Origin of the sequence: Amycolatopsis sp. lyj-23 (assembly GCF_046549135.1) — a bacterium.
Taxonomy (GTDB): Bacteria; Actinomycetota; Actinomycetes; order Mycobacteriales; family Pseudonocardiaceae; genus Amycolatopsis.
The window spans coordinates 1-115,343 of the sequence record NZ_JAJPWN010000027.1 but is presented as its reverse complement, the minus strand read 5'-3'; the positions used below and the strand labels follow the sequence as shown (position 1 = coordinate 115,343).

General features: G+C 69.7%; 91 protein-coding genes and 2 pseudogenes (1 of these 93 running past the window's edge). 44 read left to right on the top strand and 49 right to left on the bottom strand.

Features of this window, described 5'->3' with window-relative positions; genetic code table 11:
* The 9 genes from ACLJPY_RS46510 to ACLJPY_RS46470 all read right to left on the bottom strand — a co-directional run.
* Positions 1-956 carry the 5' portion of a glycosyltransferase family 4 protein gene (locus tag ACLJPY_RS46510; protein ID WP_410597408.1) on the bottom strand. The gene continues 184 nt to the left of window position 1, outside the view, so the window shows 956 of its 1,140 coding nt (coding positions 1-956); it begins with the start codon at positions 954-956; the stop codon falls past the left edge of the window.
* Positions 957-1,132: 176 nt separating this feature from the next.
* Positions 1,133-2,242 (bottom strand): glycosyltransferase, encoded by a 1,110-nt coding sequence (locus tag ACLJPY_RS46505; protein WP_410597407.1) that lies wholly within the window; start codon positions 2,240-2,242, stop codon positions 1,133-1,135.
* Positions 2,239-3,663 (bottom strand): oligosaccharide flippase family protein, encoded by a 1,425-nt coding sequence (locus tag ACLJPY_RS46500; RefSeq protein WP_410597406.1) that lies wholly within the window; start codon positions 3,661-3,663, stop codon positions 2,239-2,241. Before ACLJPY_RS46500 ends, ACLJPY_RS46505 begins: the two co-directional genes overlap by 4 nt.
* Entirely contained in the window at positions 3,660-4,946 is a 1,287-nt protein-coding gene (locus ACLJPY_RS46495) for a glycosyltransferase 87 family protein (protein ID WP_410597405.1), read from the bottom strand. Before ACLJPY_RS46495 ends, ACLJPY_RS46500 begins: the two co-directional genes overlap by 4 nt.
* Before the next feature lie 268 nt (positions 4,947-5,214).
* Positions 5,215-6,084 carry a hypothetical protein gene (locus ACLJPY_RS46490; RefSeq protein WP_410597404.1) on the bottom strand — a complete coding sequence of 290 codons (870 nt, stop codon included), beginning with the start codon at positions 6,082-6,084 and terminating at the stop codon, positions 5,215-5,217.
* The gene (locus tag ACLJPY_RS46485; protein WP_410597403.1) at positions 6,081-7,124 is read right to left on the bottom strand and encodes a glycosyltransferase; all 1,044 of its coding nucleotides are present in this window, start codon (positions 7,122-7,124) and stop codon (positions 6,081-6,083) included. The genes ACLJPY_RS46490 and ACLJPY_RS46485 overlap by 4 nt, the downstream gene beginning before the upstream one ends.
* Entirely contained in the window at positions 7,099-8,331 is a 1,233-nt protein-coding gene (locus ACLJPY_RS46480) for an O-antigen ligase family protein (RefSeq protein WP_410597402.1), read from the bottom strand. Before ACLJPY_RS46480 ends, ACLJPY_RS46485 begins: the two co-directional genes overlap by 26 nt.
* 2 nt (positions 8,332-8,333) lie before the next feature.
* Positions 8,334-9,299, bottom strand: coding sequence for a polysaccharide deacetylase family protein (locus tag ACLJPY_RS46475; RefSeq protein WP_410597401.1), 966 nt, complete (start codon positions 9,297-9,299; stop codon positions 8,334-8,336).
* Positions 9,296-10,132, bottom strand: coding sequence for a hypothetical protein (locus ACLJPY_RS46470; protein ID WP_410597400.1), 837 nt, complete (start codon positions 10,130-10,132; stop codon positions 9,296-9,298). The genes ACLJPY_RS46475 and ACLJPY_RS46470 overlap by 4 nt, the downstream gene beginning before the upstream one ends.
* Positions 10,133-10,554: 422 nt before the next feature.
* Here ACLJPY_RS46470 and ACLJPY_RS46465 point away from each other — a divergent pair, with 422 nt between their 5' ends.
* From ACLJPY_RS46465 to ACLJPY_RS46450, 4 genes are all read left to right on the top strand, one after another.
* Positions 10,555-10,929: a hypothetical protein gene (locus ACLJPY_RS46465; RefSeq protein ID WP_410597399.1), complete on the top strand. Its 375-nt coding sequence runs from the start codon at positions 10,555-10,557 to the stop codon at positions 10,927-10,929.
* A gap of 105 nt (positions 10,930-11,034) precedes the next feature.
* On the top strand, positions 11,035-11,385 hold the full coding sequence (locus ACLJPY_RS46460) for a hypothetical protein (protein ID WP_410597398.1): 351 nt from the start codon (positions 11,035-11,037) through the stop codon (positions 11,383-11,385).
* An 86-nt stretch (positions 11,386-11,471) separates the two neighbouring features.
* Positions 11,472-11,765: an ANTAR domain-containing protein gene (locus ACLJPY_RS46455; protein WP_410597397.1), complete on the top strand. Its 294-nt coding sequence runs from the start codon at positions 11,472-11,474 to the stop codon at positions 11,763-11,765.
* A gap of 411 nt (positions 11,766-12,176) precedes the next feature.
* Complete coding sequence (locus tag ACLJPY_RS46450; RefSeq protein WP_410597396.1) at positions 12,177-12,530, top strand: hypothetical protein; 354 nt, start codon at positions 12,177-12,179, stop codon at positions 12,528-12,530.
* 254 nt (positions 12,531-12,784) lie between these two features.
* Here the strand turns inward: ACLJPY_RS46450 and ACLJPY_RS46445 are convergent, their stop codons facing one another.
* Together ACLJPY_RS46445 and ACLJPY_RS46440 are read right to left on the bottom strand one after the other, a co-directional pair.
* Positions 12,785-13,012, bottom strand: a complete 228-nt coding sequence (locus ACLJPY_RS46445) for a hypothetical protein (RefSeq protein ID WP_410597395.1) — start codon at positions 13,010-13,012, stop codon at positions 12,785-12,787.
* A gap of 135 nt (positions 13,013-13,147) precedes the next feature.
* The gene (locus tag ACLJPY_RS46440) at positions 13,148-14,776 is read right to left on the bottom strand and encodes a glycoside hydrolase family 27 protein (RefSeq protein WP_410597394.1); all 1,629 of its coding nucleotides are present in this window, start codon (positions 14,774-14,776) and stop codon (positions 13,148-13,150) included.
* Between the two features lie 249 nt (positions 14,777-15,025).
* Between ACLJPY_RS46440 and ACLJPY_RS46435 the strand changes: the two genes are divergently transcribed.
* Entirely contained in the window at positions 15,026-17,902 is a 2,877-nt protein-coding gene (locus ACLJPY_RS46435) for a glycoside hydrolase family 9 protein (protein ID WP_410597393.1), read from the top strand.
* 115 nt (positions 17,903-18,017) lie between these two features.
* On the opposite strand, the gene ACLJPY_RS46430 is transcribed toward ACLJPY_RS46435, so the two are convergent.
* From ACLJPY_RS46430 to ACLJPY_RS46405, 6 genes are read right to left on the bottom strand one after another with little or no spacing between them, the layout of a single operon-like run.
* Complete coding sequence (locus ACLJPY_RS46430; RefSeq protein ID WP_410597392.1) at positions 18,018-18,758, bottom strand: PP2C family protein-serine/threonine phosphatase; 741 nt, start codon at positions 18,756-18,758, stop codon at positions 18,018-18,020.
* Entirely contained in the window at positions 18,755-19,309 is a 555-nt protein-coding gene (locus ACLJPY_RS46425) for an FHA domain-containing protein (protein WP_410597391.1), read from the bottom strand. The genes ACLJPY_RS46430 and ACLJPY_RS46425 overlap by 4 nt, the downstream gene beginning before the upstream one ends.
* Positions 19,297-19,947 carry a 4Fe-4S cluster-binding domain-containing protein gene (locus ACLJPY_RS46420; protein ID WP_410597390.1) on the bottom strand — a complete coding sequence of 217 codons (651 nt, stop codon included), beginning with the start codon at positions 19,945-19,947 and terminating at the stop codon, positions 19,297-19,299. The genes ACLJPY_RS46425 and ACLJPY_RS46420 overlap by 13 nt, the downstream gene beginning before the upstream one ends.
* Complete coding sequence (locus ACLJPY_RS46415) at positions 19,944-21,800, bottom strand: AAA family ATPase (RefSeq protein ID WP_410597389.1); 1,857 nt, start codon at positions 21,798-21,800, stop codon at positions 19,944-19,946. Before ACLJPY_RS46415 ends, ACLJPY_RS46420 begins: the two co-directional genes overlap by 4 nt.
* The gene (locus ACLJPY_RS46410; protein ID WP_410597388.1) at positions 21,797-23,089 is read right to left on the bottom strand and encodes a hypothetical protein; all 1,293 of its coding nucleotides are present in this window, start codon (positions 23,087-23,089) and stop codon (positions 21,797-21,799) included. Before ACLJPY_RS46410 ends, ACLJPY_RS46415 begins: the two co-directional genes overlap by 4 nt.
* Positions 23,090-23,114: 25 nt before the next feature.
* Positions 23,115-25,511 (bottom strand): protein kinase domain-containing protein, encoded by a 2,397-nt coding sequence (locus ACLJPY_RS46405; RefSeq protein ID WP_410597387.1) that lies wholly within the window; start codon positions 25,509-25,511, stop codon positions 23,115-23,117.
* A 279-nt stretch (positions 25,512-25,790) separates the two neighbouring features.
* Here ACLJPY_RS46405 and ACLJPY_RS46400 point away from each other — a divergent pair, with 279 nt between their 5' ends.
* The 9 genes from ACLJPY_RS46400 to ACLJPY_RS46360 all read left to right on the top strand — a co-directional run bounded on the left by ACLJPY_RS46400 (position 25,791) and on the right by ACLJPY_RS46360 (position 39,819).
* Positions 25,791-27,230 (top strand): hypothetical protein, encoded by a 1,440-nt coding sequence (locus tag ACLJPY_RS46400; RefSeq protein WP_410597386.1) that lies wholly within the window; start codon positions 25,791-25,793, stop codon positions 27,228-27,230.
* A complete protein-coding gene (locus tag ACLJPY_RS46395; protein ID WP_410597385.1) occupies positions 27,227-28,681 on the top strand; it encodes a hypothetical protein in 1,455 nt (484 codons plus the stop codon). The genes ACLJPY_RS46400 and ACLJPY_RS46395 overlap by 4 nt, the downstream gene beginning before the upstream one ends.
* Positions 28,678-30,186, top strand: coding sequence for a DUF4407 domain-containing protein (locus ACLJPY_RS46390; RefSeq protein WP_410597384.1), 1,509 nt, complete (start codon positions 28,678-28,680; stop codon positions 30,184-30,186). The genes ACLJPY_RS46395 and ACLJPY_RS46390 overlap by 4 nt, the downstream gene beginning before the upstream one ends.
* An 18-nt stretch (positions 30,187-30,204) precedes the next feature.
* Entirely contained in the window at positions 30,205-30,918 is a 714-nt protein-coding gene (locus ACLJPY_RS46385; protein WP_410597383.1) for a vWA domain-containing protein, read from the top strand.
* Between the two features lie 8 nt (positions 30,919-30,926).
* Positions 30,927-31,898, top strand: a complete 972-nt coding sequence (locus tag ACLJPY_RS46380; RefSeq protein ID WP_410597382.1) for a protein phosphatase 2C domain-containing protein — start codon at positions 30,927-30,929, stop codon at positions 31,896-31,898.
* Between the two features lie 88 nt (positions 31,899-31,986).
* Positions 31,987-34,797 (top strand): CHAT domain-containing protein, encoded by a 2,811-nt coding sequence (locus tag ACLJPY_RS46375; RefSeq protein WP_410597381.1) that lies wholly within the window; start codon positions 31,987-31,989, stop codon positions 34,795-34,797.
* A 16-nt stretch (positions 34,798-34,813) separates the two neighbouring features.
* Positions 34,814-36,241, top strand: a complete 1,428-nt coding sequence (locus tag ACLJPY_RS46370; RefSeq protein WP_410597380.1) for a hypothetical protein — start codon at positions 34,814-34,816, stop codon at positions 36,239-36,241.
* Entirely contained in the window at positions 36,238-38,649 is a 2,412-nt protein-coding gene (locus ACLJPY_RS46365) for a caspase family protein (RefSeq protein WP_410597379.1), read from the top strand. The genes ACLJPY_RS46370 and ACLJPY_RS46365 overlap by 4 nt, the downstream gene beginning before the upstream one ends.
* A 15-nt stretch (positions 38,650-38,664) precedes the next feature.
* Entirely contained in the window at positions 38,665-39,819 is a 1,155-nt protein-coding gene (locus tag ACLJPY_RS46360; protein WP_410597378.1) for a toll/interleukin-1 receptor domain-containing protein, read from the top strand.
* Here the strand turns inward: ACLJPY_RS46360 and ACLJPY_RS46355 are convergent.
* The 7 genes from ACLJPY_RS46355 to ACLJPY_RS46325 all read right to left on the bottom strand — a co-directional run bounded on the left by ACLJPY_RS46355 (position 39,800) and on the right by ACLJPY_RS46325 (position 48,973).
* Positions 39,800-43,708: a CHAT domain-containing protein gene (locus ACLJPY_RS46355; protein ID WP_410597377.1), complete on the bottom strand. Its 3,909-nt coding sequence runs from the start codon at positions 43,706-43,708 to the stop codon at positions 39,800-39,802. The two genes, ACLJPY_RS46360 and ACLJPY_RS46355, sit on opposite strands and share 20 nt — an antisense overlap.
* A 10-nt stretch (positions 43,709-43,718) precedes the next feature.
* Positions 43,719-45,263, bottom strand: coding sequence for an AAA family ATPase (locus ACLJPY_RS46350; protein ID WP_410597376.1), 1,545 nt, complete (start codon positions 45,261-45,263; stop codon positions 43,719-43,721).
* A gap of 13 nt (positions 45,264-45,276) precedes the next feature.
* Positions 45,277-45,759 carry a hypothetical protein gene (locus tag ACLJPY_RS46345; RefSeq protein ID WP_410597375.1) on the bottom strand — a complete coding sequence of 161 codons (483 nt, stop codon included), beginning with the start codon at positions 45,757-45,759 and terminating at the stop codon, positions 45,277-45,279.
* A gap of 37 nt (positions 45,760-45,796) precedes the next feature.
* Positions 45,797-45,952: a hypothetical protein gene (locus tag ACLJPY_RS46340; protein ID WP_410597374.1), complete on the bottom strand. Its 156-nt coding sequence runs from the start codon at positions 45,950-45,952 to the stop codon at positions 45,797-45,799.
* Between the two features lies 1 nt (position 45,953).
* Complete coding sequence (locus ACLJPY_RS46335) at positions 45,954-47,690, bottom strand: hypothetical protein (RefSeq protein ID WP_410597373.1); 1,737 nt, start codon at positions 47,688-47,690, stop codon at positions 45,954-45,956.
* On the bottom strand, positions 47,687-48,145 hold the full coding sequence (locus ACLJPY_RS46330; protein WP_410597372.1) for a hypothetical protein: 459 nt from the start codon (positions 48,143-48,145) through the stop codon (positions 47,687-47,689). The genes ACLJPY_RS46335 and ACLJPY_RS46330 overlap by 4 nt, the downstream gene beginning before the upstream one ends.
* Positions 48,146-48,244: 99 nt before the next feature.
* A complete protein-coding gene (locus tag ACLJPY_RS46325; protein WP_410597371.1) occupies positions 48,245-48,973 on the bottom strand; it encodes a hypothetical protein in 729 nt (242 codons plus the stop codon).
* 297 nt (positions 48,974-49,270) lie between these two features.
* On the opposite strand from ACLJPY_RS46325, the gene ACLJPY_RS46320 reads away from it, so the two are divergent.
* Together ACLJPY_RS46320 and ACLJPY_RS46315 are read left to right on the top strand one after the other, a co-directional pair.
* Positions 49,271-50,032 (top strand): hypothetical protein, encoded by a 762-nt coding sequence (locus ACLJPY_RS46320; RefSeq protein ID WP_410597370.1) that lies wholly within the window; start codon positions 49,271-49,273, stop codon positions 50,030-50,032.
* Positions 50,033-50,106: 74 nt separating this feature from the next.
* Positions 50,107-50,457, top strand: a complete 351-nt coding sequence (locus tag ACLJPY_RS46315; RefSeq protein ID WP_410597369.1) for a UBP-type zinc finger domain-containing protein — start codon at positions 50,107-50,109, stop codon at positions 50,455-50,457.
* 28 nt (positions 50,458-50,485) lie between these two features.
* Here the strand turns inward: ACLJPY_RS46315 and ACLJPY_RS46310 are convergent, their stop codons facing one another.
* Positions 50,486-51,250 carry a DUF1206 domain-containing protein gene (locus tag ACLJPY_RS46310; RefSeq protein WP_410597368.1) on the bottom strand — a complete coding sequence of 255 codons (765 nt, stop codon included), beginning with the start codon at positions 51,248-51,250 and terminating at the stop codon, positions 50,486-50,488.
* A 313-nt stretch (positions 51,251-51,563) separates the two neighbouring features.
* On the opposite strand from ACLJPY_RS46310, the gene ACLJPY_RS46305 reads away from it, so the two are divergent.
* Together ACLJPY_RS46305 and ACLJPY_RS46300 are read left to right on the top strand one after the other, a co-directional pair.
* Positions 51,564-52,658: a TIGR01777 family oxidoreductase gene (locus tag ACLJPY_RS46305; RefSeq protein ID WP_410597367.1), complete on the top strand. Its 1,095-nt coding sequence runs from the start codon at positions 51,564-51,566 to the stop codon at positions 52,656-52,658.
* A gap of 99 nt (positions 52,659-52,757) precedes the next feature.
* The gene (locus ACLJPY_RS46300) at positions 52,758-53,189 is read left to right on the top strand and encodes a hypothetical protein (protein WP_410597366.1); all 432 of its coding nucleotides are present in this window, start codon (positions 52,758-52,760) and stop codon (positions 53,187-53,189) included.
* Here ACLJPY_RS46300 and ACLJPY_RS46295 read toward each other — a convergent pair.
* On the bottom strand, positions 53,174-53,824 hold the full coding sequence (locus ACLJPY_RS46295) for a CHAT domain-containing protein (protein ID WP_410597411.1): 651 nt from the start codon (positions 53,822-53,824) through the stop codon (positions 53,174-53,176). The two genes, ACLJPY_RS46300 and ACLJPY_RS46295, sit on opposite strands and share 16 nt — an antisense overlap.
* Positions 53,758-56,199 carry a hypothetical protein gene (locus ACLJPY_RS46290; RefSeq protein ID WP_410597365.1) on the bottom strand — a complete coding sequence of 814 codons (2,442 nt, stop codon included), beginning with the start codon at positions 56,197-56,199 and terminating at the stop codon, positions 53,758-53,760. Before ACLJPY_RS46290 ends, ACLJPY_RS46295 begins: the two co-directional genes overlap by 67 nt.
* 142 nt (positions 56,200-56,341) lie before the next feature.
* On the opposite strand from ACLJPY_RS46290, the gene ACLJPY_RS46285 reads away from it, so the two are divergent.
* Positions 56,342-56,611 (top strand): hypothetical protein, encoded by a 270-nt coding sequence (locus tag ACLJPY_RS46285; RefSeq protein ID WP_410597364.1) that lies wholly within the window; start codon positions 56,342-56,344, stop codon positions 56,609-56,611.
* Positions 56,612-56,673: 62 nt separating this feature from the next.
* Here the strand turns inward: ACLJPY_RS46285 and ACLJPY_RS46280 are convergent, their stop codons facing one another.
* The 3 genes from ACLJPY_RS46280 to ACLJPY_RS46270 all read right to left on the bottom strand — a co-directional run bounded on the left by ACLJPY_RS46280 (position 56,674) and on the right by ACLJPY_RS46270 (position 61,269).
* A complete protein-coding gene (locus ACLJPY_RS46280; RefSeq protein WP_410597363.1) occupies positions 56,674-57,006 on the bottom strand; it encodes a ClpX C4-type zinc finger protein in 333 nt (110 codons plus the stop codon).
* A 134-nt stretch (positions 57,007-57,140) separates the two neighbouring features.
* Entirely contained in the window at positions 57,141-59,819 is a 2,679-nt protein-coding gene (locus ACLJPY_RS46275) for a glycoside hydrolase family 9 protein (protein ID WP_410597362.1), read from the bottom strand.
* A gap of 235 nt (positions 59,820-60,054) precedes the next feature.
* Positions 60,055-61,269 (bottom strand): Ig-like domain-containing protein, encoded by a 1,215-nt coding sequence (locus ACLJPY_RS46270; RefSeq protein WP_410597361.1) that lies wholly within the window; start codon positions 61,267-61,269, stop codon positions 60,055-60,057.
* Between the two features lie 346 nt (positions 61,270-61,615).
* Here ACLJPY_RS46270 and ACLJPY_RS46265 point away from each other — a divergent pair, with 346 nt between their 5' ends.
* From ACLJPY_RS46265 to ACLJPY_RS46245, 5 genes are all read left to right on the top strand, one after another.
* The gene (locus ACLJPY_RS46265) at positions 61,616-62,194 is read left to right on the top strand and encodes a hypothetical protein (RefSeq protein WP_410597410.1); all 579 of its coding nucleotides are present in this window, start codon (positions 61,616-61,618) and stop codon (positions 62,192-62,194) included.
* Positions 62,195-62,525: 331 nt separating this feature from the next.
* Positions 62,526-64,925, top strand: a complete 2,400-nt coding sequence (locus ACLJPY_RS46260) for a nitrate- and nitrite sensing domain-containing protein (protein ID WP_410597360.1) — start codon at positions 62,526-62,528, stop codon at positions 64,923-64,925.
* Between the two features lie 51 nt (positions 64,926-64,976).
* Positions 64,977-65,402 (top strand): roadblock/LC7 domain-containing protein, encoded by a 426-nt coding sequence (locus ACLJPY_RS46255; protein WP_013228184.1) that lies wholly within the window; start codon positions 64,977-64,979, stop codon positions 65,400-65,402.
* Entirely contained in the window at positions 65,399-65,770 is a 372-nt protein-coding gene (locus ACLJPY_RS46250; RefSeq protein WP_410597359.1) for a DUF742 domain-containing protein, read from the top strand. The genes ACLJPY_RS46255 and ACLJPY_RS46250 overlap by 4 nt, the downstream gene beginning before the upstream one ends.
* A gap of 16 nt (positions 65,771-65,786) precedes the next feature.
* Positions 65,787-66,341, top strand: a complete 555-nt coding sequence (locus ACLJPY_RS46245) for a GTP-binding protein (RefSeq protein ID WP_410597358.1) — start codon at positions 65,787-65,789, stop codon at positions 66,339-66,341.
* 41 nt (positions 66,342-66,382) lie between these two features.
* Here the strand turns inward: ACLJPY_RS46245 and ACLJPY_RS46240 are convergent, their stop codons facing one another.
* Together ACLJPY_RS46240 and ACLJPY_RS46235 are read right to left on the bottom strand one after the other, a co-directional pair.
* On the bottom strand, positions 66,383-67,753 hold the full coding sequence (locus ACLJPY_RS46240; protein ID WP_410597357.1) for a tryptophanase: 1,371 nt from the start codon (positions 67,751-67,753) through the stop codon (positions 66,383-66,385).
* Between the two features lie 46 nt (positions 67,754-67,799).
* Positions 67,800-68,912, bottom strand: coding sequence for a tryptophan dimethylallyltransferase family protein (locus tag ACLJPY_RS46235; RefSeq protein ID WP_410597356.1), 1,113 nt, complete (start codon positions 68,910-68,912; stop codon positions 67,800-67,802).
* A gap of 608 nt (positions 68,913-69,520) precedes the next feature.
* Between ACLJPY_RS46235 and ACLJPY_RS46230 the strand changes: the two genes are divergently transcribed.
* The 6 genes and pseudogenes from ACLJPY_RS46230 (at position 69,521) to ACLJPY_RS46205 (ending at position 75,103) form a co-directional block, all read left to right on the top strand.
* Positions 69,521-70,378, top strand: coding sequence for a hypothetical protein (locus ACLJPY_RS46230; RefSeq protein ID WP_410597355.1), 858 nt, complete (start codon positions 69,521-69,523; stop codon positions 70,376-70,378).
* A 263-nt stretch (positions 70,379-70,641) separates the two neighbouring features.
* Positions 70,642-71,878: pseudogene (locus ACLJPY_RS46225) on the top strand (IS110 family transposase).
* Between the two features lie 259 nt (positions 71,879-72,137).
* Positions 72,138-72,596, top strand: coding sequence for a helix-turn-helix domain-containing protein (locus ACLJPY_RS46220; RefSeq protein WP_410597354.1), 459 nt, complete (start codon positions 72,138-72,140; stop codon positions 72,594-72,596).
* Positions 72,530-73,378 carry a hypothetical protein gene (locus ACLJPY_RS46215; RefSeq protein ID WP_410597353.1) on the top strand — a complete coding sequence of 283 codons (849 nt, stop codon included), beginning with the start codon at positions 72,530-72,532 and terminating at the stop codon, positions 73,376-73,378. Before ACLJPY_RS46220 ends, ACLJPY_RS46215 begins: the two co-directional genes overlap by 67 nt.
* 2 nt (positions 73,379-73,380) lie before the next feature.
* The gene (locus ACLJPY_RS46210) at positions 73,381-73,836 is read left to right on the top strand and encodes a hypothetical protein (protein ID WP_410597352.1); all 456 of its coding nucleotides are present in this window, start codon (positions 73,381-73,383) and stop codon (positions 73,834-73,836) included.
* Positions 73,837-74,179: 343 nt separating this feature from the next.
* A complete protein-coding gene (locus tag ACLJPY_RS46205) occupies positions 74,180-75,103 on the top strand; it encodes a hypothetical protein (protein ID WP_410597351.1) in 924 nt (307 codons plus the stop codon).
* A 589-nt stretch (positions 75,104-75,692) separates the two neighbouring features.
* On the opposite strand, the gene ACLJPY_RS46200 is transcribed toward ACLJPY_RS46205, so the two are convergent.
* From ACLJPY_RS46200 to ACLJPY_RS46185, 4 genes are all read right to left on the bottom strand, one after another.
* A complete protein-coding gene (locus ACLJPY_RS46200; RefSeq protein ID WP_410597350.1) occupies positions 75,693-77,246 on the bottom strand; it encodes a hypothetical protein in 1,554 nt (517 codons plus the stop codon).
* A 624-nt stretch (positions 77,247-77,870) separates the two neighbouring features.
* Positions 77,871-78,401 carry a hypothetical protein gene (locus tag ACLJPY_RS46195; protein ID WP_410597349.1) on the bottom strand — a complete coding sequence of 177 codons (531 nt, stop codon included), beginning with the start codon at positions 78,399-78,401 and terminating at the stop codon, positions 77,871-77,873.
* Between the two features lie 369 nt (positions 78,402-78,770).
* Positions 78,771-83,189 carry a hypothetical protein gene (locus ACLJPY_RS46190; protein WP_410597348.1) on the bottom strand — a complete coding sequence of 1,473 codons (4,419 nt, stop codon included), beginning with the start codon at positions 83,187-83,189 and terminating at the stop codon, positions 78,771-78,773.
* Entirely contained in the window at positions 83,186-84,049 is an 864-nt protein-coding gene (locus ACLJPY_RS46185) for a hypothetical protein (RefSeq protein ID WP_410597347.1), read from the bottom strand. Before ACLJPY_RS46185 ends, ACLJPY_RS46190 begins: the two co-directional genes overlap by 4 nt.
* 823 nt (positions 84,050-84,872) lie before the next feature.
* On the opposite strand from ACLJPY_RS46185, the gene ACLJPY_RS46180 reads away from it, so the two are divergent.
* On the top strand, positions 84,873-85,349 hold the full coding sequence (locus ACLJPY_RS46180) for a hypothetical protein (protein ID WP_410597346.1): 477 nt from the start codon (positions 84,873-84,875) through the stop codon (positions 85,347-85,349).
* A gap of 113 nt (positions 85,350-85,462) precedes the next feature.
* A complete protein-coding gene (locus ACLJPY_RS46175; RefSeq protein WP_410597345.1) occupies positions 85,463-87,415 on the top strand; it encodes a M48 family metalloprotease in 1,953 nt (650 codons plus the stop codon).
* Here the strand turns inward: ACLJPY_RS46175 and ACLJPY_RS46170 are convergent.
* The 4 genes from ACLJPY_RS46170 to ACLJPY_RS46155 are packed head-to-tail and all read right to left on the bottom strand — an operon-like array spanning position 87,348 to position 91,610.
* Entirely contained in the window at positions 87,348-87,920 is a 573-nt protein-coding gene (locus ACLJPY_RS46170) for a hypothetical protein (protein WP_410597344.1), read from the bottom strand. The two genes, ACLJPY_RS46175 and ACLJPY_RS46170, sit on opposite strands and share 68 nt — an antisense overlap.
* Entirely contained in the window at positions 87,859-88,149 is a 291-nt protein-coding gene (locus ACLJPY_RS46165) for an integrase core domain-containing protein (protein WP_410597409.1), read from the bottom strand. The genes ACLJPY_RS46170 and ACLJPY_RS46165 overlap by 62 nt, the downstream gene beginning before the upstream one ends.
* Positions 88,130-90,649, bottom strand: coding sequence for a nidogen-like domain-containing protein (locus ACLJPY_RS46160; protein WP_410597343.1), 2,520 nt, complete (start codon positions 90,647-90,649; stop codon positions 88,130-88,132). The genes ACLJPY_RS46165 and ACLJPY_RS46160 overlap by 20 nt, the downstream gene beginning before the upstream one ends.
* Positions 90,624-91,610 (bottom strand): carboxypeptidase-like regulatory domain-containing protein, encoded by a 987-nt coding sequence (locus ACLJPY_RS46155; protein ID WP_410597342.1) that lies wholly within the window; start codon positions 91,608-91,610, stop codon positions 90,624-90,626. The genes ACLJPY_RS46160 and ACLJPY_RS46155 overlap by 26 nt, the downstream gene beginning before the upstream one ends.
* A gap of 792 nt (positions 91,611-92,402) precedes the next feature.
* On the opposite strand from ACLJPY_RS46155, the gene ACLJPY_RS46150 reads away from it, so the two are divergent.
* The 7 genes and pseudogenes from ACLJPY_RS46150 to ACLJPY_RS46120 all read left to right on the top strand — a co-directional run bounded on the left by ACLJPY_RS46150 (position 92,403) and on the right by ACLJPY_RS46120 (position 99,525).
* Positions 92,403-93,239: a hypothetical protein gene (locus tag ACLJPY_RS46150; RefSeq protein WP_410597341.1), complete on the top strand. Its 837-nt coding sequence runs from the start codon at positions 92,403-92,405 to the stop codon at positions 93,237-93,239.
* Complete coding sequence (locus ACLJPY_RS46145; protein ID WP_410597340.1) at positions 93,158-93,763, top strand: tyrosine-type recombinase/integrase; 606 nt, start codon at positions 93,158-93,160, stop codon at positions 93,761-93,763. The genes ACLJPY_RS46150 and ACLJPY_RS46145 overlap by 82 nt, the downstream gene beginning before the upstream one ends.
* Positions 93,764-94,411: 648 nt before the next feature.
* Positions 94,412-95,021: pseudogene (locus ACLJPY_RS46140) on the top strand (hypothetical protein).
* A gap of 318 nt (positions 95,022-95,339) precedes the next feature.
* Positions 95,340-95,810 (top strand): hypothetical protein, encoded by a 471-nt coding sequence (locus ACLJPY_RS46135; RefSeq protein ID WP_410597339.1) that lies wholly within the window; start codon positions 95,340-95,342, stop codon positions 95,808-95,810.
* Positions 95,811-96,215: 405 nt separating this feature from the next.
* On the top strand, positions 96,216-96,974 hold the full coding sequence (locus ACLJPY_RS46130; protein ID WP_410597338.1) for a hypothetical protein: 759 nt from the start codon (positions 96,216-96,218) through the stop codon (positions 96,972-96,974).
* A gap of 1,065 nt (positions 96,975-98,039) precedes the next feature.
* Positions 98,040-98,762 carry a hypothetical protein gene (locus ACLJPY_RS46125; protein WP_410597337.1) on the top strand — a complete coding sequence of 241 codons (723 nt, stop codon included), beginning with the start codon at positions 98,040-98,042 and terminating at the stop codon, positions 98,760-98,762.
* A 175-nt stretch (positions 98,763-98,937) separates the two neighbouring features.
* A complete protein-coding gene (locus ACLJPY_RS46120) occupies positions 98,938-99,525 on the top strand; it encodes a hypothetical protein (RefSeq protein ID WP_410597336.1) in 588 nt (195 codons plus the stop codon).
* Here ACLJPY_RS46120 and ACLJPY_RS46115 read toward each other — a convergent pair.
* From ACLJPY_RS46115 to ACLJPY_RS46100, 4 genes are all read right to left on the bottom strand, one after another.
* Positions 99,522-100,160: a GAF domain-containing protein gene (locus tag ACLJPY_RS46115; protein ID WP_410597335.1), complete on the bottom strand. Its 639-nt coding sequence runs from the start codon at positions 100,158-100,160 to the stop codon at positions 99,522-99,524. The genes ACLJPY_RS46120 and ACLJPY_RS46115 overlap by 4 nt on opposite strands.
* Before the next feature lie 307 nt (positions 100,161-100,467).
* Entirely contained in the window at positions 100,468-100,599 is a 132-nt protein-coding gene (locus tag ACLJPY_RS46110) for a hypothetical protein (RefSeq protein WP_410597334.1), read from the bottom strand.
* A gap of 103 nt (positions 100,600-100,702) precedes the next feature.
* Positions 100,703-101,815: a hypothetical protein gene (locus tag ACLJPY_RS46105; protein WP_410597333.1), complete on the bottom strand. Its 1,113-nt coding sequence runs from the start codon at positions 101,813-101,815 to the stop codon at positions 100,703-100,705.
* 502 nt (positions 101,816-102,317) lie between these two features.
* On the bottom strand, positions 102,318-103,940 hold the full coding sequence (locus ACLJPY_RS46100; RefSeq protein WP_410597332.1) for a pentapeptide repeat-containing protein: 1,623 nt from the start codon (positions 103,938-103,940) through the stop codon (positions 102,318-102,320).
* Positions 103,941-104,469: 529 nt separating this feature from the next.
* Here ACLJPY_RS46100 and ACLJPY_RS46095 point away from each other — a divergent pair.
* On the top strand, positions 104,470-104,946 hold the full coding sequence (locus ACLJPY_RS46095; RefSeq protein WP_410597331.1) for a hypothetical protein: 477 nt from the start codon (positions 104,470-104,472) through the stop codon (positions 104,944-104,946).
* Positions 104,947-105,146: 200 nt separating this feature from the next.
* Here the strand turns inward: ACLJPY_RS46095 and ACLJPY_RS46090 are convergent, their stop codons facing one another.
* Both ACLJPY_RS46090 and ACLJPY_RS46085 read right to left on the bottom strand, forming a co-directional pair.
* Positions 105,147-105,542, bottom strand: coding sequence for a hypothetical protein (locus ACLJPY_RS46090; protein WP_410597330.1), 396 nt, complete (start codon positions 105,540-105,542; stop codon positions 105,147-105,149).
* Positions 105,517-109,134, bottom strand: a complete 3,618-nt coding sequence (locus tag ACLJPY_RS46085; protein WP_410597329.1) for a hypothetical protein — start codon at positions 109,132-109,134, stop codon at positions 105,517-105,519. The genes ACLJPY_RS46090 and ACLJPY_RS46085 overlap by 26 nt, the downstream gene beginning before the upstream one ends.
* A gap of 720 nt (positions 109,135-109,854) precedes the next feature.
* Here ACLJPY_RS46085 and ACLJPY_RS46080 point away from each other — a divergent pair.
* Positions 109,855-110,436 (top strand): 3'-5' exonuclease, encoded by a 582-nt coding sequence (locus tag ACLJPY_RS46080; RefSeq protein ID WP_410597328.1) that lies wholly within the window; start codon positions 109,855-109,857, stop codon positions 110,434-110,436.
* Between the two features lie 179 nt (positions 110,437-110,615).
* On the opposite strand, the gene ACLJPY_RS46075 is transcribed toward ACLJPY_RS46080, so the two are convergent.
* Together ACLJPY_RS46075 and ACLJPY_RS46070 are read right to left on the bottom strand one after the other, a co-directional pair.
* Positions 110,616-110,951 carry a hypothetical protein gene (locus tag ACLJPY_RS46075; RefSeq protein ID WP_410597327.1) on the bottom strand — a complete coding sequence of 112 codons (336 nt, stop codon included), beginning with the start codon at positions 110,949-110,951 and terminating at the stop codon, positions 110,616-110,618.
* A 328-nt stretch (positions 110,952-111,279) separates the two neighbouring features.
* On the bottom strand, positions 111,280-111,429 hold the full coding sequence (locus ACLJPY_RS46070) for a hypothetical protein (RefSeq protein ID WP_410597326.1): 150 nt from the start codon (positions 111,427-111,429) through the stop codon (positions 111,280-111,282).
* Positions 111,430-111,631: 202 nt separating this feature from the next.
* Here ACLJPY_RS46070 and ACLJPY_RS46065 point away from each other — a divergent pair, with 202 nt between their 5' ends.
* Positions 111,632-112,033 carry a hypothetical protein gene (locus tag ACLJPY_RS46065; RefSeq protein WP_410597325.1) on the top strand — a complete coding sequence of 134 codons (402 nt, stop codon included), beginning with the start codon at positions 111,632-111,634 and terminating at the stop codon, positions 112,031-112,033.
* Between the two features lie 299 nt (positions 112,034-112,332).
* Entirely contained in the window at positions 112,333-114,321 is a 1,989-nt protein-coding gene (locus tag ACLJPY_RS46060; RefSeq protein ID WP_410597324.1) for an AAA family ATPase, read from the top strand.
* Between the two features lie 47 nt (positions 114,322-114,368).
* Here the strand turns inward: ACLJPY_RS46060 and ACLJPY_RS46055 are convergent, their stop codons facing one another.
* A complete protein-coding gene (locus ACLJPY_RS46055) occupies positions 114,369-114,806 on the bottom strand; it encodes a hypothetical protein (protein ID WP_410597323.1) in 438 nt (145 codons plus the stop codon).
* A gap of 116 nt (positions 114,807-114,922) precedes the next feature.
* Between ACLJPY_RS46055 and ACLJPY_RS46050 the strand changes: the two genes are divergently transcribed.
* Complete coding sequence (locus ACLJPY_RS46050) at positions 114,923-115,231, top strand: hypothetical protein (RefSeq protein WP_410597322.1); 309 nt, start codon at positions 114,923-114,925, stop codon at positions 115,229-115,231.
* Positions 115,232-115,343: the final 112 nt, after the last annotated feature.

The window sequence follows — 115,343 nt, the reverse complement described above, 5'->3', positions numbered from 1 at the left end:
GGTGGGGGGAGCAACACCGGGACATCGAGCAACGCCGGGACGTCGAGCATCGCCGGGACGCCGCCGGTGGCCGTGGCCAGGACCGGCTTGCCCGCCGCCATCGCCTCGGCCACCACCAGCGGCTGCTGTTCCATTGTGGACGGCAGGACGAGCGCGTCGGCGCCGGCCAGCAGCGCGGGCACGTCGGGCCGGAACCCGAGGAACGTCACGCGCCCCGCCAATGGCGGCTGCTGCGCGGCCCGTTCCGCCTCCGCCCGCTGCGGGCCGTCGCCGATCACCGTCAGCCGCGCGTCCGGTGGCAGCACGCCCGGGAGCGCCAACGCCGCCAGCAGGTCGAGGACGCCCTTGCGTTCCACCAGCAGCCCGGCGAAGACGAGGTGCCGCACCGGCCCGCGCGGCGGCGACGGTTCGGCGGCGGCGACGCAGTTGTCGATGTGCGCCAACCGCCCGGCGGGCACCCGCAACCGGCGGCGCAGGAACGTCCCCATCGCCTCGGCCGGCACCACCGTGCGGTCCAGGACACGGGCGACGGCGGCGTCCGCGGCCAGCACCGTCCGCGTGTAACCCGACGGCCCGGCCGCCCCGCGCTCGCCCCGGAACCACGGTTCCGCGACGTCGTCGGGCACACCGTGGTAGGTCTGGACCAGTGCGGGCCGCGGGCCCCGAGCGAACCGCAGGCCGGCGATCACCAGCCCCGCGCGCCGGTCCTGCGCGTGCACGACGTCGGGCCGCCACGCGCGCAAGGCCGCCCGCGCCCGGCCCGCCGCCGCGAGGTCTTCCTTGTCGGCCACGGCGAGTTCCTCGTGCCGGCCGTCGAGCAGCGCAGCACCCCGCGCGGGCACGGGCCCGAAGACGCGCACGTCGTGTCCATCGGCGGCGAGGGTGGCGGCCAGGCGGACGGTGACGTCGACCGGGCCACCGCGGTCTTGGGTGAGCAGGTAGGCGATGCGGGTCACGAGAGCGGCTCCGGCGGGGTGGGGGTGGGGTGGTCGAGTTCGCGGCGGGCCGGGCTGGGGGCCGCCGGTTGCCGCGCGGCGTTGGGCGGGCACGGCATGCGGGTCACGGCGGGCCACCGCGGTCTTGGGTGAGCAGGTAGGCGATGCGGGTCACGAGAGTGGCTCCAGGGTGCGACTCACGAGAGGTGCTCCGACGGCGTGAGCTTGTCGACGAGCGCGGCGATCTGGTCCGTCATCCGCTCCCGGTCGAAGGACAGCTCCACGCGGCGGCGACCCCGTTCGCCTTCGCGCCGGGCCAGGCCCGGGTCGGCCAGCCGCGCCGCCACGGCTTCGGCGAGCAGGCCGACCTCACCCGGCGGCAGCACCGCGCCCGCGTCCGCGACGCTCTGGCGCATCCCGCCGACGTCGAACGCGACCACCGGGCGCGCGCACGCCATCGCCTCCAGCGGCACCAGCGCCATTCCTTCGGCGCGGGAGGGCAGGACCACGACGTCCGCGGCGGTGTACCAGGCCGCCGGCTCGTCGGTGTGGCCCGCCCAGTGGACCGACGCGTGTCCCGCCACCGGGTGCCGCTCGCGCCACACCGGACCCATGGGCCCGTCGCCGGCGAACACCAGCTGGGCGTCCGCCCGCCGCCGCAACACCTGTGGCCACGCCGACAGCAGCTGGTCCTGGCCCTTGAGCTCGGCCAGCCGGCCCAGGCAGACGGCGATCGGCGCGTGCCGGGGCAGCCCGAGCCGGCGCCGGGCCGCGGTGCGGTCGCCGGGGACGAACCGCGTGGTGTCGACGCCGTTGCAGACCACCTCTGCCTCGGCCGTCACCCCGGCCGACCGGCCGGCCGCGAGTTCGTCGTCGCTCACGCACACGACGAGGTCGGTCCACCGCGACGCGAAGCGCTCCCACGCGGCGGACGCGCGCCGCAGCGGTCCGCTCGCCGTCTCGAAGGACCACAGGTGCGGCTGGAAGACCGTCGGCCGGCCGCCGCGCACGGCCAGCCGCCCGGCCAGGCCCGCCTTGGAGCTGTGGAGGTGCACGACGTCCGGGGCGAGGCCGGCCAGCAGCCGCCGCAGCCGCAGCGCTTCGGCCATCGAGCCGGGCCCCGGCGCCCGGCGCGCGGTCCAGCCCCGCACCTCGATCCCGGCCTCCCGGGCGCGTTCGGCGAGCCAGCCCGCCGGCGGGCAGGCGATCGTCACCGACCAGCCGCGGTCGCGTTGCGCCACCGCGAGTTCCAGCACGACGACGGCGACCCCGGCGGTCACGGGCTGCGAGACGTGCACGACCCTCACCGGAGGCCTCCCCGGCGCAACTCGGCCAGCGCGGTCCGCTGCAGCAGCAGCGTCGCCCCGGCGTACCCGGCGACGAGCACCGCGGCTTGGGCCACGACGCCCGGCAACGTGGTCCCGGCCCACTGTCCGAACGCGACTGCGGGCACCGCGGCCGCCACGCAGGCGAGCGCGACGCGGGCGAACATCCCGGCCAGCTCCGCCGCCGACGGCGCCACGCCGAGCCCGGCCAGCACCCGCCAGGTGAGCGGCACGACCAGCCACGCGGCGGCGAGCTGGCCGGCCGCGACGGCCCCGATTCCGGCGTGGGTCAGCAGCACCAGCGCCGCCGCGAGCAGCACCAGGTGCGTCGTCTCCAGCGCCAGGTACCGCCGGACGTGCCCGGTCGCCTTCACCGCCTGGTACCAGATCTGCAGCAGGCAGATGCCCAGTCCGTAGCCGGACAGCAGCACCAGCGGGCCGGCCGCGCCCGCCCACCGCGCGCCCAGCAGCACGACGTGCTCGGCGAGGACGGCGAGCGCCAGGTACAGGCCGCCGGTCACCACGAGCACCGCGCGGGTGAACCGCGTGACCGCCCCGCCGAGCGGCGCCCCTTCGCGCCGCAGCCGCGTGAACACCGGGAAGGCGACGGCGCCGAGCACGACCGCCACCATGATGTACGGGACCCAGGCGAGCCGGTACGCCAGCGAGTAGACGCCCACCGCGTCCGGCCCGAGCACGTGCCCGACCGCGAAGTAGTCGAGGTTCACCAGCAGCGCGCCGACGACCGCGGCGGGCCCCACCACGGCCACCCAGCCGAGCACCTCGCGCGCCGCCGCGGTGTCCCAGCACGGCCGGACCCCGCCGCGGGCCAGCGCGCCGAGCAGCGGCTGCGACACCGCCGTGGCCAGCAGGCCGAGCACCAGCGACACCGGCCCGGCCCCGCACGCGGCGAGCGCGACGGTCAGCACGGCACCCAGCACCGCGCTGCCGCCGTCGGGCAGCAGCCGCCGCCGGAAGTCGAGCTCGCGGTGCATCAGGCCCATCTGCACGCCGCCGGCGGCCGAGAACGGCAGACCGAGCGCGGCCAGCCGGACCAGCCCGGCGGCGTCCGGCGTGCCGAGCACCGCCGTGAGCGGCCCGGCGGCGGCCACCGTGGCGGCGGCCAGGACGAGCCCGGCGCCGACGCTCAGCGTCAGCACCGTGCCCGCCGTCCGGCGCGGGTCGCGTTCGGTGCGGCCGATGACGTCGTAGACCCCGATCGACTGGACCACCTGGCCGAGGTTCACCAGCGCCACCGCGAGCGCCACGGCGCCGAGCTGTCCCTCGGTAAGCAGTGCGGCCAGCACCAGGGTGACCAGCATCTGGCTGCTCTTGCTGACGAGGTTGACCACGCCCAGCCACAGCGAGCCGCGGACCGCGCGGCTCCCGAGCGCGGCGGTCACGCCGTCCGCACCCGGATCGGGCGGACGGCGGCGAACACCGCGAGCCCCCAGGCGGCGACGACCGCGACGCCGTCCAGCGTGACGGCCGCCCGCGCACCGAGGGTGGCCGCCACCGCGGCGTCCACTGTGTACAGATGGGCGAACGGAACGGCGAGGGCCAGGACGGCCAGCCCGGCGGCGCCCCAGCCGGGCTCGGCCCGGTGCCGCCACCACGACGCTGCCACCGCGGCCATCGACGGAACGGCGATCAGGACGTCACCGGGCTGGTGCACCACGCAGACCACCACGGCCAGGCAGGTCAGGAGGTCGGCGAGCGGCGCCGGGACGCGCCGGGCGAGCAGCGCGCTCGTCACGAGCACGACGGCCAGCACCACGAGTTCGATGCCGGCGGGCACCCAGCCGGTGACGCGGAAGAGCACGGCGGCGACGTCGATGCGTTGCGCGGTGGGGGAATCGACCGCGCCGTAGTCGGTGGCGCGGGCGTGGGTGAGGTTCGCGACGACGACGTCGAGGAACGGCCCGACCCCGCCCCCGCGCACGACGAGCAGGACGACGACGGGCAGGCTCGCGGTCGCGGCGATCGCGGTGCCGACGAGGGCGACCCGTCGCGAGCCGCGGGCGAAGAGCAGGACGGCCAGCGGGAAGCCGTACTGGGGCTTGAGCCAGGCGAGCGCGAGGGCCACCGCGGCCCACCCGGGCCGGTCGCGCCGGGCGAGCAGGGCGCCGGCCGCGCCGAGGGCGACGAGCGGGTTGACCTGGCCGACGTAGAGCTGCGCCTTCCCGACCTGGCTGGTGAGCAGCAGCGCGGAGACGACGGCGGTGGTGACCGAGAACGGCACGGCGACGTACCGCCGCACGGCGTGGGCGGTCAGCGCGGCGAGCGCGACGAGCAGCAGCAGCGAGAAGAGGCTGAACGCGACCGCGCCGACCCGGTAGCCCGGGAGCGCGAACGGGGCGTGCAGCAGGAGGTGGTAGGGCTGGTAGAGGTTGAAGTCCTGGCGCACGGGCCAGTGCGCGAACATCGCGGCGGGGTCGTAGGGGTTGCCGCCGTGGAGGAATTCGCGGATGGGGAAGTAGAGGGCATCCCGGAAGTCCTGCAACCGCTCCTCGCCGAGGACGGCGGGGGACGGCAGCGGAACCTGCCAGGAGGGGGCGAGGGCGTGCCAGGCGCTCAGCCCGCCGGCGAGGGTGGCGAGGAGGAGGACGAGCCGCTGCTTGGGGGACAGGCGGGTGCCGCCGAGGAGGGCGGGCCGTCGGGTGGCGGCGGTGTTTTGCGCGGTCATGCGGGCACCACCGCCGTGGGGAGGCTGGAACGCCGGGCTGGGGCGGTGTTTCGCGGGACTATGGGGGTGTGGCTACCGCTGGGGGTGGCTGGGTTTGGGTGGTGGGCCGCGGCATTTTCTTGCGCGGCTGTGCCGGTACCGCCGCCGCGAAGCGGGGTGGCTGGGTTGGGGTGGTCGGGCCGGTGGGCTGCATTCTCTTGCGCGGCCATACCGGTACCACCGCCGTGAAGGGGGCGGGAGGCGCCGCTGGTGCTCTGCTGTGCGGAGCTCATGCCAGCACCACCGCCACCAGCACCGCGTCCGCCGGCAGCACCGCCACCGCCGCCGTCAAGTCCGGGTGGTGCCGTCCCGCCGGGGTCACCGCCACCACCGAGGCGCCCTCTCCGCTCTCCTCCGGCAGGCCGGCCGCCAGCTTGGCCGCCGTCTCGGTCAGGTCCGGCTGGACCGGCAGCACGCGCACCGGTCTGCCCGCCGCGCGGCACAGCACCGCCAGGCGGTCCGCGGCCGCCGGGTCTTCCTCGTGGAGCACCGCCACCGGGCGGTGGACCCCCGCCGCGGCCAGTGCGCGGCGGACCGGGCCCGGGCCGCCGCCGCCCGGGGTGAGGCGGCGCAGGGCCGCCGTTGCCAGTCCCGCCGCGACCGCGCCGACCAGGGCCAGCCCGGTCACCAGGGGGACGTCCGGGGCCACCGGGATGATCTCCGGCCGCGGATCCAGCGTCCGCAGTTTCCCCGCCGGGGCCAGCAGGTCCGCGTCGATCATCGCCTTGGCCAGTGCCTTCGCCGTCGCGCCGGCGCGCTCCGCCGAGGGCGCGCGCACCGACAGCCGCGCGAGGCCCGATGCCGGGACCAGCTCGACCGACACCTGGCCGGCCAGCTCGTCGGGCGCGTACCCGGAAACCGGGGCCGCCGCCTGCAGCACCGACGGGCTGCGGGCCAGCTCCACCAGCGCCGGCAGGGCCAGCGAGACGACCTCGCCGTACGGGGCACCGTCCGCCGCGGCGGGGCCGGCGAGCAGGCTCACCCGGCCCTGGTACTCCTCGCCCCGCGTCAAGCCGACGATCAGGACGAGCGCCCCCGCCAGCAGCGCCACGGCGGCGCTCGACACGGCGGTGCTCGACACGGCAGCGCGGTAGTTCATCGGGCACCTCGGAGGAGTTCGTCGTAGGACTTCATGAGCGGGTGCGGGTCGTAGTCGCGTTCGATGGCCCGGATCCCCTCGGCGGCCACGGTTTCCCGCGCCGCGGGGTCGAACAGCAGCGTGTTCAGCGCCGCGGCCGTCGCGGCCGGGTCCGCGGGCGGCACCACGATCCCGCCGCCGCCGGCCAGCACCTCGCCGATCCCGCCGACGCCCGTCGCGACCACCGGCCGTCCGGCCGCCATCGACTCCAGGACCGCCAGCGGCAGGCCCTCCCAGTCGCTGGTGAGCACCGTGACGTCGGCCGCGGCGAGCAGGTCCGGCACGTCCGCCCGGGTGCCGAGGAACTCCACCCGGCGGCCCAGCGCCTGCGCGCGGCGCTCGAGGTCCGCGCGCAGGCTGCCGTCGCCGGCCAGCCACAGCACGGCGTCGCCGCCGACGGCGGCCCAGGCGTCCAGCAGCACGTCGTGCCGCTTCTGCGGTTCGAGCCGGGCCAGGCAGAGCGCCACCGGCGTCCGCTCCGGGACGCCGAGGGACGCGCGGATCTCGGCGCGGCCGAACACCGGCGTCCGGGGGAACACGGCGTTGGGGATCACCACCGGCCGCGCCGGCCCCGCTGCCGCCAGGCGGTCCGCCGTGGCCGTCGACACCGCGACGACCCGGGCCGACGTGCGGCGCAGGATCCGGGCCGCGGCGGGGTAGTCCTCGTCGGCGACGCCGTGGAAGACGGTGACCGGCCGCCGTCCGGCGAGCCGCGTCACCAGGCTCGCGCCGACGTTGTGGGCCAGCACCACGTCGGGCCGGAACCGCGCGATCGCCCGGCGGGTCGCCCAGGCGGCCTTCAGCACGCCCGCCTTGCTGCGGCGGGCGAGCGGCACGGGGAACGTCGGCGTGCCGTCCGCGGCGAGCGCGTCGGCGCGGAAACCCCCGCCGCTGGCGACGCCGGACACCCAGCCGTACTCGCCGCCGCGGGCGGCCATGCCGGCCACGAGCGTCTCCGCCCCGCCGGCCCCCATTTCACTGATGACGTGCAGCACCCGCATCGGCGCTCCCCTCTCCTTCTCGGCGAACCCGGGCTTCGGCCGCGACGGCGAGCGCGGCCAGCGACCACAACGGCAGGTAGTACTGCTCGGACAGGAAGGTCGACGTGACGAGGACGGCGAGCAGCGCCGCCTGGATGGCGACGGCCTCGGTCCGGGCCGGCCCGGCGCCGGCGAACCGGATCGTCCGCTCGCTCGCCACCGCGGCCACGCCGGCCACCCCGGCGAACAGCGCGAACCCCGGCAGGCCCAGCTCCGCGGCGACCTCGAGGTACATGTTGTGCGCCACCGGCGTCTGCTCGTCGACCTCGGCGTCGTGGGACTCGGCGGCGTAGTGCTCGCGGAAGCTGCCGGGACCCACTCCGAGCAGCGGGTGCGCGGTCAGCATCCGGGCCGCCGCCTGCCAGCGCAGCTCGCGTGTGTCCACATTGGACGCCGCGATGTAGCTCTTCTCCTGCAGGGCCCGGTCCAGCTGCGGGCCGGCGAACAGCAGCGCGCCCAGGCCCAGCGCGGCGACCGCCGCGGCCCCGGCCGCGACCACCCGCCACGGCAGCACCCGGCGCAGCAGCAGCCAGCCGACCGCCGCGCCCAGGCCGAGCGCGCCGCCGCGGGAAAACGTCGCCGTCGCGCCGGCCACCAGGACGATGCCCGCGGCCGTCAGCACCGGCCCCCGGCCCCGGCGGTGCACCGCCGCGAGCAGGGGCACCGCCGCGACGAGGAAGTAGGCGAGGTCGTTCGGGTCCGGCTGCGGGCCGCTCGCGCGGGCTTCGCCCTCGGCGACCAGGCTGTAGAGGGCGCCCGCGCCGGCGACGGTGGCGCCCGCGGCCGCCGCCAGCAGCAGCCGGCTGATGGGGACCTCACGGCTCGCCACGTCCGCCAGCGCCGCGGTGACCACGAGGAACGGCAGCCACCGCACGGTGTACTCGGCGGTGAACTCGCCGGCCGCGTGCACGGCCGCCGTCGCGGCCAGCACGACGGCGAGCAGCGCGAGGACCGCGTGCAGCGGCGTCGGCCGGGGCAGCTGACGGCGGCGGACGCGCACGGCGAGCCAGACGACGGTGAGCAGCGCGGGCGCGACCTTGCCGAGCTGGCTCTGCACGGCCGTCAGGTAGCCCTCGACCGGCGCCAGCCCGACGGTCGCGCACGCGAGGACCTGCAGCACGGCCGTTTCCCGGGATTCACGCCGGGACGGCCGGACGACCGTGACCATGGTCATCTCCCCGTGTCCAGTCTGGTCACGGGCCGGGTGCGCCGCACGGCCGTCCGGCGGACGTGCTCCCCGGTGCCGACGACGTCGAAGTGCTCCCGCAGCGCGGAAAGCACCCAGCCGAGCCACGCCGCCTTCCGTCCGCCCGGCGCCGCCATGCCGGGGAAGAACTCCATCCCGGGCGCGTCGGCGGCGCCGAGGACGTCGGTCGGGTGCAGCAGCAGCGAAGGGGAGACCCCGCGGGCGCGGCACAGCCGCAGCGCCGTCCGGAAGTACCCGCGGGCCAGCCGGGGCGAGATTTCGTGCAGCTGCAGGAGGTACGAGCCGTGGATCGGCGTGCGCAGCAGCGGCATCGTCGTCACCGGGAGCTCGGTCAGCTCGCGGCCGACGCACGTCTGCCAGCGGTAGGCGTGCACCGGCGCCAGCACCCGGGACACCCCGCCGAACAGCTCGTCTTGGCCTTCCTCCGCGGCCTTCGCCGTGCGGTTGTGGTACGCGCGGGCCAGCGGGCCGATCCACGTCGGCAGCGTGCTGGCGTCGTAGGCGTAACCGCGTTCGGCCAGCAGCTCGATCAGGTCGCGCGTGACGCTGTAGCCGGGGCCGCGGAACCCGCTCGGGCGGGGTGCGCCCGCGGCGGTGATCGCGTCTTCGGTCCGGCTCAGCTCGTCTTCGAGGCGGTCGCGGGAGTAGCGGTGCAGCCAGGGTTCGTGGCCGAAGGAGTGGTTGCCCACCTCGTGCCCGGCCGCGGCGATCTCGGCGACGGCTTTGGCGCCGTCTTCGCGGACGACGTCGGCGCCCACGACGAAGACCGTCGTCGTCAGGCCCTGTTCGCCGAGGATCTCCAGCAGCCGCGGGACCGCGGACGGCAGGAAACTGGGCCGGTCGCGCCACGCGGGATCGCCGTGGGTCTTGAGGTAGGCCCACAGGTTGTCGAGGTCGACCGAGACGCTCGCGAGCGGCCGTGGGGTCACGCGGCTTCCCCGGCGAGGGCGGCGGTGCCGGTGCGCGACTGCACGCCGAGCAGCAGCACGCCGCACACGACCACGGCGAGCCCGGCGGCGACCCACGGCCCGTGCCCGGCGACGACGTGGTCGCCGAGGACGGCGATCCCGGTGACCGACGAGAGCACGATGGTGGTCGCGTCGGCGGTGGCCACGACCGCGGCCGCCGCCCCGCGCTGCAGCGCGGCCGCCATCGAAGCCTGCCCGAGCACCGCGGCCGCGAGCATCAGCCAGGTCAGCGGATTTCCTGGCAGAGCAGCGAGATCGAGGTGCGCGAGCGTCCGGCTGGCGACCGCCACGACGGCGAACGCGACCCCGGACAGGACGGCGGCGGGCAGGAACGTCCCCGCCCGGCCCGCGGGGACCATGGCCAGCCCGATCCCGAGCACCACGGCCGCCAGGGCGGCGACCCCCGCGAACGGGAGGTCCGTGGCGACCGAAGCCGACGAAGACCCGGCCAGCACGACGAGCCCGGAAGCCAGCAGCACCAGCGTCATCACCTCCGCGGGGCGGATCCGCCAGCCGAGGACGACGACCCCGAACGCCGTCGCCAGCCCGATGGCCGACGAAGAGGCGGTCTGGACCAGGTACAGGGGCAGGGAAGCGCGTGCGAAGAACGCGAGCGCGAACCCGCCCGCCTGGCCGGCGAAACCCAGCAGGTACAGCCGGTCGGCGGCGAGCCGGGCCAGCAGGCCCAGTCCCGCGCCCGGCCGGTTGCCGGCCCGCCGCGCGGCGACGCTCTGCGCGACGATCCCCACCGCGTAGAGCACCGCGGACGCCACGAGCACCGCGTAATCCACCACGAACCACTCCTCACGTGCCGCACCGCGAACCCGGGTGACCCGGCAAAGCGTAGGAACGCGGAAGTGACTTCACTTTCGAAGGATGCGATTCGGGAATTCGTCACGCTCCGAGACCGATTGGCGAAGCCGGAGCCACACCAAGGCGTGATGCGGTGGCGGATTCTGGCCGGCGGACCACGTTGCGTGATAAGACTGTGTCGGTGCGCGGAGACGCCTTCCGGCGAAAGCCGCCGCCGCCCGCGCGAGCCACCCGTTCGGGCTATCCAAAGCCCGGTCAGCGGCCTGTGGGCCTCACACGATCGGTGAATCGGGTGGAAGGGTCGGCGGCCCATCAGTACGTTTTTCCCACCAAGACGTTTCCTGCCGGGGCGGAACATTGCCTTGAATGCCGTCGCGGCAATTGTCTCATCGAGGGAGAATCCATGCTGAAGAAAATCGGTTTCGTCGCCGTGGCCATGGCCGCCGGCGCGTTCGTCACCGGCGGCATCGCGTCCGCCGGGACGCCGGGTGACGAGCACCACCGCCACCACGGCGACTACGGCTACGACTACGACTCGACCGGTCAGGTCGGCCTGGTGAACCTGGACAACACCGACGTGCTCCACAACGTCAACGCGACGGTCGGCTTCTGCAACAACGACGTCAACGTGCTCGGCGTCCAGGTGCCGCTGCACGACGTGCTGAACGGGCTCGGCGTGCCGGTCCTGTCGCCGGGAGCGAGCTCGGCCGAGGGCGAGTCGCCGTACAACTGCGCCTCCAGCGGGCTCGCCGACGGCGGCACCAGCCAGGGCGAGTGACTTTCCGCTCCGGCGGAACAAGAATGGTTTCCGGAATGGCGCAGCACCGGTTTGCGCCGTGAAGTGCCGCCCCGGACGGGGCGGGCAGTTGAGGAGTTCTTTCCCGTGATCAAGCAGTTCGGATTCGTCGCGACCGCGCTGGCCGCGGGGCTGGCCGCGTTCGGCGGCTCGGCCTCGGCGACCACCGTCACCGTCTCGGGCCACCCGGGTGACCAGAGCGAGCAGTACGGCCTGGTCAACCTGCAGAGCATCGACGCGCTGCACAACGCGAACGTGGTCGGTGGCGTTTGCGAAATCCCCGTCAACGTGCTCGGGGTGCAGGTCCCGGTGTACGACACCCTGAACGGCGTCGACGTCCCGATCATGTCGCCGGGCGCGCACGAGGCCGAGGGCGAGTCGCCGTCCAACTGCGCGAGCGGCAGCATCGCCGACGGCGGGACTGCCCAGGGCCACTGATCGACCCGGTGGGAAGCCGTCGCGCGGATGCAGTTTTCCGCGCGGCGGCTTTTCGCGCTGGGTGGGGAAAGGATGGGAGCACGACCGTGGCCGGTGACGTCGACCCGGCGGTCGAAAACGCGCAGCTGCGCGAGGCGCTGTCGTCCCAGCCGGTGATCGAACAGGCCAAGGGCATGGTGATGCTCCTGCGCGGCTGCACCGCCGCCGACGCGTTCGGCCTGCTCATCACCGTGTCGCAGCTGAGCAACGTCAAGCTCCGTGACGTGGCCGCGGTCGTCGTGGCCGCGGGCAGCGAGGCCGAGCCGGGACTGTCCGACGAGGACGCCGAGCGCGCTGTCCGCGCGGTGTTGTGCCGCCACGTGCTGGGTCGTCCGGCGTGAAGAGTGGCTGGTGAACCGGCGAGGTCGTGCGTCGCCCGGCTGCGGGCTCGGCTGAGGGGGTCACACCCCGCCGGTTCACCAGCCGGATACGGCGTTCCCGGGGTCGAGGGGAACGCGTTCCGTGGTTTCGATCCTACGGCGTCGACGCGGTTTCCGTCGCGGTTCTTCGGGTGGTTGTGGCATGAACGAGTGTGCGAATGCGTCGATTTCGGCGAAAGCGTTTCCGGCGTGCTGAACCTCACCGACCCGATCGGGTCAATGTGAGCCCGGTCAGCGGCCCGCATGTGCACCCGATGGTGTCGTGAAGTGGAAACCTTCCCATTCTGTCAGTACGTTTCCCTCACGCGGGACGGAAGAACACACACCTCGCCGCCGTCCTGTCCGATGCACCGCACTCATCGAGGAGAACAAATGCTCAAGAAGGTTGGTTTCGTCACCGTGGCCATGGCGGCCGGCGCTTTCCTGGCGGGTGGCGTCGCGTCCGCCGGCACGCTGGACGGCTGGGGGGACCACCACGGTGGCCACACCGGTCAGGTCGGCCTGCTCAACCTGAACAACACCGACATCCTGCACAACGTCAACGCCACGCTCGGCCTGTGCGGCAACGACGTCAACGTGCTCGGCGTCCAGGTGCCGATCCACGACTCGCTCAACGGCATCGGCGTGCCGATCCTCTCGCCGGGCGAGCACGAGGCCGAGGGCGAGTCGCCGTACAACTGCGCCTCCGGCGGCCTCGCCGACGGTGGCACGAGCCAGGGTCACTGAGTCCCCGCGCCGCGGCTGCCCGTTGTGTGTGCGGAAGCCGGCCGAGGCGCGGACCCCGGCGCCGCGCGTGAGTTCGTGCCGCGTGCCCGGAACGGGGAGCGAGCTGCACACTCCGGTTCCCCGTTCCGGGCACGCAGCGATCCAGCGCAGCCGCCGGCACGGGTGGGACCGGTCCCCGCGCAAGGCCGGTGAGCCGGTCCCACCCGGCGCAGACGAAAGCCGCGACCGAACCTTCGGTCGCGGCTTTTGCCGTGTCAGCGGCGGCGCAGCAGCCGCCCGAGTACCCGGCGTCCGGGCCGCGGAGCGGGCGTGGTGCCGACCCGCAGCACGATGTCGAGCAGCGCGGCCTGCTGCGCACGGCCGGCCCGCGCGTAACCGGGCGACGCCGCAACGGCGCGGCGGAGGTCATCGGGATCGGCGGTGCCGGTGTCGAACCCGGCGACCCGGGTGACGTCGATGGGGCCTCGGCACTGGGTTTCCAAGGGAAGCTTCTCCTGCGGTCGGGCGTGCGGTCCGTCCTCTCGTTATCGCTCTGTTACCGCCGGCGTTACCGGTCCCGTGTCCCTCGGTCAGGTGAGATAGGCCGGCACCCGTGCGGCGCCGGCCCTCTCGCCGGGTCAGACCCGGGTCCACCTCTGGTTGGGCTGGCCGTTGCAGCTCCACAGGATGGCGTGCGTCCCGTTGGCCGTCGCGGCGCCTTCGACGTCCAAGCACAGTCCCGAGTGGACGTTGCGGACCGTGCCGTCCGTGCCCAGGGTCCACTTCTGGTTGCTCTGCCCCGTGCACGAGCGGCTCGTCACGCGCGCGCCGCTGGTCGTGCCGTCGAGGCACTTGTCGCCGAAGACGCGGATTTCGCCGTTGGGCCAGGTGGTCCAGAGCTGGTTCGCGGCCGTCTGGCAGTCCCAGACCAACGTGCCCGCGCCGGACGTCGTCGAGGCGTTGTCGACGTCGAGGCAGCGGCCGGATCCCGCATCGCGCAGCCGGGAGGTCGTCGCGGCCAGCGGGGTGCCGCCGGAGACGCGGTAGGCCGCGACGCCGTGGGCGGGCACGCTCGCGCTGATCGTTCCGCTGCTCGCCGACGTGCCGCCGGTCCACACGTCGGTCAGGGTGAACGACGTCCCGGACAGGCCGATCTGCGCCGCCGTGGTGCTGATCGTCGTGGTGCCGCCGCCGCGGTTGAGCAGCCCGACCGCGACCGAGCCGTCGGCCAGCGGCTTGGCGAAGACCTCGACGTCGCCGTCGTCGCGGACCCGGCGCCCGCCCGCGCCCAGGCGGTCCTGGTCGATCGCCAGCAGCCGGGGGTTGCGCAGGACCGCGCTGATGTCGGCGGACATGCTGCGGACGTCGTTGCCCGCCATCAGCGGCGCGGCCAGCAGGGCCCAGAGCGCGAAGTGCGCGCGGGATTCGGTCAGCGACAGGCCCGGGCGCCCGACGACCAGCATGTCCGGGTCGTTCCAGTGCCCGGGACCGGCCTGGGCGGCGAGCGGGGCGGTGACGTCGAGGACGTTGCCGACGCCCATCGGGTAGCTGTTGGTGTTGCCGTTCTGCCAGATGTCGAGCAGGTCTTCGGTGGTGCGCCAGAGGTCGGCGACCTGGCCCCAGTCGTACTTGTCGCCGGTGATGGCGTGGTAGCTGTTGGGGTTGGTGCTGTAGACGATGGGACGGCCGGTGGCGCGCAGGGCGTCGCGCATCAGGCCGAACCGCGTCACCTGCTCGTCGCGGGTGCCGGCGGGGGAGCACCAGTCGTACTTGAGGTAGTCCACGCCCCAGGACGCGAAGGTGCGGGCGTCCTGCGTCTCGTGGCCCTGGCTGCCGGTCGAGCCCGGGTAGGTGCCGGTGCGCTGGGCGCACGTGCGGTCGGTGGGGACCTGGTAGATGCCGAACTTCAGGCCGCGGGCGTGGATGTAGTCACCGAGGGCCGCCATGCCGCTGGGGAACTTCGAAGCGTTGCCGCGCAGGTTGCCCTGGGTGTCGCGCTGCGGGTCGAACCAGCAGTCGTCGACGACCACGTACTGGTAGCCCGCGTCGCGCATGCCGGAGGAGACGAGCGCGTCGGCGGCCTGGTGGATGGTCGACTCGGAGACGTTGCAGCCGAAGCTGTTCCAGCTGTTCCAGCCCAGCGGCGGGGTCACCGCCGGGCTCCCGGGCGCGGCGACGGCGGCCGGCGGCACCGCGGCGGACAGCGAGAGCGCGGCGGCCGCCGCGGAAAACAGGTGCAGGACCCGTGAGCGGGTTCGAGCGGGCATCGTTGCCCCTTTCCGGACGGGGACGGGCGGACCGGAAGTTAGCGCTAACACTTTCGGTCGCGCGGACTTTCGCGGAACTTTCGAAATTTTCGCCTTGCTGATCCGGTGGCCCAGGTATGTATAGAGGACCGCCGGTACCGCGTCCACCCTCCATCGGCGCAGCATTGCCAAACGCGTGCACGGATGATTACAGTCCCCTGTCTGGGAGCGCTCCCACTTCCGCCGGGCTCGACGACGAGGAGATGGCGAATGCGGGCAAGGAGATTCCGGGCTGGACTGGCGTTGCTGGCGGTGACGGCGCTCGGGTTGACGGCGGGTTCCGTGCCCGCCGCCGCCGCGGACTACGAGCGGTTGCTCAACGGCACCTTCGCCGGCGGCACCACCGACCCCTGGTGGGCTGGGGCCGGGACGACCGGGCGCGTCACCGGCGGTGAGTTCTGCACCGACGTCACCGGCGGCACGGCCAACGGCTACGACGCGCTGGTCGGCCAGAACGGCGTCCCGTTCGAGGCGGGGCAGCAGTACACGCTGCAGTTCGACGCGCACGCGACGACCGCGCAGCCGATCTCGGCCGTCGCGGGCGAGGCCGTCTCGCCCTACCGCCAGATCTCCCGGACCGACCTGGCGGTCACCCCGGCGACGCAGCACTTCACCGTGACCTTCACGTCCACTTTGGACTTCCCGGCCGCCGGCAACGGCCAGCTGGCCTTCTGGTTCGGTGGCCAAGCCGCGAACAACACCGTCTGCTTGGACAACATTTCGCTGGTCGGCGGCGTGATCCCGCCCGGCGGCCTGCCGCCGACGAGCGGCATCCGGGTGAACCAGGAAAGTTACACCCCCGGCCTGCCCAAGCACGCCACGGTGATCAACAGCTCGGCGTCTCCGGTGCCGTGGACGCTGCGCAACTCGGCCGGCACCGCGGTGGCCACCGGCCAGACCCGCCCCCGCGGCGCGGACGCCGCGTCCGGCGAGAGCGTCCACGACATCGACTTCTCCGCCTACGACACCGCGGGCACCGGCTACACGCTGGCCGTCGGTTCGGACACCAGCTTCCCCTTCGACATCTCCGCGGACGGGCTGAAGAAGCTGCGCTACGACGCGCTGGCGTTCTTCTACCACCAGCGCAGCGGCATCGCGATCGACGCCCGGTACGTCGGCGCGAACTACGCGCGTCCCGCGGGACACGTGAACGTCGCCCCGAACCAGGGCGACAACAACGTTCCGTGCCGGTCGGACCTGAACTGCGGGTACACCCTCGACGTGCGCGGCGGCTGGTACGACGCCGGCGACCACGGCAAGTACGTCGTCAACGGCGGCATCGCGACCTGGGAGCTGCTCGACGAGTACGAGCGCGCGCTGAAGTTCGGTGACGCGAGCGCGCTCGGTGACGGCAAGCTCGCCATCCCGGAGCAGAACAACGGCGTCCCCGACATCCTCGACGAAGCCCGCTGGGAGGTCGACTTCCTGCTCTCCATGCAGGTCCCCGACGGCAAGCCGAACGCGGGCATGGTGCACCACAAGATCCACGACGCGGCGTGGACCGCCCTGCCCACCCGGCCCGACCAGGACAGCCAGCCGCGCCGGCTCTCCCCGCCGAGCACGGCGGCCACGCTGAACATGGCCGCGGTCGCCGCGCAGGCGTCCCGGCTGTGGAAGACCATCGACCCGGCGTACTCGGCGAAGCTGCTCGCGGCGGCCGAGAAGGCCTACGCCGCGGCGAAGGCCAACCCGAACGTGCTCGCCGACCCGAATGACGGCACCGGCGGCGGGACCTACAGCGACAACACCGTGACCGACGAGTTCTACTGGGCGGCCGCCGAGCTCTTCGCGACCACGGGCCAGGCCGCCTACCGCGCCGACGTCACCGGCTCGTCGCTCTACCGCGGCGTCAGCTTCAACACCCACGGCTTCGACTGGGGCTCGACGGGCGCGCTCGGCGACATCACGCTCGCCCTGGTGCCCACCGACCTGCCGGCGGCGGACGTCGCGGCCATCAAGACGGCCGTCACCACGACCGCCGACAGCCACCTGGCCCAGATGGCGGGCATGGGCTACCCCGCGCCGTACCGCACGGCCGACGGCACGTACGAGTGGGGCTCCAACGGCCTGGTGGCCAACAACGGCGTCGTGCTGGCCCTCGCGTACGACTTCACCAAGCAGGACAAGTACCGCGACGGCGCGTTCCAGGCCGTGGACTACCTGCTGGGCCGCAACCCGGCGAACTACTCCTACGTCTCCGGCCACGGCGACCAGGCGGTGCAGAACGTGCACCACCGGTTCTGGGCGCACGAGCTGGACCCGTCGCTGCCGACCGCGCCGCCCGGGGCGCTGTCCGGCGGGCCGAACAGCGGCCTGCAGGACCCGACCGCGGCCCGGCTGCTCGCCGGCTGCGCACCCCAGCGCTGCTACGTCGACGACATCCAGGCGTACTCGGTGAACGAGGTCGCGATCAACTGGAACTCGGCGCTGGCCTGGCTGGCGAACTGGACGGCCGAGAAGTCGCCGTCGGCGGTGGACACGACCGCCCCGGCCGCGGCGGGCAAGCCGGCCGTGTCCGCGGTGTCCGCCACCGGGGCGACGGTGACCTGGGCGGCGTCTTCGGACGCGGAGAGCGGGATCAAGAACTACGACGTCGTCAGCGTGACCGGCACGGCCCGCAAGGTGCTCGCCACGGTCACCGGGACGAGCGCGACCCTGACCGGCCTGGCGCCGTCGACCGCGTACACCCTGGTCGTGGTGGCCCGCAACGGCGCCGGCCTCACCGGGCCGGACTCGTCGTCGACGCAGTTCACGACGCTGCCGGACGCCTCGGGCGGCGGCTGCACGGTGACGTACACGGCGAACTCGTGGTCCGGCGGCTTCACGGCCGCCGTCACGCTCACCAACACGGGCACGGCGGCGTGGCCGACGTGGACGCTGAAGTTCGCCTTCCCGGGCACCCAGAAGGTGACCCAGGGCTGGTCGGCGACCTGGGCCCAGTCCGGCGCGGACGTCACGGCCACGGCCATGCCCTGGAACGCCGCGGTGGGGCCGGGCAAGTCGGTGTCGATCGGGTTCAACGGCAGCTACACGGGCAGCAACCAGCCCCCGGCGGCCTTCGCGGTGAACGGGAAGACCTGCGGCTGACGCTCCGATCGGCGAACTCCCGGTCCGTCCGCTAGCGTTTCACGTGTGGGCAGACGCGCCTCCTCCCCCCTCGGCGCGTCTGCCCACACTTTTCCGCCGCAAACCGGCCGCTCGGTCAGGAACCTCCCGGCCGGAAGTCCACGAGCGCCACGGTGATGTTGTCTCGCCCGGACGCGTTCATGGCGGCCGCCCACAACGACTTCACCGCCCTCGCCGGCCCACCGGGCGCGCCGAGCAGACCCTCGAGGGTCTCGTGGTCCACCAAGTCGCTCACCCCGTCGGAGCACAGCAGCAGCCGGTCGGCGCCGGCCAGCGGCTCGGCGGTCGCCGGCAACGCGGTTCCGTCGGTGCGCCCGCCGAGGCACCGGGACAGCCCGCCGAGCGGGCCGCGGTCGTCCGTCGACACCTGGGCCAGGTAGCCGCCGCTTTCCAGGTAGACGCGCGAGTCGCCGACCCCGAAGTGGGTGCTGCCGTCCGCCGTCAGCAGGACCCCGGCGACCGTGGTCCCCATCCCGGCCACGGCCGGGTCGGCGCGGCCCATGGCGAGCAGTTCGGCGTCGATCCGCGCCAGCACCGCTTCGATCTCGGTCGCGTCCCGCGGCGACGCGGCCGCGAGCGCGCGCACCGCGTGGGCGGAGGCGACTTCGCCCGCCGCGTGCCCGCCCATCCCGTCGGCGACGGCGACGACGACCGGTGCCGACAGCGGGAGTTCGTGGGTGACGGGGTCGGCGAAGCTGACGCCGCAGGCGGTGAACGGGCCGGCGACGAGGGCGTCCTCGTTGGCGTCCCGCACGGCGCCGCGGTGGGTCAGCACCGTGACGCGGACGGCCCGCGCGCCCGCGCTCGCCGCGGTCACGACGGCCCCGGCTCCACCACGGCGACGACGTCGGAGGCGATGCGCAGCCGGTCGCCGTGGACCAGCGGGGCCGTCCGGCCGCCGGGCACCGGGGTGTCGTTGACGAAGGTGCCGTTCGTGGAGTGCTCGTCCCGCACCCACATCCGGCCGTCGGGTTCGACGCCGACGCTCGCGTGGCGGCGCGAGACGTTGTCGTGCCGGGCGAACACGCCCGCCGCCGGGGACTGGCCGGGATCGCGGCCCAGCAGGACCGTGCCGGGCCGGGGAACGTCGACCGCCTGCCCGCCGAACACCAGGCGCACGGCCCCGCCGGCCCGCGGGGCGGGCTGCGCCGCCAGCGGTTCCAGGCATTCGACGCAGACGAGGTTCGCCGGATCGGGGACACCGGCGCCGCACGCCGGGCACCGCGCCGCCGGCTCGGCGGGCTCCCGCTCCGGCGCGGCGGTGGCCGGGGGTTTCTCCGCTTCCTCGAGCAGCATGCCGCAGGTCTTGCACAGGGCCTCGTCGTCGGTGTTGTCGGTGCCGCACACCGCGCAGATCACGCCAGCCACGTGACCGCCTCCGCCGTGATGCCCCGCGCGGCCAGCCCGGCACGCAGCCGGTCGAGGTCACCGCGGCGGGGGATGCCGATCAGCCGGACGGCGCCGGCGTCCGCGGACAGCTGCATCGCGGGCGCCGGCGCCGCCGCGGACCCGCCGTAGCGCTCGGCGCCGAGCGGGGTCAGCGGCACGATCTCCTGGTTGTCCGAGCCGCGCAGTTCGGTGCCGCGGTTGCGGCGCTCGACGTAGGGCCCGGCCACCACCGCGTCGCAGCGGCCGAGCGCGTCGGCGCACTCCGGCCGGGCGGCCAGCCGGGCGTGGGAGTAGCCGGAGAAGACGAGCAGGTCGGCCGGGCGGTCCCGGCCGCGGCGCCACCGGTCCAGCTCGGCGAGGAGGGCGGCCAGGCCGAGCGGCTGCTGGAACGGCTCGCCGCCCGACACCGTGACGCCGTCGAGGGGGCCGTCGAGCGAGTCGAGCCAGCGCACGACGGCCGCGGGCTCGACGTCTTCGCCGGCGGCGGGGTCCCAGGTGTCGCGGGAGGCGCACCCGGCGCACCCGATCGTGCAGCCCTGCAGCCAGATCCCGGCCCGGACGCCGTGCCCGAGGACCGTGAGCGGGTGGTGCAGCCGGTTGATGCGGACAGCGGTCATGCCAGCTCCAGTTCCACGTCCGGGCCGTGCCGGGACACGCCGGCGATCGTGACCCGCGTTCCCGGCGTGTGGTTGCCGTCGAACAGTTCCCGGGCGAGCGGGTTGATCAGGAACGACTCCAGCGCCGTGCCGATGCCGCGGCCGCCGTTGGCCAGGTCCGCCGTGCACCATTCGCGCAGCTGCTCCCGCGCCGGGCCGGCGACGTCGACGGTCACGCCCTGCTCTTCGAGCACCCGCCGGAGGATGTTGTCCAGCTGCTGGCCGAAGATCTCGGCGGCGGCCGCGGGGGAGACGAAGCCGAACACGACGATGTTGTCGCCGAAGCGGTTCAGCAGCTCCGGACGCGAGAGCGCGGTGGTGAAGTGCTCCGCGATGGCCGCCCGGACCTTCGTCTCCACCACCTCGTAGGGGTCTTCCGGGGAGATGTTCGGTTTCCGCCTGCCGGTCGCGGGGTCGACCGTGCTCACCCCGAGGTTCGACGTGAAGATGAGCACGCACTCGGAGAAGTACGTGGTCGCGCCCCGGCCGTCGCTGAGCCGGCCGTCCTCGAGGATCTGCAGGAACTTGTCGAGGATGCGGGCGTGCGCCTTCTCGATCTCGTCGAAGAGGATCACCCGGAACGGCTGCCGCCGCACGGCGTTGGTCAGTTCACCGCCCACCTCGTACCCGACGTACCCGGGCGGCGCGCCGATCAGCCGGTCGCCGGAGTGCTCGGCGGAGAACTCGCTCATGTCGAACCGGAGGTAGGCGCTCTCGTCGCCGAACACGAGCGAGGCCACGGCCTTCGCGAGCTCCGTCTTGCCGACGCCGGTCGGGCCGGCGAAGAACAGCACCCCGCGTGGCCGGTTCGAAGAGACCCTGGCCTGCGCTCCGGACAGGCCGAGCGCGGCGCGCTTGAGGATGTCCAGCGTCTTCCGGACCGGGTGCTCCTGGCCGATCACCTTCTCGGAGACGCTCTTCTCGCCGTCCGCGATCCGCTTGTGGAGGAAGCTGCGCCGCCACGGGTTGTCCAGCACACCGAGCTTGTACACCCGCACGGCGTCGGGCAGGTCGGACAGCTGGAGCCCGCGGTCGCGGGCCAGCCGGGTCACCCCGGACATGTCCCGCAGCGTCAGGCCTTCCGAGCGTTCGGCGAAGACGTGGTAGCGCTCCGCCGCGTCCGGGTCGGCGGTGCCGCCCAGTGACGGCCCGAGCAGCCGGGCGGTGTCTTCGCGGTCGCCGAGGTCGGGGCGCGGGAGCCCGATCACCCGGAACCGTTCGTTGTCGGCGGTGAGCCAGACCGGCAGGTCCAGCTCGCGGTCGACGAGCCACAGGATCGGGTTGTACAGCGGGCTCGGCCGGTGGCTCGGCCCCGGCCCCGGGGTCGCGGTGCGCGAAAGCTTGAGGCAGAACAGGAAGAAGTCGCGTTCGGCCGCGTCCAACCGGGACACGTCGACAGCGAGGCGCGAACCGTAGTCGATGAGGCAGGCCGCCCGGCCCTTCCGCGGGTCGGTGACGGCGGAGAGGTAGCGGGGCAGCCGGTCCATGGACGGCGGCTGGCTCTTCGCGATGTCTTCCCCCAGCACCCGGTGGGCGGCTTCGGCGGCCCGCTTGCCGCGGTCGTCGTCGGTCGACGGGTACACCGACAGCCCGTCGACCTGGTCGTACACCAGGAGGAACTCGTAACCGCTGCGCTCCAGCACCTGCCACAGCAGCTGGCGCAGCGGCACGAGCTGGGGCGCGCGTCCCGGCGAACGCCGCAGGAAGACGTCCCGGATGTTGTCGTGCAGGACGTACTGGGAGTGCACCGCCAGCGTCGAATCGATCTCGCGGACGAAGGCGGGCAGTTCGGGGCCGGTCGGCTGCTCGGTCACCGCTCACGCTCCTTGACCCGGTTTTCCTTGCGCCCCGGGGGTTGGAGGCGCTTCGCCACCGGCACCACCCGTTCGCCGGGCGGGACCAGGCGCCGTTCGACGACGTGCATGCCGGAGCCGCCGAGGGCGGTGCGGAGCTTCTCGAGGTCGCCGCACCACTGCTCCTCGCGCTCGGCGTCTTCGCGGCGGGCGTCGGCGCCGGCCCGGTCCTCGAGCCGGATGACCGCCGCGCGCACCTGGTCCTCGTCGATCACCAGCTGCACGGCGTGCTGCTGCCACTCGGGACGGACCAGGCGCAGCCGGTCCGGGTTGCCGGTCACGGTCGCGAAGCCCTCGTCGACGGTGTAGCCGAGGCCGGCCAGGGTGTCCGCGACGGACGCCCGTACGTAGCTGTGCTCGAGTTCGCGGCGGACGCGCTCGGCGGCCCGTGCGGCCCGGTCCGCCAGCCCGGGGTCCCACCGCCGCCGCCCGCCCACCACCGACTCCAGCTCGGCGCGCACGCCGGCCAGGTCCGGATCGGGCGAGCCGGCCGGGATCGCCTGCAGCAGCCGGGCCGCCGACACCGCCTCGGCCCGGCGTTCGCGAGCGCGCTCGCCGGCCCGCTGGACGCGCAGCCGCAGCTCGTCGAGCAGCGTGTCGTGATCGACGTCCGGGCGCGGCACGGCGACTTGCGCCGCGGCCGCGAGCACCTCCGCCCGGTCCTCGGCGGAGGCCTCGGGGGTCAGCCTGCCGAGGATGCGCGTCACGGCCGCGAGCGCGCTCGGCGGCGGGGTGCGCGGCGCGGCCGCCTTGCGCGCCATGGCCTCGTGGTACTTGTCGAACGCCTCCTGCGCGGTGACGGGCCGTTCCAGGTCGACGGTGTGCCGCAACACCGAGAGCACGGCGACCTCGGTGCGCTGCCGCAGTTCCTGCTCGACGAGGTCGAGTTCCGCCCGGGTCGCGGCGCACCAGGCGTCCAGCTGCGCGGGCGACTCCGCGCACGGCTGCAGCGGGGCGGGCAACCCGGCCGCCAGGTCCGCGGGGGCGTGGTGGCCCAGCACCTCGATCCGCGCGTTGAGGTCGATCACGCGGCGGGCGGCCGACTCCCACGCCAGCAGGGCGGCGTTCCCGGCCTCCCAGTCGGCCCGGTTCCGCTCGGCGCGGTCACCGACCTTGGTGAGCCCCGCGCCGAGCAGGTCCACCGACCGGGCCGCGACGAGCGCCCCGGCCTGCACGCCCCGCGCGGCCAGCCACACCGATCCGCCGACCACCGCCACCACCGCGACGCCGACCATGCCTTCGCCACTCATCGAGCACCTCTTGTCCGTTTCCGCGTCATCGGGTCAACGCCGTCCGGCGTTCTTCGTCGTGCGCCGCCGACCACCGGCGGTACCGGCCGGCCGCCCAGACGGCGTGCGCGATCGTGGCGGCCACCGCCGCGAAGGGCACCAGCCAGGTGAGGAAGGCCAGCGCGATCAGCGCCGCGATGATCCCGGCGGCCCAGAACCGCGGCGCCCCGCGCAGCCGGCCGCCGATCCGGCCCATCGCCACCTGCACCGCCTGCCACAGCGAGTACCGCGGGTGGTAGTCGGCGGCCATCAGGTGGGCCAGCACCAGCTCGGCGGCGAAGTGGGTGAGCACCGGGAACGTCACCAGCGCCAGTGCCGGTGTCTTCGCCGAGAACATCAGGACGAAGAACCAGAGCCCGCCCAGCACGGCGGCACCGGCGGCGGCCCGGCCCGTGGCGCTGCCGCGGCCGGCTTCCCGCTGCCGTTCGTGGTCGTCCCACGCCGCCTGCCGGGCCCGCTCGGCCTGCTCCGCTTGCTGCTGCGCCACCACGATCCGCTGCGCCTCGGCCTTCGCGATGCCCGACACGAACAAGCCCGCATACGCGCGGGCGGGGTCACGGCCGGCCCAGCGGAGGAGATCGGCGAACCAGTCGATGCGCACCGGGAGCTGCCTCGCGCGGTCGTCGAGCTCGCGCAGCCAGTCGTCGCCGCGCGGTGCCCCGGCCGCGAGCTCGAGCATCGCGGCACGCGCGACGGACCGGTGCTTCGTCGTGCTCAAGACGTCCGTCAGCCGGGGGTTGCGCTTCAGGGTCGCCACGGCGGTGCGGAGCTCGCCGACGGCCGCGGCCCAGCGGGTCGCCACCGCACCCAGCTCGGCCGCGTCCTCGAACCCGGCCAGCACCTCCAGCAGGCGGCCTTCCCAGAGCTCGTCGACGATCTCCCGGGCCTGCTCGGTCCCGTCGTCCCCGTCCGGGCCGTCCTGCGCCTGCCTGGCCAGCTGCCGCAGCTTCGGCAGGTCGATGTGGGCCTGGCGGTAGACCGGCGGTTGCCGGGGGTTGAGCCCGGCCAGCAGCCGCAGCAGCTTGGCGTTCGGCTTCTCGTTGCTCTGCTCCAGCCGGCCGAGCAGGTCGAGGCGTTCTTCGACGACGCCGACCGGGTACTGGTCCGGGTTGTCGAACTGGTGCAGCCACCGGGTGAACGCCGTCCACGACGGACTCGGCGAGATGCCGTACCGGCCCGCCGCGAGGCGCCAGTTCCGGGCCATCGCCACGGCGAGGCTTTCGGGATCGCGGAACCGCTGCCCGGCGAACTCGAACTCGGTCGCGTCGACGGGCACCCGGCGGTCGGGCACGGCCGGCGAGCCGCCCGCGAGCCACGCCCGGACCTGCGGTTCGCCCCAGCGTTTCGCCTCGTCGGAAACGAGCAGGCCGGCGCAGATCCGGTTGAGGCGGGGATCGGTGATCGCGTCGACCGGCACCGGCTTCGTCGTGACGAACTTCTGGATCATCAGGTCGTCGAGGCCGCGGAACGGCTGCTGCCCGGTCGCCAGCTCGAGCACCATGATGCCCAGCGACCACCAGTCCAGCGCCGGGGAGACGTGCCCGACCCCGGTTTCCGGCGCGGCGTAGGCCGCGGTCCGCGCGACGCTCGTGAAGTGCGCGGTCGCGTTCAGTCGGCGGCTGAGCCCGAAGTCGGCCAGCACCAGCTCGATCGCGGGGCTGCGGCCGCGGATGAGGACGTTCTCCGGCTTGAGGTCGCGGTGGGTGATCCGCCGCGCGTGCAGGGCCGCCAGCCCCGCGGCGAGCTGCCGGACGATCTCGGTGAGGCTCGCGGTGTCGAAGGTGTGCTTCCCGGCACCGGCTTCGCGCAGGCTGCCGCCGGGCAGGTACTCCATCAGCTCGAAGAAGCGCCCGTCGGCGAGCGTGCCGGTCTCCACGACGTGCACGACGTGCTTCGACCGGATCGCGGCGAGCTGCGCCCGGACGTCGGGGTCGGGCTTGATGTGCGGGTAGTAGATCTTCAGCACGAGTTCGGTGCCGGGGTGCGCGGTGTCGGCCACCTTGGTCAGCTGAGCTTCGCCACCGGAGCCGGGCAGCGCTTCGAAACCGCTGAGCCGCGCGGCCAGTGCGGCGGGAAGCGCATCGGCGGGGAGCGCCGACCACGGGGGCGCGGGCGGGTTCGCTTCGCGGCGGGTGGCGTTCGCGGCGGGCGCGCCTTCGTGGCGGGTGTGGTTGGCGCCGCCGGGCGGGCCCTCGTGACGGGTGGCGTTCGGTCCCGGGGCGCCTTCTCGGCGGGTGCGGTTGACGCCGCCGGGCGGGCCCTCGTGACGGGTCGGGGCCGGGCCGCCGGGCACGCCTTCGTGGCGGGTGGCGCCCGGCGCGGCCGGGGTGTCCTGCTCGGCCGCGGCGGTGTCGTCGCGGGGCGTCGCGTTCGGCTCGGCCATCCGATCCTTCCTCCGGGCTCTCGCATTCGGTACGGCAGCACCTTGACGGACCGGGCCGCGCCACGCCGGGTGTGCCGTCGAATTGTCATCTTTCTGTCCGGAAATGACCGCGCCCAAGCAATTGGCGGATCGCCAGGAAGGCCCGTTGGCAACGAATTAGTGCTTTCCTGGTCGGGCGGGTAACGGCAATACTGCCGGTAGCGAATGAACGAAGGCGTTGTCAGTCGTGCGCTCGCCCGGCCGCTCGCGGAAATCGCCGAACCGTCCCGGAGGACCCTGATGACGAGCACCGACACGGTCACGACCGCGGTGGCGCAGGCGCTGTTCCACGTCGCGGCCGACGGCTCGGTCTCGGTGGTCGCGTCCTCCCTGGACGGACCCGGGGCGGAGGCCGCCTGGCTCGACCTCGTGCGGCCGCACCTGAGCTTCGCCGAATCGATCGGCGTGTCGGCGCCGCTGCGGGCGCTGAGCTACGTCGTCTTCCCCGGCGGGTTCGCCGCGGTGCTCTGCCGGACGTGGGATCCGCAGCGGCCCGACGTCGTCGAAACCCACGCCCTGCTCGGGGAAGAGCGCACCGTGACCGCCGAACTCGCGCTGTCCACGGCGGACTGGCCGGACCGTCCCGCCGGGCCGCCCGCCGACCGGCGGCTGCCGCCGCTCGCCGCCGGTGACCTGCGGCAACCGGTGGCGGCCGGGCGGTTCCGCGCCCGCGCCCTCGCCCAGGGCGACCTGCTCGCGCACTCGCTCGCCTGGCTGCTGCAGTCGCCGGCCACCCCGATCGGTTTCCTCGGCTGCCCGCCCGCCGACCGGACCGCGATCCTGTGGGCATTGCGCGAAATCGCCGCGCCCGAACTGCCGGGACGCAGGTGGACTTTCGCCACCCACGACGACGGTGCGGCGGACAGTGGCTTCGATATCACATTCTTCGAGACGCCACCGCAGTGGGTCGGAACCACCGGAATGATCGTCGTGGATCTGCACCGTGACCAAGGCGCGAGCCCGCACAACGAATACCGGGCGAATGCGCTGGTCTACCGCTACGAATACGGCGTCGAACCGCCGGGTGCCGACCGCACCCCCGCCGTGCTGGCCCCGCCCGCCCCCGTACCCGTGCTCGCCGCGCCGGCGACACCCGCGCCGGTCCCGGAGCCGGTCCTCCGGTCGGCCCTGTCCTTCGAGCGGTGGAGCGAGCTCGTCCGCGGCCTGGCCGGCGCCCGTGACGTGCGGGCGGTCGACAACGCGCTGGTGATGTTGGAGTACGAAGTCGCCAAAGCCGACGACCGCGACGACGTCCGCGCAGCGCTGGAGAACGCGGGCTGGGCCGCCGCGGCGATCCGGCGGCACGTGCCGGCCGAGCTGCGGGACGCCGTCTTCGACCGGCTCGCCCAGGTCGCCTTCGGCGCGACCGTCCCCAGCCGGGTGACTTCGTCCGCTCACGAAGACGCCCGCCGGCTCGCCGCGGCTTCCGGGGCCACCGACGTCGTCCGCGCCGTCGCCCGCGCGGGGTTCCGCGACGAACTGGCGGGCGTGCTGGCCGACCGGTGGCTCGCCGAGCACGAGGCGGCCGCGCAGCCGTCGCCCACCGCACCCGGCCGCCTCGCGCGGATCCTCGGCCGGGCCGGTGTGCCGGTCCCGGCGCGGGGCAGCCACCTCGTCCTGCTCGCGGTCCTGCTGCTGGGCCTGGTGCTCGGCGTGCTCGCGGGCGGTGTCCTGTGGTGACGCCCGCCGCCGATCTGCCGCTGCGCGCGCTCGGCAAGCTGGGTGCCGAGCTGGGATCCGGTGGGCAGGCGAAGATCTACGAAGCGCCGCAGCTGAAGCTGCCCGACGTGCCCGGCCCGCTGGTGTACAAGCAGTACAAGCCCGGCAAGACGCCGCCGCACGGGATGGGCAAGATCATCAACCTGCGGTCGCGGCTCGTGCCGGACGCGGCCAAGCTCCAGCGCCTCGACGCGTCGACCACGTGGCCGGTGCGGCAGGTCGTCGACGGTGACGGCGCGCTGCAGGGCCTGGTCCTGCGCCGGATCCCCGGCTCCTTCATGCACGACCTGCGGCTGCCGAGCGGCGCCGTCCAGACCAAACCGCGTGAGGTCCAGTTCCTCTTCATCGCCCCCGACCTCGCCCTGCGCCTCGGCACGCCGACGCCGACGCCGGACGAGCGGTTGAAGATCTGCCGCGACTTCGCCGCCACGCTCGCGTTCCTGCACGGCGAGCTGGGCGTGGTCTTCGGTGACATCAACGCGCGCAACGCGGTCTTCCGCCTCGGCGAAGACCCGATGGTCATGTTCGTCGACTGCGACGCCGTCCGCGTGGTGGGTGACGTCGCCCCGCAGCTCAACGCGCCCGACTGGGACCCGCCCGAGGGCACCGACGTGCTGACCCGCGGGACCGATCTCTACAAGCTCGGCCTCTTCGTGCTGCGCTGCCTCACCCCGGACCGCAACAGCTCGATCAACCGGGACCCGAACCAGGCCCGCGGGGTGCTCGACGTCCAGGGCCTCGACCTGCTCACGACGGCGCTGCGCGGGGACCCGGCCGGGCGGCCGTCCGCCGAGGAGTGGCACCGCTACCTGCGCCGCGCGCTCGGCGAGTCGCTCGAACCGCCCCGGCTCGAGCGGGCCGACCTCGACCGGACGATCGTCGCGGCCGGCGAGCCGCTCACGATCACCTGGTCGGCGCAGGAAGCCACCACGGTCGAGGCGACCGGGCCGGGCATCGACGGCACCGCGGTGCCGGGTGCCGCGGGCACCGGCACGATCGTCCTCCACCCGGCCCGGACCGGCCGGATCACGGTGACCGCGCGCAACCAGCTGGGTGTGGACACGGTGCTGACCGAGCCGGTCGCCGTCTTCGACGTCCCGTCGTTCCACGACCTCCCGGTGCCGATGCCGGTGCTGGAGCTGCCCCGGCCGGCGCCGCCGCAGCTGCCGGCCGTGGGCCGGGTGCTGCCGGAGTTCCCCCGCGGTGCGCCCGTTCCGCTGCCGCCGATGGCGAACGCCGTCGACGCGTGGGCCGTGCCGGACACCCCGGTCGCGCGCGATCCGGTGGCGCTGCCCGCCCCGCCGCCGCTCTTCGGGACCGGGCCCTCCGCCGTCCCGTTCGACTTCGCGGCGTTCTTCGCCGAGCAGCAAGCCGCCGGCGATTCCGCCGCCGATCAGGAAGTGCACCCATGACCAGCCCAGTGCGGCGTCCCCGCTACCCGTTGGCCCGGCTCGCGGGGGCGCAGCCGGACGTGCTCGCCAAGGCGAAGACCGACCGCGTGAAGTTGTCCGCGATGGGCGGCGTGCTGCTGACGACCGCCGGGGTCGCCGGCGTCTCCGCCGCGTTCGCGCTCATCAGCACCCTCAAGCTGCCGCCGGCGGTGGCGGCGCTCGCCGGCGTGCTCTGGGCGGTGGTGATCCTGAACCTCGACCGGATGCTGATCGTCAACATGCGGCGCCAGTCCGGCTGGCCGCGCAACCTGGCCGCCGCGGTGCCCCGGCTCCTGCTCGCGGTGGTGATCGGGTCCGTCGTCTCGATGCCGCTCGTGCTGCGGATCTTCGAGCCGGAGATCCTCAACGAGATGCAGGTGATGCACTCGGACAACCTGATTTCGGCGCAGCAGAAGCTCAACCGGCAGTTCGCCGACATCGACCCCACGCAGAAGAAGGTCGACGAACTCCAAGCCGTCGCTTCGGGCCAGAGCCGGCCCAGTGTCAGCGGGGACACCGACGTCGTGGCCGCGCAGAAGCGGGTCGACACGGCCCAGGCGGCGTACGACAAGGCCGCCGCCGACGCCCAGTGCGAGCTGGTGGGCAGCTGCGGCACCCACCAGCCCGGAGTCGGCCAGGCGTACGTGCAGGCGAAGACGAAGGCGGACCAGGCGAAAGCCGACCTGGACGCGGCCAACTCGCAGCTGAACGACGCGAAGACCAAGGCGCAGAGCAAGATCGCCGGCGGGGCGGCGTCGAACGCCGAAGCCGCCAAGGCCGAGCTCAAGACGCTCGTGCCCCGGCTCGAGGAGCGCAAGAAGGAGCGCGCCGACGCCCAGGGCCGGCTGGACCGCGGCGAACTCGGCAACGACGGCCTGCTCGCCCGGCTGGAAGCGCTCGACCGGCTGACCGCGGGCAGCTCGCAGATGCAGCTGGCCAAGCTGGCGCTCACGCTGCTGTTCCTGCTGATCGAAATCCTGCCGGTGGTGGTCAAGCTCCTGTCGCTCGTCGGCGAGCCGACGTTGTACGACAAGTTGCTGGCCAAGGAAGAGAAGACGCTCGAAAAGCGCGCCGGCGGCCGCACCGACCTGACGTTGGAGATCGAACAGGACCTCCAGGACAAGCAGCTCGACCAGGCGAAGCAGGCCAACCAGCAGCTGGTGGACCAGCAGGCCCGGATCGCCAAGGACGCGATCGAGACCTGGGGCAAGATCGCCAAGAGCCGCAGCGACGACGAACTGAAACGGTGGTACGAGGCGCATTCCGGGCAACCGGCGGCCCAGCCGGCGGCACCGCCGCCACCGCCGGTCACCCAGCCCATCGCCGTCACCGTTCCCGTGAGACCCGTGCCGGATCCGCCGACCGCGCCGCCCGGTCCCGGCCGGCACCGGGTGGGCGGGGGCCAGACCTACCGGCAGTTCGTGGCGAACACCGGCGCACCGCCCGACCCGGCGCCGCACAACGGCACCGCCGTCCCGCACCTCTGACCGCGAAAGGAAACCCCCATGGAAGCCAGCGGCGCCAAGCTGCTCCCGTTCTACATCGTCATCGACGCCTCCTTCTCCATGTCCGGAAGCAAGATCGACTCCGCCAACAAGATCATCGGACAGGTCCGGGACGCGCTGGCGCAGAACCCGATCCTGACGGACAAGGTCCGGATCGGGCTCGTGGACTTCGCCGACGACGCCCAGGTGCAGCTGCCGCTGTGCGACGTGCTGGACCCGAGCCTGACCATGCCGGTCGTGAAGCCGCGTGGCGGGACGTCCTACGTCGCCGCGTTCCGGCTGCTGCGGTCGACGATCGCGGCCAACATCAAGCAGCTCAAGGCGGACGGGTTCAAGGTGCACCGGCCCGCGGTGTTCTTCCTGTCCGACGGGGCGCCGACCGACCCGCCCGCCGACTGGAAGGCGGCGTTCGCCGACCTGGCCGGCGACAAGGGCTACCCGAACGTCATCACCTTCGGCGTCGACGACGCCGACGCCCACGTCCTGCAGGCGCTGATCCACCCGTCGAAGGGGGAGAAGCAGATGCGGATGTACCTGATGGACAAGGGCGAAGACGCCGCCAAGGCGATCACTTCGATGGCCGAGATCATGATCTCGAGCGTGCTCGAGTCCGGGCGCAGCCTGTCGCACGGCGAGTCGGGGATCAAGCTCCCCGACCAGGAGGACCTGCCGCCGGGCGTCACCGCCCACGCCGCCGACGACGACTTCGTGTGAGGTCCGGAGTGGACGAACAGACGGTCACGACGGCGGCGCCCTGGCGCGGCGAGTTCCGGATCACGCCGTACTCGGTGGGTGACCCCGGCCGGGCGGCCACCGCGCCCTCCTACCCGGACCCGGAGAACTGGGACCACCGCGACACCGTGCTCGACGGCCTGCTGCTGCGGGCCGCCGAGGGCCGGTCGCCGATGGTGCTGCGGGCGGCCAGCACGCGCGGGCGCGCCCACCGGTTCGCCGGCAAGGTCCGTCAGGACGCCTACGCCTTCCGGTGCGACGGCCGGTTCGTGGTCGCGGCGGTGGCGGACGGCGTGTCGAGCCGTCCGCTGTCGCACGTGGCCGCGAACGTCGTCAGCCAGCACGGGTGCCACCTGGTCGCCAAGCTGCTGGAGACGCAGGAGCCCGAAGACCTGGACTGGGCGCACGTCCTGCGCGTGCTCGCCACGAAGGTGATCAACGCCGGGCGCCGCCGCCTGCAGGTGGCGGCGCAGCCGAGCGTCATCGAGCCCGGCCGCGAGGAGGTGGCCGGGGCGCTCGCGACGACCGTGCTGTTCGCCGTCGTCGACATGCGCCCCGACGTCGAGGGCCACCCGGTCCACGTGCTCGCCTACGGCGACACGTCGGCGTGGATCCTGCGGTCGGGGGTGCGCTGGGAGCCGCAGAACCCGGTCAAGAACCAGGGTGCCGCCGTGGCGTCCTCGGCCACCGACGCCCTCCCGTACCTGCCCGGCCGGCCGCCTGCGGTCGTCCGGACGCGGCTGGCGCCCACGGATGTGCTGCTGCTCGTCACCGACGGCGTGGCGGACCCGCTCGACGACGGGACCGGCACGGTGGGGGCGTTCCTCGCCGAGCAGTGGCGGTGCCCGCCCGAGCCGCTCGCCTTCGCCGCGCACGTCGACTTCGCCCGGCGGTCGCACGACGACGACCGGACCGCGGTGGCGGTCTGGCCTGCCGAAGCACTGGGCGGGTTGACGCCGTGACCGTGCTGTCGGTCGGACCCGGCGGAACCCCGCGCGCGCACGGCCGCCGGACCGCGTCCTGACCGCCGAGAAGCAGGAGGAGACCTCAGTGACCGAGACGCTCGAAGAGGACGCCGTCGTGCTGCGGTGCCAGGCGACGGTGATCCGGGCCCTCACCGGCCGGGTGGCCGCGGCCGACGTCGCCGACGTCGTCGCCGGCCTGTCCCGGTTGCCCGATGACCACCCGGAGCGCGCCCGCATCGCCGCGGGACTGGTCATGACCGTGTTCCGCGGGAGCCAGGACGACACCGCCGAGTACGCCGCCTACGCGGGTGACCTGCTGCGGTTCGCGGAAGCGGATCCGCCGGAGGGCCCGCAGTGGACGCAGGCGCGGATCGCCGCCCGGATGTGCGCCCTGCTCCACGCGGGTTCGCAGGGGGAGCTGACCGACCTGTCGCCCCTCGACGACGAACTCGGCGCCCTCGCCGGCCTCGCCGGTGACAACCCGGCGCTGGCGCCGGCCGTCGGCCTGCTGCACACGATGTCGGGGTACCTGCGCGCGATGAACGACGGCAACGAGAGCGTGCTGCACCGGATGCCCGCCGAGCTGGCCGCGCACGTCGAGCAGCTGCGGGACCGGCCGGAGTTCGCGTCGCTGCTGGACATGCTCGAGCCGATGACCCGGGCGATGGCCGCCAACCAGCGCGGCGACCACGCCGAGATGCTGCAGTGGTTCGACGCGGGCAGCCGGTCGGCGGCGGAGATGCCGGGCCAGGAGTACGTCCGGCAGGCGATCGCCGAGGCGGTGACCCGCGTCGAACCGCTGCGGGCGCTGCTGGGCGAATCCGGGCCGGAGCTCACCGAGGAACGGCTCGCCGAGCTGCACGAGCTGGCGGACCGCCCGGACGCTTCCGCCCACGACCGGGCGCTGAGCCACCTCGCACTGGGCGCCGCCTACCTGAAGGCCGGCCGCGAAACCGACCTCGACCGGATCGGCACCGGGATCGCCCACCACCGCGCCGCGCTGGCCCTGCTGCCGCCCGGGCACCCGCACCACGCGTTCTGCCAGCAGTCCGTCGCCCTCGCCCTGCTGCGGCGGTCGGAGGTCGCTGCCACCACCGAGGGGCTCGACGAGGCCGACGAGCTGCTGCAGAGCGCGCGGGACGCGCTCGGCGGCCCGCACCACCCGCAGTGGGCGTTCCTGAACGAGATGCTCGGCCACATCCGGGAGCGCAACGGGCAGCCCGGCGAAGTGGGGGAGATCGGCCTGCTCGGCCAGCGCGGCTACGCCTGGCGGGCGCTGCTGGAGTCCGACGCGGCGGGCGCGAAGATCGCGATCCGCGACGTCACCGGCGCCGCCATCTCCCTGGCCCGCCGGTGCTTGAAGGCCGACGACCTCGCGGCGGCCCTCCGTGCGCTCGACACCGGCCGCGGCCTGATGCTGTTCGCGGCGACCGAACTGGCGAAGGTCCCCGCCCGGCTCGCGGCGGCGGGTCACACGGAGCTGGCCCGGCGCTGGGAAACCGAGGGCGCGGGCTCGGACGGCCTCCGTCGCGAGGTGCTTTCGGTGCTCACCCAGGCCTCCGAGGGAGCCGACGGCCTGCTCGACCCGCCGAGCGTCGCCGAGATCCGCGCCGCGCTCCGGAACCTGGACGCGGACGCGCTGGTCTACCTGGTGCCGGCGGAGGGGTCGATGCCGGGCCTGGCGCTCATCGCCCCGGCCGAGGGGCCGCTGGCGTGGATGGCGCTGCCCGAGCTGTCGGTCCGCGACGACGACGGGGTGGAACGGTACCTGGCGGCGCTCGCCGACCGGTCGTCCCGCAACGTCGCTGTCCCGCCCGCGGCCACCCCGGCCGGCGCACCGGCGAGTGATCCCGAGGCCTCGCCGGAGGAGACTCCGGCCCGCGATCTCGCGGCGCCGGCGGACGACGATCCCCTCCTCGGCAGCTTCGACGCCCTCTGCGACTGGGCGTGGCGGGCGGCCGTGGGTCCGCTGCTGGACAAGTACTTCGGCCCGCGCAAGCGCTCCGGCGGTGCCGTGCCGCGGGTCGTGCTGATCCCGATGGGCGACCTGGCCCGGATCCCGTGGCAGGCCGCACGCCGCGGGGACGGGGTGCACGCCGTCGAGCTGGCCGCGTTCTCGCAAGCGGTTTCGGCCCAGCTGCTGTGCGAAAACGCCGCGCGCGAGCCGGTCGTCCCGTCCGCCGGGGGGCTGGTCGTCGGTGATCCGGACACCGGTGACGTCGCTCTCGGCCTCGACGCGGCCCGGCTCGAGGCGCACAGCGTGCGGCAGGCCTTCTACCGGGGAGCGCGCTACGTCGGCCGCCGTCCGAACGGCAGCGTCAGCCCGTCCGGGCGGGGTACGGCCGAGGAGGTCCGCCGGTGGCTGGCCGATCCGGGGCCGTCCGCCGGGGCCGTGCTGCACCTCGCCTGCCACGGCTCGTTCGCCGCCGGGCTCGATGACGCGAAGGCGTTCCTCCTGCTCGCCGCGGCCGATCCCGGCGACGACGGCTGCGGTGAGCTGTCCGCCGAGGAGATCCTCGAACTGCTCGTCGCTTCACCCGGGCGCCGCATCGGCCTGGTCGTGCTGGCCGCGTGCAACACCGGGCGCTCGGTGCACGGCTACGACGAGGCGTACAGCCTCGGCACCGCGTTCCTCACCGGCGGGGTCCGGTCGGTCCTGTCGACCCAGTGGAGCATCCCGGACGCGCAGACGCCGTCGCTGATGTACCTCTTCCACCACTACCTCCGCCGGGAAGGCCTGCCGCCGTGGCAGGCGTTGCGGCAGGCCCAGATCTGGATGCTCGACCCCGCCCGGGTGCCGCCCGACGGCATGCCCGCGGAACTGCTCGCCGCCGTGCCGGCGGGCGAGCCGGCGCCGGTCGCGGCCTGGGCCGGCTTCCTCCACTTCGGACACTGAGCGGAAGGACGAACCGTTGACCGCAGAGACGATCACCCGGCTGCGGGCCGAGCTGGCGGACCTGACGGGCCCGGCCCGGCTGACCTCGCTGGCGCGGTTGGCGCAGGAGTTCGCCCAGCAGTACTGGCGGGTGGGCCCGGGGCGGCCGGAGGGCCTGCCCGACCTGGACGGCGCGATCGCCGCCTGGGAGGAGTGCCTGGAGCACCTGCAGCCCGGGGACAACCTGCGCGGCCAGTTCGCCGCCCAGCTCGGCCCGCTGCTGAGCGCGCGCTACAGCCTGCACACCGAGGACGAGCGCGACCGGGAGGCCGGGCTGCGCGTGCTGGCCGAGGCGCTGGACTCGGCGCACCTGGCGCGGGTGCACCGCGAAATGTGCCGGGTCCAGCTCGGGCAGCTGAGCCTCAGCCAGGTCCTCAAGCTCTTCCGGACCCCGGGAGCGGCGATGCAGCTCGTGACCGGTGGCGTTCCCGCGGACGTCAAAGCGGACGTCGACCGCGCGGTGAGCTGCTTCCGCCAGGTGCTCGCCGAAGGGCCGTCCTCGGACGACGTCCGGCGGGGCGCGGAACCGATGCTGGCCGTGGCCGAGATCATGCAGACGATGGTGAGCGGAACCGGCGGGGCCGGCATCGACCTGCAGGCGATGATGGGCGCGATGGCGAAGATGCAGGAGCTGCAGGGCCGTCTCGGCGAGCTCCGCGGTGCCGGCCAGGGCCGCCGGGGCACGGACTCCTTCTTCTCGTTCGCCGACATGCGGTCCGTCATGGAGACCGCGCCGCTCGACCGGCCCGTCGCCGTCGTGGAGGAGGCCGGACCGGCCGAGCCGCCGGCCGCGCCGAAGCCGCCGGCCGCGCCGCAACCCGCCGACGTCGAGCAGCTGCGGAGCTCGCTGTCGGAGAAGCTCGGCCGGAAGGATCCCGCGCGGCCCGTCTGGGCGCACGCCGCCGAGCTGCTCCGGCCGGACGGCCCCGAGCCGGCGATCGACGTCGTCGACGACCTGGTCGCGCTCGCGACCATGGTCGTCGAAGCGGACGGCACCGCGGTCGACCGGTTCGTCCTCGCGGTGGCGTTGCACCTGCGCGACCGGCTCGACGACGACGGCGACCGGGCCGACGCGGAAGCCGGGGCCGAAAGCCTGCTGGCCGCGGTGCGCGCCCTGCCCGCGGGTGACCCGGCCGCCACGGCGATGCTGTTGTCCCTCGGCGCGTTCCTGGACCGGCAGCGGCCGTTCGGCGGCCCGCTGGAGCACATCGCGGGCGGATTCGCCGACCGCGTCGACGCCGAGATCGCGGCCGGTGTCGCCGACGCCTCGGAGCTCGCCGCCCTGCACGCCCTGCGGTGCCTGTGCCGGGCCGCCGAAGCCGTCGCCGAATTCCAGCGCGCCGCGGTGCCCCCGGACTACCCGTGGCGGACCGCGCTGCAGGCGGCCGCCCAGGCCGCCGGATGACCGCGGCGGGAGCGCGCCGGGCGCTGCTCATCGGCGCGCAGACCGGCCGGCTGACGGGAGTCGAGCGGGACGTCGCCGCGATGGCCGGTGCCTTGCGCGAGTGGGGGTTCACCAGCACGACGTGCGTCGGAAGCGCCGCGACCCGCGCCGGCATCCTCGGCGCCTACTCGCGGTTCATCGCCGGAACCCGCGAAGGCGATGCGGCCGTCGTCTACTACTCCGGTCACGGCGGGCGCAGCACGGCCGAAGCCGGCGAGTCCGTCCAGTACATCGAGCCGGCCGACTACGACGAGTCCACAGAGGACGACTTCCGGGGGATCACCGCGTTCGAGCTGTCGCTCCTGCTCACGCAGCTGACGGCGAAGACGAAGAACGTCACGGTGGTGCTCGACAGCTGCCACGCCGCCCACATGTCCCGCGACCGCGAGAAGGTGGCCAAAGCGCGGTCCGCGCCCGTGCCGTACGAGCACATCGCCGCGCACCTCGGCCGGTTGCGGCGCGACGAGGAGTGGCTCGCCCGGTGGCACCCGCCCGGCAACCCGGACGCGGTGCGGATCGTGGCGTGCGCGCCGGAGCAGTCCGCGTACGAATACGTCAACGCCGACGGGGTCCGGACCGGGCTGCTGACCGACGTGCTGGTCCGCACCCTGGCCGAGGCGAACGGCGCCGAGGTGCCGGTCTCCTGGGCGACGGTCGTCGACCGCGTGCGGCGGCGGGTGCTCGCGCTGCTGCCCGTCCAGCGGCCGGAAGCCGAGGGACCGGCGCGGCGGCTGCTGTTCGACGTGGCCGAGGCCGACCCGGTCGCGGCCCTGCCCGCGGCCGTCGTGGCGGGCCGCGTCCGCCTCAGCGGGGCCGCGCTGCTCGGCGTCGTGCCCGGTGACGAGTTCGCCGTCGTACCCGGGGAGTCCGCCGGTCCGGAGGGCAAGCGGATCGGCGAGGTGCGGGTCGACCGGGTGGACCTGGCCGCCGCCTGGGGCGACCTGCGCGCGCGGCCGCCGGTGACCGAACTGCCGATCGGCGCGCGGGCCCACCCGCTGCGCACGGTCGTGCCGGCGATGCCGGTCCGGCTGAGCGCCGCGGCGCCGGACCTGATCCCCCTGGCCAAGGCCATCGAGGAGGCTCCGCTGCTGCGCGTCGGCGAGCCCGGCGACGACTGCCCCGCCGAGGTCGGCGGCGACGACGCCGGGGGCCTGGTCGTGCGGGACGGGATCGGGCCGCTGCACCGGTCGTCCCGCCCGGCCGGGCCGGACGGCGTCCGCCGGGTCGTGCGGGACCTGACCCGGATAGCGCGGGCCCGTGCGCTGCGCTGCCTGAGCGAGGTCCCGGCCGAAGCGCTGCCCCTGCCCGTGTCGATCGAGTTCGGCCGCGTCGAAGCCGGCCGGGCCGTTCCGCTGTCGACGTCCGGGGCCGTGCTGCACGTGGACCAGCGGGTCTACGTCCGCGTGCGCAACGAAAGCCCGGATCCCGTCTACGTCTCCCTGCTCGACATCGGCGTCTCGTCCGGTATCTCGTTCCTGAACCCGTCATCACCCAGCGGCGTCCGGCTGACCCTCGGCGGGCAGTACACCTTCGGCGGCAACGACCTGACCGGCGCGCTCCGCGGGGTCGAGTTGGGCTGGCCCGCCGACCTGCCCCGCGAGGTGCCCCGGCCGGAGACGATCGTCGTGCTGGTGACGTCCCGGCCGGTCGACGCCCGTGTCCTCGAACAGGACGGCGTCCGGGCGGCGCCGCTGCTGGCCGGGTCGGCCCTCGGCCGGAGCCTCCGCGCGCTGGCCGGCTCGAGGGACCAGGGTCGCGCAGTGGGCTTCGCGGTGCGCACCATCGATTTCGAGCTGGTCCCCGCGCCCGCGTTGCCCGCCGGCACCGCCCGCTTCGAGGTCGAGGAACGACCGGAGACCTCGGCGTGGCTGTGGCGTTCCGGGACCGGCGAGCCGGCCGACGTGGCGGTCGGCCTGCGTGACGTCTGCGCGGAACCCGGGGTCCGGCTGGACGTGCTGGTCCTCACCGGCGGGCCGGACGGGAAACCGGTCCACGTCGAGCGGACCACGTACCTGCCGGCGCCGCAGCTCGACGAGTTGCCGGTCTACCACGGGCCGGTGACCGGCTACCTCGACATCGCCGTGTGGGCGTCGTCCGGCGAGCCGGGGGACCGCTCGCTGCGGGAACTCCTGGACCAGTGGCCCGCCGGACCCGAGCCGGCAGTGCGCGAGCCGGCGGCGCTGGCCGGCGCCCGCTTCACCACGAACACCGTCAACGCCGCCGACGCCGCGCTCCGGGCCGCGTCGGACGGCTGTGCCGGGCTGTACCGGACGACGCTGCTGAGCCACGAGCGGTTCGGCGCCGGACGGCCGGGGACGGGGACCACGGGGCGGATCTCCTTCCGTTGCGTGGTCGAAGAAACTCGATGACCTTCGGGAGGAACCGTGCGTACGTCACCGGACCGCCGGACGGCGGGCAGCGTCCCGCTGTTCCTCGATGCCCTCGTGCGATCCGTCGAGCTGGCCCCCGACGGCATCGAGATCGGCCTGATCCGGTTCTCCGGCTGGCAGCTGCACCGGATCGACCCACTGCCGGCCGGCTTCGCCGGGCACGCGGCCTACCTCGTGCGGGTCAACTACGAATTCGACGTGCCCGCCGGGGAAACGCCGCCGTCCTGGGCGGAAGTGCACTTCGCCTTCGACGCCGCCGACGTGATGGTGGTCGACGCGATCCCCCGCGCGGTCATCGCGGCCGAGCCCGCGGTCACCTACGAGCTGACCGGGCAGCTCAACTTCGTCCGCCGCGCCGAGGGCCGCGCCCACTGGGCGGCCGACGCGAGCGAAGCCAACATCGCGCTGCCCGCGGTCGGGCCGCGGGTGGCCTGCTTCGGCTTGGGGAGCCCGCGGGTGCGGTGGCGGCACACCGGCGACGTCCACGCCGGCACGCACACCGCGTGGCTGGTCCTGCTGACCCCGCCGGAGCGCACCGAGCTGCGGGTGCTGGCCGGGGGTGCCTACCACCTGAGCGACGGCGAGTTCGGCCTCCGCGCGAGCGGTGAGCCGGACGCGTTCACCGTGCGGCTCCCGGAAGCACCGGAACCGGAGGTCCCGGCCACGCCGGCGGGTGACGGCCGGCCCCGGGTGTTCGTCTCGTACGCGCAGGAGTCCCTGGCGCACAAGCAGGCCGTCATGAAGCTGTGCCGGCTGCTGGTCTGGGCCGGGGTCGACGTGCGCGTCGACCAGGACGGCCTGGAGCAGCGCCGCAACTGGGACGAGTGGACGGCGACCCAGATCCTGCGCACCGACTACGTGATCGTCGTGGCGTCGCCGGCGTACCGCGCGGTGGGCGACGGCGAGCTCACCGACGCCACGCGCCACCGCGGCGTCCGCTCCGAATACAGCAGGCTGGCCGACCTGCTGCACCGCGACCGGGACCGGTGGACGAAGAAGCTGCTGCCGGTGGTCCTGCCGGGCCACTCGCCCGAGGAGATCCCGCTGGCGTTCCTCCCGGCGATCGCCGACTACTACGTGCTTTCCGCCTTCACCCAGGACGCGGCCGCGGACCTGCTGAACGTGCTGTTCACCGCCCCTGCAGGGTGAACCCGGCCCAGCCTTCGACGCCGATCGAGCCGGCCGGGCGCAGCTCCAGCAGTGCGTCCGGCAGCGCGTCGAGCGACGGCGACTCCTCGAGCAGGGCCAGCTGCGCCCGCCGCAGCGCCTCGGCCGGCGCGAGGCCGTGGCGGCGCACGTTGTCGTGGAACAGCCACATCAGCGCGGCCGTGGACCAGCCGGCGGGCACCCGCCACAGGGAGCCGACGACGGTCCGGGCGCCGATGGCCAGGAACGTCGCCGACAGCGAAAGCGCTTCGTCGTAGTCCACTCCGGACACCTGCGTCGTGCACCCGGCCAGTACGACCAGTGCGAGCTCGAGGGGCCGCGCCGGGCTCAGCTCGAGGAGGTCCCGCGCCGAGAGCGCGCCCCCGGCCAAGGTGATCCGGGACCGCAGGGGGCTGCCCACCTCCGCGACGGCGTGACAGGCGAGGTGCAGCACGCCGAGCGGGCCGCGCAGGTGCTCCCGCACCTGGCCGGGGGTGCCCGGACCGGCCGGGGCGGGGATCCACCACCGTCGCTGCCCGGTGCCGCCGAGGAAGACGCCGCCGGGGTAGCAGGAGTCCCGGACGGTCACCGCTTCGACCCCGCCGGCCGCCAGCGCACCGTCGGGATTCCCGACGAGCAGGGCTTGGTCACCGCTCACGTCCGGGCGCGCCACGGCCTCGCAGAACAGCCGTCCCGAGGGGACGTACGAGACGACCGCGTCCTGGACGAGGTGGCGGTCACGGCCGTCGACCACGCGGTGGGCGGCGTGCCACGGCACGAGCCCGAGCACGCCGAGCGGGACCAGGACGAGCCGCGGTGCACGCCCGGCGACCGCGGTGGCGGTGGCTGCGGCGTTGGCGTTGGCGTTGGCGTTGGCGAGGAGCGGACCGGCCGCCGCGGACCAGGCCCACCCGCAGACTTCGCGCAGTTCGCGGCACCACTGCCGGTACTCGGGGCCGGCGGCGTGCTCGGCGGTGTCCCACGCCGAGTAGGCGTCCTGGTAGCGCTTGACCGCCTCGGCCTGCCCCAGCGCGGGCAGCGGGAGCACCACCGGCTCGCCCTCCGCGGGCACGAGGACGGCGAGCGATCCGTGGTGCTCGTTCGCCGGCAGCAGGTAAGCGAGCACGTCGGAGCCTTGCGCGCGCAGGGCGTGCTGGAGTTCCTCGACGGTGGGCGGGCTGAGCAGGTCTTCGGAGTCCTCGGCCAGGACGCGGAGCACCTTGCGCCGCAGGGCGCCCCACCCGGCGCCCGGCCCCCCGTGCTCGGGGACCAGTGGTTCGTCGGCGCCGCCGGTGGCTTCCCATTCGAGCGCGAGGCGGTCCTGCCCGAGCGTGCCGAGCTGAGCGGAGACCGAGCGCGTCGTGTTGGCCGACCGCAGCACAAGACTGCGCCGCGCGTCGACGATCTGGACGAGCTCGGCCACGGCACCATCGTCGACGCACCAGCCGGCGAGCCGGTCGGCGGCGTCCATCGCGGTGCGCGCGATCTCCATCGCGTGCTCGCTTTCGGACTGGATCAGCACCCGCCAAGCCGCGTTTTCGACGACTTGACGGGCGAGCTTCCGGCTCTCGTCGAAGTCTTCAGGGCGGCCGCGGCGCCGCAGCGCGGCCGCGAGTGATGTCGCGTGTTCGGCCAGCAGGGGGCTGCTGTCCATGACGATCCCGGCGAAGCAGCGCCGGTAGTCGTCGATCGCGAGCTCCAGTGCTTCGGAGTCGCTCGGATCGAGCTGCGACAGATTGTCGTACGTGGTGGCCCTCATGCCGTGGAAAACGATCGACTCCTCGGCGTGCCCCGGACTGTCCAATCTGGACAAGCGTGCGCAGATGTCCCGTAGTGCGGGGACATCTTTGTTCCCGATGGCCGTGGTCGCCTCGGCGCCGATCACCATCGGCCCCATGACCTGCCCGATCCACCCACCCGCGGGAGCGGGAGAGTGGTCCGGCAACGGATCGCCGAAGACGGGCGCGGCGGCTCGCACGATGGTCTCGACCAAGCCGACGATCGGAGCGGAAGCCGGTGAGGGAGGGAGCGCCTGGAACAGGTCCCGGGCGCTCCGGGCGAGGTCGTAGATCTCTCGCACGCCCGCTTTGGTGTGGACGGCCCGGGTCATTTCGAACAACCCGTACATCGCCGCGGATTCGGCGCGCTGTTCCGGAGCCACGGTCGCGTCGTCGCGCACGTTCGCGCAGAGCGCCATCCCCGCGTCCAGTGCGCTCAACGATCCGGTGACGACGCCGACCATCGGGAGCAAACCGGCCATGATCGGGAGGAGGCACGCGCGGGTCTCCGCCAGGTCCGGCTCGGCGAACGCGCGCCGGAAGGCGGAAAAGTCCGCGTCCCCGTCTCCGGAGACGATGCGGTGGACGTTGTCGTAGAACTCGATCATCACGTCGAGCAGCGACCGGAGCTCGGGTTCCAGATCCAGGGTGAGCACGTTGCGGAACAACGCGCTCATCGAGCCGATCAGCGTGCGGAAGTCGCCGACGTCCGGGCTCACCCGGTGTCCGGTGTGCACCATGAGGCAGTACCAGGACGTCGCGACCCGGTAGGAAAGCCACGCCGCCTCCTCGGACAGCTCGCCCTCGATCTCGTCGACGATCGCGTGCGCCTGCCGCACCCACTCCCCGACCGGCTGCCGGCCAAGCAGCTCCTCGAGATCCGGGCGCTTGCCCTCCTGCAACGCCGCGTGGAGCCGGAGAGCGTGGAATTCGTAGGCGAATCCCGGATCGGGTACCGGACATTCGAGACCGCGGGTGGCCGCCTCGATGACCGCGTCGGCGTGGCGCTGTTCGCCTGTGCGCTCGAACAGGTCGCTGTGCGTCGCGGCGAGCTGGCTCCAGACGTACCACGCGTCCTCGTCCGCCGGGTCCTGGTCCACCACGCCTCGGGCCAGCCACTCCGTCGCCGCGGTGAGGTCGGCGACGCTACCCGTCTCCTGCCCGCGTTCGAGCAGGGCTTCGCCGTACCACTCCGCGGTTACCGGATCCGCGTCTTCCACCGCGACGGCGAGGCTGTCGATGAGCCGGTCGAGGTCGTCGGGGTCCGGTTCGGCCGCCAGCCTGCGGCGGGTCAGGACGAGCCGGGCCAGCAGCAGGTGGCGCTCCGGCCGTTCGGGATCGTCGTGCGCGGTGGCTTCGGCGGCCGCGGAAGCCAGGGCGAGGGCCGTGTGAAGGTCGTCGGGGTCTTCCTTCTGCAGGTAGCGCTCGCGGTGGAGGCCGGCGAGCAGCGACATCCCCTCCGGCAGCGCCGGGTGCCCGGCGGGCAGGCCGCCCAGTGCGTTGTCCGCCAGCGCGATCGCGTGCCGCAGGTCGGTGTCCGCGGCCAGGAGGTCGTACCGCGCGCCGAACAGCCGGGCCCGGTGCAGGTCGAGCAGTGCCCGGTCGGCGGGGTCGGCCAGCCGCCCGGCCAGCGCGGTGAGCGCGGACAGCGAGCCGTCGAGCTCCTTCCGGCGCGTCTCCGGGGCGATGAGGTCGTCGTCCCACAACGCCGCGAGCCGGTCGGCGTGGATGTCGGCCTCGGTGAGCACCGCTTCGGTGAGCTCTTCGGACGTCCGCGCGGTCGCGACCGCCTGCTGTACCCAGTGGAGGGCGGCGGTCCAGTGCGCCGTCGCGCCGGCGCCGGCCCGGTAGGCGTGCCCGACGGCCAGCGCCGTCCGCCACGAGCAAGCCAGGTCGTCGTCGGACGCGAACCCGACGCCGTGCTCGAGCAGGAGTGTCGCGGTGTCCAGGTCGGCCGCGAAGCCGGGGGCCGAGTCGTCGAGCGAATCCATCAGGAGGTAGCCGAAGACCCCGGTCCGCGCGGGATCCGTCCCCAGCGGATCCCGCTCGACCTGCGCGGCCAGCTCACCCGCCCAGCGGTGGACTTCCGCTTCGCTCAGGTGCCCGGTGGTCATCGGCGGCGCATCAGCCGAGGACGACGCGGCGCGAGCCGGCCTTCTCCGCCGAGTCCCGGACCTTCCCCGACGCCGGGATGGCCCGGTCGCGCAGCTGCCGGACCTCGTCGATGCGTTCCGGTGCCGAGCGCACCAGCGGCACGATGTTCCGGAACGCGTCGCGGTAGAACTCGACCGGCACGTCCCGGTCGTCGGTCGCGGCGATCGCCTCGTAGCCGATCTCCTTCACCGCGGCTTCGACGTCGGAACCGGCGAAGCCGTCGCTGAGGCGCACCAGCTCGTCGACCACGTCCTCCGCCACCGGGACCCGCAGGTACTTGCGCAGGTAGATCTGGATGATCTCGCGCCGCTCCTCCGCGTCCGGCAGGTCCACGAAGAACATGTCGTCGAACCGGCCGCTGCGCAGCAGTTCCTGCGGCAGCGCCCGGACGTCGTTCGCGGTCGCCACCACGAACACCCGGGCGGGGGATTCCTGCAGCCAGTACAGGAACTGGCCGACCAGCCGGGTCGTGACGCCGGTGCTGTCCGTGCCCGACCCGGCCAGGCCCTTCTCGATCTCGTCGATCCACAGCACGCACGGCGCGACGGCGTCGGCCGTGGCGAGCGCCTCGCGGAAGCGGCTCTCCGACTGGCCGACGTAGTTGCCCAGCACCGACGCGATGTCCAGCCGGTACAGCGGGAGCTGCCAGTCGCTCGCGATCGCCTTGGCCGACAACGACTTCCCGCAGCCCGGCACGCCGACCAGGAGCACCCCTCGGGGCGGCCGCATCCCGCGGTCGCGCAGGTCCATGGTGAGCAGCGGACGCTTGCGGTCCAGCCACCGCCGCAGGCCGGCCAGCCCGCCCACCAGGTGGTCGCCGGCCCGCACCGGCACCCGCTCGATGCCGGCCAGCTCGCTGAAGATCGAATCCTTGGCGCGGCCCAGCTCGACCAGCTCCGCCTTGGTGATGGACTTGCGCACCACGAACGTGGCGAGGATGTTCAGCGCCTCGATCTTCGTGACGCCGGTGAGGATCGACGCGGCCTCTTCGCACTCCGCCGGGCCCCACTCGATCCGGATCTCGCCCGCGTACTGGTGCAGGAAGTCCTCGATCTCCGCGCGCATCTCGTCGACGTCCGGCAGGTCCAGCGTGACCGCCATCCCCATGCGCTGCAGGGTGTTCCAGGTCGGGTCTGCGGTGATCACCATGATGCACCCGCCGTGCTCCTCGGCCAGCTGGGCGAGGTCGACGAACCGCCGTGAGATCTCGTTGTCGTCGCCGAGGTGCTGGACGTCGGTGAACACGACGGTCTGGTTCGCCCGCGCCTGGAACCATTCTCCGGCCAGCTCGAGCGCGCCGAGCAGCGACTTGTCGTCGGACAGCACCTGCCGGTTCTTCAGGTCGCGCAAGCCCTGGCTGAGCGTGTGCACGACGATGTCGAGCTGCTTCTCCCTGGCCAGCTCGCCGAGCATCTCCAGCGCACGTCCGCGTTCGACCGTGCGCACGGACACGAACGGGATCCGCGCGAGCAGGTACGACTCGATGCGTGCTTTCGTCTCCGCCCCGTTGGGCATGGGTGTGTTCTCCCTAGTCGAGGATGACGCGGCGGCCGCGCGCCGGTCCGGTGGGCGCCGGTGCCGCCGTCCGGGTCAGCGCGGGCTCGAGGCTGTTCTGCCGGACGGCGTTGCGCAGCTCGACCGGCGCGTCCCGCACGGAATCCTCGAGACTCCGCTGCGCCGAGGAGATCGTCTCCCGCAGCGTGTCGGCGACACTGGTGCGCAGGTCCGCCGGCAGTCCGGGGTGGACGGTGAACGCCACCAGCGGACTGAGCCGCTTCCGCGCGTCCGCCAGGACCACCGGGAGCACGGTCACCGCCCGCTCCGGCTGGGCGAGCAGCAGCTGCTGGTCACGCGAAAACGCTTCCTGCCAGCGGCGCAACCGGTCGTGGAACGCGTCCGCGACGTGCCGGGCCAGCCGCTCGGCCAGCTGCGCCCCGAGTTCGGCGTCGAACGGTGCCAGGTGGCCCGCCGGCAGGTCCTCGCCCCGGCCGAAGGCCGCGAGCCAGCTCACCCACGCGGCGTACGGCCCGGGTGTCCGGTGCACGCCGTCACTTCCGGGGGCGCCGTCGGAGGAACTCCGCGGGCGGCAGCAGGTCCCAGCCCGGCAGCTCCAGCGCGACCTCGTCGTCCTGCAGGACGTGCCGGGCCTGCGGCTCTTCGGGACGGTCGCGGTCTTCCGGACGGCCGGTCATCGCTCTGGGCATGTCACGCTCCTCGCTTCGCACCGGGCGCCGTGGCGGCGAACGCCGTGCTGTTCAACCGGTTCAGGTACGCCCGCAGGGGCTCCGCGAGGGCCAGTTCGCGTTCCCACTCGCCCCGCAGGTCCACCAGCTCGGCGATGCCGCCCCGCAGCTGCGCGACCGCGACGGCCCGGCGTTGCTCGCCCTGGCGCCGCAGTTCCTGGCGACGCGCGGGCAGCGCACGGGCCTGGTAGGCGGACCACCCGGCGAGGGCGGCCGTGCCGAGCAGGAAGAACACCGCGAGCCCGGCGTTGTGCTCCAGCCCCGCCCACAGCGCCGCCAGCAGCACCAGCCCGGCGATGATCGCGGCGGACAGCGGCGGGCCGGTGAACTTCACCTTGGCGACGGCGGCCGCGGTTTCGGCGTCGATGTGCGCCGCCAGGCCGGCGACGAGGTCCGCTTCGCCGGTGGTCTGGTCGATCCGCGCCGACCACCCTTCGAGCGCGAACTCGACGGCCGCGGGCTGCGCGGCCACGTTGGCCGCCTCCAGCCGTCCGGCGCCCTCGACGATCCAGTCCTTCGCCAGCGCCACCGCGAACCGCTGGGTGCCGGGCGAGGTGCCGGTGCGCCGCTCGCCCACCGCCGCGTTGCTGAGCAGGGTCAGGAAGTCGACCGTCTCCTCGTGCAGCGGCGCAGCGGTCTGGACGGCCTTGGCCGCCTTGGTCTTGTCGCCGTCGGCCTTGACGATCTCCTGCAGCTCGTGTTCCTTGCGCCGCAGCGGGGCTTCCTCGACGTCGTAGCCGGTGACGAGCCCGTCGAGGATGTCGTCGACGCGTTTGCGCAGGTCCTCGGACTGCGGCAGCTCGCCGGTGAACATCGCCCGGAACCGCTCTTCCGCCGTGCGGTGCACGGTCGCGCCTTCGTAGAGCTCCTTGAGCTGCGGCCAGGTCGGGCTGATGGCCGGGAGCACGGTGTAGCGCGGGTCGACCGGCCGCCGGTCGGCGTCGAGCAGGCGCGCCCACCGGTCCACCTGCCGGTCGACGATCTCGCGGTCGTCGGCGAGGCGCTCGTACCACTCGCCGAGCTGCCGCATCACCAGGTGCTTCGACTCGTGGCCGAACGCGCCGGTGCTGACCGCGTCGAGGATGACGGTGAATTCGCGGGACAGCCCGGTGGGGTCCTGGCGCGCGGTGTACTGGCGCAGCCACCGCGCGGTGGCCTCGTTGCGCTGGTGCCGGCGCAGCACGAGCGCGAAGAAGAGGGCGGCCTTGTCGTTGTCCCGGCGGGTCGTCTCCACCAGGGCCTTCTGCGCCAGGTCCGGGTCGTCGCGGATCCAGGCGGCGACGGCCACCAGCGCGGGCGCGAGCCAGTACCGCGGGGTGACCAGCATCAGCTCTTCGGACAGCTGGCGCATCGTGCCGTGCGTGACGATCCCGACGTCCAGCGCCTGCAACGCGCCGGTGGCCAGCCGGCGCACTTCGGCGAAGTGCCCGAACTCCGTCTCCAGTTCCTGCCGCACCTGGATGATCTCGGTGTGGGCGACCTGGAGGTTGTGGCGGAGCTCGTCGCGGCGCCGGTATTCGGTGAACTCCGCCCGCAGGCCGAGCAGCTCGCCCTGGGTGCGGTCCTGCGCGTCGGCGACCTGGCCGATCGACTGCTGGAGCACGGCCTGCTGCTGGTGCAGCGCGACCTGCGAGTCGGCGAGCTGACTGACCGCCTGGCCGACCGCGCTGATCTGGCGGGACAGGATGACCTCGTTCACGACTCACCTTCCAGCAGGACGACCGAGCCGTCCGCGCGCACGCAGACGAGCCGGTCCGGGTAGACCTCGATGGCCAGGTAGGCCGGTGACACGGCGAGGGCGCGGGCGCGTTCGAGCGCCGCGGGCAGCGCCTGCCCGCGGCGGTAGTGCTCGATGATCGACCCGTCCAGCGCGAGGGTGTGCACCTCGAACGGTTCGCCGAGAAAGCACTCGGCCACGATCCCGAACGGAATCGTGTGGTATTTGTCGGCGAATTCCCGGCGCACTCCGTCGACGAACTCGTCGATCTCCACCGCGCTGAGGCTGCCCGACGCGTCGAGCGCGCGAACCGCCCGCAGGTAGTTTTCGGAGCGGCGGCCGGATTTCAGCCTGCCGCCGGTCGTCGTCGTGCTGTTCGTGGCGCGCCGCGACCCGGAAAGCGTCGCGTTCTGCCGGGTGATCAATGGTTTCGGCACCGTGCCGGCTCCCTGGGGTGAGACATTTCTCGTCCCTAGTCGTCGCGCGGGCGGCGGCTATTACGGCCGGCGCGGACATCACCCGGATGGCGCAACGCGTCAGCCGGCGGCCAGGACGAGCAAGCCGGTCGCGGCCGCGAACCAGACGACGGCGGTGGCAGCGGCGGCGGCCCGCGTGAGCCGGCCGGCCAGGGGCAGCCGGGGCCGCAGCACCCGGCCGGTGCCGGCGACCACGACCTGCCGGACGACCACCCGGCCGGAGCGGTCGCGCCGCCCGTAGACCTCGACGGCGGTGCCGGCGTCCGGGCCGGCGGGCGTCAGCTTCCCGGTGACGACGCAGACGTGTTCGGCTCCCGTCACGTCCTTGAGCACCAGGTCGGCGACGTCCGCGGTTCGGGCCCGCGCCCGCTCCTGCAGCGGAAGAACCCACGGCCACCAGGGGGTTTCGGCGTCACGGGCGGCAGCGGGCAGCGTCGCCCGCAAGCCGGCACCGAGAGCGGGGAGCACCACGGCGACGGCCCCGCAGATCGCCAGCAGCGGTGCGAGGGACGCGTGCGCGAGCACGGCGACGGCCAGCGCCGCGCCGGTGAGCACCGCTCCGATCCGGCTCGCCCACACGAAGCCGCGGGGGAGGACCGGTTCGTGGCGGACGGGACCGGAGCGGACCACGGTGCCGGTCGCGAGCCTGCCGGGGACGCGGGGTGGTTCCGTCCCGGTCGCGGCGCGGCCCGCGGAAGCGGCGGGACGGCCGCCGCACGACGGGCAATCGGTGTCGGCCGAACTCAGCGGGTTTCCGCAGGAAAGGCAGGAGGCAGGCATGATCGTCATTCCTCACCATCGCGGGTTCGCCAAAACCGGCGGGCGCCGGACCGAAACAGAACGCGAACCGATTGCGATTGTGTCGGGTGATGGCGCGCCCCGGAAGTCTCGATTGAGAAACGCTCACCCGGCGTGCCGCCGAGGGGAAAGGTGCCCGAAGTGAACGAATCCGGTGTTTTCGACGAACCCGGGAACGAGCCGCCGCGGGGTTCGTTGTGGGGTCCGGCGCGGGCGCCCGCCGGTGCGCCGAGCCGTGCGGAACCCGTGGGTCCCCGGATCGACGGTCCGCCCACGGAGCCAATCGCGGTGATCCGGCCCGAAACCTTCGAGGAACCGCCACCCGAAGCCGGCGAGGGCAAGCGCGCCGGCCGAGTGAAGGTCGTGGTCGGTGCCGGGATCGCCGCGTTCGCCGCCGTGACGGCGGTCATCGTCGTCTCGGCGGTCACGTACCGGCCCGCGCCGCCGTCCGGCCCCGACAGTCAGGTCCTGGGCGCCGGCAGCGCGGCGGCCGCGTACTCGACCTACGTCCCGACCTACTCACCCACCTACGTCCAGACCGATACGACGGCGTCGTCGTCGACCTCGACCACGGAACCGACGGAGACGTCGTACTCGGCCGGGGCGGTGCCGGACGGCTACCAGCGGGTGACCGGCCCGGCGGGGGTGACGGTCAGCATCCCGGCCGGGTGGTCGGTGCAGCGCGGCGCGTTCGCGACGACGGACGAGGCCGACGCCCCGGACGGCTCCGGGGCGATCATCCGGTACAGCGGCAGCCCGACACCGGTGATGTCACTGGTGGACGCGGTGGCACAGCTGGAGCAGACCTCGCCCGGCATCCGCAAGGACTACGAGCGGCTCCGCCTCGACGAGCTGACCTCGGACCACGCCGGCGACGTCGTGTGGGAGTTCCGGTTCACCTCGAAGACCGGCGAGCGCCGCCACGCGCTGGGCTGGTACTGGCGCGCGAACGACCACGACTACGCGGTCTACGCCTCGGTCGGCGACTCGCGCTGGGCGGAGCTCCAGCCGGCCCTCGACGTCCTGGTGCACACGGCGGGACCGCGGTGATCGCCGCTCCCGCCGGCAGGCCGTAGCCTTTCGGTGGGGTGGCGGCCGTACGCGGCCCGAGCAGAGGAGTGAGCATGCAGGGTGTGGACCCTTCGGTGGCGCCGAGCGGCACGGGCTGCGCGGACTGCGACGCCGCGGACCCGCAGGGCTGGTGGTTCCACCTCCGGCGCTGCGCCCAGTGCGGGCACATCGGGTGCTGCGACTCCTCGCCCGGCCAGCACGCGAGCGGGCACGCCGCGGCGACCGGGCACCGCCTGGCCCGCAGCTTCGAGCCCGGCGAGGAGTGGTTTTGGGACTTCGGCGAGGAGGTCCTGTACGAGTCCGGCCCCGAGCTCGCGGGCCCGCAGCACCGTCCGCTGGCCCAAGCCGCGCCCGGCCCGGCCGACCGCGTGCCCGCGGACTGGACGCAGCACCTGCACCGGTAGCCACGGGACGCGCTCGAGCCGGCGGCTGTCACAGGCGGCGGTATCGCGCCTCCAGCAGCGCGAACACGCTGAACACCGCGATTCCCGCCGCCAGCGCCAGCAGCAGGGCCTGTCCGTACGGCTGCACGGCCAGCGTCTTCAGCGCCGGGTCCAAGCCGCCGGCCTTGGCGGGGTCGTAGCGGACCGCCGCCAGGACGAACATCGCGCCGACGGTCGCGTAGGTGACTCCCACGGCGCACCAGCCGATCTGCCCGAGGCGGGTGGCCGACCGCCGCAGGGTGGCTGACGCGCCGCCGAAGTCGAGGTCGTGGAGGAACTTCTTCCGGGCGCCCCGGTAGGCGAGCCACGCCGCCACCAGGATGACCACGACGCCCGCCGCGATCACCGCGGCCGCGCCCCACGGCCGGGTCAGCACGCCGGCGACCACGGAACCGGCCTTGCCCGAAGCGCCCGTTGCGGTCTTCGCGGCGCTGTAGGAGACGAGGCCGTACAGCACCACTTCGACACCGCTGACCGCCCGCCGCGCCCACCGCCGCCGCGGTGCGGCGTGCCGATGGCCGGTGACCGCCTCGAGGAGCTGCCACAGCGCCAGCACCCCGGTGCCGGCGGCGACGAGCCAGAGCAGCCACGCGCCGCCTTCGGCCGCGACGATCTGGAGTGCGCCCGCCTTGTCGGCACGCTCGTTGTCGCCCAGGGCGACCTGCGCGGCCAGCCACGCGACGATCAGGTGCACCGCCGCGTAGCACGTCAACCCGATCCGGGCAAGCAGGCTGAATATTCTCAGTTCGGGCATAAAGGTGAGTTCTACTCACTTCCGCCCGATTTGGCCAGAGGCGTCTGCGTAGTGAACCTGCTACGTCGGTCGATCGTGCATCGGTTTTGCAGCGCAGCGGATGTCCTTCATCGCGCGGAACAGGCGTGACTCTCGTACGCTTGCCGCATTGCATCGTCTGTGCATCAAGAGGTGATTGTGGCCAAGGTCTTTCGGTCGGTCGTCCGAGCGGCGGTCGAAGACGTCTTCGCCTGGCACGCGCGGCCGGGCGCGATCACGCGGCTCACCCCGCCGTGGCAGCCGGTGCGCGTCGGCGCGGAGGCCGGATCGCTCCGTGACGGCACGGCGAAGCTGCTGCTGCCCGGCGGTCACCGACCACGTCGACACGCCGGTGCCCGAGGCGTTCCTGCGGTCGATGTTCGCCTACCGGCACCGCCGGCTGGCCGCCGACCTGGCCGCGCACCGGCGCTACCGGCACGAACCGCTGACCGTGGCGGTGACCGGGGCGAGCGGCCTCGTCGGGACGGTGCTGACCGCCCTGTTGACCACCGGGGGACACCGGGTCGTCCGCCTCGTGCGGCGGGCCGCCGAGACGCCGGACGAGCGGACGTGGCAGCCGGAGGAACCTGCCGCGGACCTGCTCGCCGGCGTCGACGCGGTCGTGCACCTGGCCGGCGTCCCGGTCGCCGGCCGGTTCGACGACCGGCACCGGCGGGCCGTGCGCGACAGCCGGCTCGCCCCGACGCGAGCCCTCGCGGACCTGGCCGCCCGTACCGCCGACGGTCCGGAGGTGATCGTCTCGGCGTCCGCGGTCGGCTACTACGGACCCGACCGCGGTGACGAGGTCCTCACCGAGGAAAGCGCGCCAGGGCCGGGGTTCCTCGCCGACGTCGTCGCCGGCTGGGAGGCGGCCACCGAACCGGCATCGGCGGCGGGCCTGCGCGTGGTCCGGGTGCGGACCGGCCTGGTCCTGAGCCCGCGCGGCGGGCTCCTGCGGCTGCAGTACCCGCTGTTCGCCGCCGGGCTCGGCGGCCCGCTCGGCGCGGGCCGGCCGTGGATGCCGTGGATCGGCGTCGACGACCTGGCCGACGTCTACCTGCGGGCGCTGACGGACACCGTCCTCAGTGGACCCGTCAACGCGGTGAGCCCGGAACCGGTGCGCAACGAGGAGTACACGCGCACGCTGGGCAGCGTCCTCAAGCGGCCGACGCTGCTCAAGGTGCCGCCGTTCGGGCCTCGGCTGGTCTTCGGCCAGGACGGCGCCCGCGAGCTCGCGTTCGCCGACCAGCGCGTCGAACCGCGACGGCTCACCGCGGTGGGGCACGAGTTCCGCCACCCGAGGCTGACCGATGCGCTCGCCCACCTGCTCGGCACCGCCGCCGCGCCGTCGGCGGACCTGATCGGCTCCGCCCCGGGAGAACCGGCATGACGGCGCGGTAGCGCGGTGCCGCGTCCCGGCCCGGCGTAACAAGCCCGCGGCACGCCACGACTCTGCTCGTCGACACCGCCTCGGGAAGGGATCGACGGGATGGCCTGGTTCAGCCGCAGAGCGCAGTCCCGCTTGCCCGCGGACACGGCCCGCCGCCTCGAACTGCTGGGCCGCTTCGAATTCGACGCCCGCGGCTCGGGTGTCGACTCGGGCGAGATCTTCCCGACCTGCATCCAGCCGTTCCTCGGGTTCGCCGAGCAGGACCTGGCCGGGTTCGCCGCCGAACTCCGCGCCGCCGTCGCCGGCGATCGCACCGGGTTCGCGACCTACGGGGCGTCCTGCCTCATCTTCGAACTGGCCGGGCCGGACGTCCGCGACCCGGACGCCCTCGCCCTGCTGGACGCCGCCATCGAAGTCAAACGGGCCCGGCACCTGCCCCAGATCATGCTGAAGGGCTACGAGCTGTTCCGGTGGAACGAAGTGCACGGCGTCGGGACCTGGCCGGACAGCGGCGCTCAGCCGCCGGTGTAGGCGAACGCCGCCCAGAAGACCGGGTGCGCGAAGGGCCGCGGTCCGTCGTCCGGCGGCCGCAGGCCCGGGGCGAGCGCGACCAGGTCCGCCGGGGTGGCGTCCCTCAGCCACCGCTGCGCCGTGGTGAGCGCGACGGCCGGGTGCACTTCCCCGCGGCGCCACTCGCGGTGGAACCGCACCATCAGGTAGGCGGTGGCCCGGTCGTTCACCGGCCAGGACGCCGCGATCACGCCGGCGAACCCCAGCTGCAGCAAGGCCGACGGCAGGCCGATCGTTTCGTTCGGCAGGTCCGTCCCCGTCGTGTGCATGTCGCACGCCGAGACGATGGCGAGCCTGCGGGGTGCGAAGGGAAAGCGGTCACGCAGGTCGTTGATCGTCACCTGGCGGTCGGCGAAGGCGAGCCGGCTTTCCATGATCGCGTGCGGTTCGGCGTGCCCGTGGCACGCGATGTGCCAGACGTCGTGGTCCGGGGCCACCCGGGCGAATTCCGCCCAGGTGGCCCCGGACCGGGTGGTGCACCCGCCGGGCCGGACGGCGGCCACCGCGGCTGCTTCACCGGCTGCGTGGGTCAGGTGCGCCAGGCCTGGCGCGTCCGGGACGTCGACGACCAGGAGCGTCGCCGGCTCGGCCGCCAGCGCCGCGTAGCGGGCGCCGCACCAGCGCAGGGTGCGGGCGTTGGGCGCGTACCGCACCGGGGACACCGGAATGGGTGCGGAGCGGTCGCATGCAGGGGCAGCAGCGTCATCACACCGACGGGGACCAGCGTGACGATCGGGCCGTGCGCGTAGAACGCCAGGAGGTCACGCAGCCCGGACGCCCACAGCCGGTCGAGGTCCCGCTTGAGGCGCAGGGCGCGCCGGGCGAAGTACCCGGCCTGGTCGCGGAGCCAGGCTTCGACCGCGCCCCGGGCGAGCTCCGGCAGCCAGACGCACTGCGGGTCGTGCTGCGCCGCGACGACCATGGCGTAGCCGCTCGCCCGGGCGGCCGCGACGTACACGATCGCGCCGTCCCCGGTCGCGGCGGTGACGTCGGCGTACTCCACCGCGGGCTGGGCCGGGTCGGCCCCGATGACGTCGGCGATCTCCCGGGTGACGGTCCGGAACTCCGTCCACGCGCGGTGGCCGGTACCGCCCGGTGCCCGCTCGTGGGCGTCCACCTCCGCGAGCGCCTGCCGGTAGCGGTCCAGCAGGTCGCCGCGGCCGGCTTCGTGCAGCGCCTCGGCCATCCGCGGGTCGTCGCGTTCGACCAGCGTGCTCAGCGCGACCGCCCGCCCGGTCTCCAGCGCCACCGCGGCGTCGCGGAAGCGGCCGGCCCTGGCCAGCCAGTACCCCGCCTCCTCGGTGTGTTCCCGCAGGGCGGTGAGCACCCGCGTTCTCGCTTCCGGGCGGTAGCGGACCCGGATGGCGTCCGGGATCAGCGACACCAGGTGGTGGTAGGCCTCCGCGGCGGGTTCGATTTCGTTGGTCCCGAGCGCCCAGCGCACCCACGCCGTGGCCAGGCGCAGCCGGGCCGCGACCGGCGCCCGTTCGCCGTGGCCCACCGCGGTCCGCCACGCCCGCGCCCGCCGGCCGAGATCGCCGCGGCCGGTCAGGACGGCCAGCGCGGACTCGGCTTCCTGCGCGACCAGGCCGGCATCCGGGCCGGACCGCCTGCCCAACGCACGGGCTTCCCGCAGCAGCGGAACCGCGTGCTCCACCGGGGTGTCCTGGTGCAACGCCTTTTCGACGAGCAGCCGGGCCAGCGGCAGATCGGCGGGAGTCCGCTTCACCCGGGCGGACTCCCGGCCACGGCGGCACTCGTCGATGCCGTCGTCCAGCCGGGCCGGGTCCAGCTGCACCAGCGTCCAGCCGCGCACGGCGTGCAGGTGGGACCGGATTTCGCCGCGGGCGCCGCCGGGCTCGGTCAACGCGGCGCCGGCTTCGGTGACGGCCTCCTCGAGCCGTCCGGCGATGAGGTGGGCCCGGGCGCGCAGCAGGCGCGCGAGCGGGGAAGCGGCCGGGAGCCGCTCCGCCGCGGCGAACAGCGGCGCGGGATCGTCGTGGGCCTCGGCCACCGTGAGGGCCGCGTCGGCCAGCACGCCGGCCGCCCGGGCGTCGCCGCTCGCGGTCACCAGCGCCGCCATGTCGTCGAGCGCCGCGGCCAGTGCCTCCGGCTTCGTCCCGGCTTTCGCGGCGGCGACGACGGTGGCCGCGTGCTGCAGCCGGGTCCGGACTTGCGGCGCGGGTGCCGGATCGGCGTCCGCACCGGTCCCCACCGCGGGCGGTACCCACTCGGGCGCTGCGGGGCGGGTCGCACCGTGCATCGCGGCCCGCAGCCGCATCGCCTCCCGGTAGGTGTTTTCCAGGTCCATCGTCAGGTAGTCCGATGCGCGCAGCAGGTCGCCGATCTTCGTCATCGCCGCGGTGACGCCGGCCTCTTCCGGATGGCCGACCGAGCGCGGGTCACCGAGGAAAACGAGACAGGTGTGGAAGAACAGCCGCGCCTGGCTCCGGCCGTCGTTGTGCTCCAGGTCCTTTTCGGACAGATCGCGGACGTCTTCGAAGTAGGCGAGGACTTCGTGAGCGGCCGCCGTGAGTTCACCGGCGTCGACCGCCAGCCCGACCATCCGGAACCGCGCCGCGGACAGGTTCCAGCCGGGGTCGTCCGCCCGCAACCGGGCGGCGGTGGCTCGAAGCTCCTCCCGCACCGCCTGCGCGCCGGGGCGGTCGCCGTTGCGGAAAGCCGTTTCGTAGCGCCAAACGAGCAGATCGAGGGTGGCGATCTCCCGTTCGTTCTTCTCGGCGGAGGTGGCCAGGCTGCGCAGCTCGTACCCCCGGGCTTCGTGTTCCCACGGCTCGGCGAAAACCGGGTCGGCCGGGTGCCCGCAGCCCGGGCACCCGAACGGCCACCGGCGCGGGATTTCCCGGCCGCCTTGGTGACAGCCGTCGGCGTGGCACCGCCAGCCGACGATCCGCGCTCCGGCCGGTGCCTGGTAACCGAATGACGTCCTGGGTGCCTTTCTTCCCCACATCGAACGCCTCCGCTGATCGGGTGAAGCCGGCTGCCGGTTGCCCGCCGCCGTAACACCGGGCGGCAGCCGTCGACTCTAGCGGGCACAAACCCCCGCGGGGCGCACGCTCTCGCAAAATCCTGTTGCAGAAGGGGAACACAGCATGGGAACGGCATTCGCGCTCAGTTATCTCGTGGGAATGTTCGCGTCGGTCATCGTGGGCCGGTCGCGCGCCGGGATCAGCCAGCGGGGCCGGCTGTCGTTGTTCACGATTTTCGGGAGCCTGCCGTGGTTCCTGACCCAGATGGCTTCGATGGTCGTGTGGCCGGCGTTCCTGGGCGTGTGGCTCGCCCGCGGCCGTCCCGAAAGCCCGTGGCAGGCGCTGACGACCGGCGGCGGATCACTGCTGGTCCGCCGCCGGACCGACCGCTAGGTGCTGCGGGTCGGGTGACGGCCGACGGTTCGGCGGGGGATCACCATCCCGCCGGCGGCGCGTCACGAGAACCGTTCCCATGCCGATTGCCGGCGCATCCCGAGCGAGGCGCCGACCCGGTCCCACGAGATGCCGCGTCGCCGAGCCTCGCCGACCCACGCCCGCAGATCGTCGTCGACCTGGTGGCGGATCGCCTCGATGCGGGGTAGCTGAGCCAGCAACGCCTCGTCGTCGATGCCCACCCAGATCGGGGTGGCTCGCGTCAGGCCGGCCGGCTTGTTGGCCACGGTCTCGGCGCACAGGGACACGCACTCGTTGCAGATGTAGACACCGGGGCCGGCCACGAGCGTGTCGACGCTCTCGGCTGATCGCCTGCAGAAGGAGCAGCGGTTCACGATCGGCACCTTTCGTCAGGGAGAACCTGACATCAAGGTAGACCGTCAGGGCGATCCTGACAAGGGAGCGTCGACAACCTCTGACCCGAACAGCGAGCCTCCGTCCACAAAGGCCGGTGGACGGAGGCCGGCGATCAGGGCTCGGTGCCCCAGCTGAGCGTTCCCGACTGGTAGGCGGTGGCGGTGGCGAGGTCCGTGAACGCCGCCGCCGTGCGGTAGCTGTAGTCGTCCGCCTGGTTGAACGCCGACCAGTCGGCCTTGGCCACGCGCACCTGCACTTCTCCGGTGCTCCCACCCGCCGCCAGGGTGCCGCCGGTGAAGCCGAGTTCGACGTACGCGTCGGCTCCCGGGCGCGGGGTGCTGAGCTTCACCACGCGCAAGGTGACGTTCGCGCAGCCCGCAACCGCGTAGTCGCACCAGATCTGGTAACTCGGGTTGGTGGCGTCTCCGGTGAACCAGTAGCGGGCGGTGACGCCGGTCAGGGCGAGGGACGTGCTGCCCCGGTTGACGACCTGCAGGCTGGTGCGGATCTGGCTGCCTGCCGCGTCACTGCCGCCGCGTTGCTGGACCGCCAGCGAGCCGGTGCCCGGGTTGCCGCCGCTGGTCGTGGTGGTGACCGAAACCGGGCTGCTGGCCGGGGACCGGTTGCCGGCGGCGTCCCGCGCGCGCACCGAGAACGTGTACGCCGTGCCCGGCGTGAGGCCGGTGACCTGGTAGCTGGTCGCCGTGCTGCTGCCGACCACCGTCCCGGCGGAGTTCAGCACGTCGTACCCGGCGACGCCGACGTCGTCGGTGGCGGCGGTCCAGGTGAGACCGACGCTCGTGCTGCCGGCGGTCGCGGTGACCCCGGTGGGCGCCGACGGCGGGGTCGTGTCCGCTGTGGACGGTTCCGGTTCGCTGCCCCACAGCACCGCGCCACCCAGGGCGAGCACCAGCTGCGGGTCGTTGGCCGGCGCGCTCCCGCTGGGGGCGAGACCGGTGTGCGACCAGTCGTTGGCGGGGTCCCAGGTGCCGGTGCTGCTGATCCGGAACTGCACCTCCTTGCGGTAGCGGGACTGCCCGCCGGGTGCGACGCCGCCGGAGCACGGGACGTCGACGTAGTACACCGCGCCGGAGAACTGGTGCACGGTCGGCGCGTCGCACTGGTTGTACGCCGACGTGACCGAGATCTGGCTCGGCGTCGTGCCGCCGTCGAGCGTGAAGTAGTACCGCAGCGAGCCGGTGAACGTCCGGGCCGGCCACGCCGACTTGTTGAGGACGTACGCCTTGACCTCGGTGAACGTGCCGCCGTCGGGCTGGTTGAGCGCGCCTTGGGCCAGGATTTCCGGGCCGTCCGGGGTTTCCTTGGGCGGGAAGGCGGCCAGCGGGGCGCCGCCGTACTCGCCGTAGAGGCGGGCCAGCGCGCTGGTGAAACCGGCGTTGTAGTCGAGGGCCACCTCGTTCATCGTGTAGTTGGTGCGGTCGTCGGTGTAGGCGTCGTTGGGCGAGCTGGGGCCGCCGACGAGCGCGCCGTAGAGGATGTGCCGGCTCTGCGCCGGCTCGTTGATGTTGTCGGCCCAGGACCCGTGCGCGGTGCGGTGGTGCGGGTTGCGCGGCGGGTTGACGCCGAACCCGACCTCGAAGCTCGCGCCGCGCGGGTTGTCGCCGAGGGCGTAGTCGATCTGCCGCACGCCGAAGTCGTGGTAGGTGGTGGCGCGGGTGGGATCGCCGCTGCGCAGCCAATCCGAGTAGGTGAGGGCCACGAAGGCGGTGTTCGCCGCGTACCGCAGCGAGCCCCACTGGTCGAGCACGGCCTGACCGCCGGGGGAGTAGGGCACGTGCTGGCCGTTGACGCCGGTGGTCCACCAGTCCAGCCAGCGGTTGGCGTCGGCGACGTACTCGGGGTCGCCGGTGAGCTGGGCGAGCAGGACGTAGGCGCCGTAGGACTTGTCGTCCCAGGCCAGCGTCCAGCGGTAGGAGCGGGTGGTGGTCTGCGGTTCGGTGGACAGCTTCTCGTACTCGGCGCGCGCCTTCGTCAGGTAGCTGCTGTCGCCGGTGGCCTTGTAGAGCCAGATCGCGCCCCACACGAGCTCGTCCTGGTAGCCGCTCCAGGACTTGTAGAAGTTCTGGGCGTCGGTGATGCAGTTGGAGTAGACGCCGCGGTGGTTGTCGGCGAACGAGTACAGCTGCTTGGCGTGGGTGAGCAGGGTCGCCGCGTAGGTGGCGTCGCTGCCCTGGAACACCATCGAGCTCGCGGCCATCTGCGCGGCGGCTTCGCCGGCGAGGTCCGAGCCGGGGCAGGAGTCGTCCATGCGGTACGCGGGCCGCGCCATGGTCATCGTCTCGGCGGGGCCCCACCACTTGTGGTCGTCGTCGCCCTTGCCGACCTGGCCGTAGAGCACGTCGGGCTGCGGGTGCGCCTTGATCAGCCAGTCGTCGCCCCAGCGCAGGTTCGACAGCAGCGACGCCCACTGGCCGGAGCTCTGGTACGCGGCCCGGTTCTCCAGCGCGCCCCAGGCGAGCATGGTCATGCTGGACTCGAACGGCAGCCCGAACTTGACGTGGTCACCGGCGTCGTAGAACCCGCCGGTGAGGTCGAGCCCGACGTCCTTGCCGTCGTCGAGGGCGGACGGGCCGCGCCAGGAGACCCGGTTGCCGGCGGGCAGCGCCCCGGAGCGCTGGGCGTCGTAGAACCAGACGGCCTTCTGCAGCGCCTCACCGTAGTCGAACTTCCCCGCGGCGCCCGCGGGCGCTCCCGGAACCACCAGGCTCAAGCCGAGCACGAGCACCGCGACGACCGCCTGGGACAACGCCTTCAACGCTGAAGTGCGCACTCCGCCTCCTCGGTTCTGGGAGCGCTTCCAGAGTGGAAGAGTAAGAAGCCGGGTCGGCCGTGTAAAGGATTGGCGTCGCGGGTGAGCGGTTCGGCGGTATCCGACGCGGCTGTCCGGCGTAACGCGCGGGCCGGTGGGGGGCGTTGTTGCTGGGAGCGCTCTCAGTAGCGGCCGACGCACGAAAAAGGACGCCTCCGGTGCAAGCATCGAAGGCGTCCTCGGGATCGGGGCGGGCTCAGCCGCGCAGGGCGCTCCCGGCCTGCCAGGCGCTCCAGCTGATGGCCCAGTCGCCGTGGCCGTTGTTGATGGCCAGCTGCGGGCCGCCGGAGTTGGTGACCTCGACGACGTCGCCGACGTTGAAGTTGTCGAAGAACCACTTGGCGTTCTCGGTGTTCATGTTGAGGCAGCCGTTGGAGACGTTGTCGCTGCCCTGCACGCCGACCGTCTTCAGGTTCTCGTGCAGGTATTCGCCGTCGGCGGAGATGCGGACGTTCCAGTTCTCCGGCGCGCTGTAGTAGCCCGGGTCGCCCTCGCAGACGCCGTAGGTGCAGGAGTCCATGATCTTGTGCTCTTCCTTCCCCAGCACGGTGTGCGTGCCGTTGAAGGTCGGCGTCGGGCCGCGCGGCGGGGTGTCGGCGGTCTTGCCCATGCTGATCGGCGCGGTCTTCACCAGCTGTCCGTTGTGGAACGCCTTGATCTGGTGGGTCCGGCCGTCCGCCTTGGCGATCCAGGAGTCGTGCACCTTGTAGGTGGCGGAGACGTCCTGGCCGCCGTACACGCCACCCCCGATCGGCGTGCCGAAGGTCGTCGTCTCGAGCTTCACGGTCGAGCCGGCCTTCCAGTAGTCCTTGGGCCGGTAGTGCACTTCGCGCTTGCCGACCCAGTACCAGCCGCCGTCCTGGGCGGGCGAGGACGTCACCTTGAGCGACTTCTCCACGGTGGCCTTGTCGGCGATGTCGTGGTCGAACTTCAGCCCGAGGACCAGCCCGACCCCGAAGTCACCCGAGGCGGGCTGGAAGAGCGCGGGAGTGGCGACCCCGGCCGGCTTGATCGTGTGGACCTCGCCGCGCTGCTCGGAGGCCGCGCCGGCCTGGTTCACCGCGGTGGCGACGACCTGGTAGGTGGCGCCGTACCGGAGGTGGTCGCTGCTGGTCCAGGTGGTCTTGTCCGCCGAAAGCTCGCCCTTGACGCCGTTGCCGGTCTGCGGGTTGGTGACCGCGACGGCCTGCAGGGTGCCACCCGACGCCTTGACGACGATCGGGTCCTTCGGGCTCAGCTGCTCCTGCGCACCGGGCACGAAGGCCACGGTCGCGGCGGGCACGCCGGGCACACTGGTCGTCCCGGTGGCACCGGCCACCCCGGCGGCTTGCGCGGTCCCCGCCGTTTCGGACGGCCCGCTGCACGCGGCCAGCACCAAGACGACCAACCCGAGCCCGGCTGTACGGATCACTCTCACGCTCCTCAGACGTCCCAGGTGGCCCGAAGTTGTGTAACGATCCGATCTCCCGCAGCACCCGGTCGAACCCGGGAACCGTTGCCGTGACGGCGTTCCCGGACGACCACAGTGGACTGCCGGAGCCCCATGCCGAAATCCCCAGACCGATGTGGAGGCCAACCCTACCGGAGGACGTCGTCCGGCCGGATCGGGGGTGCCGGTGGCGGCGGGTTGCGCTGGGTGTGACATTCGCTGCGCAGCGTCACAACCCGCTGGTGGTTCCACCGGTGAGCCCGGCTCCGCCACGAGCTTCTGCCGGCATGATCAAGTGCGGCCGCTGTATTAGGCTGCTGCTGTGCGCATGGCTCGGATCGTGACGATCCTCCTGGTCGGCGCCGGTCTGATCACCTACTCGGGCTGGCTGCTCGAGTTCGTCGTGCCGACGGGTGTGTCCCCGGTGGCGGACCCGGTGGACGCGCTGCTGGCCGGCCCGCCGGTGTTCCGGATCATGCGCGCGGTCTCGGGAGCCGCCTTCCTGCTGGCCGGGCCGCCGCTGCGCCGGATCGCCCCCGTGCAGTGGCAGTCGTGGCTCGGCGCGATGTCCGTGAGCGCGTTCGGCGCGCTCGTGCTCGCCGACGCCGTCCTCCCCGGCAACGCCGTGCTCCCGCTGCTGCAGAACGCCGTTTTCGTGGTCGGCGCGGCCAGCCTGGTGCTGTGGTGGCCGCCGGGCTGGCGCCGGATCGCCGTCATCGGACTGGCCGTGGTGCTGGCCACCTGGCTGGCCGTGCTCGTGGCGGGCATGGTGGGCGAGCTGGAGGGCGTCTTCACGCGGCTGCAGCTGCTCGTGCGAGTGGCACTGCTCGGCGCAGGCGCGGGTTATGTGCTTCTCACCTCGGGGTCGCGACCGAGCAGATTCAGGCTGCGGGCGGCCGAACAATAGTCCTCGCGCTCGTGCGATGCGCTGTACGGCAGTTTGAGTTTCACCCATTCAGCCCAAACGGCTATATCGCTGTCGTGGCGCGAAGCCCGGTACCACCACAAACGCGCGTAGTCGACCCATTACGAAGGGTAATTCGCGCCCTTTGCCCAGCGGGCCGACGGGATCCTGATCTCACCCCCACCTGGTCGTCCATGGTAAAAAACGGACCCTGATGTGATCCGTGGCAACCACGAGGGGCGAGACGAGCAACTGTTGTGCCTCACCCGTTGTGTCGTTCCTCGGCCGTGTCCCGACTCTTCGCCGACTGTGACTCAGGAGCTTGTGAACCGCCGTGCAGAGCAAAGACACCCCGGACGAGTCGGACAAACCATACGACAAGTCAATCCGCAACCGGCTGACCAGGACCGTTCTGATTCCCAGCGTGACGCTGCTGGTGCTGTGGACCGCCGTCGCTTCGTACTTCCTCCTCAACGGCGTGTACGTGCGGCTGGTCGCCGCGTCCGTGCGCGAGGTGTCGATCCCCGCGGTCACCGCGCTGGCGTCGCTCCAGCAGGAGCGGCAGCTGGCCCTGCAGTACCTGGACAACCCGGCGCTCGGCCCGTCGCGGCTGCAGGACCAGCAGAAGGCCACCGATGAGAAGCTCGGTGCGCTGAAGGAGGCGTTCGCCTCGACGATCTCCAACGCGCCCGACGAGATCGCGAGCAAGGTCAACGCGCTCAAGTCCCAGTTCGACCAGTTGCCGGTACTGCGCTCGCAGGTCAGCTTCCGCAGCATCGACCGCGGCCAGGTCAACCGCTACTACAACGGTGTGTTCGACACGGCGTCGAACCTGTTCGACACCCAGGCCCGGATCGTGCCGGACGCCTCCGCGGTGCCGGGCGCCATCTCGGCGACGTCGGTGTTCCGCGCCGGCGACATGATGTCCCGGGAAACGTCGCTGGTGTCGACCGCGTTCGCGGCCGGGACCTTCGCACCCGACGACTTCGTCCAGTTCACCCAGCTGTCCGGCTTCTACAAGACGCAGCTGACCCAGATCGCGCCGTTCCTCGAGCCCGACGTCCGGGACCGCTACCAGAAGCTGGTCAACAGCGCCGCTTGGCGTCAGCTGCTGAACCAGGAGGACGCGCTGGTCAAGCACGGCCCGTGGTCGAGCGGCGAGCAGAACTCCGTACCGGTCGACGCGGCGGACTGGGCCAGCGCGACCAGCCAGGTCTCCACCGGCCTGACCGACTTGACGATCACGCAGGCGGACAAGGTTTCGGCCGCCGCGATCGACTCCGGTGACGCCCAGCTGCGCAACGTGATCATCGGCAGCATCGTGGCCCTGCTGGCGTCGCTGGCGGCGATCATCGTGGCGGTGCGGGTGTCCCGCTCGCTCGTCGACCGCGCGCTGATGACGCGGCTGGCGCGGCTGCGCAACGACTCCCTCGACCTCGCCCGCAACCGGCTGCCCGGCATCGTGGACCGGCTGAAGAACGGCGAACCCGTCGACCTGAAGGAAGAGCTGCCGCAGCTGGACCACGGCCGCGACGAGATCGGGCAGGTGGCCGAGGCGTTCAACGTCGCCCAGCTGACCGCGGTCAACGCGGCGGCCAGCGAGGCCAAGGCCCGCAGCGGTGTGCACAACGTGTTCCTCGGCATCGCCCACCGCAACCAGGTTCTGGTCCACCAGCAGCTGCAGATCCTCGACGAGATGGAAGCGCGCGAGGACGACTCGACGCAGCTGGCGTCGCTGTTCCAGCTCGACCACCTCGCCGCCCGCGCCCGCCGCACCACCGAGAACCTGATCATCCTCGGCGGCAAGCAGCCCGGCCGCCGCTGGCGCAAGCCGGTGCCGCTGATGGAGGTCCTGCGCGCGGCCGTCTCGGAAACCGAGCAGTACGCGCGGGTCCAGGTCGAGCAGGTGCCCGACGTCGCGATCAAGGGCGCCGCGGTGGCCGACACGATCCACCTGGTCGCCGAGCTCGTCGACAACGCGACGTCGTTCTCCCCGCCCGGCTCGCCGGTCGAGGTGACCAGCCGGATGGTCGCGCGCGGTGTCGTCGTCGACGTGTCCGACCAGGGGCTCGGCATGAAGGACGCCGTCCGCGACTGGGCGAACGCGATGATGGCCGAAGCGCCCGAGTTCGACGCGATGGCGCTGCGGGCCGACTCCAGCCTCGGCCTCTTCGTGGTCGCGCGCCTGGCCGCCCGGCTCGGCATCACCGTCACGTTCGACCCGTCCCGCTACGGCGGCCTGCGCGCCACCGTGCTCATCCCGACCCAGCACCTGGCCGGCGAGGACGCCGACCACGTCGGCACCGGGTCCACGCCGGCGGAGGACACCGCGATCCTCGCGCCGGTGGGCGCTCCCGCGCCGCTCGCAGCAGAAAGCCCGCTCCGCGCGATGGACACCCAGAACTCCTTCAGCGGCCAGATCCCGATGCGGCGAGACGCCAAACCGAGGCCGTACCCGGCACGCGCCCTCACCCCGCCCGACGCCCTGCCCAACGTGCCGGCCGCCGCGCCGGAGCCGGCGGTCGTCACCCCGGCCACGGAGGTGCGGCCGACCGACGACCGGCCCCGGCTGCCCCGGCGCGAACCCCAGCAGAACCTCGTCGCCCAGCTCGAGAACGAACCCGACGACAGCGCCGACGACGTCGTGGCGCCGGGCGAAGGCACCGCGCGCACGCTCGCCGCGTTCCACAAGGGCACCCGCCGCGGGCGCGGCGGGCCGGACGACGACTCGTAATCCCCGGCCACACAACGGAAGTCCACACAGGAAGTCAGGGTCTGAAGTCGAATGAACGAGTACGGGAGCCCCAAACCCGATCTCAACTGGCTGCTCGACGACATGGTCAACCGCGTGGTCGGCGCGCAGAACGCCATCGTGCTGTCCGCCGACGGGCTGCTCATCGGCAAGTCGGCCGGGATGAGCAAGGACGACTCGGACCAGCTTTCGGCCATCGCCTCCAGCTTGCAGAGCCTCGCCAAGGGGGTGAGCAAGCAGTTCAACCGCGGTCCGGTGCTGCAGAACATGATCGAGATGGAGCGCGGTTACCTGTTCGTCTCCGCGGCGGGCCAGGGTGCGTGCCTCGCCGTGCTGGCCGCGGACAACGTCGACGTGGAAATGATCGCCTACGAGATGAGCCGGCTCGTCAAGCGCGTCGGTGACTACATGGCGTCCGCGCCGCGTGAAGCGGCGTCGGTGCTGCGGGAGGCCACATGAGTTCCGAGGACGGCTGGTACGACGAGGCCGCCGGGCCGCTGGTCCGGCCCTACACGATCACCAGCGGCCGGACGCCGGCCGGCACCGCGCGGCTGGACCTGTCCACGCAGGTGATGACGCTGCGGTCGGAGCAGGAGCCGGCCGGGCTCGGCCCGGAGCACGTGGCGATCGTGCAGCTGTGCCGCCACCCGGTGTCGATCGCCGAGATCGCCGTGTACGTCAAGATCCCGCTGGGGGTCGTGCGGGTGCTCGTCGGCGACCTCATCGAACGCGGCCTCGTCATCACGCGCTCCCCTGCCCACAACCCGGCGCAGTCGCCGGACCTCGAAACACTCCAGGCGGTTCTCGATGGCCTCATCAAGTACTGACGGCACGGGGGCGGACATGGTCCCCACGCCGGTCAAGATCATCGTCGCGGGCGGTTTCGGCGCCGGGAAGACCACGATGGTCGGCTCGGTCAGCGAGATCCCGCCGCTGACCACCGAAGAGGTGCTCACCGAGGCGAGCGCCGGTGTCGACGACCTGTCCGGCGTGGAACGGAAGACGACCACGACGGTCGCGCTGGACTTCGGCCGGATCACCATCTCGCCGCGGCACGTGCTCTACCTGTTCGGGACGCCGGGCCAGGCGCGGTTCTGGTTCATGTGGGACGACTTGGCCCGCGGCGCGATCGGGACGGTCGTGCTGGTCGACACCCGGCGGCTGGAGACCAGCTTCGCCGCGATCGACTTCTTCGAACGCCGGAAGATCCCGTTCATCGTCGCGGTGAACTGCTTCGACAACGCCCCGCGCTACACCGCCGACGAGATCCGGGAAGCGCTGGTGGTCCCGGACCGCGTGCCGATCGTCATGTGCGACGCACGCGACCGGGACTCGGCCAAGCTGGCGCTGATCCGGCTCGTCAAGCACGCGATGACGGTGGTGCCGGCGCGGGTCTGACCCGGAGTCCGGCGTGTCCTGTGCGACGGGACACGCCGGGTTCAGGCCGGTGCCATCCGGAGGTTGAAGTGCCGCAGCGTCGCGGGTGCGTCGACGATCCGGTAGCCGGGCACGCGTCCCGGGTCCTTCGCGATCTCGGCGAGCACCTCCGCCACGTAGTCGTAGTGACCCTGCGTGTAGACGCGGCGGGGCAACGCCATCCGGACCAGCTCGAACGGCGCGGGCGTCACGAGCTCGTTGTGCTCGTCGAGCGTCCCGAGGTAGAGCGAGCCGAGTTCGACGCAGCGGATCCCGCCCGCCAGGTAGAGCTCGCAGGCCAGCGCGTGCCCGGGGAACCGGCCGGCCGGCAGGTGCGGCAGCAGCCGGCCGGCGTTGAGGTAGAGCGCGTGGATGCCCGGCGGCTGCACGATGTCGACCCCGGCGTCGTTGGCCTGCTGGGCCAGGCGCTCGGCCTCGGCGGCCCGGGCGCCGAGGTAGTTCGGGTCGAGGACTTCCTGCAGGCCCCGGGCGACGCGGTCGAGGTCGTGCGCGCCGAGGCCGCCGTAGGTGCGGAACCCTTCGGTGGCGATCAGGTTCGTCTCGCACCGCTGCGCGAGTTCGGCGTCCCTCAGCCCGATGAACGCTCCCATCGGGGAAATGCCGTCCTTCTTCAGGCTGGCGACGCAGCCGTCGACGAGCCCGAACGCCTCCTCGGCGACCTCGCGGGGGGTCTTGTCCCGGTAACCGCTTTCCCGCTGGATGACGAGCCAGGCGTTTTCGGCGAACCGGGCGGCGTCGAGGAAGATGGGCACCCCGTGCTTCCGGCACAGCCGGCTGGCCGCGGCGAGATTGGCCATCGACACCGGTTGCCCGCCGCCGCCGTTGTTGGTGATGGTGATCAGCACCATGCCGACGCGGTCCGCTTCCGGACCGGTCAGCAATTGCTCCACGGCGGCCAGGTCGATGTTGCCCTTGAACGGTTCGCGGCTGTCCAGGTCGTCGAACTCGGCGCAGGGCAGGTCCCGCGCCTCGGCGCCGAGCAGTTCGACGTTCGCTCGCGTGGTGTCGAAATGGGTGTTGCTCAGCGACAGCTCGCCGGGGGAGAGCACGCTGGAAAACAGCACACGTTCAGCGGCCCGGCCCTGGTGCACGGGCAGGATGTGCGGGTAGTGCGTCAGCTCGGAAAGGGCGCTCCGGAAGCGGAAGAACGAGTCGGAACCGGCGTAGGAGCGGTCCGCCGCGACCGCGGCCGCTTCCTGGGCGGTGGACACCGCACCGGTGCCGGAGTCGGTGAGCAGGTCGATGGTGACCACGTTCGCGGGCAGGTTGAAGGCGTTGTAGCCCGCGGCGGCGAGCGCCCGCTCGCGTTGCGGTCGCGTGGTGATCGGGATCTCGGCGACGACCTGCGCTCGGTACGGCGGGAAATTCGGCATGGCTGTTTTCCTCTGCTTTCGTCGGCCGGAAAGGGGTACGCGGGTGTCAGTGCGGAATGCCGAGCACCGGACGGCGGCGGGCGGGCATGACCCGGTAGGCCTCCGAAGACAGGTACACCGTGATTCCCGAGCCGAACTGCCCCAAGCGCAGTGAAACGTGTGAAATCAGGCCGACGCCGTCCCGCAGTGTGCGGCCGGAAATGGCGGCGATCGCTTCGTCGAGCTTTGCGCCGTCGAAGTCGTATTGAGCCAGAATGGCGTGCACCCGCGCCCGCGCGACACCGTCGTCGGGGACGTAGCTGCGAATGGGGAAATAAAGGCTGTAATTGCTCGGATGATCCCGGTCGCCTTCGACGAAGGAGTAGCTCGAGATCAGCGGCCGATCCCGGAAGGGACCTTTTCCGCCGCCGAGGAACGCGCAGAATTCGCGGATCTGCAGCGGGTCGATGCCCGGCACGAGTTCGGCGGCGCGTTCGACGTCGGAGCACTCCGCGGCCTCGTGCGCCACGTACACCTTCACGCGTGACAGCGGGCCTCGGTCGAGGTCGAGCGCGAAGAACGCGAAGCTGTCCTGCTCGGGCCGGCGGAGGGCGTGCTCGTTCACCGGCGCGAACGCACCCGGGATGCGCAGCCGGCGGAATCCCTCGCTGACCAGGGAGGCGGCCCGGTCCGGTCCGCTGATCTGCGGGTTGAGGTAGAGCTTGATCTTCGGGTCGCGGCCGGCGCGGAAGATCAGCGAGTGCCACAGCGTGAAGGGTCCTTGACGCTCTCCCGGTGGGAGGAAGAGGTCGCCCAGGGTGTCCAGCCGGGTGGTGTCGAGGTCGTACTCGTCGGCGACCGCGTCGATGAAGTCCCGCGGAGTCGGCGTCCCGATGCTCTCGCCGAGCACGCGGATCGCGCATTCGCCGGTCGTGTCGAAGGCGATCGAGAATTCGATCGGGGTTGTGTCGTCGGCCACATTCGACGGGGACAGTGGCGGATCGGCGAGACTGCGCGCGCCACCGGGGCCGAGTAACTGGCGAAGCAGTTTGCGTGGCCGCGGATCGTTACTGTCGAAACCGATAGCCTCGCACAGTCTGTCGAGTTGCCCGCCGGTGTGTTCGTAGAGTGACAAAGTGGCCATCGACACACTTGCTCCGACCATGGTTCTGTCGTTCACCGTTTCGTTCGTGCTATAGCCCTTCCGGCCGCCTCCATCGGAGGCGCGATATTACGGGCTGTTGATCAGATTAATCCGAAAATTCTGAGGGCGCTACCCCTATCGGGGCGATAGCGCTCCGGAGATACTGTCTCTGAGTGTACTCATCGCCCGTCAAGTTCACCTGAACACCGCCTGGACAGCAGGGGAAAGCGCAGCTATCGGACCGGCGGTCCTGTTGGCTTTGTGTGGCCAGGGCCCTGCGTCCGATCGGACCTGTCGACGAGCCCGTGCGGGTGGTCTGGACCGAGGTGTGGACGGCGCACCGGCGAGCGACTGGTGAGCGTCCGCGGGTGCGGCGCAGAACGGCTCGGCACGTTGAGTAGCCGGTCGGGGTCCAGTCCGGCGTGGTGTTCACTGCGGACTCGAAGCCGTGTCCGCGGCGAGAAGACCAAGACAACGGCCGGACAAGTGCGGTCTCGTTCGACCTCGCTCATGACCGAAGCCCACCGGCGAGATCCTCGTGATCAAGGATGCTTGCCGATGGGCTTCGATTCGGTGGGGTGCGCCATCAGGGACTCGAACCCCGAACCCGCTGGTTAAGAGAACGCGTTTTGGGGTGTCGGGTGATGCCGAATGATGTCGGACAAGACCTTTTCGGCTGGTCAACGGCCATCACTTGTGTCGGACTACACCGCGTTCTGTCGACGGGTGCGAGACCTCTCGGGCACTTCTCGGGCACGTCCGTGCCGGATTCTGCCGCGCTGTTCGCGCAGGTCGTTCGTGGTCCGTGGTGTGAACGCCGCGGCGAGGTGGTTGTTGTGTTGAGCCCGAGCGAGGGGCGCGATCCGGTGCTGTCGGTGGTGACGCTGATCGTGGGGATCATCGTGGGTCTGACCTTTCTGTTCGGTTTCGGGAACGTGTTCATGTTGGCCCTCCGGTTGGGGGTGCCGGTTTGGGTGGCTCCGCTGGTGGCGCCTGCGGTGGATCTGTCGGTGGTCGGTCTGCTGATCGCCATTCGGTCCCTGTCGTTGCGGGGTGCTCCTGTTGAGGTGATCCGGCCGGCTCGGCGGCTGCTGTTGGCCTCGAGTGTGGTGACGTTGGCGTTGAACGTGGCTGAGCCGTTGATCGCTGGTGAGGTGGGGAAGGCGTTGTTCGATGCGGTGGGTCCGTTGTTGCTGATCGGCTGGTCGGAGGTCAGGCCGGTCCTGTTGCAGGCGTTGGCCGCCGTATCCGCTACAGGGCGTCCAGTCGGTGTGGCCCAGACGCAGACCGCTGGCTCGGACAGCACTTCGACCGAGCAGTCAGACGGTGTGTACGTCGACACCGAGTTGCTGGAGCGGGCGCGGTGTGAGGATCGGCGGCATCGTGAGTTGTATCAGCGTCCGGTCTCCGCGGAGAGTCTCCGGAAGGCGCTGGGCGTAGGAGCAGAGCGATCGCGAACTTTGGTGAAGCTGGTGCGGGCCGAGCGCCGTATCTCGACGTAGCAGCTGGGGTTAGTCGTTGGTCTCCCCTGTCGGGGAGCGCCCTTCAGGGCTGAAAATCGTGGTGCGGTCGCCCGTTGACGTCGTGTCTGCTTGGTTCGTTGAGGCCGTGGGTTAGTCGGGCGCTGGCAGCTGCGTAGTGGGCCGTTCACTGTTGCTTCGACCACGAGGATTAGATTCGCCGTTCCCTGTGGCTGCCACGGGCGATCGCCTGGTTGATGGTCGCCGCTGTGGAGGTGAGAGGGATGCGGGTGGAGCAGGACGACGTGGAGATCATCGAACGGATCGCCGCGTTGGATATCGGTAAGGCCGAGGTGGTCTGCTGTGTGCGGGTGCCGGGTGCTGGTCGGCGGCGGGTGCAGGAGGTCCGCACGGTCAGCACCATGACCGATTCGCTGTTGGCGTTGGGGGACTGGCTGGCCGGACAGCGAGTCACCCGCGTGGTGATGGAGGCGACCAGCGACTACTGGCGGGCGCCGTTCTACCTGTTGGAGGACCGGTTCCAGACCTGGCTGGTCAACGCCAAGGACGTCAAGCACCTGCCGGGGCGCCCCAAGACCGATCGGCTGGACGCGGTGTGGTTGTGCAAGGTCGCCGAACGCCAGATGCTGCGGCCGAGTTTCGTCCCGCCGCCACCGGTGCGTGAGCTGCGTGACCTGACCCGCTACCGGGTCGATCTGGTGGTGGCGCGGACCGCGGAGAAGCAGCGGGTGGAGAAGCTGTTGGAGGACGCCCTGATCAAGCTGTCGGTGGTGGTCAGCGACATTTTCGGGGTGTCCGGCCGGGCGATGATGGCCGCGTTGATCAACGGGCAGCGCGATCCGGCGGCCCTGGCTGAGCTGGCCCGGGGCTCGATGCGGTCCAAGACCGTCCGGCTTCGTGAGGCGTTGACGGGGTCGGTTCACCGATCATCACGCGTTCCTGCTGGCCCGGATGCTGTCCCGGGTCGATGCGATCACCGCCGACATCGCCACGGTGCAGGCCCGTATCGATGAGTCGATCGCCCCTTTCGCCTCAGCGGTGACCCGGCTGGATGAGATCACCGGCCTGGGTCTGACCGCTGCGCAGGCGATCATCGCCGAGATCGGTGTGGACATGACTCGGTTCCCGACCCCGGCGCACCTGTGTTCCTGGGCCCGGTTCGCACCCGGTATCAGCGAATCAGCCGGACGCAAGAAGGGTGGCAGCGGCACCGGGCACGGCAACCGGTATCTGGCGCGGGCGTTGGGCGAGGCCGCCGTGTCGGCCAGTCGTACCGACACGTTCCTGGGCGAGCGTTACCGGCGGATCGCCCGCCGTCGGGGCAAGAAACGGGCCATCGTCGCGGTCGGTCGTTCCATCCTGGTCATCATCTGGCACCTGCTCCGCGATGAGAACGTCCGCTACACCGACCTGGGCTCGGGCTTCTACGACGCCCGCACCAACACTCAACGCCGGGTCCGCAACCATGTCCGCGAGTTGCAGGCGCTGGGCTACAACGTGATCCTCAACCCGGCCGCCTGACCGCATCACGATCACCCTCACCGGCCGCCCGCCCCTGGCCGGTGAACAAACACGCGGTGGTCACCCTGATTTTCGGATTAGTGCAGGCGGGCGGCTCTGTTCCTCAGAAGTCGCTCGACTGGCGCAGTCCGAAAGGGTTTTGACTGTCAGTGGTGGTGGATACGCTCAGGGTTATGGGGTTCTACGAGGCGTGCGCCTGCACGCACACGGCCACTGACCTGTATTCACCAGGTGTTCGGCGGGATGGGGGTGAGCGTCGATGAGACCTCGCCCTGCTGCGGACGCGGTGGACCTGGACGGTGCGGCGCAGCTGCTCGGTGTTTCGGCACGGAAGGTGCGGCGGCTGGTCAAGCGAGGTCGGTTCGCGCCGGCCACGGTCGAGGCTGATGATGGAGCTCGGCTGTGGGACGCGCGGGAGCTGTGGCATTGGGCGACGCGCAACGACCCTGCACGTGCGGCGTCGATGCCGCTCAAGCACTGGGTCATCCAGGACGAGCCGCCGGAGCTGAGCGTGGTCCGGACCGTGCGCGACGCGGTTGTGCAGGACTGGTACCTGGCCGACGACCCGGCGCTGCTGCGGGTGGTGTGGCCGACCGGGGACTTCATGAGTTCCGATGCCGGTGGCGCGGCTCGGTTGGATCCTCCGGTGCCGTGGGTGCTGCAGGTCGGTCCGGGTTCGGGGTGTTCGGCCCGGAGCTGGTGCAGTACGAGGCGATGACGGGCCCGGAGATCGACGTGAAGCTGGTCCGCGAGGAACCCCGCTTCAACCGGGTGCGGCTGGCGGCGCTGCCGCTGGAGGTGCCCGCAGCCGACACCGACGATCTCCCCGAGTCGATCTGCCGCGCCGGCTGGCTCGAGGTCCTCGCCCGCGGCGACGTCCTCGCCGTCGAGGTCGTGCGGTCGCTGCTGGCCTGGAACGGCGGCGAGGGTCTGCCGTTCTGCAAGCGCGAGGGCCTCGACCCCAGCAAGTCAGCTCTAGCCGGGGAGTGGGTGGACCGGCTGGTGCCGGCGCCGCACGGACGGACCGCGGCGTTCGAGATTGCGCTGAGTCGCGACGACCGGCCGGTCGAGTACCTCATCGACCCGGAGACCGACGCGCCCGCGGCCCGAATGAAGAACGGCACGGTGCAGACCGCCGTGCCGCAGCGGCTGCTCACCCAGAGCCCGCTGGCGGAGGTCGTGCTTGAGGACCCGGTCTGGGTCCGGGTCGCCGACGGCACTCTGCACCTCGCGCCCCGTCACAACTACTTCGGGATCAACTGGGGCTACGGCGGCTCGGGGCCCGGCTCGCTGGCGCTGCTGCTGGACCGGCTACTGCGTGACATCAGCGCCCCCGCGGCCGACGGCATCACCGGCGCTGCCGACGGGCTGGAGAAGTTCACCCAGGTCAAGTGGCCCAACGGGTCGGTGTTCACCCGCGATCAGCTCGAAGCTGCCCGGGACGGTCAGCTCCCGCGGCTGCCTGCCGGCACCGACATCGACGGCGACGAGGACGCGTGACCATGGACGACAACTACCGCCTGATCAAGTTGCTCTCGCTGGTCGCCTGGACCGAGAATGAGGCGGGAGACAATCGCTACGACAACTTCCCGCGCGGAGGCAAGTGGGGCATGCGCTACCGCGCCCGCCAGCGCCAGGAGCTGACAGCCAAAGAGCAAGAAGCCGCGCTCAACATGTGTATGCACTACGCGGGCGCCGTGGACTACCACCAGGGCACCGCTATCGGCGTCAACGAGGAGCCCGACCAGAGGCAGTTGCCGAGGGTCACGCTCGCGTTCGTCACCGGGTTGGCCGACAGCGTGGTCGCGGTCCTCGGGCGGATGGTGTGCACGTCCCTGCGCTTATCCAAGGAGATCGATCCCACCGCGATGGGGCGCAAGTGGGTCGGCGACGTCACCGACACCAGCTGGCGGCTGCTGCTGACCGGCTACGAGGACTGCTTCGGTCAGAGGGGATAACCGGGGCGCCGTGGCCCAGGTGAGAAGCCGCAGGCCCCGGCGGCAAGACGAGGAGTCCTTATTGCCGGGCCGATGGCGACTCAATGTTGCCCTCGCGGGAGGATGTCTGTCGCGGCGCGCGTTACTGACTGCTGGCCAACGTGTCGAGCCCGGGGCGCCTTGATCTGACCGGCGTCCTCTGGGGGCCAAGATTATAGCGGCGTAGGTATGCCGTCGCCGCAGCGCAGGCTCTTCTTCGCTCGCGGCTACTCCAGTCGCTTAGCGTTGGTTTCGCTGGAAGCTACCGCAGCGAAGCTCGGCCCAGGTACTGGCCGATCCGGGCGCGGTGGCGGACGATAATCGCATGAGTTCAAGCGACGGGCCACCGTGGGTTCTGCCTCGCAGCTTCGCGTCGTTCATGTGCGGTGTCCCATTGGGAATGCTCGTCAACGAGCTCTCCGGGGCACGGTCACAGCTTGTATGGACCGTCATCCTCACGACAACCGCCGTGCTGGGCGCCAGGCTTCTTCTCCACCCCGACATGCCGATCATCGGACTGGCCCTACGGCGGCTCCCGGGCGTCGGTGTCGGCGGGTCCGCGCTCGTCGCACTAACGCCGGTGTCGGTGGCAAGCGTGATCGCGACCGTCACGGTCCCCGTGTTGGCGGCGTGGGTCACGCTGGCGCTGCAACACTCCCGCAAGAACGTGGTGACCACTTTGGTGTGCCTCTCCATCGTTGCATTCGGCGCGATGATGCTCAGCGTGCTCTTTACCGAGTCCAACATCACCGAGAATGTGATGTCCGGGTTCTTGGGACTGTGTGCCCTCACCTTCGGGTTGCTGGGTCTCTGGGGCACGGCTAGGAATCCGACACGGTCGATTTTCAGCGTCGCCGAGGTGCGTGGCTGGAGGTTGTTCTGGTCACGGGTCGGTGTGCCCGGACCGATGGTTCTGGCCATCGCCTGTCACCTGGCAGTTCGCGGCCGTCCAGTTGAGGCCATCGTGCTGGCTGTCGGTGGCCTGTGCTGGTTCGGCGCCACGGTTGTACTTGTTGTTGCTGAGCGTCGCGATGGTCTTGTCGGCGCGCTGCTGGTGGCGAGTGGCTTCTGCACGTTGTGGATGGTCGTGACAGCGTTTTCGGTGGGCGAGTTCGCGTTAGGCGTAGCCGTTGCCCCACTCGGCGCAGCTATGTTCGGCAGCGGGATAGGGTTACTGGACGCCGTCGGCATCCTTGCGAGTATCCGGCGGCAGTTCATCGTCCCGCAGCCGACAGATGAAGAGCTGTAACGATAGCGCCTTGCATAGGCCCGGCCGGTTCGTGGCCCGGTCTTCGTTCCAGATCCTTACGCAACCCGCCATCGGAGCAGCCCACCCGCACGATTACGAGGATCGTAACCTCAAGCACTGGCTGGAGGACCTTCCGCCCACCATCGATCGGGACACCGCTTGGTCGTCTAAGTTGTCATCCACGCCCCAGCGAGGGGGCAGCTACCTGGTCGACGAGGATGCGACCAGGTCGAACCTGCTGGTCACAGTGCTAACGCGCACGGCCGCCGAGCTCGGGCACCACGTCGCGATCAGCAGCCGAAACGGCAGGTCAGCGGTAGGTACTCTGCTGAGGAAGCGCCACCCGGGAACGGGCACGTTCGCTGCACTCACGGATGGCTGAGAAAGGCCGTCCACGCGACCATGGTCCGCCAACTCGACAAAGCTGACCATGCTGCCCAGCAGGGTACGACCGCTGTATCAGCGGTCCGGGATTGCAACCTTGCCGTGGCAGGCCCGCGCGGTCTCGGATGCCGGCCTCGGGTCGAGTGCCGCCCGTTGCGGCCGACCTGTGCCCGTAGCTGGCGGTATCGTCAATTCATGTTTGCTGTCAACTGAACAGGCTGTCCAGGCTATTGATCGAGGATCCCAGGTTGGCCATCGTGTAGCTAGTCAAGGTATTCCCACTGCCCCAGTATGTCTCGCGGAGATCGCCCGTCGTGCCGCCGGTGTACACGTGGAATACGCCATCTGGTGATCGCTCAAAAGCAATGGCGGAGACGGCGGTACCGACGTTGACGACCTGTGACGTGGTCAGAGCGTGACCGCCGCCGACGTACGTTTCCCATACGCCTCCGGTTGTCGTTCCGGTGAAGATGTGCATCGTCGTGTCCGGAGTGATACGTGATACAAGTGACTTGACTGCCGAGCCGATGTTGCCCATGACGTAATTGGTCAAGGTGTTTCCGCCACCCCAGTACATCTCGCGAACATTGCCGTAGGTGTCGCCACTGAAAACGTGGTAGACCCCGTTGCTTGTTACTTCGAAGGACACGGTCGAGATGGGGCTGCCGATGCTTGTCATCTGATAATTGGTCAGGCTGTTGCCGCCGCCGACGTAAGTTTCCCAGATCGCACCTGCCGCAGTGCCGGTGAAGACGTGCATGGTGCCGTCCGGCGTGACTGTGGCGGTGAGCGCGTTGATGGCTGATGCGACGTTTCCCATCACGTAGGTTGTTAGAGCATTGCCGCCGCCGTAGTAGGTTTCACGGACATTGCCGTTCGCGTCGCCTGTGAAAATGTGCAGGACACCGTTGCTGGTGTACACCGCTGACATGGCCGTGGGGATGGTGCCGATGTTGCCCACGGTTGCCGTTGTCAGCGAGTTCCCTCCGCCCCAGTAGGTTTCGCGCAGTGTTCCATCGGTAGCAGCGCTGAAGAGGTGGCGGACGCCGTCGGGAGTGACCATCTGCTTGACGCTCACAACGCTGACGCCCGCGTTGGCGAGTGAGTAGGTGGTCAACGTGTTGCCGCCGCCGACGTACGTTTCGGTCAGGTTCCCGGATCCCGTGCCAGCGTACGCGTGTTGGATGTTCTGCCAAACTGGGCCGCTCGGACCGCCGCCAGTGCTCACCGTGCCCATTCGGTATGCCCTGGTGGTGTTGTCAAGCGTGAATGTCCGGTGGTAGTGCATCACCACTTCGTAGTTTGAAGCTGGATCATGGTTGGAATCGACAACGTCCCAGGTGTTCCCGCTCACTGGACCGACGATGATGAAGGTATGCGAACCCTGCCCTACCTGAACGATGTCACCTTTGGCGAGCTGCGATTGATCGCTGATGCGAATGCCGCCAGCGTTCAGAAACGGCTGGTAGTAGTCACTGCCGCCCAGGTTTTGCGTATGGCCGCTGACCATCCAGACGATGCAGTTGACGAATGCTCGGCACTGTCCGCCTGAGTCGCCGGGCTTCTGTGCATCGTTGCAGGCGTTGCCGCCCCATTGGTTGACGTAGGTCAGTGCTGTGTCGGCGATGGCGGCGTTGTTGTAGTTGCCGACCGCAAGGGCGGGAGTAGTTGTCGCAGTGACGCCGCCGAGTAGCAGTCCGAAGAGCATCAAAACTGACAGCCACGGCCGTCGCTGTTTGGTCCTCGTTCTGAACGTCATCTGCGCTCCAAAGTGTGCTAGGTATGGCGAGCATCAGGTGAGCGCGAACGCCGTAGTTGCCCGCTATGTAAGGAAGTCGCGACTGCTTCTCGCGGTGTTACGGCGCTCAAGATCACTTAGGCCACCATGGCACAGGTGAGGTGATTACTCGTCCTGGTCGCACTACAGGCCGTTGCTTCGTCCCAAAGCCGCCGCAAAGTCGGTCTGTCAGCATCCTGCTTTCGCTGCCGCGGGGTGGCGGATCCTGGTGCTGCCTGCTGCTGCTCACTCGGTCGAAGTCGTGGAATTCGCTGGAGTGGCAGGTCTCCGACCGTGGCTAACCGCTACGATCCGTAGAGCGCTCGTGGGATGCTCGCGAGGGAGCGATGGTGACACCTCGACAGATGGCCTGTCTGGTGTTGGCTGGCTGGCTCGGCGGTCGTGGCTTTGGCGGGCGCTTGTGTAACCTCTCCTCGCGGAACGCGGTATCGCGATGCCGTCGCGGCTGGCCGACATAATCACGGTTATCGGCTCGGGAGGTGACCTGATCGTGCGAGGTTTTGTCTGCTGAGAGCGGCGCCAACCTTATCGTCAGGTTTGCGATCCCTGTGTATGGCGAGGCCCGTAGAGCGTCGGTGTCAGTTTTCAACGCATAGTAACGCCCCTTGAGCGCATATTCTTCACGACTTTGCCATTCAAGGCGTCGGCGTCAACCTCTCGTGCAACCCGGGCAAATCCTTCGAAGTAGCCGAGGTAGTGGTTCACTCCTCGCAACCTTCGCTCGGCGGCGACGTACGGCTCGAGTTTTTTCCATAGCTCTGTGCAGCCATATCCGAAGAAGGAGATCATTGGTCCGGCAGGTATGAGGCTATATCCCACCAGTAATCCTACATGGTCGAAATAATGGGCGACGCGCTCTGCCGCCACTCTGGTATCAGCGGGAAGTTGCGTGAGGGTTGGGTTCAAATCTGTTGGATATTCTGCAAGTTTAAAAACTAATCTACGAGCCACTCTTAGGTCTTCGGTCCGATACTCTTCGAAGAGTGTCAATATTGAGCTGACGGCGTTTGCGTTTCGCGCGGAGCGCCACTGTCGGCGTGTCGACAGGGCTGCTATGCCGAGGGCGAAGAGTGAGGTGGCGACTGAAATTGCAGCAAAGATTACCTCGATTTTCATGCTGGCATTCTACGGCAAGTAGTCAACTTTGAGCTAGATTGAGGTGTTTATGTTATGCATAATTACTCTTATGTATGAGTAGCGCGGAGGGCGCTGGAGCGTACATATGCTTGGCATCTGATGGCATGCGATGTCGTCTGCGGCATGAGTCACGTTCACAAGCTGCAATGTTGCCGTTGCCAGGGGCGCGGCTGGCGCCGAGCCGACTACCCAGGCGGGTGCGGAGCGGATCAGTGTCTCGCGATGCGGTCGATCACGACGAATATCCAGCGCACGAGCACCGACAGGTCGTCGGCTGGAGCTGCACCCAGGCATAACGCACCGACCTCCAGCCTTCGAATCGGCCAGGTCTGTCACGCGTCGGGGAACTCAGTGGTTGTTGATCAGGAGTTCCATGCAGGCAACGCCGTTTCCGCCGATCAGGACCTGTGGTGCCTTTCGCCGTGGAACACCGTGCAACGTATGGACGTCGCCGTCTAGGAGCAGGGGATGGCCGATCGACCGTCTCGAGATTGGATCCATTACTTGGACGACACCGTCGTACCCGGCGCTGATTACGACGGGACGTCCGTCTGCGAGCGGGACAGCGGTCAAGGCGGTCACCCGGCCGGCGTGTGCGGAGATCGGCTTTCCGATGGGCTGGAGCGTGGCGATGTCGGTGACCCACAGGGTTCCGTCCTCGCTGCCGAGCACCGCGACGACCCGTCCGTCGAGCAAGGTCGTGGTAGTTCCGGTGGTGATCTTGCAGCCGAGGTTGACGTCGCCCACGCGGCGCCGCGTGACGAGGTCCCAGACACAGACCGTGCCGTCGTCACCACCTGCGAGCGCGACGACCCGTCCGCCGGGCATTACCGCGGTGACGACCATCCGGATGCCGAGGAAGCCGTTCAACGGATGGCCGTCGCCCCCGATCTCATAGTACACGGTTCCGTCCGGCCGTCGGGACATTTTGACTGCTCTGGCGCCGGCGAAGGGGCCCCGCGCCACTCTGCCGAGCGAGGCTCCGGTGATGGGATTCCAGAGATGGATTCCGCTGTTAAAGCTGCCCGTGCTGGTCACGACAGCGCGGCCATCGGGCAGTGCCGCGGTGGCCATGGTGGTTACGCCAAGCCCGTGGTTGGTCCATATTTCCGACACCTTCTCTCCAGTGACGAGGTCCCACACCCGAATCAGCGGATCCCACCCGGAGGCGGTGACCACGGCGACGCGGCCGTCGGGAAGTGTCACGGTGCCGATGCGGCCGATACGCCTGCCCTCGTCGAACTGCCGCACCTTCGTTCCATTGCGGAGGTCGGCAACGCACAGCGTTTCACCGTGGTCGTGCAACGCGACTTCTCGGTTGTTGGGCAGCCTTGTGGTGGCGAACGCGCGGATCCGCTCTGGCTCGAGCCGGGCCGCGGCCGTATCGCTGCTCAGGTGCCAGAGCCGGACCGCTGCGTCGCGGCCTCCGGTCACCGCAACGGCACCTCTGCCGGAAAGCACGATCGCCGCGACCGAATTCAGATCGGGCGCGCCGGTGCCGAGCGGCCCGAATTCCAGCGGCTCGCCGCCGAGTGCCGAAATCCACAAGCTTCCGGCGAGAACGATCAATCCGTTTTGCCCGCCTGGCATCTCGACCACGGCCATCGCCTTGACGCCGTGGCCCTCCGGCACCTTCGCGCTCAAGATTTCCTGTCCATCGGCGAGGTCGTGGACCCACAGCATGCCGTCGGTACTGCCTACCACCGCCACCACCCGTCCGTCGGGAAGCACGCTGGTGGCGACAGCAGACGCCGTGCCGTGAATAGTCGACAGCAACGCCGGGTCGGAAAAAACCCCGGATGTGTTGCCTGTGACTCGGTTCCACGCGTACACGGTGTCGCCGGTTGTGACGTCGCAAACCCGCACGTCGCCGAAGGCGCTGACCGCCGCCACGAGCACCCTGCCTTCCGGGAGCACCGCGGAGTCGAGCGAAGGGCCGCTGCGCACCTTCAGGTCGGTGATCCTGGCCACTGGTTCACCGGTCAGAATATCCCGGACATGGACGGCTTTCGCCGAGTCGTCGGAGGTGATGGCGACCGTGCGCCCATCGCCGAGACGCGCTACGGCGGCGGACATCACCGAGCTCTTGCATTCGAAGGGCGTGCCGATCGGGGTGCTCGTGCCGAGATCCCAGACCCGGCTCGTCCCGTCGGTGCCTCCCGTGACCGCCACTACCCGGCCGTCTCCGAGCGTGGCGGTCGCGATCGCCCGGATCGCGCCGTTGTGGCCTGGGAGCGGATCGCCGACCGGCTTGCCGGAGCTGAGGTCCCACCTTCCCAGTGAGCCGTCGTCGCCACCGGCCAGCACGATCGGCTGCCCGCCGGGCAGTGTCGCAGCAGCCACGGCGTGGATCGAACCAGTGTGCCGGGCGAGGATCTCTGCGGGTTCGCAGTTCCAGCTCAGCCACCGCGGTTGCCAGCCGGGACCCGGACGCACAGATTTCCACGCGGCGTTTCCCTCCGCTGCTAAGCGGAAGCGCAGTGCGTCGGCGTTGGCCGCGGCGGCATCCGGAGACAAGGACTGGGGAGTTTGCCGCCAGAGCCGGACGAGTGGGTGGTCTCCTGCCGGGACTTGCCCGGTCACCGAACGCAGCCGCGCAGCATCGAAGTAAGGCAGGAATGCCGGGTCGAGGAATCGATCGTCGAGCACGCCACCGGCGGCGGCGTGCTCGACGATGTGCCGGCGTACGTAGGCCGGTGGCGTACCTGGCGTCAGCAGATCGGCGAGGGCGATAGCGATCCTCGCCTCGACGGCGGACATCGAGTCGTCTTCGTGCGGCGGGGCATCGATCAGTTCGCGCCACTGTTCCCGCAGGGTGCTGCGGAGCAGGTCGTGGAAGAGGCGGTAGACGGTCGCACCGTCCTGGCGGTCGGTGACCAGGTAGGCGCCGAGGCGGGAGTCGAGCAGCCAGGAGATGTCGGTATCGCCGAACTCGTAGTCACTGTTGCCTACCGCATTCGCGACGCGAGGCCAGATCTTCCGCCAGGGCAGCCCGGTGCCGTAGGCGAACGCGACGGCCCGCAGCAGCACGACCGCGCGGTGCCGATCGGCCGGGTCGGCGAAGGTGCCGTGCAGATCAGCCTTGAACACACCGATAACGCCCTGACGGAGAGCGGCATCCCACGACTCGCCGAGGGTGCCGTGCGCGAGGGAGGCCGCGGCGAGGCGGGCGAACAGAAATGACCGTCCCACCTGGGCGCCGAGGGCGGCCGCCAGCCCGGCCGTCCGGGCAGTGTTGTCACCGTCGTACCGCGAGCCGGCGGTATGCCGCAGGACCCCTGCGATGTACGCGCTCACATCCGCGGGATCCCACCAGGGTGCCTCGTCGACCTGGATGCGCTCGGCGTTGAGCAACTCTTTGGCGAGGTCGGCGAGCGGAGGCGTAGCGAAAGGCAGCCGATCGACCTGGTCCTCACCGCCCGGCGAGCGCAGGCCGAGAAGCAACCGGATCCGTGGTTCCCGCGGATCCGGATCGAGCCGGGCCAGCAGCTGGGTGAACAGGCGGCGCGGCGCGGTAGCCTCGTCGACGGCATCCACGATGACGGTCACCGGCCGGTCGATAGCCGCCAGCCAGGCATGCCACGCGGCGAGGCGCCTGGTGATATCGGTCGCCCGACGATCGTCGGCAGGGAGCGGCACGTCGAAAGCGCGCAGGATCTGGTCGAGGACGTCGATCTCGAGCTTGCCGGTCGCGACGACTGCGACGTCGACCGCGCCGGAAGGTGGCAGCAGCTCGTCCGGAACCGCCTCGAGCTCTTCGGCATGCGTGCGCAGAAACTCAGGATCGCTGAGTGTCACCAGCCGCGCCAATACCGCGGACTTCCCGCTCCCCGCCGCTCCGGTGACCAACGTCGTGCCAGGCGGTCCACTTGCGGCCGCGATCAGCGCTCGCATCAGGTAGGTGCGTCCGGTGAACAGCCAGCCAGGTTCGTCGTCCGTGGCCACACCTCGCGCCTTTGGCCCCCAGTGGGTGCGTAGATCCTGCCGGGAAAGCGCGAGGTCGTGCCGGGCCGGGGCGAGGTCGACCGAGGCATCCGGACGGTGGTGCGGGTTGGGCAGGCAGACGTGCGGTAACCGGCGGGACATCCGGGTGATCGCTTCCGGTGTCTGGCCATACCCGAGGTGATCCCGCAATCCGTCGAGAAGATCTTCCACCGACAGGTACGGTGCGTGGCCGTATTGCGCTCCCTCCCGGGAGGCGAGTTCGCCGAGGAATGCCGTGATCGCACTGCTCAGCACACCAGCACCCGCGTCTTGCGTCTTGCTCGCACTGGCCAGGACCAGCCAGGTGTCGGGCGGCTGCCGGGACAGGCGGGACAGTTCACCGACGATCATGCCTGCGTAACAGGCATCAAGGATCACCACGAGATGCGTGATTTCCGTGTCGGCCAGCCACCGGATGAGGTCGAACGACGCGAAGGCGGTCGCGCTTTTCCGCGTCGAGTCGGTCTCCTTGAGGATCAGGTGGTGAGCCTCGTCGACCTCCTCGGCGTGCCCTGTTACGAACACGACCGCAGCGTCGGCCTCGCGCCACCGACGTTCGGCAGGCGGGTTCTCGAGGGCGTCCCGGATGTCGCGTTTCGCCGGGTTCTCGGCCAGCTCCGGGAAGCGATGCTCGAACCGCCGGTCGCCGAGGTGGTCCGCACACAACCAGGCACGCAGGACCGCGACCTCCTCGCCGACCGGCAGGGAACACCAATGCCGGTCGTCGTACTCCGCGGTCGCGATGGCCACGAAATGCCGCCGCAGGACGGCGTCGCGGGTCATTCGCCGACCACCTGCGGCACTGCCCGCAGGAGCGCGACGCCGGTCTGGCGGCGGCTCAGATAACGCTCGGCGGCATGCGCCTTCGCCCCGTTGTCCACGACGATCTCGTCGGCCTCGCGGATTTGCGGCCACCAGCCGCGCAGCTCCCCGGCGCAGGCGACCGGATCGCGAAGGTCACGGACGTTGACCCAGGCCGGAACCGGCAGCGGCTCGACCCGCAAGCGGTCCCGCACCATCCGCAACGCTAACGGCGAACCGACCGTGATCAGCAACTTGACACCGAGATCGGGATTTTGGCGCAAGAGCTCGTACGCCACCACCGAACCGAGGGAGTGCCCGATCAGGACCCGGCAACCCGGGGGAAACTCGTCTCGTACGCGGTCGTCGACGGCCCGGCGAACTGCCGGCTCGCGGAGGTAACGGCGTACCTGCTTGAGCTCCCTGATCGAGAGCACTGCGGCGGCCGGGCCAAACCGCCGGTCGATCGCCGCGATCAGCGCCTGAAACGGGCGCGGGATCCGGCCGAGCCCTTTCGGCGCAGCGGCAGCAGCGGCAGCGACCTCGGCCGGAGTGACCAGCTCCGCGAGCGCCTCCGCCACGTCGGCCCACTCTTCAGCGCTGAGATCTAGCTCGTCGCCGGCATCGGAGTCGCCGGACTTGGGTACCACGGAATCCGCCGCAATCGGAGGATCCGGCAGAAATAAGTCCCCGTAGAAGGTGATGTCGAATTCGGAAAGCGTCACCCGTTGCCCGGCCGCCCGTTCCAGCCCGTCGGCGAGTGCCGGTCCCCAGGCAGCGAGAAGCTGATGCCGTCCACGGTACTGCTGGCCGATCCCGTGTACTCCGACCACCAGTGCCATCGATGTTCCTCCTCGCTGATACGGCGTCGAGTTGTAGTGCATGGTGTCACACCGCTCGGCCGGCCCCGCGATGGGGCGACGCGAACTCCCTCGACAGAAGTTTGTGATTGTTTTGCTGAGTCTTTATTTGGTGAATCTTTCTTTCGGGTGGAGAAAATGATGGAACGTACGGCGCCCTTCGGTTGGCGCGAGGCGAGGTATGGCTTCGTGCTTGACTATCTGGAGATTGTCAATCCAGAACTCGACGAGGATCGGCGACCCCGTGGGTTGTTGCGGCGTCCAGTCTCTCCTGGGGGTGCACGGAAGGACTGGAGGCGGGAGCTGGGCGGCCTCGCATACTTGGCGCAGCTGGCAGAGAGTGCGCGTGTCGATGGACACGGCTGCGAGTTGCTGCAGTTGACAGGCCCTATGTGGAGCGATCCCGGGTTGTGGATCGTCTGCAGGTATGGACATACAAGGCTGTGTCGATGCTGCCAGGTCCACGCTCGTTGTGGTTACTTCGGGAAGTCGGCCGAAAAGAGCACTTCGACGCTGTTCGCTGCAGATCACTCCTGGGTAACTCGCGCACCGTGAGTGCGCTGGTGTGATACATGATCAATTGCACCATGGAAGGACTACGGTGCGCATCTACTGCGCTTCCTTCTTGACTTGAGGCTGCAGTTTCGATAGTTGTTGTAAAAGGCTCTGATCGACGGTGGGCGGCGGAGCTCGCAGGACAGCTACCTTCTGCTGATGACTTATCTCGTCTGCAAGCACGGAACACGATCTTCGCTGGCATGCTGAATACAACCTGGTGAACCCCATAGTGAGGCGGAGAATAAGTATGGAAGCGCAGATCCCCGAGCTGAAGCGGCTGTCGGCAGAGGCGGCCGACGTGGCGCGTGCCGTAGTTGCTCGGTGCCACGAGGGCGAAGCGGAGGCGTTCGACGATCTCCTCGACGCGTACGAGGCTGACCCCAGTGGCACCGTGCACGGGGGACGGCTGAATGCACCCGTTGGCATCGGGGTCGAACTGGCAGCGATCACGCCCTGGGTGCTGGCTGCCGCGGGCGCGGCCGGCGGTGTGCTCGTAGAAAAGGTCGCGGAGGACGCTTACGCGGCCGGGCGGCGCTGGCTGTCACAGGCTTGGACGCGTCGGCGAACAGGTAAACCGGTGGACTCCGAGCCGGAGGGAGCCAGCCAGGCCACCATCTTGATCACCGTGCACCTGCACGGATGCGGCGCGCCGGAGGAGCTGGCTCATGAGGTGGCCGCTCAGGTGGTCGAGGAGCTGGATTCCGGCAGAGGTGATGCCCGATGAGCCTCGCAGTGCAGCCTGATCGGATCACCGCACAGCCTCGGCTGGGTACCACCCGCGTCAGGTACGCACTGCTAATCGCAGTGCTGCTCACAGCAGCCGTATTCGCTGGCAACATGATCTTCTACGTTGTCTTCGGTCAGTGGTTCGGCGACACGCTCAACGCGTGTGGGGCGGCCGCGCAGCGCCTTCCGCTACTTGACCAGCTTGACCTGTGGCACTGGTTCGAGCAGTGCGAAGCTCCGGCGGAGCGAGTGCGGACCGGGTTCGCCTGCATATTCGGGTTGGTGGCGTTCATTGCGGGATGGGGACTGCGGCGCAGATGGCTGCCGCAGCGGCTGTACCGGCGAGTCGGGCGCACGCGCGTCGCGGCGGCGCGATGGCAGGACGAGGCCGCCGCGGCGGTGCGATCGATGGGCGGTCGAGTCGCGCCGGAGGTAGTGTTCGGATCCACCTGTCGTGAGGCCTTCACGGTGCGGATCGACGGCCGAATCCTCGTTGTGCTGCCTTATGGCGTCCTCACACTACCCAAGGATGAGGCGTCCGCGTTATTGCGCCACGAGTGCGCGCACGTAGCTGCCGGTGACGTCGACCGGGTATGGCTGACCCAAGCCGTCTGGTGGGCCACCCCGGTGGTGATGGTCCTGCCGTTCCTGGCCGAGGTCGGTCGAGTGGTGATAGCGCAGGGGAAAACGTTCGCCGACCTCGTGTTCACCGCCTACAACCTCGAGTACACGATCCGTTCGGCGGCGCTGCTCGCATTGGTGTGGCTGGTGGCGCGCAGTGTGCTGCGTGCACGTGAGCATCAGGCTGACCTGCTGTCATCCCAAGACTCGTCGGACGCTTTGAAAGCTCTCCTTGGTCGTGGACAGCAGACGCCCAGAACGCTCTTGACGGCGTTCCGGGCTATCCACCCGCCATTGCAGCAGCGCCTGGACGTGCTGGAGCGTCGCGGCGTCGAGCGTCACACCCGGGTGGCGGAGGGCTTTGCTTTCGGTGCGTTGATCGGCATCGTCCAACCCGTGCTGTGGTTCTTCGTAGAATCGCTGATCATACCGCTGGCCGACCTAAGCGTTTCGACGCTCGCGGCGGCACTGGTGCCCGGAGTCTTGCTGGGCGGTGCCTGGGGGATGACGGCGTGGTACGCGCATACGGCTGACGACGCCCGCTCTGCGTTAGCCCGGACTGTGAGCGCGCTGGGCTTGCCCCTAGGTGTCGTGCTGGGGCTCGCGCTCTCCCTGACCGGTGATGGAAGTTCGCTGTTTGAAACCAAGACCCTGTTGCAGTGGGGGTTCGCGGCTGTCGCACTCATTGGCGCGGCGTCGACGTACGGAGGGATCGCTGCACTGTGGCACCGGTATCGGCCAGATACGTCACCGTGGTGGGCTGTTCTGGTTGCGGTCCTGCTGTTCACCGGAGCGATCGAGCTGGTTATTGCGTTCAATGTGGCCATTGAGTTCGATCCGGTGGTTGCGTCCGGTGGGAGCGTGGGGATGTGGCTGTTTATGACCGCGGTGCCAAGGTGGGGGTTGCTGGTCGGTCAGTGCGTCGTCGCAGTGGTGGTATGGAGAACGGTCAAAGGTGCCCGACGCCGACTGCTCCTGCTCACGGTCATTGTGTCTGTTCTTATTGCTGTGCCCCGTTTGCTTTTCTTCGTCCCACTTACAGAGGAAACCAAGTCGGATTACTTGATGTTCAACGGTGTGCTGGCGGCAGCAGCGGGATTAGCGGTCTTTCTCGTCTGCGTCGCGATCGACGGCCGAGCGGGAATCGCGACAGGTGTTGCCTGCGCGTGGCCAGCTGCGCTGCTGACTGTGTTGGCGCTGACTCTGAAGTTCGACCACCCTATGGCGGCAATCTGGTTTTCCGTGATGAATGCAGCCGAGATTCTGACTTCTTCCCTGCTGATGATATCCGCGGTTGCCGCCGTCGTGTCCGTGCGGTCCAGTGACCGGAGGTTGACGTTGTTAGCTTGTCTCGGTCGTGTGGATGGGCGATCCCTTATGGGTCAGGAGCCTTCTCGATCTGAGCGACCGCGTTCTGGTGGGTTCCGTCGGCGGGATCCGTGATCCACAGTCGGCGGCAGTGGGGCGGGCCCGAGCGCTGCCCGGGTGCGGCGTACTTGCTCGAGAGCCGGTTCGCGCGCAGCGGAGGCGCTGGTGGTGGGAGAGGCGAGGTGGCGGCGCGTGCTCCGCTCACCTTGCTGCGAGCCTCGGGCGGGATCGGCGATGGCAGTGTCTTGGCCAGCTTGCCCGCGGCCACGACGTGCATCAGGTGCCCGTCCAGGCGCAGGGTGACCTGCTGACCGGCCAGATGCGCGGCGAGCAGGACCCGCATCCCGCCGAGGTTGGCGTTGCCGTCACGGCTCACGGTCCGCTCGACCTCGACCACCGACGCGCCGGCCACCTTCCCCGCGGACGTGCCGGGTTCCGCCCCGGCGGGACGGGTGCTGCGCAGACGTAGCGTGGCCAGGTCGTCGGTGAAGAGCTCCACCGCCGCGGCATCCGGTTCACTACGAGCCGAGGCCCGCCGAACCTCCGGCGGCACGACCGGCGCCGGCTCCGGTGTTGCCACGCGGGTAAGTGCGCGAGCCGGACGGAACAGCGAGGCCGGGGGTGGCCACGCCCAAGGATTGATGCGGCCGGTGGTAGTTGTAGCCGTGGGCCCAGGCTTCGATCGCGGCCTGCGCCGCTTGCCGGTGCGCAGCTGGTCTGCGCGGGCCATATGGCGCTGCCCGGTGGAAGGCACGAGGTGCCTTCCACCGGGCAGCCGGTGAGTTTCGGTCAGGTGGAGCGGATCGGATAGATGTGCAGGCCGGGCTCGGTACTGTTGGTTGACGTGGTCACCAGGCTTCCCGGCGAGCCGTCGAGGAACGAGCCGGGTACGCGCGAGCCGGTCACATCCAGGCTGGTTCCAGCGGTGCTGGTCCCGTTGGTGTAGCCGACGCCCGCTGAAATGCCTCCGACGCCGCCGGTTCCGCCGCTGGCGTCGCCGGTTTCCCATTGCAGCCGGCTGTAGCGGAGCACGATGTCGAATGCCCCGGTGGCGATGTCGGTGCGATCGACGATGTAGAGCTGGAAGGAGTTCAGTTTGTCGTCGTGTGCGCTGTAGTAGCCGACGTGGTCGTAGTTGATGCAGATCGCCTGTCGGCCGCCGACGCTGCCGAGGCCGTAGTGCACCGGTGTCGACAGTGGCCCTCGCGTGTCGACGTCCGCCCACCACGCCGCGATGATCGGCCGGCCGGCGGTGGCGAGTGCTGAGGGCGTGAAGTCGCTCATCGGGCCGTCGAGGGTCACGTTGCCGTTGTTGTTGACCCATAGGGAGTTGAACTGCCGGCCGAAGAAGTTGACTCCGAACGGCATCGGGATCTCGGGGGACGAGCCGTCGTCGTTGGGCGCGACCTGGTTCGCCTGGCACGTGGTGCCGAGCTGGTCTCGGTCGAGCTGGATCTCGTAGGAGCCGGTGAACCCGCCGCTGTCGTTGATCAGCACCCGGTACTGTCCGGTTTCCTTCAGGCCGGTGACCGCGAAGTGGCCGCAGCCGGGGTCCCGGCTGGTGGTGACGACCCGGCCGCTGGGGGAGACCAGCGTGGCCGTGAACGTGCCCGGATGGGTACAGGCGCCAGGTGTGGACAGGTGGACTGCGTCGTTCTCGCCGAGATCCACGGTGAACACGTCGACCGCGCCCGGGGTGTCGAGCGAGCCGGCGGTCCGTTCGCCCAGGTGCAATGCGGAGGTCGTTTCGATGTGCCCGGTCAGCGCGGCGAGGTCGACGGTGTCCCCGACGCGGTTACCGACGGCAGCGGCGTCGTCGGCGAACCGGGCGTCACCAGTCAGCGCGACGTCGAGGATGCACTGATCCAGCGCAGCGCCGCCGCTCACCCCGTGCGCCCGGCAGATCGCCTCGGCCGCCGCACGCTGGTCTGCGGTGAGATCGGCCAGTGTCGCGCCTCCGGGTGGAAGGACCGGCAACGCTCCGCCGGCCGGGATCGGCGTACGGAAGAACGACGCTGTTCCCGTGCGTTGCCAGCTGGTGCCGAACGCCTCGAACAGCGACTGCAGGGTCGCGGTGGTGCCATCGGCTGCGGTCAGGTCGTTGCCCGGGTTGCGGTCGGCGTTGCCGTACAGGCCGTGCACGTGTCCCCAGCGTGAGGGGGCCAGCGTGACCGACATCGGGTTGCCGACGCCGGATCCGGCGTTGAGCTGCGTACCGTCGGGCCAGCGGACCACGGGACTGCCGCCTTCCAGCCGGACTGACGCTCCGCCCGGCAGTGGCGTGTCGGCGGTCGTCAGGGGCAGGGGCTGGCCGTCCAGCGTCGCGGTCGTCGGTGCGCCGAATGATGCCGCCTCGTTGTCGTTGAAGGCCAGCACGGACGTGCCGACCCGGGCCGCGACACCGCGGTTGAACGCGATCGTCGAGGTCGTGCCCGGCAGACGGGTGTAGCGCGCTTGGATCTCGAAATCGTCGGTGTCGCTCTTGGCCACGACGTAGTCGCCGACGGCCTGGAAGTCATACCGTCCACCGTCGAACGTCACCAGGTGCGGGTCGCCGGAGGAGCCGCCCGGGCCGGGGTCGGCGGGACCGGTGTCGACGACGGGGACCACCGGCGGGTTGTCGTTGGTGGGGTCGCAGACATCGCCGATTCCGTCGTGGTCGGAGTCGGCCTGGTCGGGGTTGGCCATGTCCGGGCAGTTGTCGAGCGGATAGTTGGCGCTCGCCCAGGGTTGCTGGTCCGGCACACCGTCGCCGTCGAGGTCGTTGGTGGGGAACAGCGACGAGATGTCACGCTTCTGCTGCTGGAAGGTGGGGTCGACTTCGAACAGCAGCGGCTTGGCGTATTTGCCTGCCCCTTCGGGAGTCTTTTCGAGTCGGCTGAGCGGGACGGTCGCGATCTGTTCGATCGGGGCCCCTGCGTCGCCCGGGCAGAAGTCGAGGCCGTCGAGGACCTTCAGCTTCAGGTCTGCGACCAGGTCAACCTTGGTGCGTACGCCGCGGCTGGTCGCTGACGGCACGTAGCTGACCTGACCGGAGAACGACCGGTCGTCTTGCTGGGAGCCGGTGTCCGGTGAGGAGCCGCTGATTCCGCCGGCGGTGTTGCCGGGAAGGGTGAATGGACGGGAGTAGTCGATGTCGACGTGCTGTCCGAGACCGGCGAAGTCCGAGAGTTGCTGCGTGGTCGGGGTGGCCGGTGCGGCCAGTGCCGGTGCGGCCGCGGCGGACACACGCTGCACCAGTTGGTCGACGAGCGTAGCCAAGGCGTTCTGGCTTTCCGGGGCATCACTTCTGGAGGAATTCGTCGTCACCCTGGATCTCGCGCACGGTGGTGGGAACGCCGCCGGCGAGGTACTCGCCCCACAGCCGCGCCGATCCATCCCCGATTGTGATCTTCAGGAACGGCAGCAGCGAGCGCTGCAGCATCGCGCGCGTCAGCCGCGCCTGCAGATCCGATGTGTACGGTGTGCAGAAGCCGTCGGGAGTCGAGTTGGCGCTTCGGCGCCGTCCGAAGATCTTGCGGCCGTCGAACACGGTCATCGTCGTGACCAGCTGAGTGCCGGAGACGGTGACGGGCAGGATGGTTGCTGCGCCGGTGTCCGGGTTCACGCCGACCAATTCGGCGGCCGACGGATCGACGCCCAGGACGGCGGGGTCGATGGTCACCTTGACAGGTTTGGAAAACCGCCGTCCCGATGGTGAGAGGTCAACGTATGGCAGGCCGTAGCTGTCTTCGTTGCCGGTAAACACCAACGGCGTGAACTGCAAACCGGTCGGCTGCGACACAGCGTTGCGGGGAATATCGACCTGCCAGCCGGTGCCCTTGTAGGTGCCGCCGGCGCTGCTCACGGTCGTCGTCGCCGCGAACTTCTGCATCAGCGCCGTCACCTCGGTGCCGGTTCCTTGGGTGAGGGTGGTCGACGCCATGTCGCTGAGGAACCCGGCGGCGCTGATCGTGGTCACGACGAGGCCATCCGGCACGCCCGACAGCTGGAACCGGCCTTGGGCGTCTGTCGTGGCGCTGCGCGTACCGAAGGCGACCTTCGCCGCCTGGACGGCTTGCCCGGTTTCGACGTCCCGGACGGTGCCGGTGAAGGTTCCGGTGGCGTTCGGTGACTGCTGGGTCACCATGACGGTGACCGCGCAAGTGTGTTTGCTCGTGGTCGCGGTGACGCTCAGCTGGTTCGCTTTGCCCGGGCTGAGTGCGACTTCGGCGGTGAACGTTCCGTCCGCGGCGGAGGTGGTCCGGGCAGGGAGCAGGCCACCAAGCACCGAGATGGTGGTCGCGGGTGGTGCGGTGCCCTCGAGGACGACACTTGCCCGGTCGGTCGATGCCGGGGAGATGACCGTGAGTTCCTGGTCGTTGTGGCCGCCGCAGCCGCGCGGAAGGTGCCCGTGGTCCGGGCGGCAGGGTCTGGGTGGCGGGCTCGGTCTGGGGTGCTCGGGCCTCGTCGGTTTGCCCGGTGGTTTCGCGGCGTGCGTCCCGCTCGGAGAGCTCGACGGAACGGACGCCTGCGCGGCAGCCGCCGTCATAAGATCGGCCGCGACTATCGCAGCCAGCAAAATTCGCGCCGCCGACGTCAATCCGCGACGTTTTGGATTATTTCGCATCACAGCAATCCCTTCCCGGCCGAACCACCTGGATGGCACGAAACCGATCCAGGGCAAGGGTCGGCGCCGTTTGGAGTGCTGTTACGCCTGCCACGACATACAACTCATATGGCTCACATCGTATGATCTTCTAGCATTCGACTGTCTATTTGAGTTTTTAACTATTATTTCAATTGGAGGCATGATACTCCCAGTCATTGGTAATAAACGAACTTGCGGCGGGTGTCTCAATCCAGATGAAGCTCCGCCGGGCTAACGCGCGCTGGCTGTGCTGCTGTGCCGGGCAGACTTCGACGGCAGCATCAATTTGTTCACTAATGTCGACCTTGCCGTCGGCAGCGTCTGGTGGAGATCTCGAGCACCGCCGGGTCTACGGCTTGCCCCGGCCGGCGATGTTGCGACGGCGTAGCCGCCGAACGGACTATGTCCCTGACGGTCGTTGAGGAGGTTGTGATGGCTCGACAGGGTGGCGTGTACAAGCGTTGCAGCTGCAAGGATGCGGTTGACGGAAGCCGGCTCGGTGTCCGCTGTCCGCGCCTGGACGACCGTGGGCACGGTTCGTGGTACTTCTCGCTGGAGCTGCCGGTGGGCCGCGACGGGCAGCGGCACCGCGTGCGCCGTGGCGGGTTCGCGTCGCGTGTCGCTGCGGAGCAAGCGCGGGGATACCTGCTCGGCAACGATGTCGATCCGGCGACGGCCGTGGTCACTATTGGGCAGTGGCTGGATATCTGGTTGGAGATGCGCCAGAACCTGAGCTTCTCGACTCGGCGGCTCTATGCCCAGCACATCCGCGATTACCTCAAGCCCTACCTGGGAAGCGTGCCGCTGCGGTCGTTGACGGTGGCGCGGGTGCAGGCCATGTTCGCAGCGTTGATCCGCACTAACTCAAGCCGTACACGGCCCTTGTCGTACGCGACGCTGCAGCGCATCCGGGGCGTTTTGCATGCCGCGCTCAACGGTGCGATCCGCCGGGGACTGCTCGACCGGAACCCGGCACATTGGATCGAACTCCCTTCCGGGCGCCGGCCGCGTGCTGTGGTGTGGACCGAAGGCCGGGAAGCGCACTGGCGCCAGACCGGCGAACGCCCGCCTGTGGCGGTCTGGACTGCGACGCAGACCGCGGCCTTGAGAGCAGCTTCGACCACCCGTTGCACGTGCTATACCTGCTCGTCGCACTCCTTGGGCTGCGCCGGGGTGAAGCGGCAGGGTTGCGATGGTGCGACATCGACCTGGATGCCCGCGTGCTCCAGGTGTCGCACCAGGTTCAAGATCATAATGGCCGGACCGTGATCTGTCCGCCGAAAACCGAGAGCAGCGTCCGCGTCCTCGCACTGGACAGTATTTCAGTAGCAGCGCTGCGATCTCTGCGCGCCGAACGGAGACGTCTACTGCCGGCCGGTGCGGCGTTGACCGGATTCTTGTTCGTCAACCGGAACGGGAATCCGATGAGTCCCGGCTACGTCACCCACGCCTTCCGCAGGCTCGTCGCTGAGGCGGACCTGCCGCCGATCCGGCTGCACGATCTCCGCCATGGTGCGGCGAGCCTGTCGCTGGCTGCCGGGAACGACTTGAAGGTGGTGCAGGCGATGCTGGGGCATTCGAGCATCGTGCTGACCGCTGACACCTACACCAGTGTGCTGCCCTGCCTGGCGCACCAGGCCGCCGAAGCCACCGCCAACCTGGTCATGAAAGCGGCGCGGCGCACGGCGAAGAAGGTCCGCCGCGACTCCCGGAAAGCGACACGTCACTACGGGACGAAGAAGAACCGCAGGCCGAGGTCGACGCGGAAGTCGGCTCACAAGGTCGCACGGTAGAGGGACCCCTCCGCGCCAGCTGCTCTGAGAACTTGAAGAAGATCGTCGACGCAGCCGAACCGACCACTAGGGAGATTGAGATCGTGGAGCGAAGCGAGTCGCAGTAGGCCGTCGACGGCAGGATCAACCCAGCTCGCCGACCACTCGCACCACAGATTTGCAATAGTGAACTTATGGGTGTCTTACGCCCGACTCCGGCGCCGCGGAGGAGGTCTGAGGCGTGGAGGCGGTGGGAATCGGGCGTCGCCGCCGCGGTTACCCCTATGGGCGTCCTAAGAGGACCAGGTGCCCCGCGGAGTCGGCCACATTCGGTCTCCCGCTGGTCCCGCCCATGATCAAAGCCCACCGGCGAGATCCTCTTAATCAAGGATACCCGCAGGTGGGCTTCGATTCAGCAGGGTGCGCCATCAGGGACTCGAACCCCGAACCCGCTGGTTAAGAGGGTGTCAGGTGATGCCGAGTGATGTCGGACAAAACCTTTTCGGCTGGTCACTGTACATCACTTGTGTCGAACTATACCGCGTTCTGTCGACGTGTACGAGACCTCTCGGGCACTTCTCGGGCACCTCCGTGCCGGATTCTGCCGGGCTGTTCGTGCTGGTCGATCGTGGTTCGTGGTGTGGACGGCGGGGCAGGGTGGTTGCTGTGTTGAGCCCGAGCAGTCGGCGTGATCCGGTGCTGTCGGTGGTCACGCTGATCGTGGGATCATCGTGGCTCTGACCTTCCTGTTCGGTTTCGGAAACGTGCTCACGTTGAGGCTCCGGCTGGGAGTGCCGGTCTGGGTGGCATCGCTGGTGGCGCCTGCGGTGGATCTGTCAGTGGTCGGGCTGTTGATCGCCATTCGGTCCCTCTCTCTGCAAGGTGCTCCTGCTGAGGTGATTCGGCCGGCTCGACGGCTGCTGCTGGCCTCGAGTGTCGTGACCTTGGCGTTGAACGTGGCTGAGCCGTTGATCGCTGGTGAGGTGGGGAGGGCGTTGTTCGATGCGGTGGGTCCGTTGTTGCTGATCGGCTGGGCTGAGGTGGGACCGGTCCTGCTGCAGGCCCTGGCCTCCGTATCGGCCACCGGATCTCAGGCTGGCCCTGCCGAGGCCACCGACTCGAGTTGCCGGAGCAGGCACGGTATGAGGATCGGCGGCATCGCGAGCTGTATCAGCGTCCCATCTCTGCCGAGAGTCTCCGGAAGGTGCTGGGGTTGGGGGCCGAGCGGTCGCGAACGCTTGTGAAGCTCGTGCGTGCAGAGCGAAGCATCTCGGCATAGCGGTCGTGCTGTTGTGATCTTAGCGGCTTCTTCGCCGCTTGCTGGTGATCTGGCGAACGGCGGGTCAGTGGCATGGCAGTCTATTCACGCAGAGTGATCGAATGTGTAACAGTGAAGGAGTTGCGAACGACAACTCACCACACCGAAGATGAGGTTGGAAAACGCGGGTTCGGGTGGGTGACAGATAGATCTGACCGTCTCTCCGGTCCGCAATCGCCCGGAGGGCTGGCGGTGTGTGAGCCGGATGATCCCCTGGACTCGGCGGGAGTTGTGCTAGTCACCAGCCTCCAGGAACCCGCCTACCAGGGAGGAAGTCTTGTGATGGCTTGGGAATGGGTGGCGCCCGCGGCTACCGGGCTGGCCGCCGTGACTGGCATGTTCTTCACGTGGTTGACGGGTCGACAGGGCCGGAATCAAGTGGAGCGGATGGCGCGTCGCACAGAAGAAGCCGCCACGCGGGACCGGTTGATGCAGGAGCGGCGGGAGGCATACATCGCGGCGCTGGTCGCGATGGAGCTGAGTCTTCGGCGCAATCGATACGAGCAAGAGGGCAAACTGGGCAAACTGGCCGACCTTGATCGGAGGTGGCCGAAGGGGAAGCGCGTGCAGATGGAAATGGAGGCGGTGATCGGGTTGGAGACGTACGGCAGCCCGCAAGCCCGCGAACTACTCGGGAAGTGGAACGAGACGGCAGCCGACGGGGACGAGACGCGGATGCGCACGGTCCGCAGCGAGTTGGTTGATCTTGCTCGTCGTGAGTTGGGTGCACACCTCCTAGATCTTCTGTAGACGGTAAACGCTGACGGGTCTGCCGACATGGTGATCGCTGGCAGTGACTGTCCTTGCCGTGGTTGCAGAGCCAGTCGTTCGTGTGCCCGCAATCCGGCTAGCGCGTCCGATCAGCGCGGCAATATGATCCACTGCCGCATCGCAACTTCGTTGCTCGGGTCAACACTCTGTTGTGTCAACGGGCTACGAATTGGCAACGTCTGTGTCGCGTTATGAGCGCGACGTAACGATCAAAATAGTTTTGTCGACCCAGTAGGCATGAATAACGATGGATGTCCGGGAAATGGGTGGAGCATCATCAGCTCCGCGCCGACAAATTCCCAGCTCGCAGGAGTGCTGGCCGGCTTCGTTTTCACGGGGGTCATTATTCTGTTTAGTCGGCCTGGCCCCAAGGATACGCACGCGATGGGCTTGTTTTCTGCCACCTTTGTGGTTCTAGCATTTGACAGCTATTTGTTTAGCCTTGTCTCCGGTGGTGACACTGATCGTGTCTGTACTCGGGTGTGGAGTGAGGCTATAGCAGCCAGTGGAATGTTGGGGGCAGGCGGCGTCGGCCTGATTGGCAGTATCGCGTGGTTGCTCGCTAATCATGAAGGTCATGCGGTAGGGCATGTCGATCAGGTTGAAGAAGGTGTCGGCGTCGCAGTTGCTTTGGATCGCCTGTCGCGTGCCATGTTGTTCGGCGTTTCCGTTGCGGTGATGCTCCTCTTGGCGGCGACATCGTCCGACTATCTCGATATCGTGTTCGATCGCAACAAGCCGGCGTGGCTGACATGGATGATGCTGTGCTCGCCGGTGGTGGTCGGGGCGATCGCTTGGATGCTCTTACGTCGCCAAGCTCGAAATCGCCGAAGGGTGGTCCCAGTCGTTGACTTCGAGTACGAACAGACGCAAATGCTGTCCCGTGTTTCATTTGGCATGTTGATCTATGCGGTAGTTGGACCGGTATATGCTGGCGTGCTCACAAGTCTTCCCGATAGTGTATGGGTGGTGCCTGCGATCCCGATTGCGGTTGTAACTCTCCTTGTCGGGTTGGTTGCACCCGCGATTCTCTTGGTGACGGTCATCTTGTCGGCACCGCCCGTTGTTGGAGTGCACCAGTTGGCTCGCGGCTCTACGCTCGCAGATCCCGACGACGAACTGTCTGCGGCTGACAAAGTGTGAATTCCTAGAGTAGGTTTTTTGCAGGTAATCAAGCGAAAGATCTACAATCTTCCTGGCAAACACGGCCGCGCTGGCCGCCTGGTACAGTCGATGGCCTGGGATTAGTCCGGCCGGCTCCCGCCCAACCTCGTTCGGACCGACAAGATCTCTGGTCGGGCCATCAGCAAGTGGCCGCGGTATAGCCTGCGCGACGGCCGCCCGCACGAGCTCGGCCAGTCGGCTGCTGTCCAAACTTGGCCATGCCCTCGACGGCGGAGCGCCTCAAGGTCCAGCAAGGCGAGTTTGCGACGGGCTGGGACCGTGACGGTGACCTGAAGAGTGCGGCCCTCGGTCTGGCCGACGGGTCAAGGTCATCAGGGTGGCTGCGGCTTCCAGGCTGAGGTGGGTGATGCCGGAGAGGTCGACCACGATCGCGGTACTGGGTGACGCGGTCGCCGCCGAGATGCCAATCTGCTCCATGTCAGCGGCAGCCACTGGCCTCCGTGACGTAGTCGGTGTTTTTGGTGACCCCAGGCAGTCTGCCCGTTTTGGAGCTGGGTCGCGTATCGGGTCGATGTCCCCCCCGCTGACGATGGCCCAGAACAGAGATTCCCGCTTCCAGCTGGTCCACTTGCGGTGACGATGACTGAGTCGACCAGCGGAGATTTCGGGGAAGACCCGGCTGCGGCCGCCGGGTCCGGCCCGCCGGGAGCGGCTGGCCGCGGCCGCGGAGTCCGAGCAGTGGATGTTGGCGCAGCAGATTGCGGTCAGCTCCGCGGAGGGCGTTGACGCCGAGGCCCGCGTCGGTGACCTGACCTGCTCGCCGCGCAAGACGTCGTGGCCAGCGGCTCGCGGCCTGCTCGGCCGCCGAGCGGGCCGGTGACCGTGACGGCATAGATGCGGGCCGCGCCGACGTGGCGAGTTGCCGATTGCGTCGGCGGTCAGCAAGGTTGACCCTACAGTGGCAAGAGCCGACCGGATCGCCTGCGAGACAATCGACCGTGACGCACGTGCCTGAATCGCTCGTGGAGCAGGCCCCAAGGACGCAAACAGCCATCACTACCCCAACAATTCGGAGCAACGGCTATGACCGACGAGACCACGGCCGAGATCGAAGTCCTCCTCGCTTCCGTCGACGAAGCTGCCGAGCGCGTGAAGACGGCGAAGGCTGATCTGGCCACTGCCAAGGGCCAGTTTGACTCCTTCATGGCCGAACTCGGCCGTCGCCGGGTGCAGACTGGTGAGAACCAGCTATCGCAGGAATTCGCGAACCGAATCTACTGGGATCACCCGGACGTAAGCGTTTCTGCAATTGGTCTCGGGTTGGGAATCGCCGCTAGTGCAGTAAGTAGTCATGTCGGGAATAAAACCTATGAAGCTACCTGCCCGGACTGCAGTGAAACTGTCCTTTCCGTGCAGACGTCTCGAACGGGCTACAAGAACCCCTACGTCAGGTGTGATCGCTGCAAGGCAGTCGAAGCGGACCGCCAGGCAGAGTGGGAGCGCAGCCGCCCAGAGCGGGAGGCGGAAACGGCTGCGCGCAAGGAGGCGCACAGCCAGCGCCTTCGGGAAGGGGACTACTGGATCTCGGTCGACGAGATCGTCTTTCTTCCGGAAGCCTCTCTTCGTGATGACTACTTCGCTGTCGTAGGTTCGGGAGGGGATTGCGTCCATGAGGCGCGCAGAATTGCCGACGAGCGCGCATGGAAGACAGGGAAGGGTGTCAAGTACATCTGCATTCATTGTGGGCGCGTGGAGGAACCGACTCTTGTTCGGTACGTAGAGCGAAGCCGGGGCGAGACGCCGTGATATGGAGCTACGCATTCGGGTGCGGAGCCCGTCGGCATCCTGCGCCTGACCATTCGTGGCGAGGTCGGCGGGCGCATCGCGCTGCTGGCGTGGCTCGTGGCTGCTCCGGCGGCGGTTGCGTTCGTGTGGTTCAAGACGGTGGACGCGGACATCAACGATCACTGAAAGGGCGCCTGTGAGGAAGCTGCTCGACCAGCTCGGCGGCTGGCCGCGAGTGCTGATGATGACCTCCATCGTCGTGATCGCGATGTCGCTCCAGCCGATCCTCGGCACCAACGGCTGGGCCGGCCTCGGCCAGTGGGCAGGCGGACTCGGCGCGTTCTTCGCTGCGTGGGCCGCGCTCGACATCGCGAAGCAGGAAGCGCGCCGTGAGAGTGACCGAGAGGCAGCACGAGGTTATGTCCAGGCGCACTACGTGAAGGTCTCTCAGACCGAAGTCGGTGCGCGCGGGATCCACCTGCGAATTGAGAACCAAGGCGACCAGCCGATCATCGACGTCGGCGCCGTCGCCGTCCACATCCACGGCGAAGCTGGCGAAGTGGTGGTGCCCTGCTCGCTTCCGGCCGGGCGCCGTGACGTGCTGCTGCGCGAGGATCTGCCTTGGGACCCGTGGATTTGGCCGGACAACAACGACCTCGACGGTACGATCGAGCAGATGACGCTCGCCAACGGCAGGACCGAGATCGAGATCACATTCGATGATCTCAACCGGACCCGCTGGCGCCGCATCGGCTCACGGCCGCCAGAAGTCGTCGCGGCTTAACCATCGGGGTATCTGGCGGGCTTGTCGTTTGGGGTGTCGTTGAGCAGTTCGAACCCGTCCGTGAGCTTTGAGCGCAGGTGAACCCTTGCGGTAGGCGGCTGCGTGCGCGTGGCGACTGAGCGCCGATGTCTCGATGGTCGATCACGGCACGGGTGTCCAGGGCGGCGTCGAGCGTGCCGAACCCCTTCGTCGCCGGTGCCGTAGAGCTTTAGTGACCCCTGATACTGCCGGCCGATGAACAACGGGGCGGACAGGTAGCTGCCCACGGTGATCTCGCCGGCAGCCGCGGCGAATTCGGGCCACTGTCTGGCGGCTTCGGCCACTTTGACCCGCTGGACGTGCCCGCTGCGGGCGGCTTCCAGACACGGGCCCTCACCGGCGTCGTACTGGGCCTGATCGATGCTGCGAGCAGCGTCCGCGGTGAAGGTCGCGGTGTAGGGGGCGCCGTCACGCGAGAGAGTGACGCTGGCCATCCCGGCGTCCGGGACGGCGTGGATGACCTGCTGGCACACCCGCTGCAGGACGACGCCCAGTTCTTCTTCCTGCCCGAGAGTGTCGGTGAGGTGTTCGAGGGCGGTGGTGACCTCGTCGACCCGCTGCACGGTGTCTCGTTCGGCCAGCAGCTTTTCGCCCATCTGCGCCCTCTTCCACCTCGACGACTGCTCCACGAACACTACCGAGCGCGGCAGGCAGCGGCGTGGCGGAGCAGGATGGCTGGTCAGACGGGTTGGAGGAGTTCGGGGCGCGGGGGTTGACGGCGGTGCCGCCCTCGTAGGGATGCAGCTGGCTCAGAGAGGTGGTTCAAGATGTCGCGAATGTCGTCCGAATCGTTGTAGTGCGGGTCCAGTCAGGCGGCCCGGAGCTTGGGCGGGATGAGACCGGGGAACGGTTGTGAACGTGGCCTGCGGCGTCGTGGGCGGTCGTGGTGAGGATAGTGAAGGTTCACAGCCACTTGTCGGGGTGGTCAGGCTGATCGCCATCGAGGCGGAGTTCGTAGAGCCCGGCGAAGGCGGGGGCGTCACCCGCGAGGACATCCGGGCGGTAGCAGCGGGACGCGGACGTCGACGCCGTCACCAAGAACGCTCCGCGCCTGCCGTCCGAGGCGGGAGGTCGCCGAACTGCTGCATTCGGTTTTCTGAGCGGAATCCGGCCGTCCGTGAGGGCGGTCGGGTTTGTGCTACTTCAACGCGATGACGACGTCTATGAAACCTTTGTTGTCCGAGTAGCACGAAGGGTTTGGCGGCCCCGAAGGGTAGGGGCAGAACTGAGGCGGGATCTCGTTGACCATGAGCGTGAGGGGGCCTGACTCCTGAGCGACGAACTTGAACTTCGGACCAATCGGTCGCCAGTCCTGCTCGGAGCCCACCCTGGCGATGAGCAGGCAGATGTTCTGGCCGGGGGCCTGGAAGAACTCGGAGTCGCCGTCGTGTTTGACACCCTCGATCCCGGCGTACGGCGTCTCCGGCTTGTGGGTGGTGTCCCCAGCGGCGCAGTTCCAAGTCTGTCTGCTGTCGAGTTGTGTAACCTCGATCGTCTGCCCGCTGGTCACGGTGAGGCCGGGCACCGGCGGAGGGTCGTAAACATCGGAGTAGACCCGGTGGACCGTGGCCGGGCTGGCTTGAGATGACGCGGATGTGCCGGTCGGAGGTGTTCGAGATGACGCGCTGGCGTTCGCATCGGCTCGCTTGTGCCAGTCGGTGTCCACTATTTCGATGTTCTTGACACCGGACGGTGGCGTGTTGTTTCCGCAGGAGAGCGTGGCGGTGGGTGAAATGGACGCTGTCGCATACCCGATCGACCAGAAGTCTTTCTTGCGGAATGTGAAGTAAACTTCGCTGTGCAAATCTACTGTCCTGGCTGCTTCGACGGCTCCCCACTTGATGTGAAACGTATATGTACCGTCGCGCGGGACTTCGGCCTTCACCCATACGCGGCCTTCACCGACGCCAAAACCCACGTTGCCGAACTTGCAGTCGATCGCTTCATCGCTTTTGTAGACGGGCTCGGTGACCACGGCCACGAGAGCCCCGGAGATCAAGATGACTGCGACCGTCACGGAAAGAGCAACCGGCCTTCTCTGGCCTTTGCGCGTAGTCAGGGCAAGGGCGGTCAGCCGGGTCAACGACAGCAGGAAGATCAGTAAGAATGCGAATCCAAGCCAGGTGTCGAGGTAGAACGGGAAGCTTACCTTCACGACGAGGGCGGCGACGGCAAGCAGAACTCCCAAGATGCCCAGGAGAAGGCCGTGGTTGCTCTGTCTCTCGGCTTGGTTGCCTTCCTTTTCGTCCATCCTGCTCGCCTCCCACGCATTGGCCAAGTCGCTGGGTGGCGAGATCCTACAGGAGGTGTCGAGGCGATTGCGATGCCTGGAAAACGATCAATGAAGTGATCGGCGACCTGCAGGGATGGCCTGCTTAACGACAACCCGCACGCCTGCACCCCGTGCCAGCTGTGCAGCGACCTGGACCTGGGCCGGCTGAAACCGTGGTGAGCTACATGCTGGCGATCTGGTCGGATAGCGGCAGGCGAGGCGACTACGAGTTTCGTCTGGTCAACAGTTAGCGCGCACTCACTCGTCGGCCGTCCGCTGCATCACCAAGACCATCCGCCTCCCGCACTCTTACGTTCGTCGGCCCGATGGTCGGATCTGCCTGCCGAAGACCACGGCCAGCGGCCGCACGGTGTCCCTGGACCGGGACACGGTCGCGCTGCTGGTCCGGCTGTTGTGGTAAGGGGGCCAGCGGGTTTCAGTGACATCTGTAAGTCTTCGACGAAGGACCCGCTGAGACGTATCAGTTGACGAGGCTGGATTCGGTGAGGACCACAGGCACTGGTACTAGCAAGCCCCATCGGCCCTCGCTCACTATTTCTACCGCATCTTCGCTACATGTCCAGCCCGATGGCAGGGTTCGCATGGTAGTGACCCCGACATCCAGATCTGCCTTCGCGCCTAGGCACGCAGCCATCGACTCGAATCTGGAGCCACCAAAATCGACACCTCCGCCGAACCTGACATCGCCGAACCAGGCACCAGGGGCGAACACAGCGTCGTGGAAAAAGGCGCTGGCGGCGAAGTTGCTGCCGAAGAATGAGACCTGGCTGAGGAACTTGGCGTCGTTGTACAAGCCGTCGCCGTCGAACGTGATGTCACTGAATATGGCATCGTCTGCGAACGTAACGCCGGCGAACGTGGCGTTACGGGCAAAGGTCGCGTTGTCGAATCGTGTGTCTTTGGTGAATGTGGCGCCTCGGAAGCTCGCGGCGTTGAAAGTGACGCGATTGAAATTGGCGTGACCGGTGAATGTGGCGCTGTGGAAGGAGGTGTGGCCGCCGAATTTGGCCCCAGGAATGAAGTTGGTGCCACCGAACACTACGCCGCTGAATGTCACGTCGTCGAACACGGCGTCGCCCGTGAAGCTCGCGCCGCGGAACCAGGCGGAGCCGGTGAACTTGGCATTGCGGAACGAGGCTTTGGTGGCGAACTTGACATCGGAGAACGATGCATCACCCGTGAACGTGGTGTCGTCGAACGAGGCGTCGCCGTTGACAGTGATGTCATCGAACCAGGCGTCTCCGTGGAATGTGGCTCGGTCGAATCGGATGCTGGCTACAGTGCACCCCTCGAAACGGAAGTCGGTGAGAGTCGCCTCGGTTAGGTCGAGGTTCAACTGTTCCGGCCAGTAACGACTGTTGGTAGGTCTGCCATTCGCATCTGGTCGAGGATGAAGATGGTCAGTGAGCAGGCGCTGCACGGAAGTGCGGACGTCGTGTTCCATACGCGCTTCGACACGCGTGGCCGCAGCCGTCGTTCGGTCAGATGTCTGGCTGGTGATGCGACGATGGACACTTCTACGTTGAAGGGGTCTCGTCAGGCTGTGAGGCTTTTTTGCGTTGTCTGCTTGTGGGACGCGCGGCATGCGCAGGTAGGAGCACCACAAGTTGACGATGGTCTGCCGTTGGTTCGGATTGTCCTGGGCGAGTCGTTCCAGGGCGTAGAACCCTGCCAGTCGTACAGAGGCGTTGCCCGAGCCGAGTTGATCTGCTGCCCTGGTGTACAGCTCGGTCACGCGGCGGGCTGCCGCGTCAAGCTCGATATGCTGCTGTGCGGCTTGTCGATCACGCAGATCTTGTTCGGCTGTGCGCTGTCGGCGTACCGCCAGGTACAGCGCGACCAGCGCACCACCTCCAGCTACGATGGTCAATCCGATCTTGACCGAGTCCAGCTTCGAAGCAACGAAGTCTTTACCTGCGAAGGTCTTGTCAAATTCAGCGTAGCGGTCCAACCAATTCCATGCCTGCCACACCGCCACGCCGGACACCACAAGCAATACAGCCATCACCACGGCTATCGCGATCCACGGCAGCTGCTTGCCACGTGTGTCGCTGGCGCGTGACGTGCGTTTTGGAGTCGTCATGCTTTGTGATCATGTAGCACTTTGACGTCCCTGCTAGGAAGTACTTGTGTGCAACTCATTGATCCGGAACCTCTGCTCGCGAACATCTCCATCAGCAGTGAATAGCGCAATGGAAACCGGGGGTTGTTCACGACGCCTCCCGAGGTGCGGGGCTGTTACGATATATGACGTGTAGTCGCGTGCGGCTGTTCTGCCGTTACTCTTGCCGCGCATACGGGCGTATGCGTACGTCCGAATCGTTACGTTGAGTTGCGGAGGAATCCCTGTCTCGGTACTGCTTAGAGGGCATCTCACATGAATTGATCACGGTCTGTCATAAGCAGCGTGCCGGTCGTGGGGGCGACGACGGTCGCTGTCGCGGCGTTGCCCGAGCTGGCGGCATGTGCACGAGCTGGGCGGGTCGTGGTTCGACACGTGGGCAAGACGCGGGCCAGTTAGCAGCCATAGTTGCTCGGCCGACATAGTCGCTGTTATCGGCAGATGTGAAGCGGCGTTAGCCAAGTCCTGCAGTGTCACGTACGCTATCGTCGTGGAGACAGCAGCTTCGATCGTGGGTGCAATGGCTGGGGTGGTCGGGGCAATCATCGCTTTCTTGCAGCTTCAACACTCAAGGCGTACGACGGATCGAGGCTCGGACCGGCCGGTTCGTGCGTCAGGTAACCGCCGAGAGCGCCTCAAGGTTGGGCAGCCTAGTGACAATTCCGCGAAGGGAACCTTCTGGAGAGACTTCGGGGTGCTGACCGGTCTTGCGTGGCTCGTGCTGATTGCTGCATCCGTCGCGGCTTTCGTGTCGCTTAACGTAGAGCAACTCAATCTCGGTACAAAGATTTTTCTTCCCCTGTTTGTGGTCTCTGCGCTCACTTGGCAGCTATTGCTGACAGCTGGCGTTTGGCGGACTCCTGGTGGCACTGCGCGAGAACGCGGCACTGCACTGGTCGGCTTGCTTACAGTTTTTATCTCAACTGCGGCGAGCCTCATTCTGACGGTTGCAGCCATCCTTAACTAGGTGCATGTTCCATGCATAATGACTCTTATGCACGCCTGCGATTAGATGGTAGTAGTCGACGGTAGCGCCTGTGACGAGGACCAGGTACGTTCGGTCCACCTGGTGCGTATGCAACGCCGAATTTCGTCTAGGCGTTGCTCGATCAGACTTGCCAGCTTCCCGTCTTGGTCTTGGCCTAGTACTTCCGGGTTGTGAAGACGTCACCGCTCGTCAGGTTGAGGGGTCATGTCCAGCGGCTCGAATCTCCATGCAACTGCCAGCTCGGCATTGATCGCCGTAACTGCGTCCGGCTCGAGTCGTAAGACGTCACTCACTGGAAATTGCCAGCTGGATGTTGACAATACTTCCGCAACGGCGCGAAGGCTACGTGGGCGAGGACTGTGCTTGGCCACTATCAGCAACGCGTCTGCCCGTCGCTGAAGATGGGTGATCGAACAGGTGATCGCCTCGGCGAGGTCCTGGACACCTGCTTCGGCCGCAGCTCGGACTAGCCACAGCAGCGCAAACGCCTGTTGGTCGGGCTGGGTGATGGAGCGAGCGATCGTCTCGGCATTGGCGTAGTCGCCGGAGTTAGCCACGACGCTGACCAGCGACACTAGCGCCTGTGCCTGCTTGTCGGGTTGGGTGATGGAACGCGCGATCGCCTCGGCGTACCCATGATCGCCGGTTTTGGCGACGGCTGTGGCCAGTGACGCGAGTGCCTGTGCCTGCTTGTCGGGTTCGGTGATGGAACGGGCGATCGTCTCGGCGTGTTCGAGGTTGCCGAGGTCGCTCGCGGCCCCAGCGAATGCCGCGAGCGCCGATGCCTGCCTGCCTGCCAGGATGGACCACGGAATTGATGATCGACTCGGTGTGGCTGAGCAGGCTACGCGCGTGCGGCCGGTCGTCGGCTCTCGCTACGTTTCCAGCCAGCAACGCCAGCGCCTCGGCTTGTTTGTCTGGTCGAGCGATGGAGTAGGCGAGCGATTCGGCGCGTCGGTGGTCGCCCCCTCCCGACATCCTGACGAGCCACACCAGCGCGTCGGCTTGCCTTTCGGGCGGGGTTATTAAGGAGACGAGTGTTTCGGCGCGGTTATGCTCACCGCGTCCCGCTGCCGCCCAGGCCAGGAACTCCAGCGCTCGTGCCCGTTGGTCGGGGTGGATAATGGAACGAGCAACCACCTCGGCATGTTGTTGGTCACCCGCGCTGGCCAGTGCTATAGCCAGCGACGTCAGCGCCGATGCCTGCGTGCCGCTGCCGGTGATGGAACGGGCCACCGCCTCGGCGCGACGAAGAACGTCGTCGGCGTGCTCATGGTGGCCGGCTCTAGCAACTGCCCCGGCCAGTAATACGAGTGCCGATGTCTGCTGATCGGGTCGAGTGATGGAACCGGCCATCGCCTCGGCGCGGCGAAGGATGTTGTCGGCGTGCTCATGGTGGCCGGCTCTAGCAACTGCCCCGGCCAACAGCACGAGCACCGATGCCTGCGGGCCGGGCTGCGTGAAGGAATGGGTGACCTCTTCGGCAAAGCGGAGGATCTTGTGGGCCCGTTCGTGCTCCCCGGCTTTGACCACGATCCCAGCCAACGACACTAGGGCTGATGCTTGGCGCTTCGATCGGGTGATCATGCGAGCGATCGCTTCGGCGTGGTCGTGGTCGCCTGCTTTGGCAGCCGCCTCGACTAATGACGCGAGCGCGGATGCCTGTTGGTCAGGCTGGGTGATGCTGTGGGCGATCGCTTCGGCGCGCGTGCGGTCACCGGTCCGCGCTACTACCCTGGCCAGCGATGCGAGCGCCAGTGCTTGCTGGTCAGCGTGGGTGATGGATCGAGTAGCGGCCTCGGCCTGCTGCAGGAGGTCGCGTACGCGCTCGTGGTTGCCGGCGCTGATCAATGCCTCGGCGATCGACACGAGCGCCGCTGCTTGCTGATCGGGCTGGGCGATGGAATGGGCAATAGCCACAGCGCGGTCGTGGTCGCCGCGCCAGGCCGTCTGCCGTGCCAACGACGCCAAGGTCGATGCTCGGTTGGAGGGCTGGGTGATCGAGCGGGCGATTGCCTCGGCGCGCTCACGGAGTCCGTCTTCGTCGTCGTGGTCGCCAGCTGTGGCTGCTGCTCCGGCCAGCCCCATGAGCGCATGTGCCCGCTTGCCGAGGTCTGTGATGGAGTTCGCAATAGCCTCGGCCCGTTCGTGATCTCCGGTCCTGGCGACAGTCTCGGCGAGCGTGACGAGCGCCTGTGCCTGTTTGTCTGGGTCGGTAATGGATCGGATGATCGCCTCGGCGCCGTCGAGGTCTCCGGCCGTGGCCGCTACCCCGGACAGGAATACGAGGGCCGACGCTTGTTTGTCGGGTTGGGCTATCGACCGGATGATCGCCGCGGCGTGACTGCGTAGTTTGTAGGCGTGTTGGTGGTTGCCGGCGCTAGCCGTCGCTACAGCCAGCATCGTCAGCGAATTTGCCTGCTGCTCAGGTGGGTCGATGGTGTACGCGATCTCTACAGCGCGGTTGCGGTCGCCGGCGCTGGCCACTGCCGAAACCAGCGAGGCCAGCGCGAGTGCCTGCTGAGTGGGTTCGGTGATCGAGCGGGCGATCGCCTCGGCGCGGTCGTGGTAACCGGCCTTGGCCACCGCCTGGCACACCCACATCAGCGCCCACGCTTGCGTACCGGGCCGCGGAATTGACCGCGCGATCGCCTCGGCGTGATCGAAGAATTCACTTCCGCGCTGGATTTCTCCGCTCGTCGTTAGCGCCTGGGCGATTTGTATCCACGCCTTCGCGCGACTTTGGAGGTCAGGAATCGAGTTGGCAAGTGACTCGGCTCTGTTGAGTTGCCCTAGAGTCGCCCATGCTGCTGGCAGCTCGGTTGGTATGTTGCTGCTGCGTGCGCGGAGGTGGTCACGGTGGATGGCTAGTCGGACCATGGCGATTAGGTTCGGCTCATCGTGCGCGGCGATGGCGTCTTGAGTTCTGGTGATCTCGGACAGGACTGCGGCGTCCCCACCGGAGACGTCGAGAAGGCGATCTTGCCGGGCGGTATCAGTGGCGAGATCGGTCATGCGCTCCCACTCGCCGGCGGCTTGCAACATGCGGAAGTACCCACGGAGCAGATACTCCGGGGTGCCGGTTGGCCAGCGTCGTGCGCGATACTGCTCGGCCCAAGTGTGCAGGCGATCGCGGTAGCCTGCGACTCGAGCCGGACCGAGCATCGTCAATGCGGCGACCTGCAGTTCTTCGTGTCCAAGGAGGAAAACGTCCGGCCCGTCTGAGCGGAAGTGGCTGTCTCGGGCAGTGAAGCTCCGTCCTGTCACGGTCCGTAGCTGATCGTTGACGTCCCACGGTGACCAGCCGGTCAACTCGGCCAGGTCGGGTGCGGACAAACCACCGCCCGCCGCAGCTACAAGCCCCAGTAGGTCTTGTTCGGCGAGCGAGCCGCGCAGTAGCCGCTTCAGTTCGCGCTGCGTGTCCTCCTGAATCTCTCGTGCTTCCGCTGAGGGGTTCAACGATCGAATGGTCGTCTTGTCCCGGAGCGGGTGGTAGCTGGGCACATCAGTCGGGATCGGTGGGTTCGGCCGGCCAGTCACAATGACCCGCATCCCGAACGGTGGTTCCGCGGGCAGCATCGCCGCAATGCTGTGAGAGTCCGGCCCGTCGTGCACTCCTCGGTCTTCGTCGAGACCGTCCACCAGCAAGACGAACTGCTCGCCGCGGCGGTCGCACGCTTCGGCTGCCTCGGCGAGTAGTCCCAGTAGGTGTGCTTCCCGGTTGGACTCGGTCAAGAACGGTGGGAGTGACTCGCCCAGCAGTGCCAGCAGTTGCTCCATCACGTTGTCGATGAACGCGCTGCGATCGTTCTGGGCCGCCAGCCGGGCGGTGATGAAGAAGGACACCATCCGCACCCCGGCGGGGGGATGGAGGACGAACCAGGACACCAACGCCGATTTGCCTGACCACGGTCCTGCCCGCAGCCATTGGTAGGTCCCAGCCGTTGCTGGCGAGGTGCAGAACTCTGCCAGTTCAGTCAGCTCGGCGTCCCGGCCCAGCAGCTGGGGAGGAGCGATTCGCTGGACTTGCCGGCGGTACCGAGTTCTGACTGGAATGCCGGTCAGCAGGTTGACGTCGCCGATGTGGACTCCGGAGTTGGCATACCCGTGCGTCGCGGTCGCGGCGCCGCTGTCGGTCACCGTGATCCGTTGCCTGCGATCCGTCATCCCTCACCCACTACGCCAGGCGCCGACGTCCATCGATGGCGTGCTTCAGTCCAGCTGCACTCCGCTAACGGCGTCTCCGCCCCCGGAGGCCTCTGCGTCGCCAGTACGTTGTACCCGGATCGAGTCGTGACCAGGTGTGCCCGTGATGCCGGTGAGCGCATGTCCCCCGGAGGTCGCATTCGCCTTGCCGGTGTCCGTAACCACTATGGCCTTGGTGGTTCTGGGTGTCCGTACCACAGCCCACACTGCGACGCCCACAGCGGCGACAGCTCCCAAAGCCGATACCGCTGTCGCGACCTTGTTGGCGTCCTCCCATCGCGCGATCGCGATCCACGTACCCAGGCCAGCCACCAACACGCAGGTGACAAGCAGGGCGACACGTCCGGCAGTCATACTCGATCAATCGCTGTAGGTTCCTGGATTGCAACATGCCGGACGATGCTGATACGCGCCGTCGTCGAGACCAGGGCAGCGTCGCGTTACAGCTGACCTCGCTGATGCATCAGCTCTTACGCGGGGAACACTGCGGCCCACACACCTGGCTGCGCCCGACGCTGGCTATCAAACTAGGGGGCGATTAAGGGCGAAGCTGCAGGTCGAACGAGGTCGACTGAGTTGACTGAGAGCGTGAGCGATTGCAAACGTCCCAGCTAGAACGACGTCACCCGGCTGCTGCTGGGTGTCCTTCGGCTGGCGGCCCAGCCCGACGGGCTCGGCCAGGTGTGGGTCGAGACATCCGCGTTCCTGCGGCAGGTGCGCGGCGCCGCCGGCGACGACACCGCGATCCGCCATACTCACGACGAGCTCTCCCAGCTAGCCAAGGACACCCGGGCCTGGCTCGCCGACAACCCCGTCGACGCCGCCGACCCGGGCGAAGCCGTCGAACAGGTCGTCGGCTCGATCGGTGCCGACGCACTGGCCGGCTACGTCCGATCCGCCGCGCGCGGCGAGGAACTCGAGGTCATCTTCGATGCGTTTCAGGCTCGCCTGGCCGCGGTCGCAGATGAGGCCGAGAACTGGCCTGCGGCGTTAGACGAGTTCGAATCCGTCGACGCCGTTGCGCTTATGATCGTCCACAAGTGCAAAGGCCTCGAGTACCACACGGTCTTCTTCCTCGGGCTCGACGATGACCAGTGGTGGGCGCATGCCCGTGATCGGGAGGAGTCGACGTCGGCGTTCTTCGTCGGGCTGTCCCGGGCTGCGCACCGGCTGATCTTCACGACCGCCTCGACCTACACCCAGCGCATCACGGAGCTGTTCGAGATGCTGCGGGCAGCAGGGGTGCCGGAGCGTCACTGGTGACTTACAGTGCTTCGCCTCGTGCTAACCGGTCACCCCGGTTCGTGCTCTGCGGTTCCTGCGACGACGAGAGCCGCAGCCCGGCGGCACGTAGAGCCGCTACGACTGCCTGGGCCGCGTTCTGCCGGTTCTCGTGGGCACCGTCGGTGTTCGGCACTGAAACCCAGATCTTGTTGTCGACCTCAGGCGATACCGTAGCGAGCGCTGCGCCGGGCTTGGACAGCGCGCGGATCGTCCGTTCGCGCAGCCGGGCCGTTTCGCGCTGGTCGATGGCGAGTGCGGCACGGTAGATCGCGTCCGTAAGGGCCCGCCGCGGTGACTGCGGTGTCGATCTCGAGGACGTCGGGGCCCAGGGTGATGGTGCCCTGGGCCTGGTCGTAGCCGAAGTTCCAGTACACAGCGGCCACATCGCGGTACGCGCCGCCGGCGTGGGTCCTGTCGCGGTTCGTCGTGTTGTCCTGGCTCAGCCAGGACGCGCTGCCACGAGGCCAGCGACGCAACGCGACGTTCCGCAACATCTACTGACAACCCCTGCCGCCGGGCGGCCGGGCGGGGGTTCGCTGCAGACGTCGGCCAGTCTGACGTTGCCGCGGTGCAGGAATCTAGTGCTCAGCTGGAACGACGCGTCCCGCCAGGACAGACCGTTCGGTCGGTCCGAGCGTAATGTCTGCGCAAGCTCAGCCCCGGACGAATCGGGGATCAGGTTGATCGTGGATATCGGTTCGGTGATGGTCGCTCCCGTGCGGCTTCCCGGGCGCGGGTTAACCGTCCGGCGCAGCCGCCTCCGCTGTAGTCGAGCCACGATGCTCGGAGCGAGTGCCGTGTACCGGCCATGACTCCTATGAGCTACTCGGCGATTCGCGCTGAACAAGATCGCGAGGTAGCGCTAGCCGCCGACACGGCGATCACCAGCAGCCCGCCGACGACCTCTTCGCGGACCAGCCGTAGCCAGACGATGTCGGCGGTGGACCGGTTGTCGTGGCGGGTGGTTAGCATGCCTTCGTACCGCCATCGCCCCGGTACGTGGTCGCGCGGGTGGTGGGCGGTTCGGCGCACCGCCGCACCCGTACCTCACCCGCCTCGGTCGTCTCGACGATAGCGAGTAACGACATCGAAGTCCGTGCCGACTGAAGCGGCATGAAGATGTGGTCCTACGTGCAGGGTCCCCGAAAAGCTGGCGGAGGCGCGGAGCTCGGGCATGGCTAACCGGCACGGCGACCAGGTAGATCAAGCCGCGGTACTGGGCGTGGTGCTCGCGGCGGCGGTCAGCATCTCGGCCGCGGAGGGCCCGTGGGAACCGATCGAGTCGATCGTTGGATTGGTTCTCCTGCTGCTCGTCAAGGCGTTCGTCGACACGGCTCAGGCTGTCGGCCCTGCTCGCCGGGCGCAGCGGCTGGCCCTGGCGGCGGTGATCGGCTTGGGAGCGGTTCTGATGGCTTCGTGGCCGCTGCAGAAGCTGCTGTGCCTGCTCAATTGGGGCGGCGCGCTGAAGTGGATGCTTGTCGTTGTGTGGATAGCCGTGTTCGTCGGCTATGCGTTGTTGCGACGCCATGGACTGTGGCCGCTTCGTCGGTTCGGTGCCGTGGTTCGTTGGCTTTGAGCGTCGTGAGGAGGTACATACCCGAAATGCCGAAATCGTCGAGATCCGACCTTGGTCGAGGTGGGCAGAACCCACCAGCGGATGACCCCTTCGTAGCGCTTACTGAAGGTCTGGCGAAGCGATTCGGCACAGACCAGAAACTCGGCGTCGTTTCGGCCAGCTCTGCGTGGCGACGCGTGCACGACCGTACCCTCCGAGCGCGGACGCGCACATCATTGGTACTGACGATCGTACGCAGCGCCAGGGCGGACGCTCGACGCAAAACGCTCGCTTTAGTCCTACTGCTCGACCATCTTCGGATGATGAACGCGGTGAGTCCTGCTGCCCGGCTTGCCCTGGTCGAAGCCGCGTTGCGCATCGCCGACGGTCACCGCGACGAGCCGTGGCATGGTGACTTGTCGTTGCTCTACCTGAAACTCCGAGAAAGCGGCGTCACTCCGGCCTGGCGCCAGGCATTCAGTCTTGAGCAGGACGAGGTACTCGACCACTGCGAGGCCATCCGGAACCTCCGCCAGTACCCGCAGTTCGTGCCTCCCACGCCGGTCCGCGCGCTGCCACTGTCAACGACGCCGGCTCTGCCTGTCGGGATCCAGTCGAGAACCAAGATCACCCGTGTTGCATTGAATGGGTTCCGGGCGGCGTCAGCCCCGATCGACCTGGACCTGACGACCCGCGGCAAGCCCGGTTCGGTGGTGATCTTCGGTGACAACGGCGTCGGCAAGTCCACCCTGGTCACCGCGATCGAGCTGGCTTGCCAGGGCACTGTCGGCAGGCAGGCACCCGGCTGGGCCGACGATGGCCCGCAGCTGATCAACCTCGCCATCCAAGAGAGCCGAGCCGAGGTTTCAGTGAACCTCACGGACGGCACCACGCTGAGCAAAAGCATTGAGAGGATCGATCGAGGATGGCGGACTTCCGGGTCGACAACGCCGTTCGCGTTCTCCCTTGCCCCCATCCTCCTGCAGCGCGCCGACCTGGTCCGATTTCTGGGCACCCCGGGTTCCCGACGGGGCCAGTTGTTCGTCGGTCAGTTCGCCGCCGGTGCGACGGATCGTTCGGTACAGGAGATCCAACAACGGGAGCGCACCGCAAAAGCCGCACGCAAGCAGTTCGTCGACGACCTAGCCGGCCGCGCAGGACAGCCGGCGCGAGTAGCCACCGATTCCGTCATGGCCATGCTGCGCATCGTCTACCTCGACGGGCAGCCCGAAGGCCACTGGAAAGCTGCAGCTCGGGGACGCTTGCCGCGCGAGTACGTCGCGGCCAAGAAGCGCTACCTGCAGCTCGACCGTGACATCACCGCCGCGAAAAACCTCACCAAGCAGCTACCGAAGGAAGAGCTCGAGAACCACGCCCTGCAGGTACAACGACTTGGCGAATTGCTGGGCGACATCGACGCACCACTGACCGCGGCAATGGTCGCGGTCACTCGATACGAATTCGTCGAACGGCTCGCGGTGACCGTCGGCGGCAGCGTCGCGCTCGGACTTCGGATGATCGTGCACCTCAAGGACGGCACCACAGTCGCCCCCGAGCAGATCTTCAGCGAAGGCGTGCAGGACCTCCTCGCCATCCTCTTCTTCATCGAAGTCGCGAAGGCCGCTGCTCTGCGTGGCCAGGCGAAGGTGCTCATCCTCGACGACGTCATCCAGAGTGTTGACGCGACCATCCGCAGGCGGCTTCTCCAGCACATCCTCGCCGATCTGAAGGACTGGCAGCTAATCATTACTTGTCACGACCGGCTGTGGCTCGGGCATGTGCAGGAAGCGCTGCGCAATGCGAACATCCAATACTGTGACGTGGAGATCCGGTCCTGGGACTTCACCGACGGCCCTATTATCTCGTCGACGGGCGTGGACCCTTCAGCCGACCTGCGGAGCCTGGTCCGCAAGGCCGCCCCGCGAACTGTCGCAGGTGCGGCCGGTTTGTTGCTCGAGACCCTCTGCAACACGCTGTCCTGGACGCTTCCGGCCGCTGTGCCGCGGGCCAGGGACGACCGCTACACGCTGCAGACGCTCTGGGACTCGGTCAAGAGCAAGGTCAAGAACAGCTCTGAGCTCGCACCTCAGTTCGAGGAGATCGGCGGGATTGTCTCACTGCGCAACCAGCTCGGCGCGCACTACAATGAGCTCGCAGATTCCATCGCCGACGCGGAAGCTGACCACTTCTCTGATCTGGTGTTGAAGCTGTGGGACTCCGTGTACTGCGGTTCCTGCCGCGGCTACGTGGCAAAGCAGATGTCGAAGACCTACTCGTGCCGGTGCGGTGCAGCTAAGTTCACTACGTGAGTCTCAGGTGGACTCAGTGGGTTCGGTGTCCTGGCGGTTGATCTCGGTCAGCGGCGGAAGGGGCGTCGTGGGTCCCGTGGATCCATGTTGAGGAACCGTTCGAACCAGGCTTGCGGTCGGTAGTCGCCGATGCCGAGCTCTCGGTTTTGGTCGGCGCCGGGGTCTTCGATGCCGTCGAGTTGTTTGCTGAAGAGTGCGAGGATGTCGATGTCTTGGAACAGGGTTTCGGTGAGCATGTCCCAGTCGTGGTCGTCGTCGTGTTCGGGCAGGTCTGCGTAGCGTTGGGTGAGATCGGCCCAGTTGTCGCTGACGGCGGCTTCCGCTGAGCGGAGGACGAGGTGGAGGGCCATTTCTTCGGCGGGGCAGCGGGGTTGGGGCCATTTTCCGGCGGCGAGGTCGTCGCTGAGGTCGTCGAAGGAGCGTGCGGCTTGCCGGCGCCAGACGGCGTTCTGTCGCCAGGTGATCCGCGGGAATTCGTCGAACACTAACCAGCGCCAGCGTCGTCTACTGGTGCGTCGCCGTGTTCGAGGACATCGTCGTAGGCCTGATCGGCCAGGACTCCGGCTGCGGTCCACAGGGCTGAGGCTGTTCGTGGTGTCATTTGGAAGCTGCCGCACCGGTTGCAGTCGGCCGCGCCGCAGGTGCACAGGGGGAAGAGTACGGCGAATTGAGGCCAGGCCGAGACTGGTACGCCGAGTTCGTCGATCTCCACTACGGACTCGATGGCTTCGACGAACTCGATCCCGGGACGATCATCGATCACGCCGCCTGCGTCGACGAACCATTGCACGGCAGCGACGGCGTCGCCACGGATGTGGTCCTGTTCGCCCTGCCGGACCTGCGCGACGCTGCGGTCGCTGTCATCGGAGACGGAGAACTGTGTTGTCTCGATGTCGGGTCTATCCCGTGATCGGTGTTTCCGGCGTTGTTGATCAGTAGGTTTCGGCTCCCGGCCAGCGGTCACCGAAGGTGATGGCGAACGCGTTGATCACTGGCTTCCAGCGCATCGTCCATCGGGCGCG

Coding starts and splice junctions, on each gene's coding strand:
- ACLJPY_RS46495 (WP_410597405.1), bottom strand. CDS start 4,946: ATGACCGCGCAAAACACCGCCGCCACCCGACGGCCCGCCCTCCTCGGC.
- ACLJPY_RS46490 (WP_410597404.1), bottom strand. CDS start 6,084: ATGAACTACCGCGCTGCCGTGTCGAGCACCGCCGTGTCGAGCGCCGCC.
- ACLJPY_RS46485 (WP_410597403.1), bottom strand. CDS start 7,124: ATGCGGGTGCTGCACGTCATCAGTGAAATGGGGGCCGGCGGGGCGGAG.
- ACLJPY_RS46480 (WP_410597402.1), bottom strand. CDS start 8,331: ATGGTCACGGTCGTCCGGCCGTCCCGGCGTGAATCCCGGGAAACGGCC.
- ACLJPY_RS46465 (WP_410597399.1), top strand. CDS start 10,555: ATGCTGAAGAAAATCGGTTTCGTCGCCGTGGCCATGGCCGCCGGCGCG.
- ACLJPY_RS46450 (WP_410597396.1), top strand. CDS start 12,177: ATGCTCAAGAAGGTTGGTTTCGTCACCGTGGCCATGGCGGCCGGCGCT.
- ACLJPY_RS46440 (WP_410597394.1), bottom strand. CDS start 14,776: ATGCCCGCTCGAACCCGCTCACGGGTCCTGCACCTGTTTTCCGCGGCG.
- ACLJPY_RS46435 (WP_410597393.1), top strand. CDS start 15,026: ATGCGGGCAAGGAGATTCCGGGCTGGACTGGCGTTGCTGGCGGTGACG.
- ACLJPY_RS46420 (WP_410597390.1), bottom strand. CDS start 19,947: ATGACCGCTGTCCGCATCAACCGGCTGCACCACCCGCTCACGGTCCTC.
- ACLJPY_RS46410 (WP_410597388.1), bottom strand. CDS start 23,089: ATGAGTGGCGAAGGCATGGTCGGCGTCGCGGTGGTGGCGGTGGTCGGC.
- ACLJPY_RS46405 (WP_410597387.1), bottom strand. CDS start 25,511: ATGGCCGAGCCGAACGCGACGCCCCGCGACGACACCGCCGCGGCCGAG.
- ACLJPY_RS46400 (WP_410597386.1), top strand. CDS start 25,791: ATGACGAGCACCGACACGGTCACGACCGCGGTGGCGCAGGCGCTGTTC.
- ACLJPY_RS46390 (WP_410597384.1), top strand. CDS start 28,678: ATGACCAGCCCAGTGCGGCGTCCCCGCTACCCGTTGGCCCGGCTCGCG.
- ACLJPY_RS46385 (WP_410597383.1), top strand. CDS start 30,205: ATGGAAGCCAGCGGCGCCAAGCTGCTCCCGTTCTACATCGTCATCGAC.
- ACLJPY_RS46365 (WP_410597379.1), top strand. CDS start 36,238: ATGACCGCGGCGGGAGCGCGCCGGGCGCTGCTCATCGGCGCGCAGACC.
- ACLJPY_RS46355 (WP_410597377.1), bottom strand. CDS start 43,708: ATGACCACCGGGCACCTGAGCGAAGCGGAAGTCCACCGCTGGGCGGGT.
- ACLJPY_RS46350 (WP_410597376.1), bottom strand. CDS start 45,263: ATGCCCAACGGGGCGGAGACGAAAGCACGCATCGAGTCGTACCTGCTC.
- ACLJPY_RS46340 (WP_410597374.1), bottom strand. CDS start 45,952: ATGCCCAGAGCGATGACCGGCCGTCCGGAAGACCGCGACCGTCCCGAA.
- ACLJPY_RS46325 (WP_410597371.1), bottom strand. CDS start 48,973: ATGACGATCATGCCTGCCTCCTGCCTTTCCTGCGGAAACCCGCTGAGT.
- ACLJPY_RS46315 (WP_410597369.1), top strand. CDS start 50,107: ATGCAGGGTGTGGACCCTTCGGTGGCGCCGAGCGGCACGGGCTGCGCG.
- ACLJPY_RS46310 (WP_410597368.1), bottom strand. CDS start 51,250: ATGCCCGAACTGAGAATATTCAGCCTGCTTGCCCGGATCGGGTTGACG.
- ACLJPY_RS46300 (WP_410597366.1), top strand. CDS start 52,758: ATGGCCTGGTTCAGCCGCAGAGCGCAGTCCCGCTTGCCCGCGGACACG.
- ACLJPY_RS46290 (WP_410597365.1), bottom strand. CDS start 56,199: ATGTGGGGAAGAAAGGCACCCAGGACGTCATTCGGTTACCAGGCACCG.
- ACLJPY_RS46285 (WP_410597364.1), top strand. CDS start 56,342: ATGGGAACGGCATTCGCGCTCAGTTATCTCGTGGGAATGTTCGCGTCG.
- ACLJPY_RS46265 (WP_410597410.1), top strand. CDS start 61,616: ATGGCTCGGATCGTGACGATCCTCCTGGTCGGCGCCGGTCTGATCACC.
- ACLJPY_RS46255 (WP_013228184.1), top strand. CDS start 64,977: ATGAACGAGTACGGGAGCCCCAAACCCGATCTCAACTGGCTGCTCGAC.
- ACLJPY_RS46250 (WP_410597359.1), top strand. CDS start 65,399: ATGAGTTCCGAGGACGGCTGGTACGACGAGGCCGCCGGGCCGCTGGTC.
- ACLJPY_RS46245 (WP_410597358.1), top strand. CDS start 65,787: ATGGTCCCCACGCCGGTCAAGATCATCGTCGCGGGCGGTTTCGGCGCC.
- ACLJPY_RS46240 (WP_410597357.1), bottom strand. CDS start 67,753: ATGCCGAATTTCCCGCCGTACCGAGCGCAGGTCGTCGCCGAGATCCCG.
- ACLJPY_RS46230 (WP_410597355.1), top strand. CDS start 69,521: ATGCCGAATGATGTCGGACAAGACCTTTTCGGCTGGTCAACGGCCATC.
- ACLJPY_RS46220 (WP_410597354.1), top strand. CDS start 72,138: ATGAGACCTCGCCCTGCTGCGGACGCGGTGGACCTGGACGGTGCGGCG.
- ACLJPY_RS46210 (WP_410597352.1), top strand. CDS start 73,381: ATGGACGACAACTACCGCCTGATCAAGTTGCTCTCGCTGGTCGCCTGG.
- ACLJPY_RS46205 (WP_410597351.1), top strand. CDS start 74,180: ATGAGTTCAAGCGACGGGCCACCGTGGGTTCTGCCTCGCAGCTTCGCG.
- ACLJPY_RS46200 (WP_410597350.1), bottom strand. CDS start 77,246: ATGACGTTCAGAACGAGGACCAAACAGCGACGGCCGTGGCTGTCAGTT.
- ACLJPY_RS46195 (WP_410597349.1), bottom strand. CDS start 78,401: ATGAAAATCGAGGTAATCTTTGCTGCAATTTCAGTCGCCACCTCACTC.
- ACLJPY_RS46190 (WP_410597348.1), bottom strand. CDS start 83,189: ATGACCCGCGACGCCGTCCTGCGGCGGCATTTCGTGGCCATCGCGACC.
- ACLJPY_RS46185 (WP_410597347.1), bottom strand. CDS start 84,049: ATGGCACTGGTGGTCGGAGTACACGGGATCGGCCAGCAGTACCGTGGA.
- ACLJPY_RS46180 (WP_410597346.1), top strand. CDS start 84,873: ATGGAAGCGCAGATCCCCGAGCTGAAGCGGCTGTCGGCAGAGGCGGCC.
- ACLJPY_RS46175 (WP_410597345.1), top strand. CDS start 85,463: ATGATCTTCTACGTTGTCTTCGGTCAGTGGTTCGGCGACACGCTCAAC.
- ACLJPY_RS46150 (WP_410597341.1), top strand. CDS start 92,403: ATGGCTCGACAGGGTGGCGTGTACAAGCGTTGCAGCTGCAAGGATGCG.
- ACLJPY_RS46130 (WP_410597338.1), top strand. CDS start 96,216: ATGGGCTTGTTTTCTGCCACCTTTGTGGTTCTAGCATTTGACAGCTAT.
- ACLJPY_RS46125 (WP_410597337.1), top strand. CDS start 98,040: ATGACCGACGAGACCACGGCCGAGATCGAAGTCCTCCTCGCTTCCGTC.
- ACLJPY_RS46115 (WP_410597335.1), bottom strand. CDS start 100,160: ATGGGCGAAAAGCTGCTGGCCGAACGAGACACCGTGCAGCGGGTCGAC.
- ACLJPY_RS46105 (WP_410597333.1), bottom strand. CDS start 101,815: ATGGACGAAAAGGAAGGCAACCAAGCCGAGAGACAGAGCAACCACGGC.
- ACLJPY_RS46100 (WP_410597332.1), bottom strand. CDS start 103,940: ATGACGACTCCAAAACGCACGTCACGCGCCAGCGACACACGTGGCAAG.
- ACLJPY_RS46085 (WP_410597329.1), bottom strand. CDS start 109,134: ATGACGGATCGCAGGCAACGGATCACGGTGACCGACAGCGGCGCCGCG.
- ACLJPY_RS46075 (WP_410597327.1), bottom strand. CDS start 110,951: ATGTTGCGGAACGTCGCGTTGCGTCGCTGGCCTCGTGGCAGCGCGTCC.
- ACLJPY_RS46070 (WP_410597326.1), bottom strand. CDS start 111,429: ATGCTAACCACCCGCCACGACAACCGGTCCACCGCCGACATCGTCTGG.
- ACLJPY_RS46065 (WP_410597325.1), top strand. CDS start 111,632: ATGGCTAACCGGCACGGCGACCAGGTAGATCAAGCCGCGGTACTGGGC.
- ACLJPY_RS46060 (WP_410597324.1), top strand. CDS start 112,333: ATGATGAACGCGGTGAGTCCTGCTGCCCGGCTTGCCCTGGTCGAAGCC.